The organism is Pedobacter sp. Leaf194, from assembly GCF_001423945.1.
Lineage (GTDB): Bacteria > Bacteroidota > Bacteroidia > Sphingobacteriales > Sphingobacteriaceae > Pedobacter.
The window spans coordinates 634,388-749,730 of the sequence record NZ_LMPU01000001.1 but is presented as its reverse complement, the minus strand read 5'-3'; the positions used below and the strand labels follow the sequence as shown (position 1 = coordinate 749,730).

General features: G+C 38.7%; 109 protein-coding genes, 1 tRNA gene and 1 pseudogene (2 of these 111 running past the window's edge). 45 read left to right on the top strand and 66 right to left on the bottom strand.

Annotated features, from left to right (window positions below):
• The 5 genes from ASG14_RS03455 to htpG all read left to right on the top strand — a co-directional run.
• Window positions 1-660 carry the 3' end of an efflux RND transporter permease subunit gene (locus ASG14_RS03455; RefSeq protein ID WP_056869643.1) on the top strand. The gene continues 2,451 nt to the left of window position 1, outside the view, so 660 of the gene's 3,111 nt are visible here — the last part of the coding sequence; its start codon lies off the left edge, out of view; its stop codon occupies window positions 658-660.
• A 2-nt stretch (window positions 661-662) separates the two neighbouring features.
• Window positions 663-1,979 carry a TolC family protein gene (locus ASG14_RS03450; protein ID WP_235528500.1) on the top strand — a complete coding sequence of 439 codons (1,317 nt, stop codon included), beginning with the start codon at window positions 663-665 and terminating at the stop codon, window positions 1,977-1,979.
• Between the two features lie 17 nt (window positions 1,980-1,996).
• Window positions 1,997-2,860, top strand: a complete 864-nt coding sequence (locus tag ASG14_RS03445; protein WP_056869642.1) for a hypothetical protein — start codon at window positions 1,997-1,999, stop codon at window positions 2,858-2,860.
• A 103-nt stretch (window positions 2,861-2,963) separates the two neighbouring features.
• The gene (locus ASG14_RS03440; RefSeq protein ID WP_056869641.1) at window positions 2,964-3,356 is read left to right on the top strand and encodes a PleD family two-component system response regulator; all 393 of its coding nucleotides are present in this window, start codon (window positions 2,964-2,966) and stop codon (window positions 3,354-3,356) included.
• 141 nt (window positions 3,357-3,497) lie between these two features.
• Window positions 3,498-5,384: a molecular chaperone HtpG gene (gene htpG / locus ASG14_RS03435; RefSeq protein WP_200940308.1), complete on the top strand. Its 1,887-nt coding sequence runs from the start codon at window positions 3,498-3,500 to the stop codon at window positions 5,382-5,384.
• 88 nt (window positions 5,385-5,472) lie between these two features.
• Here htpG and ASG14_RS03430 read toward each other — a convergent pair whose 3' ends face one another.
• Window positions 5,473-5,970 (bottom strand): type I restriction endonuclease, encoded by a 498-nt coding sequence (locus tag ASG14_RS03430; RefSeq protein WP_056869640.1) that lies wholly within the window; start codon window positions 5,968-5,970, stop codon window positions 5,473-5,475.
• 358 nt (window positions 5,971-6,328) lie between these two features.
• Between ASG14_RS03430 and ASG14_RS03425 the strand changes: the two genes are divergently transcribed.
• Window positions 6,329-7,069 carry a LytTR family DNA-binding domain-containing protein gene (locus ASG14_RS03425; protein WP_056869639.1) on the top strand — a complete coding sequence of 247 codons (741 nt, stop codon included), beginning with the start codon at window positions 6,329-6,331 and terminating at the stop codon, window positions 7,067-7,069.
• A gap of 193 nt (window positions 7,070-7,262) precedes the next feature.
• Here the strand turns inward: ASG14_RS03425 and ASG14_RS20365 are convergent, their stop codons facing one another.
• From ASG14_RS20365 to ASG14_RS20165, 5 genes are read right to left on the bottom strand one after another with little or no spacing between them, the layout of a single operon-like run.
• Window positions 7,263-7,409, bottom strand: coding sequence for a hypothetical protein (locus ASG14_RS20365; protein WP_162238700.1), 147 nt, complete (start codon window positions 7,407-7,409; stop codon window positions 7,263-7,265).
• Between the two features lie 4 nt (window positions 7,410-7,413).
• The gene (locus ASG14_RS20180) at window positions 7,414-7,560 is read right to left on the bottom strand and encodes a hypothetical protein (RefSeq protein WP_157274820.1); all 147 of its coding nucleotides are present in this window, start codon (window positions 7,558-7,560) and stop codon (window positions 7,414-7,416) included.
• A 4-nt stretch (window positions 7,561-7,564) separates the two neighbouring features.
• Window positions 7,565-7,711 (bottom strand): hypothetical protein, encoded by a 147-nt coding sequence (locus ASG14_RS20175; protein ID WP_157274819.1) that lies wholly within the window; start codon window positions 7,709-7,711, stop codon window positions 7,565-7,567.
• A 4-nt stretch (window positions 7,712-7,715) separates the two neighbouring features.
• Window positions 7,716-7,862: a hypothetical protein gene (locus tag ASG14_RS20170; protein ID WP_157274818.1), complete on the bottom strand. Its 147-nt coding sequence runs from the start codon at window positions 7,860-7,862 to the stop codon at window positions 7,716-7,718.
• A gap of 4 nt (window positions 7,863-7,866) precedes the next feature.
• Window positions 7,867-8,013 carry a hypothetical protein gene (locus ASG14_RS20165; protein ID WP_157274817.1) on the bottom strand — a complete coding sequence of 49 codons (147 nt, stop codon included), beginning with the start codon at window positions 8,011-8,013 and terminating at the stop codon, window positions 7,867-7,869.
• Window positions 8,014-8,165: 152 nt separating this feature from the next.
• Between ASG14_RS20165 and ASG14_RS03420 the strand changes: the two genes are divergently transcribed.
• Window positions 8,166-9,278: a sensor histidine kinase gene (locus tag ASG14_RS03420; protein ID WP_056869638.1), complete on the top strand. Its 1,113-nt coding sequence runs from the start codon at window positions 8,166-8,168 to the stop codon at window positions 9,276-9,278.
• A gap of 9 nt (window positions 9,279-9,287) precedes the next feature.
• On the opposite strand, the gene ASG14_RS03415 is transcribed toward ASG14_RS03420, so the two are convergent.
• The 21 genes from ASG14_RS03415 to ASG14_RS03315 form a co-directional block, all read right to left on the bottom strand.
• Window positions 9,288-12,077, bottom strand: a complete 2,790-nt coding sequence (locus ASG14_RS03415; protein WP_056869637.1) for a lantibiotic dehydratase — start codon at window positions 12,075-12,077, stop codon at window positions 9,288-9,290.
• 151 nt (window positions 12,078-12,228) lie between these two features.
• Window positions 12,229-13,068 (bottom strand): OmpA family protein, encoded by an 840-nt coding sequence (locus tag ASG14_RS03410; RefSeq protein ID WP_056869636.1) that lies wholly within the window; start codon window positions 13,066-13,068, stop codon window positions 12,229-12,231.
• 25 nt (window positions 13,069-13,093) lie between these two features.
• Window positions 13,094-13,756, bottom strand: coding sequence for a DUF2461 domain-containing protein (locus tag ASG14_RS03405; RefSeq protein ID WP_056869635.1), 663 nt, complete (start codon window positions 13,754-13,756; stop codon window positions 13,094-13,096).
• A gap of 44 nt (window positions 13,757-13,800) precedes the next feature.
• A complete protein-coding gene (locus ASG14_RS03400; protein WP_056869634.1) occupies window positions 13,801-14,196 on the bottom strand; it encodes a hypothetical protein in 396 nt (131 codons plus the stop codon).
• Between the two features lies 1 nt (window position 14,197).
• Window positions 14,198-14,470, bottom strand: a complete 273-nt coding sequence (locus ASG14_RS03395; protein WP_056869633.1) for a hypothetical protein — start codon at window positions 14,468-14,470, stop codon at window positions 14,198-14,200.
• Between the two features lie 92 nt (window positions 14,471-14,562).
• Entirely contained in the window at window positions 14,563-15,105 is a 543-nt protein-coding gene (locus tag ASG14_RS03390; protein ID WP_056869632.1) for a DUF420 domain-containing protein, read from the bottom strand.
• Between the two features lie 38 nt (window positions 15,106-15,143).
• On the bottom strand, window positions 15,144-15,842 hold the full coding sequence (locus ASG14_RS03385; RefSeq protein WP_056869631.1) for an SCO family protein: 699 nt from the start codon (window positions 15,840-15,842) through the stop codon (window positions 15,144-15,146).
• On the bottom strand, window positions 15,839-16,195 hold the full coding sequence (locus ASG14_RS03380; RefSeq protein WP_056869630.1) for a cytochrome C oxidase subunit IV family protein: 357 nt from the start codon (window positions 16,193-16,195) through the stop codon (window positions 15,839-15,841). The genes ASG14_RS03385 and ASG14_RS03380 overlap by 4 nt, the downstream gene beginning before the upstream one ends.
• Window positions 16,196-16,218: 23 nt before the next feature.
• Window positions 16,219-16,926, bottom strand: coding sequence for a cytochrome c oxidase subunit 3 (locus ASG14_RS03375; RefSeq protein WP_056869629.1), 708 nt, complete (start codon window positions 16,924-16,926; stop codon window positions 16,219-16,221).
• A 31-nt stretch (window positions 16,927-16,957) separates the two neighbouring features.
• Entirely contained in the window at window positions 16,958-17,524 is a 567-nt protein-coding gene (locus ASG14_RS03370) for a cytochrome c oxidase subunit 3 (protein WP_082491398.1), read from the bottom strand.
• A gap of 18 nt (window positions 17,525-17,542) precedes the next feature.
• Window positions 17,543-18,451 carry a heme o synthase gene (gene cyoE, locus ASG14_RS03365; RefSeq protein ID WP_056869627.1) on the bottom strand — a complete coding sequence of 303 codons (909 nt, stop codon included), beginning with the start codon at window positions 18,449-18,451 and terminating at the stop codon, window positions 17,543-17,545.
• Window positions 18,452-18,462: 11 nt separating this feature from the next.
• On the bottom strand, window positions 18,463-19,521 hold the full coding sequence (locus ASG14_RS03360) for a heme A synthase (RefSeq protein WP_056869626.1): 1,059 nt from the start codon (window positions 19,519-19,521) through the stop codon (window positions 18,463-18,465).
• An 81-nt stretch (window positions 19,522-19,602) separates the two neighbouring features.
• Window positions 19,603-21,483 carry a cbb3-type cytochrome c oxidase subunit I gene (locus ASG14_RS03355; RefSeq protein WP_200940307.1) on the bottom strand — a complete coding sequence of 627 codons (1,881 nt, stop codon included), beginning with the start codon at window positions 21,481-21,483 and terminating at the stop codon, window positions 19,603-19,605.
• 23 nt (window positions 21,484-21,506) lie between these two features.
• Entirely contained in the window at window positions 21,507-22,739 is a 1,233-nt protein-coding gene (locus ASG14_RS03350; protein WP_056869624.1) for a cytochrome c oxidase subunit II transmembrane domain-containing protein, read from the bottom strand.
• Between the two features lie 67 nt (window positions 22,740-22,806).
• Entirely contained in the window at window positions 22,807-24,060 is a 1,254-nt protein-coding gene (locus ASG14_RS03345; RefSeq protein WP_056869623.1) for a hypothetical protein, read from the bottom strand.
• 16 nt (window positions 24,061-24,076) lie between these two features.
• Window positions 24,077-24,682: a cytochrome c gene (locus ASG14_RS03340; protein WP_056869622.1), complete on the bottom strand. Its 606-nt coding sequence runs from the start codon at window positions 24,680-24,682 to the stop codon at window positions 24,077-24,079.
• Window positions 24,654-25,190, bottom strand: a complete 537-nt coding sequence (locus ASG14_RS03335) for a DUF3341 domain-containing protein (RefSeq protein ID WP_056869621.1) — start codon at window positions 25,188-25,190, stop codon at window positions 24,654-24,656. The genes ASG14_RS03340 and ASG14_RS03335 overlap by 29 nt, the downstream gene beginning before the upstream one ends.
• 2 nt (window positions 25,191-25,192) lie before the next feature.
• The gene (gene nrfD / locus ASG14_RS03330; RefSeq protein WP_056869620.1) at window positions 25,193-26,665 is read right to left on the bottom strand and encodes an NrfD/PsrC family molybdoenzyme membrane anchor subunit; all 1,473 of its coding nucleotides are present in this window, start codon (window positions 26,663-26,665) and stop codon (window positions 25,193-25,195) included.
• A 26-nt stretch (window positions 26,666-26,691) separates the two neighbouring features.
• Window positions 26,692-29,727 (bottom strand): TAT-variant-translocated molybdopterin oxidoreductase, encoded by a 3,036-nt coding sequence (locus ASG14_RS03325; RefSeq protein WP_056869619.1) that lies wholly within the window; start codon window positions 29,725-29,727, stop codon window positions 26,692-26,694.
• A gap of 48 nt (window positions 29,728-29,775) precedes the next feature.
• On the bottom strand, window positions 29,776-31,077 hold the full coding sequence (locus ASG14_RS03320) for a c-type cytochrome (protein WP_056869618.1): 1,302 nt from the start codon (window positions 31,075-31,077) through the stop codon (window positions 29,776-29,778).
• A 253-nt stretch (window positions 31,078-31,330) separates the two neighbouring features.
• Window positions 31,331-32,311 carry a deoxyhypusine synthase family protein gene (locus ASG14_RS03315; RefSeq protein ID WP_056869617.1) on the bottom strand — a complete coding sequence of 327 codons (981 nt, stop codon included), beginning with the start codon at window positions 32,309-32,311 and terminating at the stop codon, window positions 31,331-31,333.
• Window positions 32,312-32,449: 138 nt separating this feature from the next.
• Between ASG14_RS03315 and ASG14_RS03310 the strand changes: the two genes are divergently transcribed.
• Entirely contained in the window at window positions 32,450-33,580 is a 1,131-nt protein-coding gene (locus tag ASG14_RS03310) for a hypothetical protein (RefSeq protein WP_056869616.1), read from the top strand.
• Window positions 33,581-33,587: 7 nt separating this feature from the next.
• On the opposite strand, the gene ASG14_RS03305 is transcribed toward ASG14_RS03310, so the two are convergent.
• The 5 genes from ASG14_RS03305 to ASG14_RS03285 form a co-directional block, all read right to left on the bottom strand.
• Window positions 33,588-35,963: a TonB-dependent receptor gene (locus ASG14_RS03305; protein ID WP_056869615.1), complete on the bottom strand. Its 2,376-nt coding sequence runs from the start codon at window positions 35,961-35,963 to the stop codon at window positions 33,588-33,590.
• Between the two features lie 77 nt (window positions 35,964-36,040).
• Window positions 36,041-37,708: an N-acetylmuramoyl-L-alanine amidase gene (locus ASG14_RS03300; RefSeq protein ID WP_056869614.1), complete on the bottom strand. Its 1,668-nt coding sequence runs from the start codon at window positions 37,706-37,708 to the stop codon at window positions 36,041-36,043.
• The gene (locus ASG14_RS03295) at window positions 37,705-38,073 is read right to left on the bottom strand and encodes a BlaI/MecI/CopY family transcriptional regulator (RefSeq protein WP_056869613.1); all 369 of its coding nucleotides are present in this window, start codon (window positions 38,071-38,073) and stop codon (window positions 37,705-37,707) included. Before ASG14_RS03295 ends, ASG14_RS03300 begins: the two co-directional genes overlap by 4 nt.
• A gap of 115 nt (window positions 38,074-38,188) precedes the next feature.
• Window positions 38,189-38,845 carry a DUF1345 domain-containing protein gene (locus ASG14_RS03290; protein WP_056869612.1) on the bottom strand — a complete coding sequence of 219 codons (657 nt, stop codon included), beginning with the start codon at window positions 38,843-38,845 and terminating at the stop codon, window positions 38,189-38,191.
• Complete coding sequence (locus ASG14_RS03285) at window positions 38,845-39,633, bottom strand: O-methyltransferase (protein WP_056869611.1); 789 nt, start codon at window positions 39,631-39,633, stop codon at window positions 38,845-38,847. The genes ASG14_RS03290 and ASG14_RS03285 overlap by 1 nt, the downstream gene beginning before the upstream one ends.
• A gap of 45 nt (window positions 39,634-39,678) precedes the next feature.
• Here ASG14_RS03285 and ASG14_RS03280 point away from each other — a divergent pair, with 45 nt between their 5' ends.
• Window positions 39,679-40,554, top strand: a complete 876-nt coding sequence (locus ASG14_RS03280; protein ID WP_056869610.1) for a transglutaminase-like domain-containing protein — start codon at window positions 39,679-39,681, stop codon at window positions 40,552-40,554.
• 3 nt (window positions 40,555-40,557) lie between these two features.
• Window positions 40,558-41,682, top strand: a complete 1,125-nt coding sequence (locus tag ASG14_RS03275) for a glycoside hydrolase family 18 protein (protein ID WP_082491318.1) — start codon at window positions 40,558-40,560, stop codon at window positions 41,680-41,682.
• A gap of 6 nt (window positions 41,683-41,688) precedes the next feature.
• Here ASG14_RS03275 and ASG14_RS03270 read toward each other — a convergent pair whose 3' ends face one another.
• From ASG14_RS03270 to ASG14_RS03255, 4 genes are all read right to left on the bottom strand, one after another.
• Window positions 41,689-42,567, bottom strand: a complete 879-nt coding sequence (locus ASG14_RS03270; protein ID WP_235528499.1) for an alpha/beta hydrolase — start codon at window positions 42,565-42,567, stop codon at window positions 41,689-41,691.
• 46 nt (window positions 42,568-42,613) lie between these two features.
• Window positions 42,614-43,688, bottom strand: a protein-coding gene (prfB, locus tag ASG14_RS03265) for a peptide chain release factor 2 (RefSeq protein WP_157274816.1) whose coding sequence is annotated in 2 segments (ribosomal slippage) — window positions 42,614-43,627 and window positions 43,629-43,688 — 1,074 coding nt in all. Because the reading frame shifts where the segments join, the coding sequence is not laid out codon by codon here.
• A 74-nt stretch (window positions 43,689-43,762) separates the two neighbouring features.
• Window positions 43,763-45,067 carry an amidohydrolase gene (locus tag ASG14_RS03260; RefSeq protein WP_056869608.1) on the bottom strand — a complete coding sequence of 435 codons (1,305 nt, stop codon included), beginning with the start codon at window positions 45,065-45,067 and terminating at the stop codon, window positions 43,763-43,765.
• 63 nt (window positions 45,068-45,130) lie between these two features.
• The gene (locus tag ASG14_RS03255; protein WP_056869607.1) at window positions 45,131-45,643 is read right to left on the bottom strand and encodes a hypothetical protein; all 513 of its coding nucleotides are present in this window, start codon (window positions 45,641-45,643) and stop codon (window positions 45,131-45,133) included.
• Between the two features lie 157 nt (window positions 45,644-45,800).
• On the opposite strand from ASG14_RS03255, the gene pgi reads away from it, so the two are divergent.
• The 7 genes from pgi to ASG14_RS03220 all read left to right on the top strand — a co-directional run bounded on the left by pgi (window position 45,801) and on the right by ASG14_RS03220 (window position 53,914).
• Window positions 45,801-47,447, top strand: coding sequence for a glucose-6-phosphate isomerase (gene pgi / locus ASG14_RS03250; protein WP_056869606.1), 1,647 nt, complete (start codon window positions 45,801-45,803; stop codon window positions 47,445-47,447).
• 163 nt (window positions 47,448-47,610) lie between these two features.
• Window positions 47,611-48,924 (top strand): pitrilysin family protein, encoded by a 1,314-nt coding sequence (locus tag ASG14_RS03245; RefSeq protein ID WP_056869605.1) that lies wholly within the window; start codon window positions 47,611-47,613, stop codon window positions 48,922-48,924.
• A 30-nt stretch (window positions 48,925-48,954) separates the two neighbouring features.
• Entirely contained in the window at window positions 48,955-51,039 is a 2,085-nt protein-coding gene (locus ASG14_RS03240) for a pitrilysin family protein (RefSeq protein WP_056869604.1), read from the top strand.
• Window positions 51,040-51,253: 214 nt separating this feature from the next.
• Entirely contained in the window at window positions 51,254-51,814 is a 561-nt protein-coding gene (locus ASG14_RS03235) for a YceI family protein (RefSeq protein WP_056869603.1), read from the top strand.
• 4 nt (window positions 51,815-51,818) lie between these two features.
• Window positions 51,819-52,757: a DUF5777 family beta-barrel protein gene (locus tag ASG14_RS03230; protein ID WP_235528498.1), complete on the top strand. Its 939-nt coding sequence runs from the start codon at window positions 51,819-51,821 to the stop codon at window positions 52,755-52,757.
• 17 nt (window positions 52,758-52,774) lie between these two features.
• Complete coding sequence (locus ASG14_RS03225) at window positions 52,775-53,227, top strand: ubiquinol-cytochrome c reductase iron-sulfur subunit (RefSeq protein ID WP_056869601.1); 453 nt, start codon at window positions 52,775-52,777, stop codon at window positions 53,225-53,227.
• 162 nt (window positions 53,228-53,389) lie between these two features.
• Window positions 53,390-53,914 carry a DUF4251 domain-containing protein gene (locus ASG14_RS03220; protein ID WP_056869600.1) on the top strand — a complete coding sequence of 175 codons (525 nt, stop codon included), beginning with the start codon at window positions 53,390-53,392 and terminating at the stop codon, window positions 53,912-53,914.
• A gap of 90 nt (window positions 53,915-54,004) precedes the next feature.
• Here ASG14_RS03220 and ASG14_RS03215 read toward each other — a convergent pair whose 3' ends face one another.
• The 9 genes from ASG14_RS03215 to ASG14_RS03175 form a co-directional block, all read right to left on the bottom strand.
• Window positions 54,005-55,084, bottom strand: a complete 1,080-nt coding sequence (locus tag ASG14_RS03215) for a glutaminyl-peptide cyclotransferase (RefSeq protein ID WP_056869599.1) — start codon at window positions 55,082-55,084, stop codon at window positions 54,005-54,007.
• The gene (locus ASG14_RS03210) at window positions 55,062-55,427 is read right to left on the bottom strand and encodes a YraN family protein (protein ID WP_056869598.1); all 366 of its coding nucleotides are present in this window, start codon (window positions 55,425-55,427) and stop codon (window positions 55,062-55,064) included. Before ASG14_RS03210 ends, ASG14_RS03215 begins: the two co-directional genes overlap by 23 nt.
• Before the next feature lie 103 nt (window positions 55,428-55,530).
• Window positions 55,531-57,501, bottom strand: a complete 1,971-nt coding sequence (gene dnaG / locus ASG14_RS03205) for a DNA primase (RefSeq protein ID WP_056869597.1) — start codon at window positions 57,499-57,501, stop codon at window positions 55,531-55,533.
• A gap of 130 nt (window positions 57,502-57,631) precedes the next feature.
• On the bottom strand, window positions 57,632-58,291 hold the full coding sequence (locus ASG14_RS03200; RefSeq protein WP_056869596.1) for an SGNH/GDSL hydrolase family protein: 660 nt from the start codon (window positions 58,289-58,291) through the stop codon (window positions 57,632-57,634).
• A gap of 4 nt (window positions 58,292-58,295) precedes the next feature.
• Window positions 58,296-59,861: a serine hydrolase gene (locus ASG14_RS03195; RefSeq protein WP_056869595.1), complete on the bottom strand. Its 1,566-nt coding sequence runs from the start codon at window positions 59,859-59,861 to the stop codon at window positions 58,296-58,298.
• Window positions 59,862-59,917: 56 nt separating this feature from the next.
• Entirely contained in the window at window positions 59,918-60,859 is a 942-nt protein-coding gene (locus ASG14_RS03190) for a hypothetical protein (RefSeq protein WP_056869594.1), read from the bottom strand.
• Window positions 60,860-60,949: 90 nt separating this feature from the next.
• Complete coding sequence (locus ASG14_RS03185; RefSeq protein WP_056869593.1) at window positions 60,950-62,134, bottom strand: M20 family metallopeptidase; 1,185 nt, start codon at window positions 62,132-62,134, stop codon at window positions 60,950-60,952.
• Entirely contained in the window at window positions 62,121-62,567 is a 447-nt protein-coding gene (locus ASG14_RS03180) for an SPOR domain-containing protein (RefSeq protein WP_056870219.1), read from the bottom strand. The genes ASG14_RS03185 and ASG14_RS03180 overlap by 14 nt, the downstream gene beginning before the upstream one ends.
• Before the next feature lie 143 nt (window positions 62,568-62,710).
• Window positions 62,711-64,411: a glycoside hydrolase family 3 protein gene (locus ASG14_RS03175; protein WP_056869592.1), complete on the bottom strand. Its 1,701-nt coding sequence runs from the start codon at window positions 64,409-64,411 to the stop codon at window positions 62,711-62,713.
• A gap of 366 nt (window positions 64,412-64,777) precedes the next feature.
• Here ASG14_RS03175 and ASG14_RS03170 point away from each other — a divergent pair, with 366 nt between their 5' ends.
• A complete protein-coding gene (locus ASG14_RS03170) occupies window positions 64,778-64,957 on the top strand; it encodes a hypothetical protein (RefSeq protein ID WP_056869591.1) in 180 nt (59 codons plus the stop codon).
• Window positions 64,958-65,055: 98 nt separating this feature from the next.
• Here ASG14_RS03170 and ASG14_RS03165 read toward each other — a convergent pair whose 3' ends face one another.
• The 6 genes from ASG14_RS03165 to ASG14_RS03140 form a co-directional block, all read right to left on the bottom strand.
• A complete protein-coding gene (locus ASG14_RS03165; RefSeq protein WP_056869590.1) occupies window positions 65,056-65,733 on the bottom strand; it encodes a hypothetical protein in 678 nt (225 codons plus the stop codon).
• 34 nt (window positions 65,734-65,767) lie between these two features.
• Window positions 65,768-66,520 (bottom strand): hypothetical protein, encoded by a 753-nt coding sequence (locus ASG14_RS03160; RefSeq protein ID WP_056869589.1) that lies wholly within the window; start codon window positions 66,518-66,520, stop codon window positions 65,768-65,770.
• Window positions 66,521-66,657: 137 nt separating this feature from the next.
• Window positions 66,658-68,799, bottom strand: a complete 2,142-nt coding sequence (locus tag ASG14_RS03155; protein ID WP_056869588.1) for a S9 family peptidase — start codon at window positions 68,797-68,799, stop codon at window positions 66,658-66,660.
• Window positions 68,800-68,965: 166 nt separating this feature from the next.
• Window positions 68,966-69,050 (bottom strand) — tRNA-Ser (locus ASG14_RS03150).
• An 88-nt stretch (window positions 69,051-69,138) separates the two neighbouring features.
• Entirely contained in the window at window positions 69,139-70,569 is a 1,431-nt protein-coding gene (gene pyk / locus ASG14_RS03145; protein WP_056869587.1) for a pyruvate kinase, read from the bottom strand.
• Between the two features lie 147 nt (window positions 70,570-70,716).
• Window positions 70,717-71,136, bottom strand: coding sequence for an IPExxxVDY family protein (locus ASG14_RS03140; protein WP_056869586.1), 420 nt, complete (start codon window positions 71,134-71,136; stop codon window positions 70,717-70,719).
• A gap of 157 nt (window positions 71,137-71,293) precedes the next feature.
• Between ASG14_RS03140 and ASG14_RS03135 the strand changes: the two genes are divergently transcribed.
• The 3 genes from ASG14_RS03135 to rnc all read left to right on the top strand — a co-directional run bounded on the left by ASG14_RS03135 (window position 71,294) and on the right by rnc (window position 73,626).
• Entirely contained in the window at window positions 71,294-71,530 is a 237-nt protein-coding gene (locus tag ASG14_RS03135) for an acyl carrier protein (protein ID WP_008508386.1), read from the top strand.
• Window positions 71,531-71,551: 21 nt separating this feature from the next.
• On the top strand, window positions 71,552-72,805 hold the full coding sequence (gene fabF, locus ASG14_RS03130) for a beta-ketoacyl-ACP synthase II (RefSeq protein ID WP_056869585.1): 1,254 nt from the start codon (window positions 71,552-71,554) through the stop codon (window positions 72,803-72,805).
• Window positions 72,806-72,897: 92 nt separating this feature from the next.
• Window positions 72,898-73,626: a ribonuclease III gene (rnc, locus tag ASG14_RS03125; RefSeq protein ID WP_056869584.1), complete on the top strand. Its 729-nt coding sequence runs from the start codon at window positions 72,898-72,900 to the stop codon at window positions 73,624-73,626.
• A gap of 59 nt (window positions 73,627-73,685) precedes the next feature.
• Here the strand turns inward: rnc and ASG14_RS03120 are convergent, their stop codons facing one another.
• Entirely contained in the window at window positions 73,686-74,399 is a 714-nt protein-coding gene (locus ASG14_RS03120; protein ID WP_056869583.1) for a hypothetical protein, read from the bottom strand.
• A 203-nt stretch (window positions 74,400-74,602) separates the two neighbouring features.
• On the opposite strand from ASG14_RS03120, the gene ASG14_RS03115 reads away from it, so the two are divergent.
• From ASG14_RS03115 to nadD, 3 genes are all read left to right on the top strand, one after another.
• Complete coding sequence (locus ASG14_RS03115) at window positions 74,603-75,466, top strand: YicC/YloC family endoribonuclease (protein ID WP_056869582.1); 864 nt, start codon at window positions 74,603-74,605, stop codon at window positions 75,464-75,466.
• A 67-nt stretch (window positions 75,467-75,533) separates the two neighbouring features.
• Window positions 75,534-76,103: a guanylate kinase gene (gmk, locus tag ASG14_RS03110; protein WP_056869581.1), complete on the top strand. Its 570-nt coding sequence runs from the start codon at window positions 75,534-75,536 to the stop codon at window positions 76,101-76,103.
• Between the two features lie 11 nt (window positions 76,104-76,114).
• On the top strand, window positions 76,115-76,687 hold the full coding sequence (gene nadD / locus ASG14_RS03105; RefSeq protein WP_056870218.1) for a nicotinate (nicotinamide) nucleotide adenylyltransferase: 573 nt from the start codon (window positions 76,115-76,117) through the stop codon (window positions 76,685-76,687).
• A gap of 67 nt (window positions 76,688-76,754) precedes the next feature.
• On the opposite strand, the gene ASG14_RS03100 is transcribed toward nadD, so the two are convergent.
• Entirely contained in the window at window positions 76,755-77,102 is a 348-nt protein-coding gene (locus ASG14_RS03100; protein WP_056869580.1) for a hypothetical protein, read from the bottom strand.
• A gap of 96 nt (window positions 77,103-77,198) precedes the next feature.
• On the bottom strand, window positions 77,199-77,900 hold the full coding sequence (locus ASG14_RS03095; protein ID WP_056869579.1) for an SAM-dependent methyltransferase: 702 nt from the start codon (window positions 77,898-77,900) through the stop codon (window positions 77,199-77,201).
• Between the two features lie 280 nt (window positions 77,901-78,180).
• Between ASG14_RS03095 and ASG14_RS03090 the strand changes: the two genes are divergently transcribed.
• Entirely contained in the window at window positions 78,181-79,878 is a 1,698-nt protein-coding gene (locus tag ASG14_RS03090; protein WP_056869578.1) for a DUF6600 domain-containing protein, read from the top strand.
• A 51-nt stretch (window positions 79,879-79,929) separates the two neighbouring features.
• On the opposite strand, the gene ASG14_RS03085 is transcribed toward ASG14_RS03090, so the two are convergent.
• Window positions 79,930-80,562, bottom strand: a complete 633-nt coding sequence (locus tag ASG14_RS03085) for an HAD family hydrolase (RefSeq protein WP_056869577.1) — start codon at window positions 80,560-80,562, stop codon at window positions 79,930-79,932.
• 79 nt (window positions 80,563-80,641) lie between these two features.
• Between ASG14_RS03085 and ASG14_RS03080 the strand changes: the two genes are divergently transcribed.
• From ASG14_RS03080 to ASG14_RS03070, 3 genes are all read left to right on the top strand, one after another.
• Window positions 80,642-80,869 carry a YtxH domain-containing protein gene (locus ASG14_RS03080; RefSeq protein WP_056869576.1) on the top strand — a complete coding sequence of 76 codons (228 nt, stop codon included), beginning with the start codon at window positions 80,642-80,644 and terminating at the stop codon, window positions 80,867-80,869.
• Between the two features lie 62 nt (window positions 80,870-80,931).
• Entirely contained in the window at window positions 80,932-82,332 is a 1,401-nt protein-coding gene (locus ASG14_RS03075; RefSeq protein WP_056869575.1) for an MBL fold metallo-hydrolase RNA specificity domain-containing protein, read from the top strand.
• A gap of 73 nt (window positions 82,333-82,405) precedes the next feature.
• A complete protein-coding gene (locus ASG14_RS03070; protein ID WP_369817213.1) occupies window positions 82,406-83,146 on the top strand; it encodes a class I SAM-dependent methyltransferase in 741 nt (246 codons plus the stop codon).
• A gap of 135 nt (window positions 83,147-83,281) precedes the next feature.
• Here ASG14_RS03070 and ASG14_RS03065 read toward each other — a convergent pair whose 3' ends face one another.
• The 6 genes from ASG14_RS03065 to ASG14_RS03040 all read right to left on the bottom strand — a co-directional run bounded on the left by ASG14_RS03065 (window position 83,282) and on the right by ASG14_RS03040 (window position 91,241).
• Window positions 83,282-84,358 (bottom strand): DUF5694 domain-containing protein, encoded by a 1,077-nt coding sequence (locus ASG14_RS03065; RefSeq protein WP_157274815.1) that lies wholly within the window; start codon window positions 84,356-84,358, stop codon window positions 83,282-83,284.
• A 171-nt stretch (window positions 84,359-84,529) separates the two neighbouring features.
• Window positions 84,530-85,687: a M28 family metallopeptidase gene (locus tag ASG14_RS03060; protein ID WP_235528495.1), complete on the bottom strand. Its 1,158-nt coding sequence runs from the start codon at window positions 85,685-85,687 to the stop codon at window positions 84,530-84,532.
• 95 nt (window positions 85,688-85,782) lie between these two features.
• Window positions 85,783-86,700 (bottom strand): DUF6607 family protein, encoded by a 918-nt coding sequence (locus ASG14_RS03055; protein WP_056869572.1) that lies wholly within the window; start codon window positions 86,698-86,700, stop codon window positions 85,783-85,785.
• 6 nt (window positions 86,701-86,706) lie between these two features.
• Window positions 86,707-87,867, bottom strand: coding sequence for a PepSY domain-containing protein (locus ASG14_RS03050; RefSeq protein ID WP_056869571.1), 1,161 nt, complete (start codon window positions 87,865-87,867; stop codon window positions 86,707-86,709).
• Window positions 87,868-87,876: 9 nt separating this feature from the next.
• The gene (locus ASG14_RS03045; protein ID WP_056869570.1) at window positions 87,877-90,264 is read right to left on the bottom strand and encodes a TonB-dependent siderophore receptor; all 2,388 of its coding nucleotides are present in this window, start codon (window positions 90,262-90,264) and stop codon (window positions 87,877-87,879) included.
• Between the two features lie 266 nt (window positions 90,265-90,530).
• Window positions 90,531-91,241 carry a DUF4397 domain-containing protein gene (locus tag ASG14_RS03040; protein ID WP_056869569.1) on the bottom strand — a complete coding sequence of 237 codons (711 nt, stop codon included), beginning with the start codon at window positions 91,239-91,241 and terminating at the stop codon, window positions 90,531-90,533.
• Window positions 91,242-91,501: 260 nt separating this feature from the next.
• Between ASG14_RS03040 and ASG14_RS03035 the strand changes: the two genes are divergently transcribed.
• From ASG14_RS03035 to ASG14_RS02950, 17 genes and pseudogenes are all read left to right on the top strand, one after another.
• Entirely contained in the window at window positions 91,502-92,044 is a 543-nt protein-coding gene (locus tag ASG14_RS03035) for a hypothetical protein (protein WP_157274814.1), read from the top strand.
• 362 nt (window positions 92,045-92,406) lie between these two features.
• Window positions 92,407-93,108, top strand: coding sequence for an N-acetyltransferase (locus ASG14_RS03030; protein WP_056869567.1), 702 nt, complete (start codon window positions 92,407-92,409; stop codon window positions 93,106-93,108).
• An 82-nt stretch (window positions 93,109-93,190) separates the two neighbouring features.
• Window positions 93,191-94,381 carry an argininosuccinate synthase gene (argG, locus tag ASG14_RS03025; protein WP_056869566.1) on the top strand — a complete coding sequence of 397 codons (1,191 nt, stop codon included), beginning with the start codon at window positions 93,191-93,193 and terminating at the stop codon, window positions 94,379-94,381.
• Window positions 94,382-94,504: 123 nt separating this feature from the next.
• Entirely contained in the window at window positions 94,505-94,855 is a 351-nt protein-coding gene (locus tag ASG14_RS03020; protein WP_056869565.1) for a cupin domain-containing protein, read from the top strand.
• Window positions 94,833-95,834 (top strand): N-acetyl-gamma-glutamyl-phosphate reductase, encoded by a 1,002-nt coding sequence (gene argC / locus ASG14_RS03015; RefSeq protein WP_056869564.1) that lies wholly within the window; start codon window positions 94,833-94,835, stop codon window positions 95,832-95,834. Before ASG14_RS03020 ends, argC begins: the two co-directional genes overlap by 23 nt.
• 31 nt (window positions 95,835-95,865) lie before the next feature.
• Window positions 95,866-96,242 (top strand): annotated as a pseudogene (locus ASG14_RS20635) (four helix bundle protein).
• A 26-nt stretch (window positions 96,243-96,268) separates the two neighbouring features.
• Window positions 96,269-97,399 carry an aspartate aminotransferase family protein gene (locus ASG14_RS03005; RefSeq protein WP_056869563.1) on the top strand — a complete coding sequence of 377 codons (1,131 nt, stop codon included), beginning with the start codon at window positions 96,269-96,271 and terminating at the stop codon, window positions 97,397-97,399.
• Between the two features lie 117 nt (window positions 97,400-97,516).
• Window positions 97,517-98,488, top strand: coding sequence for an acetylornithine carbamoyltransferase (locus tag ASG14_RS03000; RefSeq protein ID WP_056869562.1), 972 nt, complete (start codon window positions 97,517-97,519; stop codon window positions 98,486-98,488).
• A gap of 234 nt (window positions 98,489-98,722) precedes the next feature.
• Window positions 98,723-99,544 carry an acetylglutamate kinase gene (gene argB, locus ASG14_RS02995; RefSeq protein ID WP_056869561.1) on the top strand — a complete coding sequence of 274 codons (822 nt, stop codon included), beginning with the start codon at window positions 98,723-98,725 and terminating at the stop codon, window positions 99,542-99,544.
• A gap of 323 nt (window positions 99,545-99,867) precedes the next feature.
• Window positions 99,868-100,677 carry a pyrroline-5-carboxylate reductase gene (proC, locus tag ASG14_RS02985; RefSeq protein WP_056869559.1) on the top strand — a complete coding sequence of 270 codons (810 nt, stop codon included), beginning with the start codon at window positions 99,868-99,870 and terminating at the stop codon, window positions 100,675-100,677.
• Window positions 100,678-100,739: 62 nt separating this feature from the next.
• Entirely contained in the window at window positions 100,740-101,804 is a 1,065-nt protein-coding gene (locus ASG14_RS02980) for a M20 family metallo-hydrolase (RefSeq protein WP_056869558.1), read from the top strand.
• Between the two features lie 113 nt (window positions 101,805-101,917).
• The gene (argH, locus tag ASG14_RS02975; RefSeq protein ID WP_056869557.1) at window positions 101,918-103,249 is read left to right on the top strand and encodes an argininosuccinate lyase; all 1,332 of its coding nucleotides are present in this window, start codon (window positions 101,918-101,920) and stop codon (window positions 103,247-103,249) included.
• A 103-nt stretch (window positions 103,250-103,352) separates the two neighbouring features.
• The gene (locus tag ASG14_RS02970) at window positions 103,353-104,606 is read left to right on the top strand and encodes a pyridoxal phosphate-dependent aminotransferase (protein ID WP_056869556.1); all 1,254 of its coding nucleotides are present in this window, start codon (window positions 103,353-103,355) and stop codon (window positions 104,604-104,606) included.
• A gap of 496 nt (window positions 104,607-105,102) precedes the next feature.
• Window positions 105,103-107,553, top strand: coding sequence for a bifunctional aspartate kinase/homoserine dehydrogenase I (gene thrA / locus ASG14_RS02965; protein WP_056869555.1), 2,451 nt, complete (start codon window positions 105,103-105,105; stop codon window positions 107,551-107,553).
• Between the two features lie 86 nt (window positions 107,554-107,639).
• On the top strand, window positions 107,640-108,647 hold the full coding sequence (locus ASG14_RS02960; protein WP_082491312.1) for a homoserine kinase: 1,008 nt from the start codon (window positions 107,640-107,642) through the stop codon (window positions 108,645-108,647).
• A 48-nt stretch (window positions 108,648-108,695) separates the two neighbouring features.
• A complete protein-coding gene (gene thrC, locus ASG14_RS02955; protein ID WP_056869554.1) occupies window positions 108,696-110,006 on the top strand; it encodes a threonine synthase in 1,311 nt (436 codons plus the stop codon).
• A 128-nt stretch (window positions 110,007-110,134) separates the two neighbouring features.
• Complete coding sequence (locus tag ASG14_RS02950) at window positions 110,135-110,992, top strand: cupin-like domain-containing protein (RefSeq protein ID WP_056869553.1); 858 nt, start codon at window positions 110,135-110,137, stop codon at window positions 110,990-110,992.
• A gap of 66 nt (window positions 110,993-111,058) precedes the next feature.
• On the opposite strand, the gene ASG14_RS02945 is transcribed toward ASG14_RS02950, so the two are convergent.
• The 5 genes from ASG14_RS02945 to metH form a co-directional block, all read right to left on the bottom strand.
• Entirely contained in the window at window positions 111,059-112,582 is a 1,524-nt protein-coding gene (locus ASG14_RS02945) for a glycoside hydrolase family 10 protein (RefSeq protein WP_056869552.1), read from the bottom strand.
• A 118-nt stretch (window positions 112,583-112,700) separates the two neighbouring features.
• Window positions 112,701-113,120, bottom strand: coding sequence for a tail fiber domain-containing protein (locus ASG14_RS02940; RefSeq protein WP_056869551.1), 420 nt, complete (start codon window positions 113,118-113,120; stop codon window positions 112,701-112,703).
• A 64-nt stretch (window positions 113,121-113,184) separates the two neighbouring features.
• A complete protein-coding gene (locus ASG14_RS02935) occupies window positions 113,185-113,496 on the bottom strand; it encodes a hypothetical protein (protein WP_056869550.1) in 312 nt (103 codons plus the stop codon).
• Window positions 113,497-113,616: 120 nt separating this feature from the next.
• Window positions 113,617-114,570, bottom strand: a complete 954-nt coding sequence (locus ASG14_RS02930; protein ID WP_056869549.1) for a methylenetetrahydrofolate reductase — start codon at window positions 114,568-114,570, stop codon at window positions 113,617-113,619.
• A 261-nt stretch (window positions 114,571-114,831) separates the two neighbouring features.
• Window positions 114,832-115,343, bottom strand: partial view of a methionine synthase gene (gene metH, locus ASG14_RS02925; protein WP_056869548.1) — the final stretch only. The gene runs 3,187 nt beyond the window's last position; the window shows 512 of its 3,699 coding nt (coding positions 3,188-3,699); its start codon lies off the right edge, out of view; it ends in the stop codon at window positions 114,832-114,834.

The window sequence follows — 115,343 nt, the reverse complement described above, 5'->3', positions numbered from 1 at the left end:
AGTATCGGTGAAGGGATTGATGCGATGGACCAGATTGCAGCAAAAGTATTGGATGAAACCTTTTCGACCGATTTGAGTGGAGAATCACGGGATTTTAAAGAAAGTTCATCGAATACATTTTTCGCGTTTGGCCTGGCCTTACTATTGGTTTACCTTATCCTTTCGGCACAATTCGAAAGCTTTAAAGATCCGGTTATTATTATTCTTACTGTGCCCATGGCGGTTGCCGGCGCATTCCTTTCGCTATGGCTTTGTGGCCAAAGCTGGAATATTTTCAGCCAGATAGGTACCATTATGTTAATCGGTTTGGTTACAAAAAATGGTATTTTAATCGTCGAGTTCGCAAATCAGCTCAAAGAAAAAGGAGTTGCTATTCCGGAGGCCATAAGAGAGGCAGCAGTATCGCGTTTGCGACCAATTTTAATGACCAGTTTGGCCATCGCAATAGGCGCTTTGCCAATTGCTTTAGCACTTGGTGCTGCAGCAAAGAGCAGAATGAGTATGGGAACCGTTATCGTTGGTGGAACAATGTTCTCTCTGGTTCTAACCTTGTTCGTTATCCCGGCAATTTATTCTTACTGGGCAAAGCCGTATAAACCAAACCGAGATTTGAAGGAAGCTGAGCGTTTCGAGCATGAAGCTTTAGAAGGCGTAAAATAAATATGATGATTAAAAGAATAAACATATTTGTGTTGTTGATGGGCATTTTTTCTTTTGCCACACAAGCGCAGGAAAAATTGACCCTGCAAGAGGCTATTTCCATTGCAATGCAAAATAATTACGATATTAAAATAAGCAAGAATAACCTTAGCATCGCTAAAAACAACGCCAATATCGGCAATGCCGGTATGTTGCCCAACTTAACTGGCACTTATTCAAATGGGGGAAGCTATCAAAACACGCGGCAAACGCCTGCTACAGGACCTGATAGGGTTATCACCGGTGCTAAAAGCACAAATAATGATATTGGTGCTGATTTGAACTGGACTATTTTTGATGGTTTTACCATGTTTGCCAATTATGACCGTTTAAAAGAATTACAAAAACAGGGCGAAGTAACGTCTCGGTTAGCCATTTTAACCACCGTTTCGGATGTTATTACAGCCTATTACGATGTTGTACGAAATCAGAAACTGGTTATCGCGGCCGATAGCGCAATTGATATTTCTGTGTTTAGAGAGAACATCGCCAAAACGAAGCTCCAGTTAGGCAGAGGATCTAAACTTGATGTTTTAACGGCGCAGGTAGATTACAATACGGATACTTCAAATTATCTGCAGCAAAAAAATGCACTTCAGGTTGCTAAGGTTCGCTTAAATCAGTTAATGGTTAGAAATGTTAATCTAACTTTTTCAGTTGATAACAATATAGATATAGACCAGGCATTGGTTTACAGCCAATTGGCCGAACTGGCAGGAAAGCAAAATCCAAATGTGCAGAATGCCTTTATAAATCAAAAGGTTGCATCATTAAATCTGAAAGCGATTAAAGGCGCACGCTATCCCGTTGTAAGTTTAAATTCAGGCTATAGCAGAACCAACAGCACATCGCCAACGGGCTTTAACCAGAAATTTGCGGCCAATGGGTTTACTTATGGGTTAACAGCAAGCCTTAATCTGTTTAACGGCTTTTTACAACGTCAAAACGAACGAAACGCAAAAATCGACATAGAAAACTCAACTTTAAATCTCGACAAAACAAAACTGGATGTAAGCACGCAATTGCTTACGGCTTATCAAAATTACAGCACTTACCTCGATTTAGTAAAACTTGAGCAGAGAAATGTCGATATCGCAAGAGAAAATCTTGATATCACTTTAGCTAAGTATCGTTTAGGAAGCATTGCACCATTAGAGTTAAGAGAGGCACAGCGCAACTCAATTGATGCACAAAATCGTTTTATCGAAATGCAATACCAGGCAAAGCTCGCAGAAATTACCTTAAAAGAAATCAGCGGGAACATAAATTTGTCTAATTAATTTTTATATTTAATCTTATGATACTCGTTGCAGATAGTGGCTCATCAAAAACCGATTGGATGGGTTATCTTAATGGAGAAACCATTAAATTTAACACACAGGGAATAAATCCTTATTTCTTGAATGAACAAGATATTACCCGCATAATTTTAAAAAACGAGGTTATCGCACCATTGGCGAAAGATGTTAAAGAAATTTACTTCTTCGGCGCAGGCTGTTCTTCTCCCGATAAACATGAGGTAGTTTCTAACGGATTATCTGCTGTTTTCACCAGCGCATTTATCTCTGTTGAACATGATTTACTAGGTTCAGTTTATGCCACCTGCGGAGATACTGAAGGTTTAAACTGTATTTTAGGTACAGGTTCCAACATTTGCTATTTCGACGGGAAAAAGATTCACGATGGTCATCATGGCTTAGGCTACGTACTTGGAGATGAAGGCTCGGGTACATTTTTCGGTAAAAAAGTATTGCTCAGTTATCTTTACAAGAAAATGCCTGCTGATTTAGAGGCCGAGTTTAAAAAGACTTTTCCGGCAGAAAAAGAGCAAATTATTACAAACGTTTACCAAAAGCCATTTCCCAACATTTACCTTGCGGGTTTTAGTCGTTTTTTAGCAAATAACCACGAACACCCTTTCGTTAAAGACATTCTGAAGAAAGGATTTCAGGAATTTGTAGATACTAACGTGAAAGATTATCCAAATTACAAATCGCTTCCCTGCCACTTTGTTGGTTCGATAGCATACTATTATCAGGATATTTTGAAAGAGGTTTTGACTGAGAACGGAATAAAAACAGGCAAGATTTTACAGAAGCCAATTGAGGAGCTTTACAACTTTATTTTGCAAAAAGAAGGCATTGTTAAACAAGCCATTTAGTGCACTAAAGCGTTATTTTAAAAATTAACAAAATCTTAAAACATATTAAACATAACCACAAACATTTTGTTATAATTACAAAGCGGATAAAATGCTAAATAATATGAAGAGAATACTGGTAGTTGATGACGACATTGAGGTTTTAGAAACCATACAGTTAATACTTGAAATTGGAGGGTTTAAGGTTTCGGCGCTTAATAATGGCGAAGAAGTTTTCGATAGAATTGATAGCTTTAAACCTGATTTAATTTTATTAGACATTTCCTTAGGCCATATTGATGGCAGGGTTTTGTGTGAGCAGTTAAAATCTATAGATTCAACATCAAAAATTCCAATTCTTTTAATATCAGGCTTATACGACCCTAAAGATTTTACAACATTGAATTATGGTCAGGACGATTTTCTCTCGAAGCCATTCCAAATGGATGTGTTGCTTAAAAAAATCAGTAAAATTCTGTCGCTTGAAGAAAGTGAGCCTAGCTTTTTAATGAATTAGCTTACTTAAGAAATATAATAAAAGCCAAATGCATATTGCATTTGGCTTTTTTTTTACCCCAAACAATACTGTCAATTTGGCAAAGCGAAGGCTTTGGAACAAGCCTTGATATGCAGGGTTTAGATTAAACAATTATTAAATATGAGCATACAAGAAAAAGGAAACATCTCGATACATACCGAGAATATTTTCCCGATAATTAAGAAGTTTTTATACTCTGATAACGAGATTTTTCTTCGTGAGTTAGTTTCTAACGCAGTAGATGCAGTTCAGAAAATTAAAAGACTAGGTTCATTAGGTCAGTTTAATGGCGAAGTGGGCCAGCCTTTAGTACAGGTAGCAGTTGATAAAGAAGCAAAAACCATTACCATTAGTGATAATGGGTTGGGTATGACAGCCGAAGAAATTAAAAAATACATCAATCAGGTTGCCTTTTCTGGTGCAAGTGAATTCGTAGAGAAATTTAAAGACGCTAAAGATGCCAATGAAATTATTGGTAAATTTGGTTTAGGTTTCTACTCTGCTTTTATGGTTGCAGATTTAGTAGAAATTCAAACTTTATCGTATCAGGAAGGTGCAGAACCAGCACGCTGGGTATGCGATGGAAGCACAGAATTCGAAATTACTGAAGGTACAAAAACAACTCGCGGTACCGATATTATCCTACATATAAATAAAGATTCTGAAGAATTTTTGGAAGAATCGAAATTGCAGGAAATTCTTGATAAATATGCCAAATTCTTGCCTGTATCTATAAAATTTGGTAACAAAACAGAATCAGTTGAAGATGGTGAAGATGAAGAAGGAAAGAAAAAGTTTAAGGATGTAGAGGTTGACAACATCATTAACACCACAAATCCAATATGGACTAAAGCGCCTGCAGATTTGTCAGACGAAGATTATTTAAGTTTCTACCGCGAGCTTTATCCATTTAGTGAAGAACCATTATTCTGGATTCACTTAAACGTAGATTATCCTTTCAATTTAACCGGCGTATTGTATTTCCCTAAGTTGAAAAACGATTTCGAAATGCAACGCAACAAAATTAAGTTGTATTCCCGCCAGGTATTTATCACAGATGAGGTAAAAGACATTGTTCCAGAATTTCTGATGCTTTTACATGGCGTTATCGATTCACCGGATATTCCACTGAATGTTTCGCGTAGTTTCTTGCAGGCAGATAGCAACGTTAAAAAAATCAACAACTACATCACTAAAAAAGTTGCTGATAAATTATCGGAGTTATTTAACAAAGACCGTAAATCTTTCGAAGATAAGTGGAAAGACATAGGGTTATTCGTTAAATATGGTATGATTAGCGAAGAGAAATTCTACGATAAGGCAAAAGATTTTGCCCTTGTTGGAAATACTAAGAACGAACTTTTCACCCTAAATGAATACAAAGAAAAGGTTTCGCCCCTACAAACTGATAAAAATGGAACGGTGATTTACCTGTATTCTAACGATGCATCAAAGCAAGACGCTTTTATACAATCGGCCAATAAGAAAGATTATGATGTGTTGGTTTTAGATTCCCCGATAGATAACCACTTCATTAATCAACTTGAACAAAAGTTAGAGAAAACGTCGATAAAACGTGTTGACTCCAGCGTAGCTGACAAACTTATTGAAAAAGATGAGGTTAATGAGCACGTTTTAAGTGAAGACCAGGTAAAAGAAGTAACCACGATTTTCGAAAAAGCCATTACAAAACCAGGTATGCAGGTAGAAGTTGTTGCTTTAAACCCTGATGAATTACCTGTTACCATTACAATGGATGAATTTATGCGCCGGATGAAAGACATGGCCGCAATGGGTGGCGGAATGGGTTTTTATGGCCAAATGCCTGATAGTTATAAAGTAGCCATTAATGGCAATCACAAATTAGTTAGCAAAATTTTAAAAGCAGAAGGCGAAGAGCAAAGTAACCTGGCCAAACAGGCTGTAGATTTAGCCTTGCTTGCTCAGGGAATGTTAACAGGTGCAGAACTTACTGCCTTTGTAAGCAGAAGCGTTGAGTTAATCTAAAAAATGAGGCTCTGAGTAGTTTCAGACCCGCTTATAAAACAAAAAGTCCTGATTTTCATCAGGACTTTTTTTTATGTCTGTGCAATAATTAGCTTGCAACGTTTTGTTGTTTCACGTTAAAATAATCTTTGTGTTCTTCGAGCATTTTGGCAATGGTTGCAGCTTTAGTATTTTGAATATTGAATACAAAAAGCGGTTCCTGTTTCTTTTTGCTCCGAACCATTTTTTCAGTATAAAAACGATATTCCAAGCCATTTGTAAGCAAGCCATATTTCGCTTTCGTTTTTCTGAAATATTTCGATAAGCGGGAATCGTTAATGTCCAGGCTATCTTCGTGATGCTTACATTCTACCAGGATAGCAGGTTCGCCATCTTTCATAATTGTGTAATCAACTTTCTTACTTTTTTTAACACCGAAATCCAAAACTGCTTCCGATTGAACTTCAGAAGGGTTAAAAACATCAAAGCCTAATATCTGGATAAAAGGCATTACCAATGCATTTCTTGTTAAATCTTCGGATTGAACCTGAGGCAGCATTTTCTTAATTCTTACGGCAAATTGTCCGATCTCGTCTTTAAGTTCCATGTGTGTGTGTGTTTAAATTTTGCTTACCAGCTTGCTCTGTTTTTCCTTACGCCCAAAGTGTGTATGGCCTGATAAATTCAGGCAACACAAACTGTGGGCAGGCAGATGTTCCAATTAAAAAGATGCGATTTAAGCCGCGAAAATTTCCTTTTAATCATTCGTTTTTGGCAAACAGAAATAAAGATTAAAAAATAGCTTGAAGTTGTTAATTTTTTTACATCAACCCTGCAATATATTACATCAACCTACTAAAATGGTCGATTAAAACGCAAAAAAGATTTTTCAAACAGATATATGAAGAAATTCTTTTTTTAGCTAACTTGCATTCAAATCATTCCAAACACACTTAGTACACATCATGAACTTAAAATGCGTTGTTATTGACGATGAACAACATGCTATTGAGGTATTAACTGACCACATAGCTGAGATGCCCGGGTTAACTGTGTTTAAAACATTCACAAGTCCGGTGCAAGCCCTTACCGAAATTAGTGTTGGAGATGAAATCGATCTATTATTCATGGATATTGATATGCCAGGAATAAATGGATTAGAACTTGCTAAAAATATCAGAGAGAAAGCAAAGTACCTTATTTTTACTACAGCCCATCCAGATTACGCGTTGCAGGCATTTGATGTTCAGTCAGATCAGTATCTGCTTAAACCGATTTCGTTTGCAAAATTTGCGCTTGGGATTGATAGGATTCTTAAAAAAGAGGCAAGTAATGCAAAAAATGCTGCTAAAGAAGCCGATCAGGTTGCTGCCCTTTACATAAAAGGCGACCATAAGTATGCTTTTTCTAATATCTTAATTGATGATATTTTATACATCAGGGCTTTGCAGAATTACATTCAGATAATTACAAAAACCGAAACAAACACAACTTACCTTACGTTAAAAGAAATTGAAAAGGCTTTAGAAAATCACGCTTTTATTCGTGTTAATAAATCAAATATCGTTGCAAAGGCAGCCATTAAAAAGGTTGATGGCAATATTATACGATTGGTTAATAACGAGATGATTCAGATTGGGGAAGGCTATAAAGAAGCTTTTTTCGCCTATATACAAAGTAGCTTGTTAAAATCTGGGAGAAGCTAAACTACTTGTTGTAAATGTTTGACATAGAAGACTGTGTCATTAGGATTGTGTTAGCAGTTGGATCAGTACTAAAACCATTTTGATTTTTAATACTCTTATAAACGAATACGGTTTGCTTTCTCAAAATGCTCATATTTGGTTTTTTCATACTGCTAGTTATTAAAAAAATCTGACATTCCAAATAAGTGTAAAATTATTTGTTAAAAATGTTTGACATTGAAGATTGAGTCATTAAAATCGTATTTGCAGTTGGGTCTGTACTGAAATTATTTTGACCTTTTACATTTTTGTAAACAAATGCAGTGCTCTTTTTTAATTTGCTGATATTTTGAGTTTTCATATGATTACTTGTTGAAAATATTAGACATTGAAGATTGAGTCATTAAAATTGTATTTGCAGTTGGGTCGGTGCTAAAGTTGTTCTGGCCTTTTACATTTTTGTAAACAAATGCAGTGTTCTTTTTTAATTTGCTGATATTTTGAGCTTTCATATGATTACTTGTTGAAGATGTTAGACATTGAAGATTGAGTCATTAAAATTGTATTTGCAGTTGGGTCGGTGCTGAAGCTGTTTTGACCTTTTACATTTTTATAAACAAATGCAGTGTTCTTTTTTAATTTGCTGATATTTTGAGTTTTCATATGATTACTTGTTGAAGATGTTAGACATTGAAGATTGAGTCATTAAAATKGTATTTGCAGTTGGGTCGGTGCTGAAGTTGTTTTGACCTTTTACGTTTTTGTAAACAAATGCAGTGTTCTTTTTTAATTTGCTGATATTTTGAGTTTTCATATGATTATTTATTGAAGATGTTAGACATTGAAGATTGAGTCATTAAAATAGTATTTGCAGTTGGGTCGGTGCTGAAGTTGTTTTGACCTTTTACATTTTTATAAACAAATGCAGTATTCTTTTTTAATTTTGTTGTGTTTTGCGCTTTCATATTATATATTTTATTGCTCTATTAATTAAATTGTTGTTGTTTTGATTAACTGTTGTAAAGGTGCGGCGAAACGAAAGGCTCTGCGAAATTTTTACACAAACCCGCTATTTTAGCAGATAAAACCCCTGTTTTAGTAGATAAAACCCATTTAAATGAACATTCTTAAATTAAAAAACTGGTATAACCGCAACCATATTGACATCAAAATTTGGAGCATCTTCATCATTTATGAGGTTTTTATTACTGGTATTGCTACTGGCAGGTGGGGTTACTTCGGCAGTTATCTTTTTCACTATCTACTAAATATTGGTCTATTTTATTTTCATGCTTATGGAAGTAAAAAGATATTAGAAGGAACTTTCAGATTTAAGAATTGGCTTTTTATACCGCTACTTGTTTTTGAATTAGCCGCTTATATGCTCATTGCGTTCCCTGTTGAATTTTTAATGTTCACAACTATCTACTTCGACCCAAAAGCAGATCCGATCGTTTTTAATGAGGTATATGTTTTGAGAACAATCTGGAGAGCTTTGTACTTTATTGGCTTCAGTACGGGTTATGTATTCTTGCTAAATTCCATTAAAGAACGTCGCCGCGTTCAGAAACTTGAGCGCCAAAATCTTGTTAATACCATCGAAAAGCAGGCTTTAGAGAATGATCTGGTTCAATCTCAAAACAATTTTCTGCGAAGCCAGATTAATCCTCACTTCCTGTTTAATACGCTTAACTTTATTTATAACGATGCAAGGAAAAAAGCCCCGTTAGCGGCCGATGCCATTATGAATCTTTCAGAAATGATGCGCTATGCTTTGAAAAGACCTGAGGCATCAGAATTGGTGCCTTTAAGTGAAGAGGTTGAGCAGATAGAACACTTAATTAACCTGCATAAATTGCGTACGGCAAATACAATTAATTTCGATTTAATTATAAATGGCGACTTGTTTGGGCTTCGTTTTCCGCCGCTGATTTTGCTTACCCTGGTAGAAAACATGTTCAAACACGGAAACATTGCACACTCTACGCAACCATCAATCGTTCAAATTGATTATGACAGGAAAAGCTTAACGCTTACAACCATCAACATGATTAATGAAGTGAAAAAGAAGGAATCTGAAAGCCATCACGTTGGATTAGAAAATATTGATAAGCGACTGAATAATTTCTATAAAGATAAATACGCTTTCAAATTTTATAAAGATCCACTTAATAGATACTTTACTGAAATTAAAGTTGATATAGACAATCCGATGGCTGGCCTTAATTAGTATGTTATGCTAGCCCATTGCATTTCTTCGTTGTACATCTTTTAATAAAAAATAGTAGATAACCATTTCGTGGGTGCGCTGGTCTTTATTAAAAAGTCGGTTTACATGCATGTGCAATAAATCACTAAACAACTGCACCTTTCTACCAGCACTGCAGAGTTTTAGAATATTTGCGAATGAATTTGAGAATAACGTTAATTTTGCCAGCTGCATTTCGTTAAGTTCGACGTAGGCCCATTTACGATAAACCTGATATTGAGCATTAATCTTCTTAAAATCAGCAGGCTCAAGATTATGTTCCAAATTGAAGGAATCCGACATCATTTTAATAGTCTCTGCCAGTTCTTTATTGTCGAATATTGCAGCCTTTTGAATATTTTCAATCAGCGCTGCACAATAACTGTATCTACTTAAAGCATCCGGATTAGTTTCAAACAGAGATAACACAAACTGACTGTCAACCGAAAAATGTTCTTCCACCCGCTCAATCAGTTCATTTCCATATCGCTGAGTTTCCCGCTTGTATGTTCTAAGTTGTAAATCAGAAACCAGGCCGGCTGCTAAATCTTCTTCGAGGTAGCTTGAAAATGCTGCTGTCAACTCTTGTCCGCGACTTGCATCCACAAGCAGAATTCTTAATCTTAAATGATATCCATTTTCATTGTAACGAATGAAGAACCAAGATTTAATGTGCGATTGATAAGCATTCAAAAAATGGGCGATTGGGCCACCTAAAAGCGAATCAGACCTTTGTTGGTGGCAGTAAATCTCAAAATAAAGCCACTCGGTTCCGGGCGCAAATACCTGTTTTACAACACTTTCATGGATTTCCAGTTTGCTGTAGCCATTGTAAATTTTATCTTGATGGTAAATGTTCAAAATAAACTGGGCAAAATATGGCTTGCCCTCTTCATCAACAACTACACTTTTATCAGGAACAATTACTTCTTCCAGATACACTTTATCCTGCTTTTGCATGTACTGGATAAAAGCAGTCATATCCAGGTCTGCATTTTTATCGAAACAAAGCGTTTGGTCTGAAAGTCCTGCTTTAAAATAATTAGAAACGCCTAATTGATTCAAAAAAACCCTTAATTCATGTAAACTTAAGAATGAAACATCTGCCTTTTTAACTTGCCATTTTTGTTGAGCTAAAACGATATTTTGATATTGAAGCCTTGGATAGTAAGGCAACTCCGGATAGAGGTTTTCTAAAAAAAGTGTTAAATTCGTTTGGATATTCTGATGCTGTAGATCACACAAAAGCCTGAAAACAGACAAATCTGATCTCGAATAGTTATATGCAGAAGCCATCCTGGGAATGATGCGCCTATTCAACTTTCTAGAGCGTAAAATTACTTCCCCAGCATACACAGAAATCATAATATCATCCAGCGTAAGCGGATTTTCAGATGTATCGAAATTAAGAATAGAAAGCTGACGCTCGTAAACCAGCTTTCTCCGGTTAATGTTATCTACATTGGTTTCAACCATGTAAGCAACATCAAAAAATAACACATCAGGGTTTGCAGCCTTTTCAATTTGGCCGATGTTTTTGCAATGCTGAAAAACATTATCATTTGCGATGGTAAACCGACCACTTAATGCATTTGCGGTGCTACCGCCAGTTTGATCTACACAAATCATATCATCAGCAACTGACATAAGTATGCTGAATGAATTTGGTATTGTTGCCGGCTTATCACTTAAAGATAGACCAAGCTGCTCTAAGCGAATTGTATCTCTAGAACTAAAAGATTCATGATGAATTAATTTTTTGAAATCTTGTTTTAGTTTATCCGTTAAATCTTCCGGTTTCCTACTCTGTTTTCCATGAAACTGTGCAATAAAGTCGTCTCCCAAACCCGCTTGCTCCAATTCATCGTAACCAACGCCCATTTCGGGGTCCAAAGCAACAGATAAAGGGATTTCCTTCTGTTCAAATTTTCGCTGAAATTTATTTACGAACTGCTTTAAAGCATCACGACCATCAACAGGCAAAATTCGCTGCATCATATTGATAAGGCCCGGAACTGCATGAAACATTCGCTCATCCAAACCGCCAGAAAGCGCTTTCCGCTCAGATATCAGGTATTTTGGAGTATCGTGAGCAGACTTTACATTTATGCGTTTAAAATAATCTTCGCCAATAATGTTAGGGTCGGTGTCGCTTAACAAAAGCTGTAAAGAGAGCATGTCTTCGAGTAGAGAAAGCACCTCGTCTTTTCTTGCAGCCTCAATTCCAAGGCGCACAATTAAATCGTTCACGCTAACAGGTTTAGAACAGATTTGCAAAATTTGCACCACAAACTCGTCGGTATCAACCTCGGCCAACTCGAATAATCCATCGGTACAGGCAATGTACCTGATACTGCCATTGGTAAAATAGTAACTGCTATTTGCAAACAACATGCAATTATTGCCAAGCAATTCTGCAATTGAAAATTTGAGGCTGTTTCTAAAAGGCCAATCGATAAATTCATGAACAGTTTGCTTTTCCTCAATTGTAATCTTGTTTTCCGTTGAGCTCAAGGCACTTTTCAACATAGTAAAGCCTGCAAAAGTTCCATAGGGTGTTGACCTGAATTTAGCCCTATTGTAGTATTTCCAAATCGTGAATAGCACTTTAGAATTCAGCTTTTCAAGTTCCGCTGCTTGTACATCCTTTATTGTTTGATAAAAGGTATCAGAAGAAATTGCAATAGAAGCTTTTAACGCTTCCCAACAATCTGCCAATTCAGATTGGTAAGAAAACCTTGGTGTACGGAAAATTACGTCTTGATGGATAGCTACTTTCATGAAGGGATTTAGTGCATGAAAATTACAAACATTTTAGTGAAAGTGAGGATTAATGCAAAAATTAAAAATTAGGGTAGAACCCGAATAAGTTAGACAAACAAAAAAGCCCTGCGAATTTAAGTTCGCAGGGCTTAGGTAATTACGTTCTTACCTATTTTATGAGGTTGTACAACTCGTCTAACTTCGGCGAAAGTACAATTTCAATTCTTCGGTTTATGCTCCGTCCATCAGCACCTGTATTGGGGCCAAGTGGCTGAAATTCACCCTTACCGGTGGCAGTCATTCTCACGCTTTCTACTTTTTCAATATCTGTTAAATACCTAACAACAGAAGTAGATCTTAGCACGCTCAAATCCCAATTATCTTTAATCTGACCTAAATTGTTAACTTTCTGATTGTCGGTATGTCCTTCAACTGCAATATTAATCTCTGGCTGTTCTTTTAAAACTTTAGCTAGCTGAGCAAGTGCTTTCTTACCATTTTCATCAATTATTATACTGCCAGATGGAAACAAAAGTTTATCCATAAGGGACACATAAACCTTACCGTTTTTAATTTCTACAGTTAAACCGCTTTTAGTAAAACCAAGCAATGCCTGCTGCAATTTTTCTTTTAGCTGGTTTGTGGCTTCGTCGCGTTTTCGCAGAACTTCTTCCACTTCTTTTAAACGTTTCTCTCTGGCGGCAAGATTCTCCGACAACTTGGATATTTCGGTAGAACTATTGTTTTTCAGTTTGTTGAAACTTGCGTTCACATCATTAAATCTGGTCTGTAAATCGCGTAAATCTTCTCCCAAAAGTGACGTATCTTTCCTTAGTTTTTTGGCTTCGTCTTCCAGATTTTCAACTTTGACCTGACTTTCATTAAAGGCAGTGTATAAAGAATCTTTACTTCCTAAAAGGGCTTTATATTTTTTGGGCGATAAAATAACGCATGATGTAACCGACGTGGCAAAAAGCAAGATTGCAAAAGCAAAAAAAATATTTTTCATGTTGAAACTGAGTTTTATGAGCTAACTATGCTTCTAAAGCATTTCGTAAAAATGCAACTAATGGATTAACAGTTCTAAAAGAACTTATCAACTTATTAACGAGTGTAGGCTTAAAAAACTCTTCATCATCCAGTTGCATCGAAGCTTCAAAGCTTTTCAATTTCAAATATTCTATATTCGGATCGGCCGGATCATATCCCTTTGGGGCATTTTTCAACGCTGATGCCATTCCAAGTTTAAAGCTTTTTTTAAAATCCCTGTCATCAATAATCGCTTTAAAATCGCCAATATTGTAATCTATTTCCTGTCGGATGACTTTAACGTGGGCGGGTTCGGGCATCCAATAACCACCAGCAATAAAACTTTTACCTGGCTGGATGTGTAAATAATAACCCGGTTCATTGCCACCTTTGCTTTTAGCAGAAAACCACATTCCAAAGTTATTTTTATAAGGATCTTTATTTTTACTGAAGCGAACGTCGCGGTAAATTCGCATCAGGCATTTTTTCGGATCGAGCTCCGGAGATATTAATGGATCTATCTTTGCCAGTTCGGGAATTAATAAGGTTACAAGTTCGAGCACATCCGCCCTGGCCTCTTCATATTTATGTTTATTATCTGCAAACCATTCTCTGTTATTATTTTCAGCAACGTTTTTAATAAAAACGAGGGTGTCTTTTTTCAGCATATTTGGAATTTGTAATTTGGTGTGCGCTACCTGAGTTAAACAGATTATTTATCGTAATACGATTTATACTTGATATTGGGCGATAACACATGGAGCAATATTAGCCTCGAATACCTATAATTAATAGGATAAAACAAAAAACAGCCGGCAAAAATTACAATCAGGTAGGTCCAAAAAGTGTTGTCTTCTAATGGCCCCACAATTTGGAAGGTGATGAACGTGGCCAACAGCATTTCCAGCACGTTCATGGCATAACTTACGTACATAGCCGCGTAAAAGTAGCCAGGTTCAATTTCAACACGCTGCCCGCAGTAATTGCAAATCTCCTTTGTGTGTTGTATGTTCCACCCATACATGCTTCCTGTAAAAATATCTCCCCGACGGCAATGCGGACATTTAGCATGTAAGATTGCATAAAACTTGGAAGTTTTTCCAGGCATGCTAGTTCAAATTTATGCGATCTGATTTCATATCGAGGTGCACATTTTTTTTGCGATATTTTTTATACCAGATAATGCCAACAGCAGTTGCCAGGATGTAAGGAATGACCAAAAGATAAATTACACCAGTGTTTAAACCTGCCGCCTGAGTGTTTCCATTTTTTACCCCCTGCTCTGCATTTATGGTACACATGGCGCATTGTGCCATCACCTTTGGTGGCATAGTGAAAGCGAAAAGGAATAAAATTAAAATTAAAAATGCCTTGTTTTTCATTATAACAAATATACAGATAAACGAATGCAGACCGTTAAAAATTGTGTCATAAAAAAAGGTTCAACTTTTCTGGTGAACCTCAATTTGTAGGGTTAGTACTGGTAATAAGGCGATATCATTAAATAAACAACTACGCCGGTTATTGCCACATAAAGCCAAAGCGGAAATGTGATTCTGGCAATCTTTCTATGTTTATCAAACTTTTCTGCCAGTGCCCTAACATAGGTAACCAGCACCAATGGAATTATTATGATAGAAAGTAGAATGTGTGTAAGCAAAATAAAGAAATAGACGTATTTGATGGTGCCTTCTCCGCCGAACTTTGTTGAGGGCGTCGTCATATGATAGGCGATATACATGACCAAAAATAGTAATGAACAACCAATTGCAGCTTTCATTAAGTTCTGGTGCAATTGTACCTTCCCATTTTTTATGGCCCTAACCGCAATAACCAAAAGTATGGCCGTTATGCCATTGATCGTTGCGTAGATTGGGGGTAAAAATGGCAGCGGACTAACATCTATACCTAAATCTTTCAACTTAACCATAAATAAAACAGCAACTGCTACCGGTATAACAATCGATAAAACGATTATCCAAATGTTATATTTTTTTTCTATTGAATTATTTTCCATTACACTAAATACCTTTCAGAGTTGACTTGTTTTCTAGCTTACCTTCCGTCTTTGAGGTTTCTTAAATCCTCCGCAACCAAAACCTTAATTTCATCGTCGAGCTTAGCTAATGCATCTGCGTTTGTTGCTTCGTAATAGCCACGTATCCTATGCATATTATCAAGCAAAATGATTTGGTTTCCATAAATAAATTTCGCTTTGCCGTTCTCTTCGTGATGGATGATATCAAGCAGTAACCCTTTTCTGATAAAAGGATAAACCTGTAAAGTATCACCACTTAAAAAATCCCACTTTCCCGCTTTCGCACCGAGCGCATCTGTTAGAGCTTTTAAATTGTAAGGATAATCTTGAGGATCTACCGAGAGGCTTAAAAATCTGATTAGCGGATTTTTTTCATAGCCTTCAGCAATCTTTTTAACATTAATGTTAACTTCCTTGATAGGGCTGGCTTTATAAAATAGATTTATCACCACTATTTTGCCTTTCAAAGCAGACCAGTTCAGGGTTTCATTAACCTGATTAACAAAACTAAAATCCGGAACGGTGTGGTAAATGGTATCTGGAATTTTTTTCCCTTTTACTGAATGGAAAGTTGTGGCAACAATCTTTTCGCCAAAAATTGGAAGACTTTTATACCGGTTCTTGGCGAAGTGTGGCAATAAGTAGAAAAACAAAAATCCTGGTATAGCCAATATGCTTACCAGGATTAAAGATTTCTTTATCGAGAATGATCTCATGAATGCGTTGCCATATGCAGATGTAAAAATCCGCCTTCGATAAGCATTAATACTATAAAGTAGATGATGAAAATGAACGATACCGTTAGTGCCAATTGCAGACCTAATTTTTCAAACTTTAAGTGCATAAAATAAGCAACGATGTAAAATGCTTTAACCAATGTTAATGCAATGTAGATGTAATTGCCTATATGCTGAGGAATATGACCTCCGGGAATTGCCCATAACGCTATGATGAATTCGATACCGGTGATTAAAGATAAAATTCCAGCAACTTTCCAGATTTTAGCTTTATTCATTCCTGCATGGTCATCGTGTTCGTGACCTTCGGCTGTATGTGAATGTTCTGACATGTTAAATATTTTTATTGATTAAATTAAACTAAATAGAAGAAGGTAAATACAAATACCCAAACCAAATCCACGAAGTGCCAGTATAAACCAACTTTCTCAACCATTAGGTAATGACCTCTTCTCTCAAATGTACCATTTATCGTCATCACTAAAATGATGATATTAATCATAACACCACTAAAAACGTGGAAACCATGAAAACCAGTGATTGTAAAGAACAAATTAGCAAACTGCTGGGCCGCCACTAAAGAAACATCACCAACAAACAGATGTTTTAATTCTTCAGTACTTGGAATCTGACCCCACCAAAAACCTTCGTGGTGTAAGTGACTCCATTCTAAAGCCTGACAGCCTAAAAACATGAATCCACCGATAATAGTTGCTATCATCCAGCCAATAACTTCTTTTTTTGCACGGCGGTGACCAGCTTCTACTGCCATAACCATGGTTACAGAGCTCAAAATTAGGATAAAGGTCATAATCCCCACAAAAACCAATGGAGCGCCACTATCCTTTAATCCTGGAATTGATTGGAAAACCAAATCCGGATCAGGCCAGGCTGATTTAGAAAAGCGCTGAGCGCCATAATAGATCAACAAAGATGAAAATGTGAAAGCATCTGATAAAAGGAAAAACCACATCATGATTTTACCATATTCTACCGACCAGGGAGAACGACCACCATTCCATGGTCCGGTTTTAACTTGATCTAATTGTGATACTGAATTCATTTGGAAATAGTATAATAGTTTGTTAACAAATTTAACGGTTCAAAAGTAAAAAAACATACAGATATATCCATAATATATCTATAAAATGCCAAAAAATAGAGGTTATTTCCATACGGAACTTATTTTTTGCAATGGTAATTTTTTTGTAGCTACCAACTAAGCTGCTGGTTATAAAGCCTAACCCGGCAATAATGTGGAATAAGTGCATTAACGGAACCACATATATAAAAGAAATTGCGGCATTGTTACCTACCAGGGTTGCACCGGTTTTAACCATGCTGCCCCAAGCTACAAACTGCATAAAACCAAACCCGAATGCCAAAATGATGGTTGCCCAAAGCATTTTACGTTGCAAACTAAAATTTAGTTTTCTTAGCGCCCTAGATGCCAGTGTTAATGTTACGCTACTGGCAATTATTAATAATGTGCTATAAATAAAAGCATCGGGTAAAACCAACCCATGCCCCTTACCTTTCGATGCCGCAAAAACCAGATAGTAACTGGTAAAACCGCCAAACATAATGGTAGATGATACAACAAAAAGCCATACTATAAACTTTTTAGGCTTTGGGTCGAATATATCTTGTGTATTTTCCATTGTTAAAACCATAAATAATTATTTTGCTATAAAATCAAACATTAATACCAACTGTACTGCTGGTATGTAAAAAAAAGAGCAGAACATCACCTTTTTCGCATCGATGAGTTCGCGGTTTTTCAATAATTTAAAAGCTAACCAGCTAAATATTACACCTGCAATAATGGATAAGGCGCCTATGTAATAACCTCCAAAACCGTAAAATGTTGGAAGCAAACTAACGGGTATCAAAATCAGGGTTGCAACAAAAGTGAACAACGCTGAAGTTTTATCTTTCTTTTTTGTTGGCAATAGCCTGAAACCTGCCTTTTTATAATCATCGTCCAATACCCAGGCTATGGCCCAGAAATGTGGAAATTGCCAAACAAATTGTATCAGGAACAATATTACTGCAATTTTGTAATCAATATCTAAAAACAAATCCGACTTTAAACTGCCAAATGCAGCCAAATAACCGATTAGCGGTGGTAAAGCGCCAGGTATTGCGCCAACAAAAACAGCAATCGGTGATTTTCTTTTTAATGGCGTATATGCAAATGCATATAGCAAAATAGAGAAAACCGAAAGCAATCCTGTCTCAAGATTTAACTGTCCTAAAAGCCACGTTCCAAGAAAAGCCATAAACACGCCAAGAACCAATCCTTGCCCTGTTGTCATCCTGCCAGCTGGCATCGGCCGGTCTTTAGTTCTGGTCATCAATTTATCCAAATCGACTTCTATAATTTCATTAAAGCAGTTCGCTGCAGCCGTAACCAAAAAGCCACCCGCTATCAAAATAAGCCAATTTCCCCAATCTATTGAAGGTATGTGCCCTCTGCCAACCTGCATCTTCTGACCAATCAAAAATGAAATTGATGCAGAAAACACGACCGTAAAAGACAGCCTGAACTTAACCAGTTTAGAAAAATCTGAAAAAAAGTGTTTCAATTCTCTTATTATTATTGTCTGTATGTTCTTGTTCTGTAAACGAGCAAGTACAAGTAAAACTGTAAACTAAATAGCATTGTCGAAAATAAAATATGCAATGCCTGTGCAACCGGTGGCAAGGAAAGATAAGCCAATGCAAAGCCACTAATGAGTTGTATAAATAACGTTAGCAAAATAAATCTTGCGGTTAATAATGGGGCAGCCTTACCGCTAAATCTATCGATAACCATTTTATAAATAATACCGTTACAAATGATTACCAAAATGGCCATATCTCTGTGGTAACTAAAAACCTCGCCGATTCTTGATACCCAAGTTGCCCTGTTTCCAAAAGACAGGGACTTGGCAATCACATCAATGGCTTCCCTTACCTCCGTACCCAACACAATTTGTGCAATGCTAACGATAAGCGTAAAAAATAAAAATCCTTTCAGCCATAAAATCCGGTACATAATTACCGAAGGTTCCTTATGCAGCTGTTTAGCATAGTTATAGGTGTAAATTGAGATCACCAATATAACAAGCGCAAGGAGCATATGTACGGTTACTACCCACTGCGCTAAATTTGTTGATACAACAATAGAACCTAACCATGCCTGATAACCAACAACGAGTATATTTAAAATACTTAAAATAATTATTCTTTTGGCTGTTTTCCGATAAGTGAAAGAGGAAACTGCGGTTAACAGTAAAAATATTCCTGCTAAAACGCCCGCTAACCTATTCAAATATTCAGTCCAGGTTTTTGCAGGGTTAAACTCCTCAGGAACGGTAATGCTTTTATCGTTTCTGATACTATCTGCCAAAGCCTTTTTTCCCATACTTTCGAGGTATTGGGCAAATTTCTCATTTTTCTTAAGCCTGCTGGCAACATATTTTTGCTGGTAGCCTGGAGGCAGCTGAGATACATGAGTCGGCGGTATGTACCTGTCGAAACATTTTGGCCAATCAGGACAACCCATCCCGGAGCCTGTACTGCGAACAATACCGCCTGCAAGTATAACTAATAGCGTAACTATTATGGTTATAAGGTTAATGCTGATAAAACGTTTCTCTGATCTGCTGATCATATATCTATTAAGATGAAAAGGGTATCCGGATAAGCAGAAACTTAATCAGATACCCCTTTAAAATTTGTTAAAGCTATGTAACTAGCCCTTATTTTCTGTCACAGGATTGGCGATTTCCCAATCTTGTTGAATTTTTTCCGCTTCAGCATTTCCTTCAAAATCATGAGGCAAGTTAGAACTCATTGTTTGAGAGAAAGGAACAGTTTGTGGAATAAAGTCGGCATCATGACCTGGTTTGCTATAGTCATATGGCCATCTGTATACTGTAGGAATTTCGCCCGGCCAGTTTCCATGTAAGTGCTCAACAGGTGCAGTCCATTCCAGGGTATTCGATTCCCATGGGTTTTGCGGTGCCTTTTTCCCTTTGTAGATAGAATAAAAGAAGTTGAACAAGAATGCTACCTGCGCTAAAGCAGCCATGATGGCAGCCCAGGTTACAAACACGTTTACAGTTAACCACTTTTTCATGAATTCGAATTCAGTAAAAGCATAGTAACGACGCGGAACGCCATCCAAACCTAAAAAGTGTAATGGGAAGAAAACCAGGTAAGCGGCAATAAATGTTAGCCAAAAATGTAGATAACCTAATTTAGCGTTCATCATGCGTCCGAACATTTTAGGATACCAGTGATAAACACCGGCAAGCATTCCGAAAATCGCTGCAGAGCCCATTACCAGGTGAAAGTGAGCAACAACGAAATATGTATCGTGTAAGTTAATATCTAATGATGCGTTTCCTAAAAATATACCGGTTAAACCACCAGAAATGAAGAATGAAACTAAACCAATAGCGAACAACATAGCAGGGGTGAAACGAATGTTACCTCTCCAAAGCGTTGCCAGATAGTTAAATGTTTTCACTGCCGACGGAACTGCGATAATCAACGTCGTAATCATAAATACACCACCTAATAAAGGATTCATACCCGTTACAAACATATGGTGACCCCACACGATGAACGAAAGTACTGTAATACCAATTAAAGAGTAAACCATGGCGTGGTAACCAAAAATTGGTTTGCGGGAATTTACAGATATTACTTCTGATGAAATACCCAACGCTGGCATAATTACAATGTAAACCTCAGGGTGACCCAAGAACCAGAATAAGTGTTGCCAAAGAATCGGCGAACCACCTTCATTAGGTAAAATATTGGTACCCATTACGATATCAGACAAGTAGAAACTCGTTCCGAAACTTCTATCAAATACTAATAGAACCACGCCAGCTACCAAAACCGGGAACGATAAAATACCTAAAATAGCGGTTAAGAAGAAGGCCCAGATTGTTAAAGGCATTTTCCAAAGGTCCATACCTTTTGTACGCATATTTAAAATAGTACTCACATAGTTAATACCACCCATTAATGATGAAGCAACAAAAAGCACCATACTGATTAACCAAAGGGTCATACCCATACCAGAACCAGGAATTGCTGTTGGCAATGCCGATAACGGAGGATAAACTGTCCAACCACCAGATGCAGGACCTGTTTGGATGAAAAATGAGGCCATCATTACCACACAGGCGGTAAAGAAGAACCAGTAAGAAAGCATATTTAGAAATGGCGATGCCATATCTCGAGCTCCGATCTGCAAAGGAATCAGAAGATTACTAAAGGTACCACTCAGCCCTGCTGTCAATACGAAAAATACCATGATGGTACCGTGAATAGTAACCAATGCAAGGTAAAAGTCAGATTTAATACGACCACCTTCAGCCCATTTTCCTAAAAAGGTTTCTAAGAAAGGGAAATTTTTGTCGGGCCATGCCAGCTGGATACGGAATAAAATTGATAAACCCATTGCAATAACCGCCATAATGATACCGGTTATCAAAAATTGCTTCGCAATCATTTTGTGGTCCATGCTGAAGATGTACTTTGAAATCAAAGTCTCCTTATGGTGCCCGTGATCAGCGTGATCGTGATTGTGTTCGTCGTGTAATGCTATTGTTGACATAATTCTTTTCGCTCTTCGGTATATTATTTATTTAAAGCCATTTGGTTTGTTTTTACAGCTGCAGAATCTGTAGCTGCTGAGTCTGTTCCTGATTGTGCAGGCGCAGGTGCCACTGGCAAATTAAATTGTTTTCTTAAATCGTCGTTTAAGTAGGTTTTTTGTTCGGCTAACCAGGTTTTGTATTCTTCCATCGAAACAACCCGAACTACTTTTTGCATGTTGTAGTGACCAGAACCACAGATTTTAGCACAGTAAAAAAGATACTTAAAATTAGGATCGTTGGTTTTTTGCTGCATCTCTGCAGTTGTAATGGTTGGTGTAAACTCAAATATGGTTTGCATACCAGGTACAGTATTCAATTGTACTCTAAAGTGTGGCATGTAAAAACTGTGGATTACATCTTTACTTGTTAGTATCAATTTAACCGGCTTTCCAACAGGGATAACCATTTCATCCGCCATTTGATCATCACGAGATTTCAAATCTTTAAAGTCGATACCCAAGGTATTTGAAGCAGTTGTTAACTTGTAGTTTTTATGACCTACAACACCATCGGCTCCAGGATAACGTATAGACCATTTGAACTGCTCTGAAGTTACCTCGATTTGAATTGGCATATTTTTAGGATCATCGACTTTGAAGAATATTGATCTCCAGGTTAAGAATCCCATTAATACCAAAACTGTAAGAACCAAGGCTGGTAAAATAGTCCAGATCTTTTCTATTAAATTGTTATGAGGATAATAGTAAGCTTTTCTTTTTGCCGAATATCTGTAGATGTAAGAAAAACCGAACAATAAGATGTGTGTTACAACGAAAACGATAGTGGTAATGATTAACGTAAGGTTGAACATCTCATCGATACGCTTTCCATGCACCGAGGCTGCATCAGGCAGTAACATTGCACCGTGAACCGTGTATTCCCAATAAACACCATATAAACCTAAAACCAGGAACAAAGCAAATAGACTTGCATGTACCCTGTTCCAGTTAATGCCAACTGGTTTACCTTGTGCTTCGCGGCTTAACTCATATACCCTTATGGCTTTACCCACAATAGCAATGAATAAACATATTGCGAGAAATACCAGAATATAAAATATTACTGATTTATAAACCTCGCCCATATCAACTTTCGTTGCCGCGGCAGCACCTGCAGCTGCATCTTGTGCAAATACGCTCGTGTTTGCAAAAACAGTAAGTATTACTGCTAAAGCTGCGGTCGTTTTATTCGTGATAAACTTTCTTAAACTCATTTTCTTAAAAGTAGTACGCTGTACTTCTATAATAATAATTAAATATTTGCCTTTATAAAAACATCAATTAAAGTTGATGATGCAAACTTTCTTGTAATAAAGGGTGATTTTTCGCTATTAAAGGCTTTTTACTTAAAGCACCTAAAACGGTAAAGGTAAACAATCCTACAAAACCCGCTGCAATTCCTATTTCGATAAAGCTAAACCCATTGGTGCCTTCTTCTACCGCTCCTGGCATAATCATTTGATAATAATCTACCCAGTGACCTAACAATACAACAACAGAAACAAACAATAACCTAACATCTGTTCTCTTGTTATCTCTATCCATTAACAATAATACTGGCGCAAGGAAGTTCATTGCTAAGTTAAGGAAGAACCAAAACTTATAGTATTCGAAGCGTTTGTAGAAATAAACGGTTTCCTCAGGCATGTTAGCATAGTAAATCAGTAAGAACTGTGCAAACCATACGTAAGTCCAGAAGATAGAGAAACCAAAAATAAACTGACCTAAGTTATGTAAGTGACTATTGTTAACCCATTGCATGTAACCAGCTCTTCTTAATAAGATAATGATGATTGCAATTGTTGCTAAACTACTAACCCACATTGCTGCAAAGTTATACCAGCCAAACATTGTCGAAAACCAGTGCGCTTCTAATGACATGATTGTATCGAAGGCGAAAATCGGTGTAGTGAAACCGTAAATTACAAGGAAGATACAAGCATTCTTGAAGCTTTTTCTGTATGAATTTAAACCACCAGCCAAATCTTCATTGTATGAAAACTTAACAAACATCATTGCGAAGATACTGTAAACACCTAAGAACAATAACTGACGGCCTAAAAAGAAAGGCTTGTTTAAGAAGACAGATTTCCCTGCGATGATTGCATCGTAATGTTCAGACCCTTGTTCCGCTAAACCATGAGTTGCCCAGTGTTTATAAAGATACGGAACGCTAACGCTCTGCCCGTGTTCGATAATGGTATGTTCCATAAACAAACCAGCAGAAACAATTGCGATAAGTATTACAGCAGCAATTGGCAACGTTTTGGCCATTGCCTGCGGTACGCGTAAAATTGATGCAGACCAGCCTGCCTGTGCCACAAATTGAACAGCTAAGAAAAACATTCCCGACATACATACGCATGCAAAGTAATATCCCATAAGCAACAGGTTGGCAAAAGTGCGCTCTTGGTGGCCACTTAAAAAACCGTAAACAATTGCTGCAATACCTATTACGATACCAACTATGCTTAAAGTTTTTACTTTTCCTGTAAACTCAAATTGTTCACTAAAATTAATATTGTGAGTTCCCATTTATATTCTGCTTTACTTATTGTCCTTTTTGTAATTGTTGAACATACATCACAATTTTCCAACGATCGATTGGTAAAATTTGCGAAGCATGCGAGCCCATGTTATTTACACCATACGTAATGGTATGATAGATTTTTCCAGGAGTCAAATCTGCCATATTACCACCTCTGGATGAAGCGCCGCTTGAGTATGATGGAACACCTGTAAACTTTTCAATTTTAACCAAGTGACCTTGACCATCTCCTTTTTCACCATGACATGGTGCACAGAACACAACAAATGAATGTTTTCCCTGTTCTAGGTTAACGCTGTCAGCAGGTAATGGATTTACCATTTTTGCACCGGCTTCATTATATCCTTCTAAAGTATTAGGATAGTCATCATATTCTTCAAAACCTACTGGTTTTGTATTTGCTGGAGGTAACTGTGCAGTTTTACCATCCTTAAAGTTTTTATTTGGCTGGTCAGGGTTGTAAGCAATCGGATCATACATGTTCCTTGCATACTCTAGTCCTGTACTGCGTTTATCTCTACAAGCCGAAAAAGTAGCTGCAAAAGCGATAGCTAAAAACGCGGCATAAACAATCTTATTCTTATTCATAGCTAATGTACTTCCTTTCATTATACTTTACTTCTAAAGCACCGGCATCTTTTAATAATCCATCAATTACGGTGTGTGCTGCATTTTCGTGCGCATCTACCGCGATAACAAAACGATCATCTGTAGCACGAAGATCCATTACGCGTGGTGCTCTTCCCGGAAATAAATGCGTTGAAGCATAATAGGTTAAAACCATACCGAAAGCACAGAAAAGAACTGTTAATTCGAACATTATCGGAATAAAATCCGGCAATGCAAATGATGGTTTACCACCGATGTTTACCCGCCAATCAATAACTGCGCAAAAATAAATCAAAGCGAAAGCTGCGCAGGTACCTGTAATACCGAAGCAAAATGCTGCGATGTCTATTCTTGATCTTTTAATGCCTAATTTGGCTTCTATCCCGTGTATAGGCATCGGCGTATATACATCAAAAATACTGATGTTATTTTCCTGAAGTTTTTCGATGCCATGCATCATTTCATCAGGGTCACCAAAGCTGCCTAAAATATATTTGATATCACTCATTGTTATATTTTTGCGTATTCTTCTTGTTTAACACTATCAAATTTCTCTAAAGATTCTATGTATTCAGCTACATACTCTTTATTCTCATGTCCTTCTTTAATCTGTTTTAGCTTCGCTTGCTCACTCGCAGATTTTAACAATAATTTAACCTCTGCTATCGCGATGGATGGCAATACTCTTAAGAATAATAAGAATAAAGTAAAGAACAATCCGATTGAACCTACGAATACACTTACATCAACCCAGGTAGGATAAAACATTGCCCAACTTGATGGAATATAATCGCGGTGTAATGAAGTAACAATAATTACGAAACGTTCAAACCACATACCTACGTTTACAACAATTGATAAAATCCAGGTCGCTTTAATGCTTAAACGAATCTTTTTGAACCACAATAGCTGTGGTGAGATAACATTACAGGTCATCATCATCCAGTAAGACCACCAGTAAGGACCAGTTGATCTGTTGATGAAGGCATATTGCTCATATTCCGATCCTGAATACCATGCAATGAAGAACTCTGTTAAATAAGCTACACCAACAATTGACCCAGTTAGGATGATGATTTTATTCATCGATTCGATGTGGAACATGGTGATGTAGTTTTCCAAACCTAAAACCTTACGCGCAACCAATAATAAAGTTAATACCATCGCGAAGCCTGAGAAAATAGCACCGGCAACGAAGTAAGGAGGGAAAATAGTTGTGTGCCATCCCGGAATTACTGAAGTCGCAAAGTCCATCGATACAATTGTGTGTACCGAAAGTACCAGTGGCGTAGAAATACCTGCTAAGATTAATGATACGGCTTCGAAACGCTGCCAGGTTTTAACACTTCCACTCCATCCGAAAGAGAAGATAGAATAGATTTTTCTGCGTGTTCCAACTGCACGGTCGCGAATGGTTGCAATATCTGGCAATAAACCTGTGTACCAGAATAATAATGATACTGAGAAGTAAGTTGAGATTGCAAACATATCCCAAACCAATGGTGAGTTAAAGTTTACCCAAAGTGAACCAAACTGATTTGGTAAAGGTAAAACCCAGTATGCTAACCATGGGCGGCCCATGTGCGATACAACATATGTTGCTGCACAGATAACCGCAAAGATTGTCATTGCCTCTGCCGAACGGTTAATTGAGTTACGCCAGTTTTGACGGAAGAGTAAAAGTACCGCAGAAATAAGTGTACCTGCGTGACCAATACCAACCCACCATACGAAACCGGTGATATCCCATGCCCATCCAACTGTTTTATTTAAACCCCAAGATCCGATACCGTTCCAGAAGGTATAGCTTACTGCTACAACCCAAAGTAAGGCACCTAAAGAGGCAAAGATGAAACCAATCCACCAGGCTTTATTTGGCTTATTTTCTACCGGGCCTAAAATATCATCCGTAATTTTTGCATACGTGATGTTATCGCCGGTAATTAATGGTTCTCTAAGTATTGATTCGTTATGTCCTGACATAATTTGTATTTTCTTTATACTAAAGCTTACGCTTGTACTGTTGTATCTGTATTTCTAATTTTTGTCATATATCCGATACCCGGTTTCACGTTAATTTCCTCTAATACGTAGTATATACGCTCAGAACGTAAAGCTTTTGAAACCTCAGAATTAGGATCATTTGCATCACCAAAGATGATTGCATTTGCTGCACAAGCTTCCTGACAAGCCATTTTAATATCTCCGTCTTTTAACGGACGTTTCTCAATTTTAGCTTTCAATTTACCGCCTTGTATACGTTGGATACACATAGAGCATTTCTCCATAACACCACGTGAACGTGTAGTTACGTCAGGATTTAAAACCAATTGAGTAAACTCGTTATTTAAATAGTTATCGAAACGAGAATCGTTCCAGTAATTAAACCAGTTGAAGCGACGAACTTTATATGGGCAGTTATTTGCACAGTAACGGGTACCTACACAACGGTTATAAGCCATGTGGTTTAAACCATCAGATGAGTGTACTGTTGCCAATACCGGACAAACTGTTTCGCATGGTGCGTGGTCGCAGTGCTGACATAACATTGGCTGGTGAACAACAGAAACATGATCTAAATCTTCCAACTTAGCAATTTCTTTTTCTCTTGTTACATCACCTGTTGGTGTTTCGTAGCTATAATAACGGTCGATACGAATCCAGTGCATTTCACGACGACGGCGAACCTCATCACGACCTACAACAGGAATGTTGTTTTCTACGTTACAGGCAACAACACACGAACCGCAACCCGTACAAGCGTTTAAGTCTATGGCCATAACCCAGCTATTGCCCGGCTGCTCCCATTTATCCCAAAGGTCATAATTTTTATGGCCCTCTTCGCTTTTACCTGTACCCGCTGCAGGGTTTTTTAAATATTCTTTAAATGTAGCCTCGCGGATTACATTACGTCCTTCAAATGAATGGTGAGTTTGTGTTTGTGCCAGTTCGTAATAACCACCTGTAGGGGTAATTGTAACGTTGCTGGCGTATTGCATTGTTCCATTTACAAAAGAAATGAAAGGGAAAGCATTTTTACCTACACCATTACCCGCTTTACCAACTTTCTCACGACCGTAACCCAAAGCGATTGAAGCTGTACCTTGCGCTTGTCCTGGTTGGATAAGTACTGGTAAGTCTATCGAATATCCATTGCCGCCTTTTACAGTTACAACATCAAATTCTTTAACTTTTAATTTTTCAGCAAATTTCGGGGCTAAAGCAACATAGTTATCCCAGGTAACTTTCGACACCGGATCAGGCAATTCCTGTAAGAATGCATTATTTGCATTTTTACCATCACGCATCGGTATGTTTTCGTACACCTGAAGTTCTACCTGGTCGCCACCTTTTGCCAGCGATTTACTGCTGTTTAAAACTGATGAAGCGACTGCTGCTAAAGACAAAGAGAATGAATATGCTGCAGCTGGCTTAGCAGTAACTGTTACAACACCTTTTTCTAAAACATCATTCCATTTTAAGCCAAGTGCAGGCAACATTTTAGTTTCCCAATTGTTGCGAACAAATTGGTAATAGTCTTTAACAGGAGCATCTGCCCAGGTTAATAAACTTTCTTCTGCCTGACGGCTGTTGAAAACCGGATTAATGGTTGGCTGTACGATTGAGTAATATCCTTCGTAAGCGTTTGCATCACCCCATGATTCTAAATAGTTATGGTTAATTGCAATTGCATCACAAAGTGAAGCCGTTTCATCTGCTCTATCTGCAAATGAAATTTTTGCAGGAACTTTTGCCAATGCATCAGTAAACGCTTTCGAATTCATGAAATCGTAAACCGGATTGCTGTTTAAGAATAGAACAGCACCAACTTCTCCACGACCCATTTCAGCTACGAAGCCACTAAACTCAGCATCGTTTCCAGCGTATAAATAGCAAGGATTATCTAAATCGATAGTTGTACCATAGCTACCAAGAGCAGCGTTTATGGCATTTACCAAAATTTGAGTAGAAACATCATTAGAACCACAAACAACGAGCGATTTGCCTTTTGCCTGCACCAGTTCTTTAGCGGCTAATTTAATTACTTTATCAGCTGTGCTGTTGTTAGGCAAAGTTCCGCCCGGTAGAGATTGACCGGTTATTGCATTATATAAAGCAATTAAAGCAGGACCTTCTTCCGACAATTTAACCGGAACACGGGTATCTGCATTAGTACCTGTTAAGCTCATGCCACTTTCAAACTGAATGTGGCGACTCATTTTCTTATTTTCTAACGATTTATAGTTACGATTTGCAGTGTATTGAGCGGTGAATGTTTCCCCGCTAATCCAGGTACCTAAGAAATCGGCACCAAAACTCACAATTAAATCTGCTTTATCGAAATTATATTTAGGCAAAACCGCTTTACCAAAACTATTCTGATTGGCTTGAATAATACCTGTGTAAGAAACAGCATCATACTGAATTAATTTTGCTGCAGGATATTTTGTTATAAACTGCGCAATTACAGCGTTGGTGGATGGACTGTTTACTGTTGAAGCAACAACACGAATTTTCTTTCCACCAGCCTGTGCTTTAGCCAACTCTCCTTTAACAAAGCTGTCTATTTTTGCCCAGGTAGTTTCTTGATTTTTAAGAACAGGTGCTTTTAATTTAGATACATCGTATAAATCTAACACTGAAGCCTGCGCTCTTGCGTCTGTACCCCAATTGAATTCACCTGCATTAGGATTTGTCTCAATTTTGATAGGACGACCTTCTCTTGTTTTAACTAGAATACTCTGGCCGTTAAAGCTCGAAGTATAATAGTTAGGAATACCAGGTGTAACCTCTTCAGGTTTTACCAGGTAAGGAATAGATTTATGAACAGGCGCACTTTGACATGCTGCTAAAGTTACTGCACCTAAACCAAAACCTAACGCTTTTAAAAAGTCGCGGCGTGGGGTAACAGTGCTTAACCCTGCTTCATTTAAAACATCTTCTATTGGAAGTGGCTCGGCGAATTCGTTTTTGTTATTTTTAACAAAATCGGGTGTATTGTTATACTCCTCTAAGCCTTTCCAGTATTTTTTATTGCTTTCCATTTAAGCTATATTACTGTTTATCGAACGTTCTTACTAAAACTCTTACTATTAATAGTGGCATTTACCACACTCTAAACCACCCAATAAAGCCGGTGTGATTTTTTCTCCCTTTTTAATTTTTTCGTGCGCTTCGATTACCTTAGCGTAGAAAGCATTGTTTTTCTGCCCTGAAATATCTGTTTCTTTATGGCAGTTGATACACCATTTCATGGTAAGTGGAGAATATTGATAAATTTCTTCCATGGTGTTAACCGGACCATGACATGCAAAACATACTGGCTCTGTAGGCTGTAAACCTTTCGCTTTACGAATTGCATCTTCTGCAACAACTACGTGTTGAGAGTGATTGAAGTAAGCAAAATCCGGAAGGTTGTGAACACGAACCCACTCCATTGGTTTTTCTTTACTCTTATCGTATTTCTGCGTTTCAGGGTCGTAACCTAAAGCATTGTAAATCTTCTTGATTTCAGGAGAAATTTCACCTTCATAATTGTCTCTTGCCTGTACCGCTTTATGGCAGTTCATACAAACATTTAACGAAGGAATTGTAGCATTTTTAGATTTAAACGCACCGTTGTGGCAATACTGACAATCGATTTGATTGATACCAGCGTGCAACTCGTGAGAGAATTTAATTGGCTGCACTGGTTGGTAACCTGTATGAACACCAGTGTTCCACATGCCCATCCAGCCCCATGAACCTAAAGCGATGATTAAACACAAAATAAAGAACATCACAAATTTTTTGTTCTTGAACATTTTGCGAACACCAACCTTTAAAGGCACATCTTCTTCAATCTCGATACCTTGCTTTTGTAAAATTAAGCGTTCTAACAACTTAGAAGCACGACCTAATATTACTAATACTACGATAGCAATAGCTACAATTGCAACAATACCTGCAATTGATAAACCTGAAGTTCCTTCACTTTTAGCAGCTTCGGATGATGCAACAGTTGCATCACCTTTTGGTTTCGGCTCACCTTCTTTGATGTATGCTAAAATGCTTTTTACTTTCGCTTCATCCAATTCAGGAAAAGAAGTCATCGCAATTTTACCATTCTCATTGAAAAGCTTTACCGCAGCAGGGTCTCCCGAAGCAATTAAAGCCTGCGAATTTGGAATCCATTTTAAAAGGAACGATTCCGGGTGACGATCGCTTACGCCAGTTAAGGCAGGGCCAACCATTTTAGCATCTAACGCGTGACATGCGGTACATTTTGCCTTGAAAAGCGTTCTTCCTTCTGCAGCATCTTGCGCACTAACGGTAGAAACCGCTATAACGGAAATAGCTGAAAACACGAATAACGATTTCCAAACGCTTTTTAAAATCATCGAGATATCTCTCATAATGAACACTTTATACTTATTTAATTTACTTTTAGTTGTGAAATTGATGCCTGAGATGAAATACTCCCACCAAAACTTGAACAAAAGTATAACTTATTAATAAATCCCATGACATAATACTGACTTGAAATACAATTTATAATCATTCTAAACAAATGCGATTTCAAGCCAATCAGCTAATAAAAAAGCCCATTTTCGAAGTTTTTCTCCAATGGGCATTAAAAGAACTGTTTGGTTTTATAAAAATTTCTAATTATTGTTTTAATATCCAGGCAAACATTAAAGGCGCTACAATAGTTGCATCACTTTCTACAATAAATTTAGGCGTATGGATGTCTAATTTGCCCCAGGTAATTTTTTCGTTTGGAACTGCTCCTGAATATGAGCCGTAAGAGGTAGTGGAATCTGAAATCTGGCAGAAATAACTCCAGAACGGTATGTTTTCCATTTCCATATCCTGATAAAGCATTGGAACCACGCAAATTGGAAAATCGCCGGCTATACCACCACCAATTTGAAAGAAACCTATTCCTTTACCATCGCTGTTTGCAATATACCAATCGGCCAGCCAACCCATATATTCGATACCACTTTTCATTGTAGTTGCTTGCAATTCCTTTTTCATAACATAAGAAGCAAAAATGTTTCCCATTGTTGAATCTTCCCATCCCGGAACAACAATTGGTAAATTCTTTTCTGCCGCAGCCAGCATCCATGAATTTTTGGGATCGATTTCATAGTACTGCTCTAAATCGCCGCTTAAAAGCATTTTGTACATAAATTCATGTGGAAAATATCTTTCACCAGCCTCATCAGCATCTTTCCATATTTTATGGATGTGTTTTTGCAAACGACGGAAAGCTTCCTCTTCAGGAATACAAGTATCGGTAACGCGGTTGTAATGGTTTTCTAATAAATCCCACTCATCCTGCGGACTTAAATCTCTGTAATTTGGCACACGTTTATAATGTGAATGTGCAACCAGGTTCATTATATCTTCTTCAAGGTTGGCGCCGGTACATGAAATTATGGCTACCTTATCCTGACGAATCATTTCTGCAAGCGAAATACCCAATTCGGCCGTACTCATTGCCCCAGCCAAAGTAATCATCATTTTCCCGCCTTCATCCAAATGTGTTTCATAGCCTTTAGCTGCATCCATCATTGCCGCAGCATTAAAATGGAGGTAATTACGCTCCATAAACTGAGAAATTGGTCCTCTTGTATTGCTCATCTTGTTTTGTCTTATTTGGCGCAAAAATAGGCAAACAATCTCCAAATAGCAATAAACAGTTTACACTTATCGGTTTACATTTCAAAATCACATAATTTACACAGCCAAGGTTTGGTGTAATTTTCTTTTCTTTGCGCCATGAAAAAACTGGGACTAATACTTTCTCTATTTGCAATTTCGTTTTCAGGTTTTGCTCAAATGAAGCTGATCAAAAAGATGCTTTCGAATGAAAAAGACACCACACGAAAAGCAAGTTTTTTACCTATCCCCTCTTTCGGCTACTCACAGGAAACCGGACTGGAATTTGGAGTCGGTGCGATCTACTCCTATTATTCAGATAGGAAAGACACAATTACCAGAAGCTCCAACTTTTCAGTAAATGCTACATATTCAACAAAAAAAACATATAACATTGCGTTAAAAGGTGATGCCTGGTCGCCAGGTAACAAATATCATTTTATCGGGGATGTTCGTTTTAAAAAAATGCCATTTAACTTCTATGGAATAGGAAACAATGCCCAAAAAGCTGATGAGGACAAGCTGGTGATGAACCAGGTTAAGGCACTTTTTGATGCGGAACAGAGTTTTCTTAAAAACGCTTACACTGGTGTTTCATTAGGTTTTGAAAACTATAAATTTACCGATCAAACCCCGGGTGGAATTTTTACCAGCAACCCAAATATTTTCGATAAAGATGGCGGCTCTGTAGTGTATGTGGGCGTGAGTCAGAGTTACGATACCAGAAATTCAAATAACTATCCTTCTAAAGGTTTTTTTGGCCGTGTTACCTATCAATTTGCACCGCACTTTTTTGATGCCGAAAGTTTCACCGGAAGTCAGGTTAAAGTTGATATTCGAAACTTTTGGCCAATCGCTAAAAAACTTGTACTCGGTGTACAGGGAATTTATTATACCATACAAGGCTCAAATACGCCTTTCTATTTATTGCAGCAAATGGGTAACGACCAGATTATGCGGGGCTATTATGGCGGGCGCTATCGCGATGAAAACCTGATTGCCTCGCAGCTGGAATTAAGATATCGATTTATGAACAGATTCGGAATCGTTGCATTTGCCGGGGCAGGTAAAGTTTTTAATAACGACAATGCCAACCTAAAAAGCTTAAAACCCAATTTTGGTTTCGGCGGAAGGTATTTCTTCGATACAGCTAAAGGCCTGAGCGTGCGTGTTGATTACGGTGCAGGCGAAAAGCTTGCGAATGAAAAACGGCAAAGCGGCTTTTACATCAGTTTAGCAGAAGCTTTTTAACAAATAACTAATTGCTCCGCTTACGTTCTTCCTCGTTTCCTGTTTTTCTATCTGATTGTTTTATTTTTTCATTCCCAAAATTAAAACGAATGCTGATACGAAGCTGGCGACTATCGTAATAGTTATTGTAAGCTTGCGGAATGTTATTTACAACACTGGTGAATTGATATTTATTTGATTTGAAGACATCAGAAACGTTTAATGCAAACTGAAGTTTTTTATTTAACAGCAAAGTTTTAAGACCCAAATCGAGGTTATACTGGCTTCTATTTTTATTCAATCCATCAACGGACGGAAACTGATACCAAAAACTGAGGTCGCCTAAAATTGTTTTAGATTGATTTAATACAAATTGATTAACAGTGGAAAAATATGCTCCAAAACCCTTTAAATTACTGAGGGTTTGAGGCAAGGTCGATTTCGAGACATTATAAAAAACATCGATTTGATTTATGCTTTCCAGCCACTTTTGCCTATTATAAACAAAGGAGTTGCCGAGCTGATAACTGCTTCCCGTTACAAAATTTAGTGGTTTAGTAACCTGGATATTTGTATTTCCATCAACAAAGTTGACGTCATTATATCCATTGGTTAACCTCCCGAAAGATAAAGTTGTTGTGAAAATGCTTTTATAGGTGTGTGCAACTTCAATGTTGTTATTATAGGAAGGCTGCAAGAAAGGATTTCCTTCAGTGTAAGCATATTGATTGCTATACCAACGAAATGGATTTAGCTTTTTATAAGCCGGCCGGTTAATCCTCCGACCATAATTTGCGGAGAACAAACTATTTCCATTGGCCTTGTAAGTAATAAATAGTGTTGGAAACAGCTGGAAATATTTAGTCTTGGTAATTTGGTTAATCGATAGGCCATTTATCTGGGAATATTCACCTCTCAAGCCAGCCTGAAAATCAATCTTTTTAAATTTTCTGCTCAGATTTACATATCCCGCCTGCGTACTTTCCCGATAAATAAAGTTATTTAGCTGACTTTGATCCGGTTGATAAAGCCCGTTTTGCTTTATAAAGAAAGCAAGGTTGCTGTTACTCTGAATAAAACTAAGTTTGGCGCCGAACGAGAAATTATAGACTTTCGACGGCATATCAACATCAGCTTTCAACGTGTATAAATTTATATGCTGGGCACTTTCTGATAAATATTCTGCATAAGAAAGTGGAATAACTTCCCCGTTTTGCTTGTAACTTGTGTTATTGAAAAACCTGCTTTTATCATCCATATATTTAAACCAGTCGGCCGTAAATGTAAGCCGCTTACCCGCCGAATCTAAAGCTTGTTTAAGGTAGAAGTTTGCCGCATGAAAGTGCGATTTTATGCTGGCGTTTGCATCTGAGTTCAGGATTGAATCGATAAGTCCGGATTTGTTTAAAACATTGGTTTTAATATTTTCCTCAGACCGAAAGTTCGTCAAACTGCCATTATAAGATGCCCCAAGGATGGTTTTTTGAGAAAGTTCATAATCCAGGCCGATTTGGCCGCCTGGCACAGTTCTAAAATTCCTGTCTCTGTTAACCGTGTTCCAGGTTTGGTTTTCATAAAAAATGCTGCTCTTTTCTAGCGGAACTAATGATCCTTTCCTAATGTTGAAGTTTGTGTACAACGAGATTTTATCTTTTTTGAAACTGAGATTACCACCAGCAGCACCAGTCGCATAAGTTGCCTTCGAAAACGTCGAATTTACAGCGCCACGAAAGCCTTCGGGCATGTTCTTTTTTAGTACAATGTTGATCAGTCCGTTATTGCCTTGTGCATCATAATTTGAGGGAGGATTCGTAATTACCTCAATTTTAGAAATGTTATCGGAAGAAATCGATTTCAAGTAATTTGACAAATCATCATCCATTAATTGAATCAGCTTGTCATTAACCATAACATTTACACTACTTTTTCCTACCAACGAAAGTCTGTCATTTAACACCCGTACCCCAGGCACTTTTGCGAGCAATTCCAAGGCATCCGTCCCGATTGCTGCCGTGCTGTTTTCGGCATTAAAAACAATCCTGTCGACTTTTTTTTCGATGAGTAGTTTCTTAAAATTAACATCTACCTCTCTCAACTGTTTTGTAAAATCCTCCAGGCTTATGCGGATCGTGGTGTCGCCTTTTAACAAAACCGGGAGCTCTTTTGGTTTAAAATTTAGAGATGAAAAATGAACTTTATAGGTTCCTGCCTGTAGGTTTTTGAAAAAAAAGTAGCCTAAAGTATCGCTTTGCGTTACGCTACGAAATTTAAGTGTATTTGAAACTGATATAGTTACTCCCGAAACAGCCCTTCCGCTTTGCGAGATAGTTCCATGAATTTTAAATTGAGCATTTAAAGTTGAGGTAATGCAAATTAGAATTGCAACTGATAAAAATCTGAGCATTTCAATCGAATTGGATTAAGGCACATAGTTTGGCACTTACTTTCAAAAGGTAGCCTAGTAATTCCATGATCAAAATTTTATGATTTTGTGAAGGCCGTAAATCCGTCTAATACCAGGTTACATATTTGCCTTAAGTTTTTCTCATCGCTAAAATATGCAAGGCTTTTTTCGCTGCTAATGTTTCCTAATTCTATAACAATTGCAGGAACTTTCGATTCTCTCAACAACAGCAGACTTGCATCCTTTAATGAATCGCGTACGGACAGTCCATCGAATTGCCTTAAACTTTTTAAAACATTAAAACCGAATTTTTCTGCATCCTTAATGTTTGGGTTTTGCTTAGATACAATAACTTCTAACCCTTCGAAAGGCACATGCATATTCGGTTTTGGCGTAGAATTGTGGTGTATGGAAATGAAAGCAGTAGCACCTTCATCCGGCAAACGCTCTCTCAATGGAATCATCTTATCACGCTCACGGGTGAGGATAACTTTTATATTTCGCTTAGTCGCTTCTTCTTTCAAAATTTGCGCCGCACGTAAATTAAGGTCCTTTTCGGCAATGCCAGATGCACTTTTTGAAGCCCCATCCCTGCCGCCGTGTCCGGCATCAACAACTAAAACCAATTCCCTGCCTGTAGCTAAATGGTTAATTTCAGAAGTAACTATTTTATGTTTTGGAGCATCTTCTAAAGAAAGGTTGCGGACTGGAAAAATCGAGCCCAGTAAAGTTTGTTTTTTGCTGGAAATTGTATCAGTGGCAACAGGCTTTTTATCGGCATCCGTAGCATGCTTTGGCGAAACAACGACTGATTCTTCAACTGCTTTCGGGCGGTAATCAACTTTATTATGCTCAGCAATGAATTTCCTTATTACCACCTCCTTTTTATTTACAAAAGCCAAACAGCAAAAGGAAATAATTGGAATTGTAATTAAATAAGACATCTTTCGGACAGCAGAATCAGGCTTTTTGTACAACATAAAAATTCTGTTCTTTAGGGGAAGCCTGCTAAAAGTATTAATGACTAAATTACCAGCTGGCATGGCGAGCTTTAAAAGTAAAGTTGCATAAGAACCTTTGTCGGTAGTTTTGGTGGTGGCTTCGTCTGCTAAAAACTCGTGGTTATTATCTATTTCCCGTTTCCAGAGGTAAATAACAGGATTCAACCATAAAATACAGCTCGCGAGATTCACAACTAGCTTATCGAAGATATGAATCTGATTAACATGGATTGATTCATGCTTAATAATTAGTGCTTTTGCATGCTCCGAAAGTGATGCATCAACAACTATTTTGTTAAAAAAAGAGCAATTCTTGATTTTGGAATTGGCCGAAACAAATATTATAGAATCGCTTTCGATGATGGTATATTTTTTTAAGCGTTGCCTGATATGCACTATGGTGATAACGCATTTTAGGAGCAAAACAAAGGCAACAAAAACGTAAGCATATGCTCCAATATCAAGCCAATTGAAGTTAAAAATAGTCGAGCCTCCCTGATTCAGTTCACGCTCAACGGAATGATCGGTGCTGTAAACTATTTCGGAATTCAAAACAGGATGATGTACCGCTACTTCTCGCTTTTGCTCGATAGTTAACACCGGAATGAGGAAGCAGATTAGTAAGCCTGATAACAGATAAAGCCTGTTAAGTTTAAAAAAGGTAAGTTTCCCCAGTAAAAATTTATAAGCTGCAAAAAACACCAGCAAACAAACCGAAACCTTCAACAGATAAATTAAAATCATAGTTTGGAATTTTCATTAATGAGTTGTTTGATTTCTTCTATATCTTTTTCACTAAACTTTTCTTCTTTAACCATGAAGGATAAAAGACTGGCAGGCGAACTATCGAAATAGATCGAAAACATTTTGGAGAAAGTTGTTTTGGCGTATTCATCTTTGGAAATTGCAGGGAAATACTCGTAGGTTTTACCGTAAGCTTTATAGTTTAGGTAACCCTTTTTCTCCAGCAAGCGAACAATGGAAGAAATGGTGTTATAAGGTGGTTTAGGCTCTTCATCCAATTCGTCGATAATATCTTTAACAAAAGCCTTTTGCAGTTTCCAAAAAACGTGCATAATGCGCTCTTCTGTTTTGGTAAGTTCTTCCATACCCAAACTTATAACTTATTTTTCAGTTATACAACTATAAGTTACGTTATATAACTGAATAAACCGTTTTTAAATTTAAGTATTTGATAAACAGTAAGATAAGATTATAGAAAAGTTATTTACTTAAGCCGGCCAGTGCATTAATTGTTAACGCAACAATAACGGTATTAAAGATAAAGGAGATTATACTATGTAGCAGAGTAAGCCTTCTAATCCGTCTTGAGGAGATTTCGACATCAGAAACCTGAAAAGTCATTCCGATTACAAAAGAGAAGTAGGCAAAATCTATAAAATCGGGTTCCTCATTTCCCGGAAAATCGAGTCCGCCATTTTTACTGTTGCTATTACCATAAAATAAGTGCGCATAACGCATGGTAAATGTGGTGTGAACCAGCCCCCAGGATAAAAACATCCCGGAAATTGCGGTAACCAAATCAAGTGTTTTAATTTCCTTATCTAACAGCAGAAGAATAACCGCTAGTAAGCCTGCGAAGGTAGATACCACAACTATTGCAAATATTTCTCCTCTGGTTTCATCCTGCATTTTTGCTTTTAAGTGTGTTTGTACTGCAGAGGTATGGTAAAACATATACCAATGAAGGCCAATTAAAGAAACACAAAAAAAATCCCAGCCGAGCATTAAATGGGTTAGCAGAGTGGTGTGAATAAATAATGAACCTAAGTACGCTAAAACGCCGGCAAGAAAACTAAGCAGCAAAACATATAAGGCTGTTAACTTCTGGATTCCGTTTAATTTAGGTTCGATTTTCATTATTGTTTAAATTTAAGTTTGAAGTGTTCTTTTGCCTGGCCTTTTTTAAAATAAACCAATCCGATCCAAAACAAATCTATAGTAACAGTTACATCAGGATGGCTTTTAATTTGCTTCCAGGCTTCCTTCATCCCCTGGCTCCAGTAAATATCATCAAAAATGAGTAAAGAATTTTCGGTAACTTTTGGCAGGCACCATTTAAAATAATTTAAGGTAGCATCTTTTCGGTGGTTGCCATCAATGTAAACAAAATCGAGGGTTGGTTGCCTTGAAATAATATCAGGAAGAATTTCATCGAAATTTCCTACATGCAATTCTATATTATCTGAATCTAGATCTTTGAAGTTTTTTCTGGCTACATTAGCTGTTTCAGGGCAGCCTTCTATGGTAATTATGTGAGCTTCCGGACTAGCTTTTGAAAGGTATGCAGTTGTAATGCCCAAACAGGTACCAAGCTCTATGGCTGTTCTGGGCTTCGTATTTTGTGCTAAACGATAAATAAGCTTAGCCAAACGCGGACTTTTCAGCGCATTTTTAGCAATCTGACTAACTTTCTTTGTTCGGTTCTTGTTTAGCTGAGAGCCCGCTCCCAGGTCGGTGACAGTAATTACAGAATCGTCATTAAAAAGTTTTTTTCGCTGAGCTTCAATATTTTTGTATTCAAATTTGTCGCTAAAATCGTAAATTACCTCGTCTGCTAGCTTGTAAACGAATGGCGAGTGCGTTCCATGTCTGGTTTTAGCAGTTAAACGGTGTTTAAGGTAATCGGTAATAAATTGAATTATCATAACTGTTGCAAAAGTAATTAAACCCCGCAAACGTATGTATGTTTTATGGAAAATAACACAGAGATAAGCGCTTTAGTAAAATTGCTTGATGATCCTGATGAAGAAGTTTATCAGCATGTAGAGCAAAGACTACTTGAATATGGTGGAGAGGTAATTCATTTTCTTGAAAATGCATGGGAGCAGTCTTTTGATGGCCTACTTCAGGAACGTATTGAAAATATTGTTCACCAAATTCAGTTCAAAACCGTTAAGGAAGATCTAAACCTATGGTATTTAAGCGGTGCCTTCGATTTGCTTCAGGGCGCTTTAATCATTAACAGATACCAATACCCTGATTTAGACGAGCAAAAAGTTATCAATCAGCTCGAGGAAATTAAGCGTGAAATCTGGCTGGGTCTTCAATATGAGATGAGTTCGGTAGAGAAAGTGAAACTGATAAACCATGTTTTATACCAACAATTCGGTTTTGGCGGCAACACTAAAAACCATCACGATCCGCAGAATTCTTACTTAAATCAGGTTTTAGAAAGTAAAAAAGGAAACCAGATTTCTCTGGCAATCATATATTCTACGCTGGCTCAAAAACTAGATATGCCAATTTATGGAATCAATTTACCCCAGCATTTCATATTAGGCTTTATTGATGAAAGTAAGCAGGAAGGCACAGAATACGGTGTTTTGTTTTACATAAATGCATTTAACAAAGGCAACATCTTTGGAAAACACGATGTAGATCAGTTTCTGAGACAGCTAAATCTGGAGGCTTTACCAGAATATTACAGGCCTTGCAGTAATACTGACATTATCCGCCGGGTGATTAGAAATTTGATTTCTGCATATGAAAATGCCGGCGCTACGGAAAAAGTCGCCGAACTTAACGAACTTCAAAAAATTATTTCAGAACAAGATACATCCCAATAGCTAATGCCTGAGTCATCATTCCGAACGAACAACTTTTATAGAGTAGCCGCAGTAATCTTGCTTTCTATCTTTTGTGGATTAACTTCAAATGCACAGCAAAAATATAAGCCTAACGTTATTGCCTATTATACCGGCGGCGGAGGCACCCTTATAGATAGTTTTCCGATTGAAAAAATAAGCCATTTAATTTACAGTTTCGGACATCTGAAAGGCGACAGCATGAACATTCATTCTGCTAAAGATTCGGCGTTGATTTTAAAAATGGTCGATTTAAAAAAGCGAAACCCAGATTTAAAAGTGATGATGGCAATGGGTGGCTGGAGTGCATGCGCAAATTGTTCGGAAGTATTTAGCCGGGCCGATGGCCGTAAAACTTTTGCAAAAACAACAAAAGAATTACTCAATTTTTTTAAGGCTGATGGTATTGATATCGATTGGGAATATCCGGCGGTGGCCGGCTTTCCGGGACACCGCTACACCGAAGACGACAAACATAATTTTACCCTGTTAATTAAAGAACTGCGGAAAAAGCTAGGCAAAAAAGCGGACATAAGTTTTGCTGCCGGTGGAACAAAAAACTGTATCGATTCTTGCTTCGAATGGAATGAAATTATGCCATTGGTTGACCGTGTTAACCTGATGACTTATGATTTAGTTAGCGGTTACGCAACAGTAAGCGGTCATCATACACCGCTTTACTCAACTACACAACTGCCACTCTCCGGAGATTATGCAGTTTCAGAGCTAATTAAAATGGGCGTACCTGCTCATAAAATCGCTTTAGGGGCTGCGTTTTATGCAAGGATTTTCGAGAACTCCACCGATGCTAACCAGGGATTATACCAACCAACAAAATTTGTTAATGGTGTATCGTTCAAAAACTTTAGCAAAGAGTTTTCAGTAGATAAAGGCTACAAATATTACTGGGACGAAATTGCAAAAGCGCCATATTATTACAATGCCGAAACCAAAAGGCTTGCAACATTTGATGACCCGAAATCAATTTCACTGAAAACGAAATACGTTATCAATAAAAAACTTAATGGAATTATGTTTTGGGAATTAACAGACGATGCCTATACGGATGGTTTGTTAAGTGTAATTGATAAAACCATTAAGGAGCAATAGTTTCCTCTAGAATTTCTCTTCTTTTAACCAGGCCGAAAGTAAATTAAACCAGTCAACATCTGAAGTCTTATTTACCAGGCCAAAGCCGTGGCCGCCATTTTCGTAAAGATAAATTTCTGAATCGACGCCGTTTTGATGCAACGCCTCGTTTAAAAGAATGCTGTTTGCTACCGGAACAGTTTTATCGTCTTTCGCATGAACCAAAAACACAGGCGAAGTTTTCTTGGTTACATTTTTATTTGCTGAAAAATATTGTTTCAAATTTTCCGGAGGATTGGGCCCGAGCAGGTTTTTCATTGTACCGGTGTGCACAGACTCTTCGAAACTGATTACTGGATAAATCAACGCAGCAAAAGCTGGCTTTAAACTTAATTTTTCCCGATTAGAAATCTTCAAATCGTTATAATGTACCAATAACGTTGATGCTAAGTGGCCGCCCGCAGAAAATCCCATTATCCCAATTTTGTTCGGTTTGATGTTGTATTTTTTCGCGTCTTTTCTTACCAGGTACATGGCCTGCTCAATATCCTGCAACAGGGCATAAGTCTTATCAGTCATTATCTCATCACTGGGCAACCTGTACTTTAAAACAAAAGCCGTTATTCCGATTGCGTTAAAACGTTTTGCAACATCAGTGCCTTCGTGACTAAAAGCCAGCGCAGCATACCCTCCACCCGGACAAATAATCACCGCAGTTCCGTTGGCAATATCTTTTGGTGCTTCAAAAACCGTTAGCGTTGGTATCGAAACCTTTGTGATGCTCAGTGTACCGTTGGCACGAACCTCTGTATTTTCAACGTATGTGGCAGGTGTTGGCTTCGCTCCGTGAACCGAGTCGGCATATAATGGCACAACCTGCTGTGCGTTCGATGAATATGTTGCCATAGAAAGTGCGATTAAGAGAAAAAACGATTTTACCATAAGTATTCAATTAAAATTCCATTAAGTATGCCTTCAAAAATTCGTCAATATCTCCATCAAGTACAGCCTGAGGATTGGATGTTTGGTAGTTTGTACGATGATCCTTAACTCTTCTATCATCTAAAACGTAACTCCTGATTTGCGAGCCCCACTCAATTTTCTTTTTCGAACCTTCGATTGCAGCAATTTCTTCATTACGCTTACGCTGTTCAATTTCATAAAGCTGAGATTTCAGAAGCCTTAAGGCGTTTTCTTTGTTTTGAAGCTGCGACCTTGATTCCTGGTTTTTAATGATTATACCTGACGGTTTGTGGTACAAGCGAACAGCAGTTTCCACTTTGTTTACATTTTGTCCACCGGCACCACCCGCCCTGAATGTTTCAAACTCAACATCAGCAGGATTAATGTAAATCTCGATGGTTTCATCAACCAGCGGGTATACGTAAACAGAAGCAAAAGATGTGTGGCGGCGTGCATTAGAATCAAAAGGAGATATGCGCACCAAACGATGGACACCATTTTCACCTTTCAGATAGCCGTAAGAAAAATCACCGTCAAACTGAAGCGTAACCGATTTAATGCCCGCAATATCACCCTCCTGGCTATCCTGTTCGGTGATTTTGTAGCCATTTTTTTCTCCCCACATCATGTACATACGCATAAGCATGTAGGCCCAGTCGCAACTCTCGGTACCCCCGGCACCTGCGGTAATTTGCATCACTGCAGAAAGCTGATCTTCTTTATTGCGGAGCATATTTTTTAACTCCAAATCTGCAACGGCTTGTTTACTGGTATCGAATTGCTCTTGTAATTCTTCTTCCGAAGCATCTCCAGATTGAAAAAAATCAAACATCACCGCGGCATCTTCTACAGCGTTATGTGTTTTCTCAAAACCATCTGTCCACTTTTTTTTGGAACTTATTTCGGCAAGAATTTTTTCTGCTTTTTTAGGGTCGTCCCAGAAATTGGGAGCCATCGTTAATTTTTCCTCTTCGCGAATAGCGTAAAGTAGCTCATCAACGTCAAAGATGCCTCCTCAGAGATGTTACTCTATCTCTTAAATCCTGTATTTGTTCTTTGGTCATAATGGCAAATGTAGTTAATTAAAAATTTTTTGCCTTTTAATTTATTCGTTTGTCCATTTTTTTTGATGTGCAGTCTACTTTTTTATGGCCATGTAATCCAACGTTAAATTAGCCAACAGCTTTACACCTAAAACAAATCCACTTTCATCCAGGTAAAAATCAGGTGTATGGTGTGATGGCGCTTTCATGGGGTCTTTTCCCTTTGGCATGCCACCCAAAAACACGAATAAACCCGGCACTTTCTCCTGGAAGAAAGAAAAATCTTCGGCACCGGTAACTGGCGGCCTTAACTTTACATGGGCGGCGCCTGCTGTGGCCTGCATGCTCGGTAACATCTTCTCTGTTAAGGCAACATTGTTATAAGTTACCGGATAATGGTTACTGTAAGGAATTTTAACCTCGGCTTTTCCACCCCCAGCCTCTGCGGTTTTTGTCGCAATTGTTTTTATCCGTTCGATAAACATAGCTTCATCTTCCTTACTAAAATTACGAACGGTTCCAAGCATTTCTACTTTTTCGGGGATGATGTTTGAGCGAACACCGCCATTAACGGCACCAATGGTTACCACACCAGGGTTCTCCGTAACATTCAAATTGCGGCTAACTATAGTTTGAAGGTTGTTAATGATTTGGGCAGAAATAACAATCGGGTCTATACTGCTCCACGGATATGCGCCATGCGCCTGCCGGCCTGTAACCGTAATTTTCATATCATTTACGGCTGCCATTGTTCCTCCGGGTTTGTAAGTTACATCGCCTACTTCAGTTTGCGAGTTAATGTGCAAACCGAAAATTACATCCACCTTGGGGCTTTCGAGTACACCTTCCTTAATCATCAAGGCAGCACCACCCTCTTCCCCTGCAGAAACGCCTTCTTCTGCGGGTTGAAAAATGAATTTCACCGTGCCTGAAATATCTTTTTGCATGGAAGCCAGAACCTCTGCCACGCCCATTAGAATTGCAACGTGGCTATCATGTCCGCAGGCATGCATAACCCCAACCTCTTGCCCGTTATATTGTGCCTTAACCTTCGAAGCGAAAGGCACATCAACCCTTTCGGTAACTGGCAAGCCATCCATATCTGCCCTTAACGCTACAACTGGACCAGGTTTACCGCCTTTTAAAATGCCAACTACGCCTGTTTTAGCAACGCCGGTAGTTACCTTAATCCCTAAAGCCGCTAAGTGCTTCGCGATTATACCTGCAGTCCGAATTTCGTTATTCCCTAATTCCGGATGCTCATGAAAGTCGCGACGCCAGGTGATAACTTTTTGTTCGATAGCGTCAGCTTTTTTGGAAACTGCAACATTCAAAACTGATTTTTGAGCAAAAGCACCAGAACAAATCGTTAGCAAAAACAGAATGTAGATTTTTTTCATACAGGGATTAAATTTACTTATTAATAAAAAAGGCTTTATGCGTAACATAAAGCCTTATAAAGTTTAGTTAAACAAGCCTCTCAGCTTATCCATAATGCCACCAGAAGCGGTTGTTCCACCGGCCTGTGCCTGGCCGCCTCCGTTAAACATGCCAATAACATCGCTTACATCAAATTTGCCATCGGCACCGCCAGCTAAACTCCCCAATATGTCTTTTATATTGAAAGCACTATTGTTTGGATCTGCGGTTTTCTGCGTAAGCTTACTTAAGATTGTCGGAATTATTGTGGCAGCCAGTCCTTTTGCAGTCTCCGCATTTATACCTAATCCGGCTAACTTATCGGTAAAACTGCCAGCGGCTTGTTGGGTTACAGCAGAACCTTCAGCATTGCCCGAGTTGAAAATTTCTGCCAAACCGCTAACATTGCCTGAAGTAAGCTGATCTTTCAAGCTATCAAAAATAGAACCCGATGCAGCCTGAATAACGGCTTCGTTGTGTTCATTTGGTACATTGTTATTGTTAACAACGCTCTCCTGTACGTTCTCACGCACTAATTCATTTAAGTTTTCTAACATAATGTTTGTGTTTAATGAATACAAAATAGGATGTATTGAAACACACGGGATATACCTCTAAGTTACTTGTTTAAAATAAATAATGAAATGTAATTTTTGAACATTAAAAAGACTGTTTTAAATATTTGCTTTATTACTTTTACAAAAAGAAAGAATTATGTTACCGAAAATAAACTTTACAGAAACCGCAGCTTATAAGTACCTGGCTGATCATTTCATAGACATCAATCAAAAAAGCATTAAAGATCTTTTTGCTGAGGATGCCAGTCGTTTCGAAAAATTTTCTGTTTTTTTTGAAAACATTTTACTGGATTACAGTAAAAACCGAATTAATGATGAAACTTTGGCTTTGCTGATGCAACTGGCCCGCGAATGCAAATTGGATGAAGCAATAAAGTCCATGTATGCCGGCGATAAAATCAATGAGACTGAAGATCGCTCGGTGTTACACATCGCCTTACGCAACCTAAGCAATACGCCAATTTTGGTTGATGGCAAAGATGTAATGCCGGAAGTTAATGCTGTTTTAGCCAAAATGGAAAAATTCAGCAACAGCATTATCAGCGGAGAATGGAAAGGATATACCGGAAAAGCACTAACAGACATTGTAAACATTGGCATCGGCGGATCCGATTTAGGTCCGGTGATGGTAACTGAGGCGCTAAAACACTATAAAAATCACGTCAATATACATTTCGTTTCAAACATTGACGGAACACATATTGCAGAAACTTTAGCCGCTTTAAATGCAGAAACAACCTTGTTTCTTGTGGCTTCTAAAACATTTACCACACAAGAAACTATGACGAATGCGCATTCTGCACGTTCGTGGTTCTTAGAAAAAGGTGGTAAAGAGAACGATATTGCGAAGCATTTTGCAGCACTTTCAACAAATGCGAAAGATGTATCTGCTTTCGGAATTGATACCGAGAACATGTTTGAGTTTTGGGATTGGGTTGGCGGACGCTATTCCCTTTGGAGCGCAATTGGTCTTTCGATTTCATTAAGTATCGGTTTCGATAACTTTAAGGAGTTATTAGCAGGGGCCCACGCTACCGATAACCATTTCAAAACAGCCGAATTTGAAAGTAATTTGCCCGTTATTTTAGGTTTGCTTGGCGTTTGGTACATCAATTTCTATAACGCAGAAACGCAGGTTATTTTACCTTACGATCAATATATGCATCGCTTTGCAGCCTATTTTCAACAAGGCGATATGGAAAGCAATGGAAAGCATGTAGATAGAAACGGCAATGAAGTTGACTATGAAACAGGCCCGATAATTTGGGGAGAACCAGGTACAAATGGTCAACACGCATTCTATCAGCTAATTCATCAGGGTACCCGAATTATTCCGGCAGATTTTATTGCTCCTGCGCAAAGTTTAAATCCTTTGGGCGAGCATCACCCGATTCTTTTATCGAACTTCTTTGCACAAACTGAAGCTTTAATGAATGGTAAAACACTTGCTGAGGTTTCGGCTGAACTGGAAAAGGATGGCAAATCGGAAGAAGAGATTTCCAAACTTGCTCCTTTCAAAGTTTTTGAAGGCAACAGACCAACGAATTCTATTTTACTGAAAAAAGTTACACCATATACGCTTGGAAGCTTGGTTGCGATGTATGAGCATAAAATATTTGTTCAGGGCGTAATCTGGAATATTTTTAGTTTCGACCAGTGGGGCGTGGAACTGGGTAAGCAACTGGCCAAAAAGATTTTACCAGAATTAGAAGGCGATGGAAAAGTTTCAAGCCATGATAGTTCTACAAATGGTCTCATTAACCAATACAAAAACTGGAGATAGTTAAATCATTTGAAAAAAGCGGGTAATCACTCGCTTTTTTTGTTTGAAATATATATTTTAGCAAACCCCTAGTTGTTTAGTTACAACCAAAACCAAATTAACTTATTATTAAAAAAATTGAAGTCGGTATTTGTTAACTGATTCAAAACAAACAAATTATCTAATGAAAAAAAGAATTATTTTTGCTCTGGCCATTTCCGGTCTGTGCTTGAGTGTGTCTGCTCAAAAAGTGCAGTTTACCGAATTTGATTTAGACAATGGTCTCCATGTTATTCTACACCAGGATAAAACGGCGCCTGTTGTTGCGGTTTCAGTTATGTATCACGTGGGTTCTAAAGATGAAGATACAACGCGTACCGGATTTGCTCACTTTTTTGAGCATTTACTTTTTGAAGGCTCCAAAAACATAAAGAAGGGAGAATTTATGAAGCTGGTTAGCAGTAATGGTGGCCAGAATAACGCAAATACTTCCCAAGATCGTACTTTTTATTACGAAGTTTTTCCCTCAAACCAGTTAGAATTAGGTTTGTGGCTGGAAAGCGAACGCATGCTTCACCCTGTGATAAATGAACAAGGCGTAAAAACACAGAATGAAGTTGTAAAAGAAGAAAAGCGTTTACGAATCGATAATTCTCCTTACGGTAAATTTACCGAGAAAATATTTTCGCACCTTTTCGACGGGCATCCTTACCGCTGGCAGCCGATTGGTTCTCTGGCACATTTAGATGCGGCCAGGCTTGATGAATTTATCGCCTTCAACAAAAAATATTACGTTCCTAATAATGCCGTTTTAACCATTGCCGGCGATATCGACGTGGAGAAAACGAGAGGTTTGGTTAAAGCATATTTCGCAGAAGTTGCGAAAGGAAAAGACGTGGTTAGAAAGGACTATAAGCTACCGGAAATTACAAAAGAAATTATTGATACGGCTTACGATGCAAACATCCAGATTCCGGCAATTTTTGCTGCATACCGCGTACCTGGCATGAAAAGCAGAGAAAGTAAAGTGTTGGGTATGATTAGCTCCATTTTATCAGCCGGCGGCAGTTCTAGGCTTAGCACTAAAATGGTTGATGAAAAGAAAACTGCATTACAAGTTGCGGCTTTCAATTACTCATTGGAAGATTATGGAGCATACATTACCCTTGCCTTACCAAATAAAAACACACCACTTAACGATTTATTGAAAGATATTGATGAAGAAGTTTTACGTCTGCAAACAGAGTTAATCAGCGAAAGCGATTACAAAAAACTTCAAAACCAATTCGAAAACAGTTATGTAAGTGCAAACAGCAGAATGCTTGGTGTTGCAGAAAACCTGGCTAATGGTTACACCTTTCACAATAAGGATACAAACGATATTAACGAAGAGTTGAATGTTATTAAATCGATAACCCGTGAAGAAATCAGGGATGTAGCGAAAAAATACCTCAACAAAAATCAAAGAGTTGTTTTGTACTATTTACCAAAAAAATAACCGCTTTTCATTTTACAATATTTAGAAAACATGAAGAAAATATTCATTATAGCTGCAATTTCCTTATTGGCTCAAGGTATTTCGGCACAAACAATAGATCGTAGTAAAAAACCAAAACCAGGACCAGCGCCTGTAATTACCGTTGCCGACCCTGTTATTTATAAGTTAGCCAATGGAATTACCGTGCTGGTTGTAGAAAACCATAAATTGCCAAAGGTATCGGCGAGTTACAGTATTGATGCTGGTCCGATTACGGAAGGCGCAAAAGCTGGCGTTATTAGTTTAATGGGCAGTATGTTAAACGAAGGCACCACCACAAAAACAAAGGCACAGTTCGACGAGGCTGTTGACCAGCTTGGTGCAGATGTAAATGCCGGCGCATCTGGCGGAACGGTTTCTGCGCTAACCCGCTACTTTGAACCGGCATTTATGCTAATGGCCGAAAGTTTGCGTCAACCGGCATTTCCTGTTGCTTCATTCGAGAAAATTAAATCGCAAACCCTAACAGGCTTAAAATCCAACGAAAAGAGCGCTAAAGCGATATCTGCCCGCGTTGTAAATGCCTTGGCTTACGGAAAATCAAACCCATATGGAGAATTTACAACTGAAGCATCCATCAACGGACTTACTTTAGATGACGTTAAAACAGCTTATAAAAAGTACGTTACGCCATCAAGGGGTTACCTCACTTTTGTGGGCGACATAAAACCTGAAGCAGCAAAAGCATTAGCAGAAAAGGCCTTTGGCGATTGGAAAGGTAACCCATTAACGCTCCCTGTTTTGGCAAAAGTAAGCAACCCGGCTAAAACCGAAGTTGACGTGGTTAATGTTAGTAATGCCGTTCAATCTGAAATTACAGTAACCAATCTTTTAGATTTACCTTTAAGCAGCCCTGATTATTTCGCTGTGCTTTTGGCAAATCAGATTTTGGGCGGTGGTGCAGAATCCAGGTTATTTATGAACTTGCGGGAGAAACACGGTTTCACATACGGTGCGTATGCAAGCACAGGCTCGGGCCGTTTTCAATCGAAATTTTCGGCAACTGCAGCTGTTCGAAACGAAAAAGTAGATAGCGCTGTTGTAGAATTTTTAAGAGAAATAAATACAATTCGTACTGTAAAAGTATCAGCAGAAGAACTACAGAATGCAAAAAACCTTTACAATGGTTCGTTTGCACTGGGTTTAGAAAACCCGGCACGCACGGCTGGCTTTGCGAGTAGCATTCTAATAAACAACTTACCAAAGGATTTTTATCGTACTTATCTGCAAAAGTTAAATGCCGTAACAACTGATGATATTTTACGGGTTTCGAAAAAATATTTTAATCACGATAATACGCGTGTAGTCGTTGTTGGTAAAACAGATGCTTTTGTACCGGGCTTAACCAAAGCTGGTTTCGCTGTGAAGCAATTTGACAACTATGCCTCACCCGTTAAGGCAGAAACTACCGCAGCGGCAGGCGCTGGGTCTAAGTCGCCTAAAGAAATAATAAGCAACTACATTAATGCAATTGGCGGGGAAGCTGCGTTAAAAAAGGTAACAGCTTACCAACAGACTGGCGAGATGGAGATGCAAGGCAGTAAGTTGGGCGTAACTTTTAAAAAAATGGCACCGAATTTAAATACAATGGAAATTGCGATGATGGGCCAAACGGTTATGAAACAAGCTTTTAATGGAACCACAGGCTACGCGATGCAAATGGGCAAAAAAGCCGAAATGAGTGCCGAAGAACTTGCTGAGGCAAAGGCGGATAAAAGTTTGTTTAATCAGCTAACTTATGCTACCGACGGCAGCAAAATGGAACTTGCCGGAACAGAAAAAGTTGGCGCCGCCAACGCTTATAAACTTGTGGTAACTTCAGCCACGGGCAAAAAGAAAACCGAATATTACGATGTAAACTCCGGTTTGCTGTTGAAAGAAGAAAATACATTAACCAAAAACGGCACCAATATAACGCAGATAACAGAATATGCCGATTATAAAAAAGTTGGTGATGTACTATTTCCTCACACATTGATGCAAACTGTTCAATCGCCGCAAGGCAGTCAGGAATTTAATATTTCTATAAAAGAGATTAAAGTTAATCCTGCTCTGCAAACAACCGATTTTAACTAAACCAATCTTATTTCTTTTTAACCGCTTCGTATTAATTTACGAAGCGGTTTTTTTTTGCGCTCTAATTTTTTTCTACTGCAAAGCAACCCAAAAGGTTTAGCATCCGTAATGATTATGATTTTCGAAAGAAAAGAGATTAATACCTCATCAAAGCACCCCCTTTAATGGATGGGTTGGCTCGTGAGGTTTAGTTAAACTAAAAATCATCCTCACAATGACCAAACTAAAACAACTCGGCTATTTACTTTTCGGTATAGCAATTGCTTCCGCACCGTTTTCATCCAAAGCACAAAATTACATCGCCAGCAATATACAAGCTAATCTTTTCTCATCTACACCGGTAGAAGATATTAAGGCGCAAAGCAATAAAACCAATGGCGTTATTGTTTCGAAAACCGGAGAAGTTGCCTTTCAAATTCCAATAAAAAGTTTCGAATTCGGAAAGAAATTGATGCAGGAACACTTTAATGAAAATTACCTGGAAAGCGATAAATATCCTGTTGCGACCTTTAAAGGCAATATTGAACCAAACATCAACTGGGCTAAAGACGGCGAATACACCGTGAATGTTAAAGGAACCTTAACCGTTCATGGGGAAAGTAAGGCCAGAACCATAGCTGGTAAAATCACATTGAAAAATGGTAAGGCTTCCGTTTACACAAGTTTCGATGTTGCCTGCGCAGACCATAATATTGAGATACCAACGCTCGTGTTCACCAAAATAGCGAAGGTTATTAATGTAAAGATAAGTGGAACGCTAAGCCCTAAAAACTAAATATATGATGAAAATAGCTACTATTATTACTTTATCTGTTCTGGTTACCAGCCTTGCGCAGGCCCAATCTGCAGATTCGCTGATGAAAACACTGACAGATACTGCGAGGATTCGCTCAGTAAATCCAACTTTTAAATCGACACACATTGTACTCTCGCACTCTACTGAAACCCAAAAAAAGCATGATTTAGATTTACGAATAAGACATCACTTCGGCGACATTGGTGGCGAGTTCGGCAGTGCACATACTTTATATGGACTTGATGTGGCAACTGACCTTTTTATCGGTCTGGATTATGGAATTACAGATAAATTAACCGTTAGCATTGGCAGAAGTAAACATGATGAGTTATTTAACGGCTATTTAAAGTATAAACTTATTGAACAGGGCGGCGGCAAAAACGGCAACATGCCGTTAAACATTACGGTTTTAGGGCAAATGGGATGGATTGCCAGACAACCGTTCACAACCACTGAATTTGCAACTTACGCAAACCGCTTCAGCTATTTTCTGCAACCCATTTTTTCGAGGAAGTTTTCGCAGCGATTATCCCTACAGGTAGCACCGGCGGTTCTCTTCCGAAAAAATGTGGTTGATGTTCGTGATCCTGACAACCTGCTTAGCATCGGCTTTGCCGGAAGATTTAAGTTAAGCAAACGTTTATCATTTATTGCCGATTATACCTTAATTAATGGCCTGAACAGGCCAACAGATTTACCGCAGCAGTTTTACAACCCACTCGGGGTTGGTTTAGAAATTGAAACCGGCGGCCATGTTTTTTCTTTAAATTTTATGAATTCGGAATATATAGCAGAAAACAGCTTTGTTGCCGATACGCAAAAATCATGGAAACACGGCGGCGTTCGTTTCGGCTTCACCATTTCCCGCAACTTCACACTTTTCAAATCAAAAAATAAAGATATCCAAACCAAAATTTATTAAACTAAACATCAAAGATTATGGAACGTAACGATTTTATCAAGTCATTAGGATTGGGAATTGCGCTTGTTTGCACAGGTTCCTGCTTATCAGGCTGCGGAAGTAAAGGCAGCGACCCTCAACCGAATAATCCGGCAGGCGGTGGTCCACCTACCGGAACTACGGCAAGCGTTGATTTAAACAGCCAGCTATTATCGGTGGGCGCAGCAACTACGGTTAATGGTATTTTGTTTATCCGCACAGCAGCTGGCAACAGCGCAAGTTCATTTGCAGCCACCCAGGCGGTTTGCCCACATCAGGGCGGTGCCTTAAACTGGATTCAGGCAAGTAATTACATTCAATGTGGATTGCATGCATCAAGATATACTTCTTCTGGAGCCATTTTAGCACAGCCAAATGATGGTGGCACCACGTCAGCATTAAAAGTTTACACACCTACAGTTTCTGGAAACACACTGTCAGTTACGGTTTAAATCATTTTTTTGAGTAGGGTTGGCGGCACCAATAATTGGTGCCGCTTTTTAATGTTCATTATTGGTTATATTTATGTATTCTTTTTGAAATATCAATTTGGTTTATGGAATTACCTAAACTTCAACATCTTTTAATTGTTATACATTCAAAAAACACACAAAATGAAACATTTAAAACTTTTGAGCATTTTGTTCTTTGCTTCAATTGCTCAAGCATTTGCACAAACAGATAAACAAACCACCGCAAGCTTAATGGCTGATAAAAATTATGTTTTTATGGCCAATACGGCGATACCATTGTCTAATCAGGACATTAGTCAGGTATTGCGGAGCATGCCTGGCTCGCAAGGCGGGGGCACAATTAACCTTACCGGTTCATCTTACGATTTCACAGTTACGCCAGATAGCATTGTTGCATATTTACCCTATTACGGACGGGCATATTCTGCACCATATAATCCAACTGAGGGAGGGATTAAATTTAAATCGAAGAATTTTAGTTACGTACAGAGCAGGAACAAAAAAGGGTCTTACTCAATTAGCATCAAAACAAAAGATTTGAAATCCGAAAACTACCAAATGATGTTAACTGTGTCGGAAAAAGGTTATGCTACGCTGATGGTAAACAGCAATAACAAACAGCCAATTAATTTTAATGGTGTTTTGAGCGAACCGAAAGCAAAATAAGCAATAATGGGTATTTTGATAAAGTTGGAACTTTAAAAACGGCCATAGATTAGACCTGTTGTTTGACGTGACAGACAGTCAATCTATGGCTTAGTTATTTTTCTGAATTTTGATCTCGTAAATAAATGGCCATTTTTTTCCGGTAACGAAAAGTCGCTTGGTTTGTTTGTCGTAAGCTATTCCATTTAATACGTTGTTGGATTTATCCCAGTCGGTTTTAAAGTTATCTGATGAATACAGACCCGTTAAATCTATCTTCCCTTCAATAGCGCCCGTTTTTGGGTTAATGATGATGATGTTGTTGGTAAGGTAAACGTTGGCGTAAATTTTACCGTCTATATATTCGAGTTCATTGATATTATCTCTCGCACCTTTATCATCAAAGACGTCTATAGAACCCGTTTTCTGGTAGGTACTTTTATCTAAAAAATAAATGGTATTTGTGCCATCAGAAGCATAAATTTGTTCCCCGTCGAAGGTCATTCCCCAACCGTCTCTTGCATAAGGAAGTTCTGCCAGTTGTTTAAAAGTTTTTTTATCGTACACAAAAGCTTTTTTATCCTGCCAGGTTAGTTGAAGAATTTTGTTGTCGATAAGTGCTATTCCTTCTCCAAATAAAGCCGTGTCTAATTTCGCTCTTTGTAAAACTTTTCCAGTTTGAACATCCACTTTTCTTAAATCCGACTTACCTTTTTCTCCGGTTCCCTCGTAGAAGAAACCATCGTTGTATTCAAGCCCTTCTACGTAAGCCGCCGTATCGTGCGGCAGTTTGGTAACAACCCTGTAGCCGTACAAATCTGGTGATTTAGAAGCCAGAATAATAATGTTGGACGTTATCTCATCAGGCTTATCACCGCCAAAGATTTTTGCCGTAATTAGATGGTTTCCAAGTTTTATGCCGTCGGTTTTAATCTTTATCGAAAGCGTATCTTTAGCTAGAGCAACCTGTGTAGAATCTAACAAATACACAACAGAATCGATTTTCTTGCCTTTTGCAAAATCTATTTTCAACTGCAAAGGAGTGCCGGATGAGACAGTCGCACCCGCGGCCGGCGCTACGAAAGTGCTATAACCTGATGCCGGATCATCTTTACAAGAACTGGCGAAACTTATTGCGGCAGCAATAAATAGAGGAAATTGAATGCGGTTAATCTTCAGGCCAAAAAGCATCTTCTATGTGTTTTAATTTGTAAGTGTTATCTTTTTTAAATACTATAGCAATGATATCAAAGCGGATGTCGTTCTGATGGTTCATGATCTCAATATACTGAAGCGAAGCCAGTTCCATCTGTTTTTGTTTTGCCTTTTGAACAAATTCTTCGGGCATGCCAAAGGCTGTGGATGTACGGGTTTTAACTTCTACAAATACCATTATCCCATCCCTGTAGGCAATTAAATCGACTTCAGCCTTACCATAAACCCAGTTTTCATCGAGAATCTCGTAACCATTTTCTTCAAGATAAATTTTGGCAATTCCCTCACCTTTAACACCTAAATCATTATGGAGCGCCATTGATGGATTTTTTTAATTGGTTTTTTATTACAGCCTTCAAATTTGAAGACCTCGGAACACAACTGTTAAGGTTGAACATAACAAACTTTTAGCAAGTCTATATCTATTTCACAATTACAGAGCCCAGGAATTTTGATATTTCTCTTTCAACCCCTTTTATCACACCATAACGTTGCATCAAAATCATTTGATTATCGCTATCCTTTTCATCTTTTATTTCTTTCAGAAGATTTGTGAGGATTCTATCAACCTTGCGTTTTTTAAGGTGAAAAATTCCGCCAAGAATGGTTGCTTTCAAATGCATCGTTTCGTCTTTAACGTAAATTTGATGCTTGTTAAGCCAGTTTTCGCTCAAAGCATACTCCGAGGTAGACAGTGTAATTGCTAAATCCGCAATATCCCGGTCCTGGTGCTTAATAAAGTGATTTGCCGTTGGCAATCTACCATTGTCAATTTCTGATTTATAGTAATCAACGATTCTTTTACAAAGTGGGTTTTCGAATTCAACATCGGCTAAATTCTGCATCACAAAGGAGCCAATAACCATGTCGTCGATGTTATCCCAGTTTACAAACTCATGTCCGTAGGCCAATAGCAGGCGAATAATTTCCTTTTCCTGGTGCTCATCGTTTTCCGCTTGTTGTATTGTCGAACCGGCGTTATCGTCCCATAAATCAGCCGGTGGACCAAGTGGTTCCGGTGGCCCGGAAGAATAAGGATTTTGATTTAAGTTAGCAGTTCTTTGATTGCTTTCGAACGATTTTTTACTCTTGGCCGAGCGCATTTTATTCAGTTCGGAAAGTAGAATCCGCTCTTCAATTTCTAACAAACTACTGCTCTCTCTAATGAAGACAGAAGCCTTTATCGGATCTGGAATTTTCGCAATACTTTCGACAATGTCACGAATGATTCCGGCACGCTTTATGGGGTCATCACCAGCATCTTTTAATAATACGTTGGCTTTGTAGAGGATAAAATCTTTTCTGTTGTTTTCTAAATACGTTTTGAAAGCACCGGCGCCAACGTGATGCATGTACGAATCTGGGTCGTGCCCATCCGGGAAAGAAACTATTTTAACATTTAAGCCTTCCTCCAGAATCATATCCAAACCACGTAAAGAGGCCTTGATACCTGCTGCATCGCCATCAAAAAGAATGGTTACATTTTGGGTGAATCGCCCGATAAGTTTTATTTGTTCTACGGTTAACGAAGTACCGGATGATGCGACAACATTCTCTATACCGGCCTGATGAACGGAAAGAACATCGGCGTAGCCTTCGGCAAGATAGCAGTTATCTAAATCTCTAATTGCTTTTTTGGCATGAAACAAACCATAAAGCACATTGGATTTATGGTAAATTTCACTCTCCGGCGAGTTTACATATTTAGGAACATTTTTATCGGTTTTTAAAGTACGGCCGCCAAAGCCGATAATTCTACCAGTAAAATTATGAATTGGAAACATTACACGGCCGCGGAAACGGTCGTAGATTTTGCCATTGTCATTTTTAATCGACAAGCCTGTTTGCTCCAGAAACTCGAGTTTATGACCAGCGTTTATAGCGCTTTGAGTCATGGCATCCCAAACATCGGGCGAGTAACCCACCTCGAATTTCTTTAAGATATCCTCTCTAAAACCACGCTCTTTAAAATAACTCAAACCAATTCCGCGGCCTTCATCAGTTTCCCAGAGTTGTTTAACGAAAAAAGCAGCTGCAAACTGAGAAACGATGTATAAACTTTCCTTTGCATTTTGAGCTTCGGTATCCTGTGGCGTCAGCTCGGTTTCCTCAACCTCAATGTTGTATTTGTTTGCTAAAAATTTTAACGCTTCAGGGTAATTATACTTTTCATGGTCCATTATAAAACGAACCGAATCGCCGCCTTTACCACATCCAAAGCATTTATAGATTCCTTTGGTTACAGAAACGTGAAATGAAGGTGTTTTTTCGCCATGAAAGGGGCAATTTCCGATTAAACTTGTTCCGCGTTTTTTTAATTGCACAAAATCCCCTACTACCTCCTCAATGCGGGCGGTATCCATTATCTTATCTATCGTTTCGCGGTTTATCATTTTGATTGCACTGTAAGTTATCGCTTAAAGGTTTATCACCCAAAACTTATAACCTTCATCTTTTTAACTTTATTTTATTGTGCTCTTAAATTTTGAAACCTGCAGCCCAAAACATGCAACCTGTAACAGTTTATCTCACCAGTGGCAATAATTGATCGGCAACAAGCTTGTTCCCGGTTACGTTCAGGTGAACGCGGTCTACAGTCAAAATCCCTTTTTCTTTGTCTTCAGGATTGTTTTTCGCTTCGTAATCAGCGAAGATTTTCCGTAAATCGCAAACAGGCAAGTTGTTTTTAGCCGCCAACTTTCTAATTCCTTCGGCATACTTATTTAAATCGGCATCAAGTTCATTAGTTCCGTCTTTTTTCTCGCCAACTACCGACGGGGTTACCAACACAACCTTGCTCCCAACACCCTGAATTTTATTAATTAATGCCTGATAAAACTTTAAATATTTGTCGTAATCTGTTCCCGTATGAGAAGATTGTTTATGCCAAACATCGTTGATGCCAACGTAAATAACTACTAAGTCGGGTTTCTTATTTAAAACATCATCTTCTAAACGCAGGTATAAATCATATACTTTGTTACCGCCAATTCCTGCGCCCATTACGGTGTATTTGGTAGAATCTAACGCTTTTTTTATCAACGTGACGTAACCGTTGGCTGATACTCCTTGTTGTGTAATCGAATCGCCAAAAAAGATAATTCGTTTCGGTTTAAATGTCATTGAAGTTAAAAATAGAATACAAACTGAAAAAAGCAGGGTGATTTTTAATGTAGTTTTCATGGTATTATTTTATCGTTTTCTTAAAGTCTAAATCCTGAAAGTCGAAACTAAAATCTGTTAAAGGTGAGATTGCCGACATTTTAAATCCATTCGCGGTTGCGGTATTATCTAATGTAAAACTCACGAAAGCATCTGCATCTAAGCTTCTGTCGTACCATTTTACAATAAAAGTGTTCCCTTTATAAAAAGTCATGTCGCCACGCAACTTCGGGGCATTTTTAGCCTCGAAATGCATTTTTCCATTTGCTTCGCTAATGTTTACTTCGCCGAACCAGGCATCGTTAAAAGTACCAAGATAATTTTTAAGGTTAGGTGTTACGGCGCTGTTTTTTTGTTGTGCATCAATGTCTGTCCACACCTTTTTTACCAATTCATCGGCCTGGCTTTCGTTTCTTAACCTGTTATCGTTATAGGCTTTAATCCGGTTCTGGCCCTTAATGCCCAAATAACCATCTTTTATAGAATTGGTAATGGCGTTAAAAGCAGCACCAGATTGCTGATTGGTTAAAACGATAATGCCAAGCTTTAAATCAGGTAAAATGGTAACCTGCGTAACTATGCCTGATAAACCTCCGGTATGTGTAGCCTGGAAATTTCCGTTAACATTGCTTAAAAACCAACCTAAACCGTAACTGCTAAAACTTGCAGGGTTGCCGCCCGCTATAATGGTTTGGGGCGTCCACAACTCTTTATGAACTGCCGGACTGAACAACTTACTACTCAAATTTTCGCCGTATTTCCCGCCGTTGATCATGGCAGTTACCCACTTACTCATATCCGTAACGCTCGAATAAATTCCGCCTGCAGCATTTGCAACTTCTCCAAAGCTTAACCCAACCGGAAGCAATTTCCCCTGGTATGGTGCATGCCCATCGATAACGTTCGATTTATCTTTCAAGCGGTACCAGGAAGCAGCAGTTTTAGTCATTCCGAGTGGCTTGAAAAATCTCGTCTCAATAAAATCTTCATATTTTTCACCAGAAACCCTTGCAACTACATCACCAGCCACAATATACATCAGGTTGTCGTAATCGTATTTTGTACGGAACGAAGAAACTGGCTTTAAAAACCGAAGGTTATGAATCAGTTGTTTCTTATCAACTGTTGATGAATCCGGCCAAATCATTAAGTCGCCGGCACCCAAACCCAAACCACTGCGGTGGGTTAACAAATCCCGAATTGTAAATTCTGAGGTTACATAGGCATCGTACATTTTAAACTCCGGGATAACATCAGTTACTTTGGTATCCCAGGTAATTTTCTTCTCATCCACAAGCATGCCTAGCGCAGCTGCAGTAAATGCTTTGGTGTTTGAGGCAACGCCGAAAAGCGTGTTTTCATCAACCTTTTTATTCGTTTTTATCGAACGGACGCCATATCCTTTGAGGTGCACAACCTTACCATCCTTTATAACCGAAACCGCAATTCCGGGCACATTAAAGGTGCTTAAGGTTTTTTCTACAACGCTGTCAATTTGCTTCGACGTTAAAACCTGAGCCTGTAAAGCAAACGCAGAAAAGAATAAGGAGAGGAAAAGTAGTTTGAATTTAGCTGAAAAAATTGGTTGCATTATATCGGTTATTTTAAAGGCTAAAGATACTAAATCTTTTGATCCGATAGATGCAGTTACTTACCCTTTTCCAGCTTGTAATCTTTGTGGAGAATTAAAAAACTTGCCCGTTCCTCTTTTTTAAAAGGGTAATCCCAGTTACCCTGATAGGTAATTTTTGTAGGTAATTTATCGTCGCCGAAATAGCCCATTTCAATATTCATCTGAACATCAAAATCGAAAAGCATGTTGCTGTATTTCATATCAACATAACGACCTAAAATATTGAAATTCCGCTTATCAAAAATGGTTACAAGGTCTTTTATCATCAGCCCGTCTTTGGTCCAACTACTTAAATCAGGCTTAACGGAAACCTTAAATCGATAAACTGGAATTGAATCGAGGTAGGTTCCGCTGCTAAAAGCATAATCATAATACTGGCGCATATTTGCCGAAAATATTTCAGTTTTACTGCCAATAAAAGGAACCTTAACAGGCCTTCCGGGGTTAAAAATGAGCGTTTTTAATTTCGTTTTATAGCTTTCATTTGTACCGCCTTTACCGTCTCCGGCAGGTGCGTTTGGCATAAAATCAGTATTGTAAGCATTCATAAAAATGTAATCGAACATTTCTACAGTATACAGTTGATATTTGCCATTCTTTTTGTACATATTTCCCTCATCTTCTTTAACGAGGTATTCCATTTTGTATGGTCCGCTGTTATTGTGTCTTATTTTCCGGTAAATTTTACCATCTACTTTATTTTTCTTATCGTAACTGTAAATGCGGTTTTCGGCAATAAAACTGTAACGTTTCATATCGCGGAACGATTGGTAAAACGAAGTATCATTCATCACTGCTTTAATAAATGTTTCTACGTTTAATCTTTCTGCTTTAATATTTACCGAAGAATCCAGGGTAATTGTTTTAACCGTGTCGGGATTGAAACGGTCGATAATCTGGCTATAGCCTTCGAAGAAAAATAGTGAAAGTATTGCTAAAAGAAGTATTTTTTTCATGTAATGCTTTATATTCAAAAATGATGCCCTTTTGCCAGATGAGTAAATGAGCAACGGACATTGCATCATTTAATTCAGGTGATCTGAATGTTAATTACCCAGCTGCTTAACGGCAATGTATGCCATCAAGCCTGTGGACAGTTTCAAGGCATCTTCGTCAATATCGAATCTTGGCGTATGTACAGAATAACAGGTATCCTTTTCGGCATTGCCGGTTCCCAAACGATAAAAACAAGCATCAGTAACCTGAGAATAGAATGAAAAGTCTTCTGCGGCCATCCAGATGTCTAAATCGACTACGTTTTCCTTTCCTAAAAAATCTTCGGCGAAAGCCCTTGCATTGGCCGTTAACTTTTCTTCGTTAATTAAAAAAGGATAGCCTCTGTGGATGTCGAAATTGCAGCTACCGCCCATACTTTCTGCTATTCCTTCGGCCATTTTCTTCATTCTTTTATGTGCCTCATTTCTCCAGTCTTCATCCAAAGTTCTAAATGTGCCTTCAATTTTAACTTCGTTAGGAATGATGTTTGTTGCTCCATTTGCAATCACTTTGCCAAATGATAGTACGGATGGCAGACGAGGATCGGCATTTCGACTAACAATTTGTTGTAAGGCAATGATGATATGAGATGCAATTAGAACCGGATCTATATTTTGATGTGGCTGAGCACCGTGACCGCCCTTGCCTGTTACTGTTACATAAAGTTCGTCGGTTGATGCCATGTAAATACCCGAGCGAAATCCTACCTTACCAGCTTCTATTAAAGGCATAACATGCTGACCAACAATAGCCTGAGGTTTTGGGTTTTCGAGCACGCCTTCTTTAATCATAATGCTGGCACCGCCAGGAAGCAATTCTTCTGCAGGTTGAAAAATTAATTTTATTGTGCCACCAAAATCATCTTTTAACTGATTTAAAATAAATGCCGTGCCTAGTAAAGATGACGTATGCACATCATGACCACATGCATGCATTACGCCATGGTTTTTTGAAATATAGGGCTTATCATTTGCTTCATGAATAGGCAAAGCATCCATATCGCCCCTTAAGGCAATCACATTTTCGGAAGGAAGATTACCTTTAATCAGCCCGACAACACCCGTATTGGCACAATCGGTAAACTCAATTCCCCATTTGCTAAGCTTTTCTTTAATGAATAAGGAGGTTTCGAATTCTTTAAAGGATAACTCCGGGTTAGCGTGTATATGGCGACGATAGCCTACAACATCGTTAAAAATATGCCCGGCTAAATCTTTAATTTTATCTTTGATCATCAGTGGTCGTTTCTAAAATTGGTGCGTTAATTTTCTCCCTGAAAATAAATAATGTTGGGAAAGTTGCCCTAAGTTCGCTCATCAAGCGCTGGGCTTCGAGTCTTGTTCTAAAATCACCTACGCGTAAGTAATAGTTTGGTTCCTTATAAACAATGTAGGTGTTTATTTTCGGGTAGCTGCTTTTAAACCGGGCTTGCTGGTTAAACATTTCCCGCCGGTCTGAGCCGTAAAAAACCTGTACCCGGTATCCATAGTCGGATACCACAGGCTTGTTTGGCTTCAGGGTCACATCGCCCGTAGAGCGGTAAACCTCCATTCTTTTCGCTATCAAGCTATCAATCAGCGGATCCTTTATAACCGTTACCTCACCTTTCTGTGCAAAAGAAATTTTAAATAACATGAGCAGGAAGGCAAAGATGTAAATTGGTTTCATATAATTAAATGCAAATAGGCTTAAAAACAAGAATGCCGAATTCCTGGCAAAATTCGGCATTCTTTATGGGTTGTGCAAATCCATTAATTTAACGATAAATTGAAGTGCAGATTTATCGCCAGATGTTTTGGTACAGAATGAAACTACAGTCCCTCACCGTATTTAAAATTTGGTAAAATGCTAACCGGCAACTTACCACTTGGCACCAAACGGTTATTAATTACAGCAGCTGCTGAAATTTGCATATAATCTTCTTTCTGGTATCCAATTACTAAGCCTTTGCTGTTTTCCAGTCCAGGTAAACCTGCAAGATTGTAGGGATTTGCAAACAAGGCAAAAACAGCGTTCTTACCACTAAGTTCTTTAACAAAATTTTTAACGCCCGCATTAAGTGGAATGTTATTTCCCGGCCTCGAGCGGCTATCATGTATGCCGACAATGACCTGATCAAACGCACCAATTTCTCGTGCTACATTGGAAATTTGCGTAGCAGAGGCATCCTTGTCTAAAACATAATAAACAGAGTTGTAAAATCCTTTCGAAACTTCTTTTTGGAATTTAGTTACCGTTGGCACGCCGATGCTAATAATCGCGGTTCTTCTTATCGGAACAAGGTTTTTAATGTACTCCTTACCCTTTAATAAAGTAACCGAAGCATTGGCCAATTCTTGTACTAACGCATTGCTGGCGTTCCTGTTTACGCCCGCAACAATGCCCTGCGTAACAACTGTATCTTTTCGATTTAGGCCGGCCCAGTATTTAGCAGTAAGAATTTTACGCACACTAACATCAACATCTGCCATATTAATTCTTCCTTGCCTAATGGCTTTTCTAATCAGTTTCACCGCTCTGTCGCTGTTCTCTGATAGCTCTAAAATATCGTTACCGGCAACAATACCCAAAACATCTGCTTCGCCATTTTTAAAAAATTTAACTACGCCTTTCATATCCATCGCATCAGAAATTACCAAACCCTTAAAGCCAAGTTTATCTTTCAAAATTCCGGTAACAATTGGTTTAGATAAGGTAGAAGGTAAATTCGGCGTGTTATCCAAAGCCGGAATGTTCATGTGGGCGATCATAATTCCCGAAGCACCTTGTTTAATTAATTCTTTAAAAGGGTACATCTCTAAACTATCCAGCCTGGCCGCACTAAAGGTAAGTTGTGGTAAATCATAATGCGAATCTACGTCTGTATCGCCGTGGCCGGGAAAGTGTTTTAATGTCGTTAACAATCCTCCATCCTGCATTCCTTTCATATAAGTGGCTGTTTTCGTGGCCACATTATATTTGTTTTCTCCAAACGAACGGTAGTTGATAACAGGATTCTTTGCATTGTTATTAATATCAGCATCGGGCGCCAGATTCATTTGCATGCCCATGCGTTTAAAATCTTTGGCAACTTCCTGCCCCATTCTATAAATTAAATCTTTGTTTTGGATGGCTCCCAAAGTCATCTGGTAAGGATAAGCTATTGTGCTATCCAAACGCATACCCAAACCCCATTCGCCATCATTTGCAATAATTAAGGGCACACGACTTACCTTTTGATAAGCGTTTGTTGCTCTTGCCTGCCTTACCGGGCCGCCCTGAAAGAAAATCACCCCGCCCAGTTGTTCTTTTTTTATCACCAGCTCCACCGAGTCAATATATTTCTGACCCAAATTTGTGTGCGCCCTAACAAAAAACATCTGCGCAATTTTTTCCCTCCGATTCAATTTCTTGAAGACCGAATCAACCCATTTTGGTTGATTGACTAACATGTCGAGATAAGCTTGTTTTTGGGCGTTTGCAGTAAAAACCGCAGCGCAAAATAAGATAATGAAGAATAAATTTTTTTTCACTTTGTTTTGTTGTAATCCGTTTCGGCTAAATTAATAAGTAATAACCGAATTAAACAAAAACCAATCCAAGTAATCGATTTAATACAAAAAGTTGTAGATGATTTAATAAGGAAACATTATATAAATATTTTTTGGAAATGTACAGTCAGTAACATTTGGATAGTGTAGCCCCACTGTTCGCTGTAGCCGTTCCCGATTAAAAATATCGGAAACGGGCTGCCGCTGCCATTGGGTTTATAAGAAAAGGTACTACACAAACCTTTTCCAAACGCAGGTTAAAGGCATTAAAAAAATAAAAACATAATTGCTTGTCATCCGTTATTATTACAACGCTTTCTTATCATGTTAAACTAAAAATTTTTACCTATGAAAAATGTAAGCACACCGAAGAATAACCCTACAGGACAGGGAAGTTCTATAGCAGACAGAGCAAACCACGATGTGAAAGTCGACAAGAAGATGCAAGGCATTACAAATGGTGGCGGTCAGCGTTCAGACCAAACGTCTAACAAAGATAACCAACGCAAAGTTGACAATAAAAAGTAAGTTATTAAGATGATGTTTAATGTTGGAAGATACAAACCAACATTAAACATCTTCTTTTTTTTCGGTTAATCCCAACTTCGAAAACATCATTTGCAGGGCTAAACCGGCTCGTTAGCCAACGCAATAATCTCTTTTCCCTCCAAAGTCTTTCTTTCGTTATTGTGGCTTAACGTATTAATCATCGCTTGGGCAAGTTCAGTCATTTTACAAAAACCATTTGGAAACAAAGAGCGCCCAATCGGAAACATCCAATTGATGTAGTTATAAAATTTATGCGCAAATTTCTGCTCCTTCATTGGCTTAATAAAGCCCGGCCTAAAGTTGAACACCTGTTCAAAAGGTAGCTTCATTAAATCATTTTCAGTTTTCCCCTTTACCTTCTGCCAGTTTAAACGCCCGTTTTCGTTCGTGCCACTACCAGAAACATAACAGAACGTCATGTTTTCATTCAGCCTACTTAAAGTTTGAGCCACATGCATGGTAAGTGTGTAGGTCATTTTGTAATAAACCTCATCACTGGCACCAACTGAAGTTATCCCCAAACAAAAAAAACAGGCATTATAACCAGTTAATTCGTTCTCGATTTTTGAGAAGTCAAAAAAATCCTGATGGATTATCTCTTTAAGTTTTGGGTGAGTGTAACCGCAGGTTTTACGGTTTATAACCAAAATAGAATCAATTTCCGGGCTGTTTAAACATTGTATCAATACCCCTTCGCCAACCATTCCCGTAGTTCCGGTTATGATTACATTGATTGCCGGCCTTTTCTTTCCCATAGTAAAATCTTAAACACTAAATTTTCAGTTAAAGTTAATCTTTGTTTGGTTTAATAAACAAACTGTAACTCCTTTTTACATACATGAGGATTTGATAATCGTTCATCTTTCTAATTTCAGCAGCAGTTGGTCGGTATTTTCGAATAAAAGCTTGCAGAGAATCGCCTTCCAACTTCGTTATAACTGCAATCTTTTCGGCGTCAAAACGGTGGTTAACATAATTATTTTCTTCTTCCTTTAACTGTACTTTTTGCAATTTCGATATTGAAGATTTATTTTTTGTAAGTAAGCCAATGGTTTTTAAAACATCCAGACTAATAATTGAAGAGGTTGAGTTTGATACTAAGTTAGACCCAAAAGTTGGATAGCGCAATCCTTTTTTAACAAGCATATCTTTCGCACTTGGTGCCTTGTAGGCAAAAACATTGGCATAATCCTGTCGCATTTTTAAAGAATCAGCAAGGTAATCCCGCTTAGGCAACACCAGCACGTCATTCAAATTTATAGCAATTGGTTTCAGGTAAATGGTTAGGTCTTTGAAGTTATTTTTTAAATTTAAGCGGTAGTTTTCGTAACCCAATTTATTTAGCTGAACAGTTTCGTCTGAACCATTTCGTTGAAAAGAAAACTTACCCGTAGCCGTGGTTATGATGGTTTGCTTTCCATAGGTTATAACCACATTATCCACAGGTAATTTCGATGTATAATCCAGAACTTGCCCGTTTATTTGCTGCGCCTGGGTTTTTCCAAGAATAAACAGGAGTATTAAGGTGGTAAAGAATTTCATGGGATGATTAGCTTATCGCTAAAATAGCCTTTTCAATCTTGCTTCATTAAAATTTAACACAACTTAACCATTATCCTCTCTTAATTACAAAAAAGGCCCCGATTTTACATCGAGACCTTTCTGAACAATTTAACGAATTACCGCATCGTTGGAGGCTTCATTTGGTAATCGTATGGCGGCTGAACGCCAAGTAAATTTTGAACAAAATAGTCCCATCTTCTTCGCATCATATAAGGCGAATAAGCGCCGTAACCATGTGCACTATTTGGAAAAATAACTAAATCGAAAGATTTATTTGCTTTCTCGAGTGCTTCTACAACCAATAAAGTGTTGTATGGTGGCACGTTATCATCCATCATTCCATGTACAAGCATCAATTTCCCTTTTAGGTTTTTAGCATAGTTTTGATTAGCCTGTGCATCGTAATTTGCATTTTCTACCAAACCATTGTAGCGTTCGCCCCAATCATCCTCATAATTTCTGTTTTCATGGTTACCTGATTCTGAAATGCCAACTTTGAAAAAATCCGGGTAGCGAAACATTGCTGCGGCAGTTGCAAAACCGCCGCCAGAGTGGCCCCAAATACCAACTTTTGTGGTATCAATTGGATATTTTGTGGCAAGCTGCCTAATGGAAGTGATTTGATCAGGAAGCGTATTTTCTGCCATGTTGCCGTAGTTCATGTCGTGAAAACTTTTAGAACGGTCTGGATTGCTCGTACCTTCCATCACCACTACAATAAAGCCCAATTCTGCGAGGCATTGGTTATCACCACGTGATGCTGCAAAAAACCAGCTGCCAACACTTCCGCCCTGCGGCCCGGGATAAATGTAATCGATTACAGGATATTTTTTGCTCGCATCCATTTTGGTTGGAGTAAAAACCAATCCATAGATGTCAGTTTTACCATCAGCAGCCTTAACCGATACCGGTGTTGGTGCTTTCCAGCCTGTAGCCACCAGCCGCGAAACATCGGTTTTTTCCAATTCTGTAATTAGCTTTCCATCCACACTACGGAAAACACTAACAGCAGGAACATCGGGTTGAGAATAGGTATCAATAAAATAATTGCCCGAAGGTGATATTGAAACCATGTGGTTTCCAACTTCTGGCGTTAAGTCGACCAGTTTTTTACCGTCGAAACCAATTTTGTAGAAATGCCCGAAATATGGGTTCTTTTTGTCCTGACCGTTGGCAATAAAATATAACGTACGCGTTTTTTCGTCTACTTTTAACAAGCGGGTAACTACCCAGTCTCCTTTGGTTATCTGGTTTTTTACCTTTCCTGAAGTTGCATCATACAAATATAAATGCCCCCAGTTATCACGCTCCGAATACCATAAGATTTCTTTGCTTGCAGGCAAATATCTCCAGTTAATGGCGCCCTGGCCAGACTCAAACTGCGTTTTAACAGTTTCTTCAAATACTTCGCGTACTGCGCCGGTTTGTGCATTTGCAATACGGAATTTTTCATTTTTATGATCGCGGGATGTTGATACGAATGCAACTTCAGAACCATCTGCTTTCCAATCTATATCGTCAAAAGTGCCACTGCTAGAAATGTCGTCACTTAAAGTTGCACGGTGCGGATCTGGCGGAACATTTAGCGAAATAACCTTTGGTGTTTCCACATCTATAATAACCCTTCTTATGGTTGCAATCTCTTTATCGCCAGGCAAGGGATACTTCCAGGCGCTAAGTTTTGGAGCGCCAACATTTGTCGATACCAGGTACATATCTTTAGAGTTGCGTTGGTCTTGCTGAAAGGTTGCAATTTTTTTTGAGTCTGGCGACCAACGCAGAATTGCACCATCGCTATGCTTCCAGCCCGCATTGTCTGTTGCATAGCCGTAATCTTTAACGCCGTCTGTAGTTAACTGCGTTAGTCTTCCAGATGCGATATCCTTCACAAAAAGATTGTAATCCTTAATTAGGATGGATTTTTTCCCATCTGGAGAAACAACTTCTCCGCGGCCACCGCGACGAACGTTTTGCGCCCCACTTCCTCCGCTCTTAAATTCGGTAGTTAACGTTTTACTTTTTTTCAAAGGATCAACTAAAAATGTTTGCTCTCCATCAGCAGTCCTTGTGGTATACCAGAATTTATCTCCCTCAAGCCAATTTGGCTGCGAAAAACTGTGGTCGATGTATTTTGCAGTGTTGTAACTCAGAAAACTTTCGGCATGCTCATAGTCTTTAGCAGTTAGGGGGCTACCCTGCTGGGCATTTGCTGTAGCCGCAACTATGCATACGGTTACAGAAAGTAAATATTTATTCATATTAAGGTTTGTTCTTGCGATAAAATTAATACTGTTTTCGATTTCGAAATTAATTTATCAATAATAATACAAAGAGAAAATGAACGCAACTAATAAAAGTTGGTTAAAATGAGGCAGGTTGAACGATTTAGATTTATGAAGTTGCCAGTATGCTTATGATAAAAAGCGGAGAGGGCGGGATTCGAACCCGCGGTACCTTGCAGTACACACGCTTTCCAAGCGTGCTCGATCGACCACTCTGACACCTCTCCGTGTGGGATTGCAAAATTATATTTTTTATTGATAAAAAAAATGCTCCGGAAATTATTCCGGAGCATTTTTTCATCGAAAGTTTAAAACTTAATCGATAACAGTAATTTTTAGCATATTGGTTTTACCTTTTGCCTCCATAGGGATAGCGGCAGTGTTAATAACAATATCACCTTGTTTAACCAGTTTTTTGCTTTTCAAGAATTCGTTAACTTCAATAATTGTGTTATCGGTGCTCTCCCATTTATCGTAATAGAAGCCTCTTACACCCCAAAGTAAACTTACAGCGTTTAGCAAAGCCCTGTTGCTTGTAAAAATAAAAGTTAATGCTTCCGGGCGGTGACTCGAAATTTCGAAAGCAGTGTAACCGCTTAACGTCATAGAAACGATGCCTACTGCATTTGTTTGTTTAGCTAGAAAACATGCTGAATCACAAATTGCATCACTTAAAAAAGAAGCAGATTTTGGTTTCAAGAACTTATCAGGATTAAACGGATAATTGTTTTCTTCTATGTTTTGAATAATTTTCTGCATCGTTTCGATAACGATTAAAGGAAATTCACCAACCGAAGTTTCGCCACTTAGCATCACTGCATCAGCACCATCCAATACAGAGTTTGCAACGTCGTTTACCTCAGCACGTGTAGGCCTAGGGGTTGTAATCATGCTTTCGAGCATTTGCGTTGCTACGATAACAGGTTTAGATGCAGCTCTACATTTTGCAACAATCATTTTTTGCAATAACGGAACTTCCTCCATCGGACACTCAACACCCAAATCTCCACGAGCAACCATAATACCATCGGTAACGGCTATAATTTCATCGATGTTGGCAATGGCTTCAGGTTTTTCAATTTTTGCAATTACGCGGGCAGTTTTACCACGCTCAGCGATTATTTTTTTAAGCTCGATAATATCTTCCGCCTTACGAACAAAAGATAAGCCGATCCATTCAACATCGTTTTCAAGAACAAATTCCAGGTTTTCGCGGTCTTCCGGCGTTAATGATGGAATAGAAACCTTTGTATTTGGAAGGTTTACACCCTTTCTTGATGTTAAAATCCCGCCATGAACAATTTCGCACACAACTTCATCTTTCAAGTTGGTCGAAATAACTTTCATCTGAAGTTTTCCGTCATCTAATAAGATAATCTCTCCAGCCTGAACATCCTGAGGAAAGTTTTGATACGTAATGTAAATGCGTTCTTCGTTACCGATACATTCATTTGTAGTAATTACGGTGGTTGCGCCATTGATAAGGTTAATACCACCTTCTTTAACCAAACCGATACGAATTTTCGGTCCTTGTAAATCGGCTAAAATACCAACGTTGTAATCATATTTTTTATTCAGTTCGCGAATGGTGTCCAAAACCGCCTGATGATCTGCCTGAGAACCGTGAGAGAAATTTAAACGACAAACATCTAAACCGGCATTAAACATACTATATAATACATCTGGTTTAGCTGAAGCGGGGCCGAGTGTGGCTACAATTTTTGTTCTGGAATGAAAAGGTTTCATTTAATATTTGATTTAGCAATGCTGTTTGTTGTCTCAATTAATTAGTTAAAATTAATTAAACCGCATTAAATTTTATATTTATTTTGTTTTGTACAGTGTTTTATAACCCTCAAATATAGTGTATTTAATACACCAAGTATATAATTTTTATATTACCAAATTCTCTTTCGATTTCAATTTAGTGGGTTCGATTTTTGCAGCTACCTGTATATCAGGCAGTTTGTTTAATCCGTTTATCAGATAATTTAAATCTTCTTTATCAATAAATTCTTTTATTATGATGAAAAAATCTACATTACTCATTTCCGGAACCAACACGCCATCACTGCTTTTATTACTAATCAGGTAATACTCAACCTCCCCCTGTTCTACAAAAAAGTAGTATTTAGAGAAAGACCAGGCCGGCTCATCAACGTTGAAAAAAATTTCATGATCTTCAACTTTAACAAAGTGTGTGTTTAAACGCGTATTAATTTTGTGGCACAAAACATAATCTTTAAGCGGCGCAGTTATTGCAATCAGTATGAAATCAAGGTCTAAGGTTAATTTTAGATAAGTTTTATTCAAAGCGAAATAAATTATTTACAGAACGAAATTAAAAAACTAATTCTATATTCGCTTGTTATTTGAGAGCCAAAATTTCGGTTCGAAATAAAAACATTTGAAAATTGTAAGAATTTATTTTTCTTTGCACAGAATTATTTAACCATTAAATTATAAAATTATGTCTGATATTGCTTCAAGAGTTAAGGCTATTATCGTAGAAAAACTAGGTGTTGACGAAAGCGAAGTTACGCCAGAGGCTTCATTCACCAACGATTTGGGTGCAGATTCTTTAGATACCGTAGAATTAATTATGGAATTTGAAAAAGAATTTAATGTAGCTATTCCTGATGATCAGGCTGAAACCATCGGTACAGTTGGTCAAGCGATTGCTTATTTGGAAAAAAACGTTAAATAGAATTACGCTTTTTCAGTATAAATGGAATTAAAAAGAGTAGTAGTAACAGGGTTGGGTGCGCTCACTCCTATAGGCAATAATGTTCCTGATTTTTGGGAAGGATTGACTAATGGGGTGAGTGGCGCTGCTCCTATTGTAGGTTTTGACACTGAAAAGTTTAAAACCAAATTCGCTTGTGAGGTTAAAAACTTTAATCCTGAAGATTTTCTGGAGAAAAAAGAAGCCCGCAAATTAGATCCGTTTGTACAATATGCTCTTGTAGCAACAGATGAGGCTGTTAAAGATGGTGGTTTCGAATTTGAGAAATTAGATACCAACAGAATCGGCGTTATCTGGGGTGCAGGCATAGGTGGATTGAAAACTTTTTTGGATGAAATTTCTAATTTCGCCAAAGGAGATGGTACGCCAAGATACAATCCATTTTTTATCCCTAAAATGATTATTGATATTGCTCCAGGGCATATCTCTATCAAATATGGCTTGCGTGGGCCAAATTTTGCAACTGTTTCGGCATGTGCTTCTTCTACAAACGCAATGATTGATGCATTTAACTATATCCGTTTGGGTATGGCAGATGTTATCATCAGCGGCGGCTCTGAAGCAATTATTAACGAAGCGGGAATGGGTGGTTTTAACGCCATGCATGCATTGTCTACACGTAATGATGATCCTCAAACAGCTTCCCGCCCTTTCGATAAGGACAGAGATGGTTTTGTTGCAGGTGAAGGCGCAGGTACAATTATTCTGGAAGAACTTGAACATGCAAAAGCAAGAGGTGCAAAAATTTATGCAGAACTTGTTGGCGGTGGTATGAGTGCGGATGCTAATCACATTACAGCGCCACACCCCGAAGGTTTAGGTGCCAGGATGGTGATGACAAACGCTTTAAGAGATGCCGGTTTAACAACTGCCGACATAGATTATATCAATGTGCATGGAACTTCTACACCACTTGGTGATATTAGCGAAACCAAAGCCATTGCTGATTTGTTCGGGGAAGATGCCTATCGCTTAAACATTAGCTCAACAAAATCAATGACTGGGCACCTTTTAGGTGCAGCCGGAGCCATCGAAGCAATCGCTGCAATTCTTGCTGTTAAGAATGACATTGTTCCTCCAACAATTAACCACTTTACAGATGATCCTGCATTCGATCCTAAATTGAATTTTACTTTTAATAAAGCGCAAAAACGTGAAGTTAGAGCCGCTTTAAGTAATACATTCGGTTTTGGAGGTCACAATGCTTCAGTAATTTTCAAGAAATACGAAGATTAACAAAAACCCCTGCTATATAATTTTGTATGCTAATTAAAAATAGATAACTTAGTTAAATATGCTGATTAGCCGTTAATTGTGTTATTTATTTAATGCCGATATTAAAATTATATAAACTTTACCTTTCTCCCCAGAAGGAGTTTGTAAAAAAGCTTAAGAACATTCTTGGCTTTATTCCGGGAAATGTAACGCTCTACCAAATGGCGTTCAGACACCGATCTGTGGCTAAAGTTTTAAAGAACGGCACACGCAGCAGCAACGAACGCTTAGAATTTCTTGGTGATGCCGTGCTGGGTTCAGTTATAGCCGAATTGCTTTTTAAACATTATCCGTATAAAGAGGAAGGTTTTTTAACGGAAATGCGTTCTAAAATTGTTAACCGGGCCAATTTAAATCAGTTGGCAAAAAAGATGGGCTTTGATAAGTTAATTCAGTTCGACCAACGTTCGGTTAGCATTCAAACTAAGCATAATTCCATGCTCGGCGATGCCTTCGAAGCCATTATCGGCGCCATTTACATGGATAAAGGCTACAATTTTACTAAAGAATTCCTCTTGCGGAGAATTGTTAAACCGCACATCGACATCCATACACTGGAACTTACTGAAACGAATTTTAAAAGTAAGCTAATTGAATGGTGCCAACGCCATGGCAAAGATGTTTTATTCGAACTCGCTGAAAACGGCGAGGGAGAAAGCACAAAGCTTTTTACGATTAGCGCAATGGTTGAAGGTGAAAAAGTTGGAACAGGCAGAGATTACAATAAGAAAAATGCGGAAAAACTTGCTGCCGAAAAGGCATGCGAAGCGCTTGCTATCTAATTTCTGATTCACGCATTGAGCTAACGAAATATTCGATCACTCCAAAAAAATCTACAAAGCTACTTTCCTTTTCCAAGTGTATCGGTAAACTTTTTCGACGATTCCTTTATGTATTTGATGTAATCGTAACTGTTCCAATGTTGTGCTTTTTGGAAATCAGGCCGGTAATTTATCATATAGTTTTCAAGGGTATCGCCACGTAATGTTGTATTATTTTTTATGATACTTGGATTAAAGTATACATCAATCTGCGATTGTTTTATTTCATTATCAGCATAGCGACTAAAGCGCCGGGCGTTTTTAGGATCTTTACCAACCAGGTTGTATAAACCATTTAAAGGGTTAAATACTGCCGACAGAAACGAAGATTTACCACCATTGTAAACACCTTTGTTCTGAAATTCTCTTTTAATATCGGCTAAGTCTTGCTTTTTCGTGTTACCAATAATGGTTACTTCATTTAGCATTGTGCTGCTTCTAACCAGGTAGATAAGAATATCCTGCGTACCATGCACAATAATCCGCTGATCATTGAGATAAGTTTTTGCAATTAATAAGGTATCTCCAACAGCCGCTTTTATTTGGAACATACCTAAATCGTTACTCGTAACACCAATTTTAGTGCGCTGGTTTTGAATGTTCGCTAACGCAACCCGGGCATTTGCACCCTTTTCAAAAACTACTCCTTTCAAAATAAATTCCTGAGCATTAACAGAAAATGAAGCAGCTGAAATGCAAAGGATAATTAATAAAAGGCGATAGCGAAACTTCATTGCGTGAACTTATTTTTTTGTAAAATTAACAATTGTTAACCATGTAAACTGTTAAAGGAACGTTAATAACTACAGAATGTTTGTATTTCTGCACCAATAAATGTATCGCTTTAGCCACCTTAATGCTTTAGCACGCACGATTACTGAACAACCGCCTGCCAACCGTAAATTTATTTTTTCTATCTTTGCGCATGATAAAATCCATGACAGGATACGGCTTAGCAACAGCCGATTATGCAAATGCAAAATATAGTGTCGAAATCAAATCGCTCAACAGCAAATTTCTGGAGCTAAATTTAAAATATCCAAAAGCTTTTTCTGATAAAGAACTGATTCTCCGAAACGTTTGCAGCAAAGATATTGAACGTGGAAAAGTTAGTTTAAGCATCACCGTAGAACGTAATTCGGGCGAAATTACTGGCGCAACCATTAATACAGCTTTGCTTGCGCATTATTACAATCAATTAATATCGGTAAACGAAGAATTAAAGGCAAATAGCTCAAACTTATTGCAAACTGCTTTAACTTTCCCTGAAGTTATCAGCTATAAGGAAGAAAGCGTTAGCGAAGATGAATGGAATCAGTTGTACAAAATTTTCACCGAAGCCTTAACGAATTTCAACAGTTTTAGAGCAGATGAAGGTGCTGTTTTAAAAGCGGACCTCGAACTGAGAATCAAAAATATTCTTTCTTACTTCAAATCTGTTGAGGAATTAGAACCGAAAAGACTTTCAGCCATCCGCGATAAATTTACGCAGTTTTTGGATGATGCCGTTGGCAAAGTTAATATCGACCAAAACCGTTTCGAGCAAGAGTTGATTTATTACATCGATAAGATTGACATTACCGAAGAAAAAACGCGATTGAAAAGTCACTGCGATTACTTTGTTCAAACCTTATCAAGTAAAGAGGCAAATGGAAAAAAACTTGGTTTTATCTCGCAGGAAATCGGCAGGGAAATAAACACCATGGGTGCTAAAGCAAACGATGCTCAAATGCAGCAGTTTGTTGTTGGCATGAAAGAAGAATTGGAAAAGATAAAAGAACAGTTATTAAACGTATTATAGAATTCTAAAAGCTAAAAATCAAAGCTTAAACTTTCGATTTTTAGCCTTTAGTTTTTAGTCGAAAAAAATGAAGCAAGGCAAATTAATCATATTTTCAGCGCCTTCAGGAGCAGGAAAAACCACAATCGTACACCATTTATTAAGTAAGTTTCCTGAACTGAGCTTTTCTATTTCTGCCACAACCCGCGAACTTCGTGGTGCTGAACAGCATGAAAACGACTATTATTTCATCACAAAAGAAGAGTTTTTGCACAAAGTTGCCCGCCAGGAATTTGTTGAGTTTGAAGAAGTTTATAATGGGACTTTTTATGGAACATTACGTTCCGAAATTGAGCGGATCTGGAACGAAGGCAAGCACGTAATTTTTGATATTGATGTAGAAGGTGGCATTCGTTTGAAAAGAAAATACGAAGAAGATGCTTTAGCAATTTTCGTTCAGCCACCATCGTTAGAGGTACTTAAACAGCGCTTAAGTGGCCGTGGAACGGATAGTGCAGAGAAATTGCAGGAACGTTTTATTAAGGCTGAAAAGGAATTGCTTTATGCAGATAAATTTGATGTGATTTTGAAAAATTACGACCTCACAACCGCTTGTACAGAAGCAGAAAAATTGGTTGGAGATTTTTTAAATGGTTAGCAAAAACTAAATTGAAAACTGGTTTATTCTTCGGCTCGTATAACCCGATTCATACCGGGCACTTAATTATTGCCAATTATATGGCTAACCATACGCAACTCGATGAAGTTTGGCTGGTGGTTTCTCCACATAATCCTCTAAAAGATAAAAGCGGACTAACCAACATGTACGACCGCCTGGAGATGGCGAAGACTGCAACTGAGCATGCCGAAAATATTCGCGTAAGCGACATAGAATTTGCCCTGCCGCAACCCTCATACACCATTGATACCTTAACTTATCTCCATGAGAAATATCCTGAGAAAGAGTTTGTTTTGATTATGGGCGCTGATAATTTAGTTTCTTTTAAGAAATGGAAAAATTATGAGGTCTTGCTAAAAAGTTATCAAATATATGTTTACCCCCGCCCCGGTGCCGATGTTTCGGAATGGGAAAATCATCCATCAATAACTTTTACAAACACGCCTTTGATGGAAATTTCATCAACATTTATCCGCAAAGCGATAAAGGAAAAGAAGAATGTACAGTTTTTTTTACCCGATAAAGTCGTCGATTTTATAGACGGAAAAGGGATGTACAGGTAGCAAAGCCAGACTAATCAATAACTTCTTGTACATCTTTATATTTAAATAAAGCACCATCAGGATTTTCCTATATCGTTAATTCTAAACCTTTTAACTCTGCTCCTGAATAGCCTATACCTTTGCTTTCTTTAATTTTACTAAGCCTCGCCCAGTTATCTACTAATACAACGGCAGTCGAATTATAATCGGTTCCACGAATGTTAATTTCTACGAATTCCTGATTATCCATTACTTTGTATTTACTGAAGGAATATATCAATGTGCCGTCGTCCGCCTTTATCTTTTTTGCAAGGTTATTTTTGTATTCTTTGGAATCACGATTCTTTGTAAAAGTCGAACTGTTTTCCTTAGCATTTTTACATGATGAAAATGCAATCACAAGGATTAAAGCAAATTTCACAAATCGGTTTCTCATGATCTTAGATTTGAATATTAAGATAAAACTTCAAACTGTAAAGTTCTAAAATATATAGTTGACGACTATTTGCTTGAACGAACTTTAGGTTAACACCTAATACAACAAAAATATTGTTGGTTTTTTGTGCAGGTCTATTTCTTCTTTACGCCAATTGTAGATGCTTTGGGTTTTGATAAACTCATCTGCTCCGGTCAAATTACTTGCAATGCAAAGTTGCGTATTTGGTTTACAACTCTTTAAAACTTCTTCAAGCATCTGGTTATTGCGGAAAGGAGTTTCGATAAAAATCTGTGTTTGCTTGTAGCGGCTGGCCGACAAATCCAAGTCTTTTATACGCTTAGTGCGTTGTTCCTTATCAATAGGTAAATAACCCCAAAAGGCGAAACTTTGTCCGTTAAAGCCTGATGCCATTAACGCTAACAGGATCGAACTTGGCCCAACCAATGGAACCACTGTAATGCCACGTTTGTGCGCTTCGGCCACAATATCGGCACCAGGATCTGCAATACCGGGGCACCCGGCTTCACTCATTAAACCAACATTTTTGCCAGCTTTAAGTTCGGTAAAAAATTGGCCTAAATCTGTACGGTTGTGTTTGCCATAGTCATGAACAATCAAATCTTTCTGAGGTGTTTTTAAACCGGCCTCTTTCAAAAATCTTCTGGCAGTTTTACTGTTTTCTACAATGTAGGTATCTATTTGATTTATAGTATCGACAAGATAAGGCGTAAAAGTTTTGTGAGCGACCTCCTCGGCCAGAGGAACAGGAATAAGATATAATGTACCGTTTTGCATGATGCAAAAATACTCACAATAAATAGAATTTAAGTTTTAAAGTTTTCGCATTGTACAATATAATGTCTGCCCGAACACGTGGTGTAGCAAATTTTATTTCTAACTGACTTATTTTCTGCACAATTATACCATGTTTAAAACGTTAAATAATAGTTAAATATGCCCTGCAACGCAATATATCGAAGAAAAAATAAAAACTATGCTTGCATATTAAACCAATAACGTTTTTGGTTCTCTAATTGATACACACACATTAGGTTATTAAAATATAAACACACAAATGAAAACACTGAAAACTACGGCACTTGTGCTGGGGCTGTTTGCGCTCCTTGCCGGAACCACCACCCTCGCCAGGGCACAGGGCTACGAAGAAAGTTACCAGGATGATGGTTACAGCACTGGTAATGTTTCGCTTCAAACGTTTTACGACGAATTGTCTCCTTACGGAACCTGGATTCAAGACCCACAGTATGGTTATGTGTGGCGCCCTGATGTAGATCAAAACGAATTTCGCCCTTATTACACAAACGGGCGTTGGGCGATGACAGAATATGGCAACACATGGGTTTCCAATTACGATTGGGGCTGGGCGCCTTTCCACTATGGCCGTTGGGTAATTAATAGCTACAGACAATGGATTTGGTTGCCAGATACCAACTGGGGACCTGCATGGGTTGATTGGAGAAGCGGAGAAGGTTACTATGGATGGGCACCAATGGCACCGAGCATCAATATAAATTTAAGCTTTGGCCGCCGATACAGTGTACCTGAATTCTGCTGGAATTTTATTCCTCAGGCAAACATATACATCAACACTTTTCCAAGGTATGATTACGGACGCAACAATGTTTACATCCGCAACACCACAATTATTAATAACACTTATGTTTACAACAGAAGAAGTTATTATGGTGGACCAAGACTGGAAGATATCAGACGTGCAACAAACAGAAATGTAACCGTTTACAGATACGCACAAAGCAACAGACCCGGCGCCAGCAGGATAGACAACAGATCGGTTTCTATTTACAGACCAAGACCAGAGCGTGGAGGAGTTGACAACCGAAGTGCTGCGCCAAGGAAATTTGAGCAAGGAAATGCAGGTTTCAGCAGAAATGGAAGAAACGACAACAATTACTCAAATCGCGATCAGCGAGGTGGAAATAATAACGACAACCGGTTTGGGCAGCGCAATGATAATAGAATGTCTCAACCTAATCGTGGGGAAAACGGAAATTTAGATAATCGCAGAGATAATAATAACCAGCAAAATAACAGAGCTGGTGTTTATAATCGCGATGCGAATGGAAGAACTGAACGTGCGAATCAGGATTTTGGTAATGCAGAGCAACGAAACAGGCAATCTGCCGACCGTACGCAGGCACAAGGAAACCGCGATCAGCAACGCATCCAGCAGATGCAACAAAGAAATCAGCAGGATAGAATGAATCAGGATCAGCAACGTGGTCAGCGGGATGTGCAAATGCAACAACGTAATGCGCAGATGCAACAACAACGTTCTCAGCAGGCAGATCAGCAAAGGGCGCAACGTGATCAGCAAATGCAACAACGAAATGAGCAGATGCAGCAGCAACGTTCTCAACAGGCAGAGCAACAAAGAGCGCAACGCGATCAGCAAATGCAACAACGCAATGAGCAGATGCAACAGCAACGTTCTCAGCAGGCAGAGCAACAAAGAGCGCAACGTAATGAGCAAATGCAACAACAGCGTTCTCAGCAGGCAGAGCAACAAAGGGCGCAACGCGATCAGCAAATGCAACAACGAAATGAGCAAATGCAACAGCAACGTTCTCAGCAGGCAGAGCAACAAAGAGCGCAACGCGATCAGCAAATGCAACAACGAAATGAGCAAATGCAACAACAGCGCCAACAGCAAGCTCAACCGCAACAGCAAAGTCGCGGGGGTGGTGAAAGAGGCTCAGAAGGCGGAAGGCCTGGCAGAGGTGGAAGAGGATAAAATTTTGAAAGCCCCGATGAGCAATCGGGGCTTTTTTTTTGCAAGGCTTAGCTATGCTTGCCCCGCTGCTTCGTGGAGATTACTAAAATCAGTTCCTCTAAAAGTGGTTTTCGCATCTGGATGCAGATTTTCGGGATCTAGTAAAAATGTTGTTAACCCCAATTCCAAACCAAACCTGATTTCAGAATCAGCGTCATCGCCAATCACCATAATATCATTAGTGTTAAGGTTGTGTTTGCGAATTAAAGCTTCGAAAGCATCTTTTTTAGTCTGATCAGAAGTGGTGACATCAACAACATACACCTCTTCAAAATCATCGGCTATACCAAGCATTTTCACCTTTGTAGTTTGTTTCTTGTAAAAGCCAGCTGTAACTATGAATTTTCTGCCTTTAAGCGATTTTATAAAATGATAATCTTCACCCGGTGTTAATGGGGATGTCACTTCACCGTTCACCAGGTATTTAATTGCATTATCAATAGCCTCTTTCTTAAATCCGAATTTCCGCGCTACCTTTTGAAATGGTACCCTAAGCATTTCTTTCTTTGCCCGCTGATATTCTTCATCAGACACACCTAAATCCTGCTCCTCCAACACCTTATACAAGCCGCTCATCAACTGTTCTTCGTTGGGTTTGGTAAAATAAATTGTATTGTCCAGATCGATAAAAAATATGCTTTTCATTGTGGTTTGGTTTTTGCGTTGTTAAAAAAATAAAAACAGCAAGAGCTAATTTATGTTTAATAATTAAAGAACTACAATTATGACAAAGGAAACAAAAATTATAGTAGGCGTTTTAGCCGGCGCAGCATTAGGTGCAACAATCGCATTAGCATTATCATCTGATTCTTCAGACGAATTGAAAGGAAAAGTATCTGATTGGTTTAGCGATTTATTGGATTCATCAAAAGATAAACTCGCAGGCCTGGCTGACAAGGCATCGGGTGTAGCGGATAAGGTTAAAGATAAAATAGCTGATATAAAAGCTTAAATAATTGGAGATGCCGGATAATTCCGGCATTTTTATTCAATTATAATTTCTAACCATAAACAATGAAAATAACTTTTCATGGTGCTGCACGTACAGTTACGGGCAGTAAGCACCTAATTACGCTTAAAAATAACACGCAAATACTATTAGATTGCGGCCTTTTTCAAGGCATGGGCGAAGTTACCGATAAACTTAATGGCTACTTCGGTTTCGACCCAAAAAAAATCACATATCTTATTCTTTCGCATGCACATATCGACCATTGTGGTTTGTTACCGCGATTGGTGGGCGAAGGATTCGAAGGAAAAATTTTCTGCACATCGGCTACAATGGATTTAGCCAGAATATTAATGATGGATTCTGCAAAAATCCAAACGCAGGATGCTGAATTTGCCAACCGACATTTAAAACCGGGGCAGGAAAAAGAACAACCATTGTACACAGAAGATGATGTGGTGAAAACTGTAGGCAATATGAAGATTGTTGAATATGAGGAAGATTTCGAGATTGAGCCGGGTATTCGCCTGAAATTTACCGACGCTGGCCATATTCTGGGAAGTGCCGCAGTTCACTTAACAATTTCCGAAGATGGAAAATCAACAAGGATAACCTTTAGCGGTGATGTAGGCCGCTATGGCGACTTACTTTTAAAAAGCCCGCAGCAGTTCGATCAGGCAGATTTTATTTTAATGGAATCTACCTATGGCGACTCTTTACATAAAGATTTAGAGCCAATAGAAACTATGCTGCTTGAGGTTATAAATAATACCTGCAATATAAAAAAAGGGAAAGTTATCATTCCTGCATTCAGTGTAGGGCGTACGCAGGAATTGCTTTATGCCTTAAACGGACTGGAGTTAAAAGGCAAACTACCAGATGTTCCTTATTATGTTGATAGTCCACTATCGTCAAAGGCAACAGAGATTTTAAAAAATCATCCTGAAGTTTACAATAACGGTGTTAAAGAAACACTGAAAATTGACCACGATATTTTTGGTTTTAAAGGGCTCCGGTTTATTGAGTCTGTTGAGGAATCTAAGGCGCTGAATCAAGATCCTCGGCCTTGTGTAATCATATCAGCATCAGGCATGGCCGAAGCTGGCAGAGTAAAACATCACATCAGAAACAACATAGGCAACCAAAAAAATACAATTTTAATGGTTGGATATTGTGAACCGTCATCGCTAGGTGGCCGGTTAATTGCCGGACAAAAAGTTGTAGACATTTTTCATGATGATTACGAGGTTCGGGCCGAAGTTCGTTCAATTAAATCTATGAGTGCCCATGGGGATTATGAAGATTTATTGAAATTTTTATCCGGTCAGGACCCCGAAAAGGTAAAACAACTTTTTTTAGTACATGGCGAATACGAAGTGCAGCAAAATTTTGCAACGAGATTGAGAGAACACGGATTTAAACATGTTGCAATTCCTGATTACCATCAGGAGTTTGAACTTGAATAAGTATCCGGAGATATAAATCAAAATTTTTGCAGGCGGATAAATTTCGAAGCTTTACTAACGAAAGCTTCAAAATTTGTCCGCTTTTTTATGGTTTTCGCTTCTTAAGCTTTCTGGTTATCTTTGCTGCATGGATGTTTTTGGTAAAGCGCTAACAGATTTTTACAAAACCGGCAAAGCCGATGTGCTTTGGCTTCACAACTCTTACGATGAACCGGAAGAAATGCCCATAGATTTTTTCTTTCGCAATGATGAGGAAATGCCGGTTATGGAACTTCAGGCATTACAAATGTGCAGGGGAAGGGTTTTAGATATCGGCGCCGGCGTGGGCAGTCATGCCCTGGTTTTACAAGCTTTCAATATTGATGTAACCGCGATTGATATATCCGAAGCAGCAGTGCGCATTATGGAAGAACGCGGGGTAAAAAACCCGCTGTTGCAAGATGTATTCAGTTACGAAGAAAAATTCGATACACTTTTAATGCTTATGAACGGCATCGGATTAACAGGAACATTAATAGGTTTTAAAAATTTTCTAATGAAGTTGAAAAGCCTGCTTAATCCGGGCGGACAAGTGCTTTTCGACACCTCAGATATTGCTTACCTCTACGAAGATGCAGCCAAACCTGAAAACCAATATTACGGAGAGGTTTCTTACCAATACGAATATCAGGGAGAAAAAGGCAGCTGGTTTAACTGGCTCTATATCGACCCTAAAACGGCAGTGTTAATTGCCGAAGAAACGGGCTGGTTGAGTGAAATTATTTTCGATGATGGCGAAGACCAGTACCTAATTAAACTAACACTGCCTGGATAAGCTGAAATTTATTATTGAAGCCGTTTAAATTTGTGTGTTGCAGTTTAAATTTAAAGAGCGCACAAGAAGTTACAATGGCTAAAATAAAATCCTCCTCCATATTGCTGGAGAAGGATTAGGAGCATTTAAGATCACTTAGCGTAAATCGTTATAATTTATAATTTTCACGTCAGGGTTTTTAGCTAAAATTTCTTCCATCCAGGTTCTGTGCGCTGCTCCTACCCCAACCACAACTCGTTTTGCGTTTTTTATTCTGGCCTGGTTTATAATGTTTTTGCACATACCTGCATTTCTGTTTGTCCATTCTGCCACCATTTCTTTCAGCGCTTCAGTCGGGAAACCCTGGTATCCGTAAAACTTACGTCCGCCGTAAAAATTCCACGCTTCAATTAAGTCGCCATATTTTGAACTATTCATGCCGGCATATTCGTCGGCGTTAAATTGTTTTGCCTCAGCAGGTGCATAAGTCCAGTATTTCTCTATTGCGGTCATTGTTTTTGCTTCGGGCGATAAGGAATCTGCTTTGGCTTTCGAGGCCATTATTTTATACAGGGAATCTGTTTTTCCCCATGCAATGCCCCAGGGTTTATCATATGTCTGGCAATCCATATTGTAAATCTGGTTTTGGCCAAGTTGGAAAATCAGCGGAAAATAAATCTTGTTGTACTCGCTTCCTGGCCTGATAACACCCAATTTCTTTAAAGAATCTATACTGCCGAACATTTTTGAGTATTCAGCCAATTCTTCCTTACCAAATTTAGGTTTCATATAATTTTCCAGCACAAACATCTGGTAATCGAAGTTTCCCCTATCCCACATTTTAGAATATTCTACAGCCAAATTCATTCTGGTTTTGTGGTAATAAGGAAAGGAAGCCAGTGCCTTTTGATTTCGTGATATTTCTTTGGCAATGTTTTTCGGTGTTTTAGGGTTAAGCTTATTAATGTAATCTACTTTTTTCGCAAATGCTTTTTTTGCCCAGTTATCGTCTTCCAGTTTTCCATAGTCTTCGGCAGGCAAATATTCTCCAAAAACCATATCTGGTTTAAAGTTTTTTAGCTTATCAATAACGGCTGTAAAGTTTTGAACTGATTTTGAATTATCGTGACTGGATGCAACTACAACAATTTCAATTTGATTTTGAGCATTTGATTTGAATGCAGTTGCTATTAGAATTAACAATGCAAGGCTGATTTTCTGTATCTTTTTCATGATGAATTTGGTTTTGATTTGTTGATTCAAAGATGCGCACAGAATAGAAAGCGGCATATTTTATTATCCCAAAAGGTTAAAACTTTATCCAAATCGGGAAAAAGCTGAAAACGTATTTCATAACGAAAAAAAGGTAACTCGAATTGGGTTTGGGTAAGTTCGTCCAAAAAATCAGTTGTTAAGTATGATTTTGTTGAAGTTTACTATCAACCTAAACAAATCATTATACTCAGTTAGTGGCAAAGTTTCAGGTTTATCAAATACATCATGGTACGCTGCGATTCCGCCTTGCGTGTAAAAGAAAAAAGCAGGAACGCCTTTTTCGGTAAAAAAATAATGGTCGCTATTTGCCGCTTTTCCTCTCGAATTTATTTTTGAAATCAAGCCGCTTTCCTGGTTAACCTGATTTAAAATTGAAAAGGCTTTCGGATAAATGCTTGCATTAACAACGGTCATTCCACTTTCTCCCGTTCCCACCAAATCAAGGTTAATAAGAAATTTTATTTTACCCAGGAAGATGAGCGGATTTTCTGTGAAATACCTGGAACCTAACAAACCTGCTTCCTCACCAGCAAAACAGATAAAACCAATGGAATAAGGTTGCGGATTTTCCGCATAATATTTAGCAAGGCTTAATAAAGTGGCCACACCCGCAGCATTATCATTTGCGCCCGGGAAAAAAGTTTCCGCTCCCATGCCACCCAAATGATCGTAATGGGCAGTTATCATCAGTATCGAATCGGGGTGTTTCGTTCCCTTTACATAGCCGATAACATTCGCTGCTTTAAAATTCGAAACAAATTTATGCTCAATATCTACCTTAATGGAATCAGGTTTTTCTTTAAAAAATTTTCTGCTAATCTCGATTCTTGTTGTCGGAGAAACCTCCGATGCAACCGACCAGGTTAACTTGTCTTTTAAAACAACCTGTAAGTTCGGGCCTCCATCATATAAAACCGAGTCAATTTTTCTCAGCTTTATGCGCTTATTTAGGGATGGACTTTCATTATTTACGATAAAATCTTTTCCGGGCAATAGTTTTTTACCGTTAACTTCTACAAACATTTTACCAGGAAAAGTATTAACGGGATAGGTAAATTCCTGCTTATAGTTTTTGCCGATGGGCAGCAAGCCAATTTTTTCGTACTCAGCAGCCAAAAAATCTGAGGCCTTTCCCATGCCATCTTTAGTGTAACCCCTGCCCCAAAACTTTTTTGAGGTTAATTGATTAATGGTTTTACGCACATAAGCCGAATCCTGACTATAACCCTTGGCAAAAGTGAACAAAAAAAATAGTATGAAAAGATGCTTCAACGTAGAATATTTCATGCTGGCAATTTAAACATTGTAAACAATTCAATAGTAGAATAAATAGAAAAGGCAGCTAAATTTCTAGCTGCCTTTTCGGAAATATATAAGTTAAACTAATTTACAAGATATGCTTGCAATGCCGCTTTAACTTTTTCTTTATTCTGATTTGCTGACCATTTTTCTTTAATCGATTGGTCGCCGAGGGTAAACAGCGTTTCGTAAAGTAATTTCCCGTTGGCCATCGTTTTCACTTTAAACGTATCGCTGCTGCCGATAATGTCGGCCCAAACGCTCCGAACATCTTCCCAATAGTTTTGCTGAATCTGCCACCACTTCTTCGCATAGTCGAACTTTTTCGGGTCTGTTTTAGTAAATTCTTCATAACCTTTTTCCACAGCCAGAAGTTTATCTCCATTCGGTGTACGGAGCAATTTCTTATTGTCCTGCTCAAACATCCAACCCTCTTTGGTAATGGTAATTCTACTACCGCGATTTAATACATTGTAATCTTTTCGGACCGTCGATTCTCTTCTGGGAAGTGGAGAATCGGTTTCGCTAGACCAGGAATCATGGCCACCAACATGGCTCCAGGTTCCGTAACCCTGGTACCGCGGGCTATCATCAACCTGATAAACTTTTTGAGTCCATTTTCCTTTAACATCTGCAGCAGTTAAATTCCCTTTTTTCCATGCATTATCTTGCGTGTATAGCATAATGTTGGTGTCTTCATAAGTCCAATCTTGCCGCCAATGCTTAATTACTGTGCTGTCATCAATGGCTAACATATGTTGGATAACGATTCTTTTAGGCTCATCAACAATAATTTCAGCCCATTCGTTACCATGACTTCGGTAAGGTTTACTAAATGTGTAATCCGGATTTGGAGAAGTTACTTCGCCGTAATTGAAGTTCACTTTGTAAAAACCTGCTAAAGATTTAATCGCCTTTCTGTCTTGCTCTAATTTCTCCTGAGCGTTAGCACCGGCTGTTAAAAGTACGGTAAGTAAAAGGAACAGATTTAAGATCTTCATAACGGTTTATTTGATTGTTGTGTTCATTTTCTTCTTTTTCTTGTTTCTTCCTATCCAGATTAAAACACCTGTAATTGGCATGCTTGCCGCAATCAGGCTTGCGAAGAAAGCAATTATCTTACCTGGCAAACCAGCTATTGAGCCAACGTGTATATCATAGTTCATGCGGTAAATTTTGTCGGCAGCACTTATATTTTTAAATTTCCCAAAAGCATGCTTAACTTCAATTTCTTTGAAAGTATGCTGATCAAAATACCTGTAATCTGTTTTCCAATACGTTTCAGCATCAGGGTTTTTGGCAACCTCTATGGAAGCCTTTTCATTTTCAGGCACATGAACATCAAGGCTTCCCTGAAATTTTGGGTCGGCTTTTACATACGATTCCCAAATTTTATCGGCCGCCGGTGCATTAACTTTTAAACTGGAATTTTTTGTGGTATCAGAAAAGGCTTCGCTAAATTCGGTTAAAGATTTCCCGCCGGAGGTTACAAAATACACCGATTTTGAAAACCATTGAAAACCCATTACCATTCCGGTTAAGGCGATAAAAATTATTATCCAGGTGATGTAAAAACCCAGTACGTTATGAAAATCGTAATTTACGCGGCGCCACTTTGCATTCCATTTAACTGTAAAACGTTGTTTTGATGCTGCTTTATTTTTGGGCCACCAAAGAATTAATCCCGATATCAACAGCAAAACAAAAATTAAGGTTGCGCTGGTTAAAATTGGCTGCCCAATGTTCGGCGGCAGCCATAAATAGTAATGGCCCATGATAACAATCCTAAAAAAATCATCATCCATGTTCTTCACCTTTAGCACTTTACCCGTGTATTGATTAACAAAAACGATGTAATAGTATTCGGGGTCGAAATTGTAGTAAACAACCTGAGCGCTATTTCCAGGCTGATAATTAATGCTGTGCGCATGTTTACCAGGTAAGGCCTTATCTGCAATTTCCTTCAGTTTTGTTGGTGGCAACAAAGCTTTGTTTTGCACTTCGAGCTTTCGGTAAGGCTGACTAACGTTTTCAATTTCCCTTTCGAAAGCAAGAATACATCCCGTAATCCCTAAAAAGCAAACAAATAGCCCGGATGTTAATCCGAGCCAAAGGTGGATTCTGCCCACCCAATATTTAAAGGTTTTATTTTTCTTTTTTTCAGACATCGACGCTGATTAAAATTTATAAGCAACACTTACTCGGTAATTTCTAGGTGCTTCTGCTTGATAGTAATAAGCGTTTAAATACTGGTAATACGAGCCGCTAAACAAATATTTGTTCAGGATATTAAAGGCATTACCTGTAATTTTGAATTTCGAATGTTCGTAAAACAATCCGCCATCAAGCTTAAAATAGTTTGGCAGCTTTTGAAGCCCGACACTCCACGTGTCTGTTGCGCGGCCGGCCAGGTAGGTAAATCCTGCAGAAACGCCAGAGCCTTTGAGTGCACCATTTTGAAGCGTGTAAGTTAGCCAGGCATTAGATACATGTTTGGCGAAACCCGGGATAACATCGCCAACATTAATTCCTGTAACGCCCGGCGTAACTTCGGTAACTTTCGAATCTGTATAAGCATAGTTTGCAATCAACGTTAAACCATCTGTAATTTTACCTCTTAAATCAAACTCAATACCCTGCGATTTTTTTTCACCTAAAACTACGCTGAAATTTTGCCCTGGCGAGTTTGTTGGGTCGGCAGTTAATTCATTTTGTTTAAGTATTCTGTAAGCTGATAAAGTTGTGTTCCACTTTCCATCGAACCAGTCTTTCTTAATTCCGACTTCATTATTCGTTCCGGTAATTGGCTCAACTTTGCCGCCATTGCGGATTAAGCCGCTTTGAGGTGTAAAGGCTTCATCATGAACTGCATAAATTGCGGTGTTTTTATCTACCGAGAAACTTAAACCAACACGTGGCGTAACTTTTTTAGCTTTATCTGGCGCAGCTCCCCAAGCCGACTGACTTACAAAAGTATAGCGACCGGCTAAAGTTAAACGCAGTCTATTATCAAAAAAGCCTAATTCATCCTGAGCATAAGCACTCAAATACTTCGAATCCATTAAGCCGCCGGCGTTAATTGCCCGCTGTTGTAAAGATGTAATTCTGTCGAAATTCGGAAAACCATTTGCCGGGAAACCGAAATCTGGATTATTCAAATCAAAAGGCGAAGAAGGCAGGTCTAAATCATGAGACTGACCCCAATCGGCCATATAATTTTTCTTACCCCCATCAAATCCAGCCAAAATTCTGTGGTTTACACCGCCTGTTTTAACCTGGCCATTAATAAATAGTTGGGCCAGTTTCATGCTGCTGGCCGCATCCCAGATGGCAACGTTCCTGATAATTGTTCCATTTGCGTTAACCGCAGATGGCCAGGAACTGTAACCTACCTGGCTATAGTTGAAATACGCAGCCTGAGCCGTTAATTTCCAGTTTTCGTCGAAATTATGTTGCAGGTTTAAAAATAAGCTTTGGTCGTTAATACGTGTTGGAGGCAAGTCGGGCTGGGTCATGGTTGCCTCACGGGGATAAGTTGCATATCCCTTCGGAGAAAAAATATAGTACGAACCAACTTCAGTCATCTTTGCATTTTGAAAAGTATATTCTGCAGTAATTTTGGTTTTATCTGTAAGCTGATAACTTAACACAGGTGCAACACTGTAACGGTCATTTTGCTCATAAGGGCGGAAAGAACCTTTATTTTGCACCGCGGTATTTAGCCTGAACAATAATTTTCCATCACTGGTTAATTTATGATCAAAATCTACAGTTGTTCTGTATAAATCGAAGCTGCCAAGCGTAAAAGACACTTCGCCTCTGTTAAATCCGGTTGGCTTTTTTGTTACTACGTTATATAAACCGCTTGGGTCGCCGTTACCAAGCATAAAACCAGCAGGCCCTTTAACAAATTCAATATGGTCTACAAAACTCATATCTTCGGTAAGCGGGCCCCAAAACGAGGAGACAACGTTAAATCCGTTGCGCATTGCCTGAATTTGAGAACCACGCATTGTAATATTTGTATACATATCGCCCCAATGTTCTACCCGAACGGCGCCGCTAACATTTCTAATTAAACCATCGCTCATACTAATAATCTGCTGGTCTTTTATTACCTGATCACTTACTGTTTGAATGTTTTGAGGCGCTTCGAGCAGTGGCTCGTTTAAGCGCAGCGATGCCGATGGCAGACTAATTTTATATCGGTTATTTTTTCCCGCGATTGTAACCTCTTCCAAAGCCTGGTCGTTTTCAGATAATACAAAGTCGATGGTTTTAGTTTCACCGGCCGCAACGGTTACTGGTTTCTCCGAAGCATTTATGCCAACCGCCGAAGCCTTAATGGTGTAGCTTCCTGCCTTAACCCGATGAATCATAAACTTACCGTTATCATCAGTTAATGTACCATTTCCATTTCCTTTCAAACCGACCGAAATGTAGGCTGCCGGCTTGCCGTTAGCAGTTGTAATGGTACCCTTTATGTTCGAAAATTGCTGTGCAAAAGCGCCGAGGCTGAGAAACGAAATAAAAACTGAGAAACTGAATAGTCTAATTGTATACATCTTAAATTTATTTGGATTAATTCTAAACAGTCGCAAAATAACGGCAGAAAATTTTATTATCCAAATTATTTTGAATAATTCTAAATAAGAGTGTGTAATTGATACAATAAGCCTGGCTTAATACATCTGTATTTTAGAACTATACGAGATTTTAAATGAGTTTTTGTATTTCAAATTATTGCTTTGTATAATTTTCGACATAAAAAAAAGGTTGCCTTATTGTAAGGCAACCGCAAAATATTGTTGTTTATGGTGGAGAAATCAGGCTATTTCACAGCTAAAACCTGTAAGTTCAAACTTCTTTCAGTATCGTTTGCAGGTGTAATCAACCCTCCACAAATAACATCATAATAAGTTCCTGCCGAAAAAGTTGCATCGGTTTTAGTTGTTCTAACTATTCCGGAGGCGGTTTCTTTAGCATCCAATGAGTAAGTACCCGGGGCTACTTCTACAAAACTGCCCGCAGTTTTGAAGGCTTTGTTTGCGCCATAAGAAGTGGTAGTTCCGGTTTTTATCAGGTCTAACGCCGGTGCATCGGCCGACAGATTAATAAACCTGATGTAGGCTTTATCCGCAGAGCCACCATTAAGGGACTCATTAATCAGAAAGCCGTCCAGTTGCCCGGGTTTATTGATTAAATAGTATGAATAACTTGCACCGGCATTCATTGAAATGTCTTTGCTAAGCAAACTTTCTATCGAACTTCCACTGGTAAATTTTAAATTATAAGTGCCGGCCGGCCTGGAAACGTAAGAAATTGAACCTGCAAATGGTAGAGCTGCCGAATTGAGTGCGTTACCACTTAAATAAACGTTGTAGGTTGCTAAGGATGGAGATTCGTTTATAATTCTTAAATACGACATTGTGATATCGGCATTTTCCGTTTTGCCGCACGAGGCTAATGCAGCCGCTGCTGAGCATATTAAAAGTACACGAAAAGAGATTGCTTTGAGATAACTGAAAGTAGAAGTCTTCATAAATTTAGGGATTGAATTAAGTTTCTATTAAAACGGATGTGCTCATATATTCGCTACAGCCGAACAAATATCAGTGTTAAATACCAAATGAGAATGTTAAATCTTGTTAAGCACATGTTAAAATATATTAAGGATTTTCTTCCCCGAAAAACAAAACAAACAATTGCCTGTTCATATAAAGTTTACTTAATCGTTCACTAACCTTAATGTTAAATAACGATTATAATTTTATTTTTGCCAAACCACTTAACCATTTAAAAATGATAAAAAACATCTCAACACTAGCACTTATTTGTACAGCAGTAATTGCAATTTCATCGTGCAGCAGTTCAACAAAAGACAAACCAGCTGATACTACAATTACTAAAACGGAAACAACTGTAACCGTACCGGCTAAATCGGAAAATGCGCCAGAAACTGTTGATTATTCAGTAATGCCAGACAGTGCAATTTTAGGCAAAGCAAGAGAAGCGCTGGTAAAAGTTACTTCAGCATCATCAATGGAGTTGAAAGATGCAGAAGGCAAAGCGACCGGTTCTGAACTTACATTAAACTTACAGGTAACCAACAAGAGCACATTAGAGGCTAAAAAGTTTTTCTCGGTATCGAGTTCAGACGCTAGATTGGAGTTAGATAACGGAACTTCAATTACCGGAAGAGAAAGCTCAGGAAACACAAATCCGGAGCCAGAAGCATCATCGCAAGCAGTTTGGTCTTTCCAGCTGCCACCAAACGCGAGCCCTAAAAAGTTAAATTTCTTCTTAGATGGAACTAGGGTCTCAGTTGGCCTTTCCAAAAAATAAAAAGAAAAAGCCCCGGAAATTTCGGGGCTTTTTCTTTTATTAAAATTATAAAAAATGTAAAAAAGTTAAAAAATATTGTGTAACTCAATTATTATTTAAACCTTTGCACCTCAATAGAGTTAAAGCCGTTTAAATACGCGAGAAATGATTAAAATATTTTTACATAAACTTTCTGTTATTACAGCGCAATTAGCGCTCGGAAAGACTATGTTTATTAATCAGTTTCAGCCCGTATTTCACTATCCCAGCAGCCGGCAAAATTTCACTCCACGTATTTAGTACTCAACTAAACGTAATGAGGAATTGATCCTCTCTAAAAACCCAATTAACAAGAATACTTATAATTTTTCGTTAGAAAACGAATGGATATTAACGAATTTATAGTGCAGGTTGCACTTCCTGAACATCGTGTATTTGCAGAACAAATCGTAACCGAGATGGCCGAATCTGCGAAAGCACGCGGCACGGGTATTGCAAAACGTTCTCCTGACTATGTTGCAAATAAAATGCAGGAAGGCAAAGCGGTTATTGCATTCCATAACGATGGACGATGGGCCGGCTTTTGCTACATCGAAACCTGGAGCCACGGGCAATTTGTAGCCAACTCTGGCTTAATCGTTTCTCCCGAATTTAGAAAAGCCGGGTTAGCGCATGCCATTAAAGAAAAGGTTTTCGAACTTTCCAGAACGCTGTACCCAAAGGCGAAGATTTTTGGCTTGACCACGGGTTTGGCCGTAATGAAAATAAATTCTGATCTAGGTTACGAGCCCGTTACCTACTCCGAATTGACACAGGATGAGGAATTTTGGAAAGGCTGCCAAAGTTGTGTAAACTTCGAAATTTTGAAAATGAAGGAGCGTAAAAACTGTATGTGTACAGCTATGCTTTACGATCCGGCAACTCAAAAACATGATGCTGCCAAGAAATTTGCCGAAGAGTTACAGAAAAAACCCAAATTATACGAGCGCTTTATGCGCATTAAACAGCGTTTAGTTGTAAAGCCGAAGCCAAAATCAGGCTTTAAAGTATTGATGTTTTTATTTACCCTTTTATTTAATAAGTAGTGATGAGTTGCTTGTGGATAGCTTAAGAAAAATTGGCAACCCGCAAGCTTAACCCCTTACATTAAAATTAATTATAACTCAGATGAACAAAGTAGTTTTAGCTTTTAGCGGAGGTCTTGATACCTCATTTTGTTGTATTTATCTTGCTCAGGACCGTGGACTGGAAGTTCACTCGGTAATTGTGAATACCGGTGGTTTTTCTGACGAAGAGTTACAGGAAATTGAAAAAAGAGCCTATGCTTTAGGTGTGAAATCTCACGCCGTAGTAGATGAAACTAAAAGTTATTACGATGAATGCATTAAATATTTAATTTTTGGTAATGTATTAAAAAACGCGACCTACCCACTTTCCGTTAGTGCAGAACGTGTTAGTCAGGCCACTGCAATTGCAAACTACGTGAAAAAAATCGGTGCTGATTATGTAGCTCATGGCAGTACAGGTGCAGGCAACGACCAGGTACGATTTGACATGATTTTCAATATTCTGATACCGGAAGTTGAAATTATTACCCCGATTAGAGATCTGAAATTATCCCGCGAAGCGGAAATAGAATACTTAGCCGAACATGGTGTTGAATACAGTGCTGCAAAAGCACAATATTCCATTAACAAAGGTTTATGGGGAACATCGGTTGGTGGAAAAGAAACGCTAACATCAAACGAAACTTTGCCTGAAAGTGCCTGGCCAACCCAGGTTACAGAAACTGAATCGCGTAAGCTAGAGTTAACCTTTGAAAAAGGAGAACTTGTTGCCATTGATGGGGAAACTTTAGAGCCAGTTAGGGCGATTCAAAAATTGCAAGCCATTGCACAGCCTTTTGGTATTGGTCGCGATATCCATGTTGGCGATACCATTATTGGTATTAAAGGGCGTGTTGGTTTCGAGGCAGCCGGACCTATTATCATTATCAAAGCACACCACACTTTAGAGAAACACACATTAACCAAATGGCAGTTAAGCTGGAAGGAACAACTATCATCTTTCTACGGAAACTGGTTGCACGAAGGTCAATTCCACGACCCGATAATGCGGAACATAGAAGCTTTCCTAAGCGATACGCAAAAGGTTGTGAGCGGTAAAGTGTTTGTAGAGTTGATGCCTTACCGGTTCCAAATTATTGGTATCGAATCTAACCATGATTTGATGAGCAATAAATTCGGTAGCTACGGCGAAATGAACAATGCCTGGAGTGGCGAAGATGTTAAAGGTTTCTCTAAAATATTCGGCAACCAGGTAATGATTTGGCACAAAGTGAATTCAGGAGAAGCGTAGAGAAGTTGAAAAATTAGAGTTGAAAGCATCTTCGCATCCTCTCGACAATGCGCTGAGGTACGACGATGCAAGCTCATTAAAGTAGGCAGTTCGAATTTGTCCGGATGACTAAAGATTATACCAATGGCTGAAATACTATCAAAAGAAAACTGTATAAGTCACTACAAGTGGGGCGATAACTGCGATGGATGGAATTTTGTGAGCAAAGCTGATGTTGCAATTAAGCAAGAACTGATGCCAACACAAACTGCAGAAAAATTGCACTTCCATAGTTATGCAGAACAGTTTTTCTACATTTTGAAAGGAAAAGCAACATTTTTAGTAGAGGGTGAAACCTTTTCAGTTGATGCTAATAAGGGTCTGCAAATTGAAGCAGGCAAAAAACATAAAATCATAAACAACGGTGTTGATGATTTAGAATTTATTCTTTTTTCATATCCATCTACAGAAAATGATAGAAAAGATTGTGAATAATAAAATTAAAGCAGGAATTATTGGTGGTGCCGGGTACACAGGTGGCGAAATGCTCCGTATTCTGGTTAATCACCCAAACGTAGAAATCGCTTTCGTAAATAGTACGAGCAATGCAGGAAATTTAATTTCTGATGTGCATACAGACTTATTCGGCGAAACTGATTTAAAGTTTGTAAGTGATGTTCCACAAGATATTGATGTACTTTTTCTTTGCGTTGGGCACGGCGATGCGAAGAAGTTTTTAGCTGCCAATTCAGTTAACGAGAACATTAAAATCATCGATTTGTCACAGGACTTTAGGTTAACTGCGAATGGTAAATTTGAAAGCCGTGACTTTATTTATGGTTTGCCGGAGTTAAATCGCGATAAAATAAAATCAGCACAAAATATTGCTAATCCAGGATGTTTCGCAACCTGTATTCAGTTGGGGTTGTTGCCTTTGGCTGCAAAAGGCTTAATTAAAAGTGAGGTTCACATCAATGCAACAACGGGTTCGACCGGAGCCGGACAAAGCCTCGCAGCAACTTCACATTTTAGCTGGAGAAACAACAACCTTTCCATTTACAAGGCCTTTGAACATCAACACTTGAATGAAATTGGAGAAAGTTTATTGCAGCTGCAACCGAGTCTTTCAGATTCACTGAGTTTCATCCCGCAACGCGGCGCTTTTACCCGCGGGATTCTGGCTGCAATGTATTTAGAAAGTGAATTAACGCTTGAAGAGGCACAAAACCTTTACCAGGATTACTACAGCACACACCCGTTCACACACGTTAGCGGGAAAAATATCGATTTAAAGCAAGTTGTAAACACCAATAAAGCATTGGTTCATTTAGAAAAACACGGAAACAAATTGTTCATTATCAGCATTATAGACAACCTTTTAAAAGGTGCCAGCGGCCAGGCCGTGCAAAATATGAACTTAATATTTGGTCTTGAAGAAACAGCAGGCTTGAAGTTGAAAGCAGCTAATTTTTAGTGGTACGTTATAAGTTTTAAGTAATAAGTGTATGCAGAATTTCAAAGAGTTAAAAGTGTGGGAAAAAGCCCATCAAATTACACTTAGTATTTATAAAGCTAGTGCCAGGTTTCCAAAAGAAGAAATTTACAGTTTAACAAATCAACTGCGGCGAGCTGCTTCATCAATACCAGCTAACATTGCAGAAGGATGTGGTAAAAATACCCAGGCAGATTTAGCTAATTTTTTAAATATATCTTTAGGTTCAGCTAATGAACAGAATATTTTTTGATTTTATCTAAAGATTTAGATTATTTAACAGAAGAACAGTTTTCAATTTTATCAAACAGTATTAATGAAGTTAAGGCAATGCTTATCAGCTTGATTGGAAGAGTGAGAAGTAAATATGCATCCAAACCTACAACTTAAAACGTACTACTTATAACTTAAATACAATGCAATTATTCGACGTTTATCCTCTTAACGATATAGAAATTACAAAAGCATCTGGCAGCAATGTTTGGGATGCGAACGAACAAAAATACTTAGATTTATATGGCGGTCATGCGGTAATTTCTATCGGCCACACCAATCCGCATTATGTAAATCGCTTAACGGATCAATTAAACAAAGTAGGTTTTTATTCCAACTCTGTTAAAATTCCTCTTCAAACCCAATTGGCAGAGAAATTGGGTCAGGTTTCCGGTAAAAAAGATTTCCAATTATTTTTGGTTAACTCTGGTGCAGAAGCCAACGAAAACGCATTAAAACTTGCCTCGTTTTACAATGGCAGAAAAAAAGTAATTGCTTTTACAGGGGCTTTCCACGGCAGAACTTCTTTAGCTGTTGCGGTAACCGACAACCCCAAAATTGTCGCTCCCGTAAATCAAAATGAGCATGTAATATTCCTGCCTTTTAACAATGAAGTAGCTTTGGAAGATACCTTCAAGGCACAAGGAAACGAAATTTCGGCTGTAATTATTGAGGGTATTCAGGGCGTGGGCGGAATTAAGGAAGCGTCGAAGAGCTTTTTGCAGAAAATCCGCTCTCTTTGTGATGAATATAATTCGGTATACATCGCCGATTCGGTTCAATGCGGCTACGGAAGAACAGGGCTGTTTTACTCACACGACTATTCGGGCGTTGAGGCTGATGTTTATACCATGGCGAAAGGAATGGGTAATGGCTTTCCTGTTGCAGGAATTTCAATAGCGCCTAAATTTAAACCGTGGCATGGCGAATTAGGAACCACTTTCGGCGGTAACCATTTGGCATGCGCTGCCGCTCTGGCGGTTTTGGAAGTTATGGAAAACGATAACCTGATGAAAAATGCAGAAGAAATTGGCGAGTATTTAATCACTGAGCTGAAGAAATTTGAGCAGGTAATCGAAGTTCGCGGACGTGGATTGATGATTGGAATTGAATTGCCAGCGGAGCTTGCTCATGTTAAAAAAGAACTGTTATTTACGCATCACATTTTTACTGGCGAAGCAAAGCCGAACGTTATTCGTTTATTGCCGGCTTTAAATTTAACCAAGGCGCATGCTGATGAATTTCTGGCGGCCTTTGGGGAGTTGGTAAAATAATACACTCGTCATTGCGAGGCACGAAGTTAGAGCAATGCTAATTGCTTTTTTGAAATTTTTAAGAGGTGGTGCAGGAAAACCTTAAACCCTACACCTCAAACCTTAAACCCTAAAACTATGAAGTTATTCACTTCCGTACACGATGTTTCGAGCATCAAAGAATTTGTAAAAGATGCGCTCGATTTAAAGGCGAATCCTTATTCACATCAAAGTTTGGGTAAAAACAAAACCTTGGGTTTAGTTTTTATGAATCCGAGTTTACGCACCCGTTTAAGCACTCAAAAAGCAGCCTTAAACTTAGGTATGAATGTAATGGTAATGAATTTGGATAAAGAAGGTTGGGCCCTGGAAACGCAGGATGGCGTAGTAATGAACGGCTCTACCGTTGAACACATCCGCGAAGCGGCGGCGGTGATGGGCCAGTATTGTGATATTTTGGGCTTACGTTCTTTTCCAAAATTAAACAACCGGGAGGAAGATTACTCGGAAGATTTCTTTAAAAAATTTGTGAAATACTGCGCTGTGCCTGTAGTAAGTTTGGAAAGCGCAACACGCCATCCGTTGCAAAGTTTTGCTGATATTATTACCATCCACGAAACATGGACGAAACATCCTGACGGCAAAAAGCCGAAAGTAGTTTTGGCCTGGGCGCCACACGTAAAAGCTCTACCGCAAGCGGTTCCAAATTCATTTGCTGAGTGGATGTGTAAGGCACAGGCAGAAGGAATGATCGATTTTACAATTGCGCAACCTGAAGGTTACGAACTTGCCGAAGAATTTACACCAGGCGCAAACATTCAATACAATATAGAAGAGGCTTTGGCAGGCGCTGATTATGTTTACGTAAAAAACTGGAGCAGTTATAAAGAGTATGGCAAGGTTTTAACCTATCCTGATGGCTGGATGATGAACAACCAGAAACTGAAGCTTACCAACGACGCTAAAGTAATGCACTGTTTGCCTGTTCGCCGCGATTTGGAATTATCTTCGGAAATTCTGGACGGACCAAATTCGCTGGTCATTCATGAAGCTGGAAACCGTTTATGGGCGGCGCAGGCGGTAATTAAAGCAATGTTGGAGGAAATGTAAAATAACTACTTCATCATTAAGAGTACGAAGCACCAATCTTACGACGATTTTTCCAAATATATAAGACGCAATTGCCGAGAAGAAACGTGTGAAAAGCGGCAATAAGAAACGAAAAAAAGAATTGATCAGGAATAAAATCCTGCTTGGCTAGATTTGTTTGAAACTTTGATTAGTTTAATATAGCTGGGGCATTAAGATTGCTTCGTGCCCCGCAATGACGATACTCAAAAAATTATGAAGCAACTTACAATTATAAAAATTGGTGGAAACGTAATCGACAACTCTGAGAATTTACATCAGTTTTTGCTGGATTTTACGGCTTTACCCGGCGATAAGATTTTGGTTCATGGCGGTGGTAAAATTGCAACTGAACTTGGCGAAAGCTTGGGCATTGAAGCAAAAATGGTTGAAGGGCGCCGCATTACTGATATCGAAACTTTGCGGATTGTGACCATGGTTTACGCAGGTTTGATTAACAAAAACATGGTTGCCCAGTTACAAGCGAAAGGAAGCAATGCCATTGGTTTAACTGGTGCTGATGGAAATATTATCAGGGCTAAAAAACGTCCGGTTCAAAAAGTGCTGTCTGCCCGAAAAGATTTAGGCGAGACAATTGATTATGGCTTTGTAGGTGATTTAGATGAAAATTCGGTTTCTACAGAAACTTTAGATAAGTTGCTAAATGCGGGTTTAGTGCCCGTTTTATGCGCAATTACGCACGATGGCGATACACAGTTGCTAAACACAAATGCAGATACAATTGCTTCATCAGTCGCGGTAGCCATGGCTGCTAAATATGAAACGCGTTTGGTATATTGCTTTGAAAAAAAAGGTGTTTTAAAGGATGTTAACGACGATGATTCGGTGGTTAGGGAAATTAAAGCCGATGAATTCGATGCATTAAAAGCGGATGGAACCGTTCAGGGTGGAATGATTCCTAAATTGCATAACGCTTTTGAGGCAATTAAGAAAGGTGTTTCTGCAGTATATATTGGCAAAGCAAACGAACTTGGCGAACTTGCCAATGGCAGTTTCGGAACTAAGATGCTAAAATAAGGCGAAAGCTTCTAAGGTACTTATATTGGCAGTGAGCGAATTGGCTGTGGTATAAGGCTTTTCTTTTAGGTACAGTTTGAAGTTAGCTAAACCTGATAGAAACGGAAATACTTTTTTTAGCAGCAACCCTTAATTGACGGTGATGCTGAGGCACGAAGCATTTGCAGCCGAAGAAATAGTTGTTTCGTACCTGAGCATAGCAAGCAGTTTAAAAAGATTGCAGTGCATAGCAGGACTAACATTAACTGGAATGCTGCAATTGCTTTTCAAAGAAATTGACGAATCAAAATCGGTATTATTAACCCGAAGAAAATATAATTAACATGAAAAAAATTGCCATAATTGGAAGCGGGAATATTGGTTTATCTTTAGCAAAAGGCTTAGTGAAAGCAGATTTTGCCAGCGCGGGCGATATTACGCTAACGCGAAGAAACATTAGCCACCTTAACGCTTTCGCAGCGGCCGGATTTATGGTGACCAATGATAATAAACAGGCCATTACGGATGCAGATGTTGTAATTCTTGCGGTTTTGCCCCAACAATTAAATACGGTTTTGGAGGAAATAAGCAGCTCGATTAACGCAGCAAAACATCTGGTTATTTCGGTAATTTCTGGTGTAAGTTGCGCCGCGGTTCGGGCAAAATTAGGCGATGATGTTGAGGTGGTACGCGTGATGCCAAACACGGCGATTGCGATTGGCCAATCGATGACTTGCATGGCGAGCGATAATGCATCTGCAGAAAATATGGCCGAAGTGACTAAAATGTTTGAAACGGTAGGCTCGGTTGTAAAAATAAATGAAGACTTGATGACCTCAGCAACGGCGCTTTGTGCCTGTGGTATCGCATTTTTTTTACGGGCGATAAGGGCAGCGTCGCAGGGCGGTGTAGAAATCGGTTTCCATGCAGATGAAGCCTTAAAAATGGCGGTACAAACCGCAAAAGGAGCGGCAGATTTGCTTTTATTGCATGGCACACACCCGGAATCAGAAATAGATAAGGTAACTTCGCCGAAAGGCTGTACCATTGCTGGTTTAAACGAAATGGAACACAATGGTTTTAGCTCATCATTGATAAAAGGCATTAAATTATCAGCCTTAAAGGCAGGAAACTTATACACAAAAGAAGGTTAAAGGTATAAGGGAATAATTTAGTTATAGGCACAAATTGTTCCCTGATACAACTACTCGATACTATGTTATTAGAAAATATACAAAAAGAAAGTTTGGATTTGTTGCGGCAGCTTATCCGCATCCAGTCTTTTAGCAAAGAAGAAGACAGAACAGCAAATTTAATTGCCCAGTTTTTAGAAGAGCGGGGAATTAAAACGCAGCGCAAAATGAATAATGTTTGGGCTTACAACAAACATTTCGACGCCAGCAAACCAACCGTTTTATTAAACTCGCACCACGATACGGTTAAGCCGAATTCTGGTTATACCCGCGACCCATATGATGCAGCCATTGAGGGCGATAAGCTATTCGGCCTGGGCAGTAACGATGCCGGTGGCTGTTTGGTTTCCTTAATTGGTACATTTTTGTATTACTACGAACAGGAAAATTTACAATATAATATTTGCCTTGCAGCAACTGCGGAAGAAGAAATTTCTGGCAATAATGGCTTGGAGTTAGTTTTACCGGATTTAGGTGCGCTTGAATTTGGTATTGTTGGCGAACCAACAGAAATGAATCTCGCCATTGCCGAACGTGGATTGCTCGTTTTGGATTGTGTTTCGCGTGGTAAAGCGGGCCACGCAGCACGCGAAGAAGGTGAAAATGCGATCTACAAAGCACTTAAAGATATCGAGTGGTTCAGGAATTATCAGTTTCCAAAGGTATCAGAAGTTTTCGGGCCACTTAAAATGACGGTTACGATTATAAATGCCGGTTCGCAACACAATGTTGTACCCGCAAACTGTACTTTTACCGTTGATGTTCGGGTTACTGACGCATACTCTAACGAGGAAGTTTTAGAGATTATCAGGGCAAATGTAGACTGTGATGTTACTCCACGTTCGATTCGTTTAAAGCCATCATCAATTGATAAAAACCATCCGGTTGTGCAGGCTGGTGTTGCATTGGGTAAAACAACTTATGGCTCACCAACCACATCAGACCAGGCTTTACTAGATATTCCATCGGTGAAATGTGGACCAGGATTTTCTGGTCGCTCGCACATGGCCGACGAATTTTTGTACGTAAGAGAGGTTGCAGAAGGTGTTGAAGGTTACGTGAACATGTTGAAACCGGTGATAAGTTAGACTGAAATAACGGCTATCGCGAAGCATGAAGCAATTAATTTGCAAATGTTGCGCTTTGCATTTTGAAAACCAAAGAGGATTGCTTCGCTCCTCGAAACTGACGAAGTTTAGATATGAAAATTTGGCAAAAAAATATAGATGTAAACAAATTTGTAGAATCGTTTACCGTTGGTAAAGACCGCGAACTTGATTTACAAATGGCAAAATTTGATGTGCTGGGTTCTTTAGCACATACTCAAATGCTTGAAACCATTAATTTGCTTACTGCTGATGAACTAAAAAATATTCAGCAAGAGCTTAAAAATATTTATGTTGAAATTGAAGCAGGAAATTTCACAATTGAGAACACTGTTGAAGACGTGCATTCTCAGGTGGAATGGTTGCTTACCAAGCGTATTGGCGAGGCTGGCAAAAAAATTCACAGCGGCCGTTCCCGTAACGACCAGGTTCTGGTTGATTTGAAACTCTTCTTCCGGGCCTGTATCGAGGATATGGTGAACCAAACATCTACTTTGTTTACTCAGCTCATCGATTTAAGCAATACCCATAAAGAGAAATTAATGCCGGGCTACACCCATTTGCAGATTGCAATGCCATCGTCTTTCGGGCTATGGTTTGGTGCCTACGCCGAAAGTCTTGCCGATGATATGGAACTGATGCTTGCCGCATGGAAAATTACTAATAAGAATCCTTTAGGTTCTGCCGCAGGTTATGGTTCATCATTTCCTTTAAACAGAACACTAACCACCGAATTACTTGGCTTCGAAAGTTTAAATTACAATGTGGTTTATGCACAAATGGGCCGTGGTAAAACAGAAAGGATTTTAGCGCAGGCAATGAGTGCTGTTGCGGCAACTTTAGCCAAAATGGCGATGGATGTTTGCCTGTTTATCAATCAAAATTTCGGCTTTATCAGCTTCCCGCCAGAATTAACAACAGGTTCGAGCATTATGCCCCATAAAAAGAACCCGGATGTTTTCGAGCTGATTCGTTCGCGTTGCAATAAAATTCAGGCTTTGCCAAATGAAATTGCAATGATGATAACGAACCTTCCTTCAGGCTACCACCGCGATTTACAGCTATTAAAAGAAAACCTTTTTCCGGCAATAACTTCATTAAACGAATGCCTTGAAATTGCAAGTTTTATGTTCCAGAACATTACCATAAAGGAGCAGATTTTGGAAGACAAAAAGTACGATTATTTATTTAGCGTTGAGGTAGTTAATGATTTAGCCCTGCAAGGCGTTCCGTTTAGAGAGGCTTACAAAATTGTTGGAGAACAGATAGAAAATGGTACTTTTGCACCATCGGGCCAAATACATCATACACACGAGGGGAGCATTGGCAACCTTTGTAACGAGCAAATTTCTGCATCAATGCAGGCTGTTTTGTCTCAGTTCGGTTTCGAAAAAGTAAATAAAGCAATTGAAAAATTAGTAAGCTAGGCCGTTACTGCAAGAAATGGGCAATCTGGAAGCATGTGCTTCACAGTTGCCAAGCTTTTAAGTAGTATAACTTTGCAATTACATTTAAGGCAAAAAAATAATTATGAAGGTTTCCGTATTAGCCAGTGCATTAATTGGCTCAGAAATTATAAAAATTGGTAATGAAGTTAACGAAATGAAGCGGAAAGGTGCATCAATCGCTAACTTAACCATTGGCGATTTCGATGCTAACATCTATCCTATTCCAACAGAGTTAAAAGCAGGAATTGTTGAAGCATACCATGCAAATCAAACTAATTATCCACCTGCTGATGGCGTGTTACAACTAAGGGAAACAGTTTCCGAATTATTGAAAGACAGATTCGGCTTAGATTATAATGCCAGCAGTATTTTGGTTTCCGGTGGATCACGGCCCTTAATTTACGCAACTTACCTTGCCTTAATTGACCCGGGAGATACGGTTGTATTCCCTGCCCCATCCTGGAATAATAACCACTATTGCCATTTAACTTCGGCTAAAGCAATTGCCGTAGAAACCGATGCGGCTCATAATTTTATGCCTACCGCTGCGCAATTAAAGCCGCATTTAAAAGGCGCAACTTTACTGGCACTATGTTCGCCGTTAAACCCAACGGGAACCATGTTTGATGCGGATTCTTTAGCTGAAATCTGCGATGTGGTTCTGGAAGAAAACGCCAGTCGCGGTGCGGATGAAAAGCCATTGTACCTGATGTACGATCAGATTTATTCGCTTTTAACTTTTGGTAAGGAACACGTAAATCCGGTTTCTTTACGCCCGGCAATGCGGGAGTTTACCGTTTTTGTTGATGGAAGTTCTAAATGCCTTGCTGCAACGGGTGTACGTGTGGGATGGGGTTTTGGACCAGAAGATATCGTAAACAGAATGAAAGCGTTAGTAGGCCACATGGGCGCCTGGGCCCCGAAAGCTGAACAAGTCGCGATGTCGAACTATTTCAACAATAAAGGGCAGGTTGATACTTTCTTAACGAACTTTAAAGGCCAGATTCAGGAAAGTTTAAATGCACTTTACAATGGTTTTAACGATTTGAAAAACGAAGGATTTAACGTTGATGCAGTTGAACCAATGGGCGCTATTTACTTAACCATCAAAATAGATTATATAGGAAAAAGTACCCCGGACGGTAAAATTCTGAAGGATAGTGCTGATGTGAACTTTTATCTAATTAACGAGGCTGGAGCAGCATTGGTGCCGTTTTCTGCATTCGGAAATGAACACAATATGCCTTGGTTCAGGGCATCAGTTGGTGCCTGTACCTTGCAGGACATTAAAGATATGTTGCCGAGAATTAAGGCCGCTTTAAGTAAGCTGAAATAATAGCATAAGCGCAGAGCTGTTAAAAGTATTTCAGCTCTGCTTGCTTAAATTTATCAAGTCTAGAAAAACCTCACAGCGCTCTTTTGCTAGCATTCTTTTAACTCCGCAATCCAAAAAAAAACTTAACATTCCAGAATAGTTTTTGGTTCAAAAAATGCGGCTATGTCATTTGATTAAACGTTTTATTAAAATATTTTCAGTTAATTTTAGAAATTGTTTGCAATTAAGAAAAATATTCTGCTACTTTACGGTGTACAAAATACACCTAGTCAAATGATTTTTAATACTTCAATTATTACAACAATTATTATTACCACGGGATAAACCACGGGGCTAATTTGTTGTAAATTGAATTAAGATACAAAACACAGAAAGCGTCCCGACAAAAATCGGGACGCTTTTTTTTTAAACCCAAACTGAATGAATTTGCCAGGGCTGAAGACTACACAATTTTGTAAAAGCGAAGGCAATATTTCGGTTAAAATAAAATAGACTAATGAAAGTATTAAAATTCGGCGGCACATCCGTAGGTTCGGCCGAGAACATTAAAACGCTACTCACGATAGTGGCCAAAGAAAAATTAGAAAGCAATCCGGTAGTTGTATTATCGGCAATGAGTGGCGTAACCAATTTGTTAACCGATATGGCCGAAAGGGCCGAGCGTGGCGAAGATTACGACTCAAGTTTAAAAGAAATTGAGGCTAAACATTTTGCAGTTATCCGTTCACTCCTACCAGCAGCTGCGCAAAATCCGGTGTTTACCCGCTTAAAAATCTTCTTTAACGAATTAGAAGATCTGTTGCAGGCAGTCACAAATCTTCGGGAACTGAGCATGCAAACCAAAGACCAGATCTTGAGCTATGGTGAACGCTGCTCATCTTTTATGATTGCGCACATCGCAGCGCAACAATTTGCAGAAGCACTTTATGTAAATGGATCGGAATTAATTAAAACCGACAATAATTTCGGGCAGGCAAAAGTTGAAACTGAACTAACGGAAATGCTTATCAATGATTTCTATCAGACTAACCAGAGCAAGGTTTTGTTTGTAAACGGTTTCATCGCCAGCAATGCCGATGGTAGAATAACGACCTTAGGTCGGGGCGGCTCTGATTACACCGCAGCAGTTTGGGGCGCAGCTTTAAATGCAGAAGAAATCGAAATCTGGACGGATGTAAATGGTATGATGACCGCTGATCCACGCATCGTAAAAAAGGCTTTTTCACTGCCAGAGTTGAGTTATACAGAGGCAATGGAGTTGAGCTATTTTGGGGCGAAAGTGATTTATCCGCCCACGATGATTCCAGCTTTTATGAAGAAAATTCCAATCGTAATTAAGAATACTTTCGAACCGGACTTTTCAGGAACATACATAAAAAGCGATGTCAAAACATCAAACCTGCCAATTAAAGGCATCTCATCAATCGATCGCCTTAGCATTATAAACCTTACCGGAAGCGGCATGGTGGGCAAAGCCGGTTTTAGCGGAAGATTATTTTCGCTGCTATCGCGTGAGCAGATAAATGTGGTGCTGATTACGCAATCTTCATCTGAGCACAGCATTACATTTGCTGTTAAACCTACCGATGCAGGCCAGGCAATTGCTTTGATTAAAAAAGAGTTTGAACTGGAACTTGATGCAAATAAACTGGCTTTACCAGAAATTGAAAATGACTTAGCGGTGCTGGCAATTGTGGGCGAAAACATGAAACGTACGCCAGGCATGAGTGGAAGACTATTTAACGCCTTGGGTAGGAACGGAATCAATGTTCGGGCAATCGCTCAGGGTTCATCAGAATACAATATTTCGGTAATTATAAGCGCAGCTGATTTGTCTAAAGCCGTAAATGCAGTTCATGATGCTTTCTTTACCGATTTAAAACGTACGCTGAATATTTTTTGCCTGGGTACAGGAAATATCGGCAAAACACTTTTTAACCAACTCAAAGAACAGATGCCTTTTCTGGCAGCAAATAATGATTTGCAAGTTAAGGTCACCGGAATAAGCAACACCCGCAAAATGGTGTTCAATGCTGACGGTCTATCGCTTGAAGATTGGGAAACAGAGTTGAATTTAAACGGGGAAAGTGCAGATTTGGCTAGTTTTGTAGCACACATGAAATCGCTTAATTTACCGAACTGCGTTTTTGTAGATAACACAGCCTCAGAATCGCCTATTGAATTTTATCAGGGCATCTTTGAAAGCAGCATTTCGGTAGTTACCTGCAATAAAAAAGGCAATTCGGCAGATTTCGTGCAATACAAATCATTTAAAGATACTGCCCGTAAGTTCGGCGTGGATTTTTATTATGAAACCAATGTTGGAGCAGGCTTGCCCATTATCCGCACCCTAAGGGAACTGATGATGAGTGGCGATAAAGTTGCCAGGATTGAAGCTATTTTATCCGGAACAATTTCTTACATCTTCAATAACTTTAAAGGCGATGCCGGTTTTTACGAAACGGTAAAAGAAGCGCAGGATTTAGGCTATACCGAACCCGACCCACGCGATGATTTGAATGGAAAGGATTTTATGCGTAAGATGTTAATCCTCGCCCGCGATGCTGGTTATCCATTAGAGGCCGCTGATGTAAAAATAGACAATATCTTACCAGAAGCATGTTTAAATGCAACATCCGTAGAAGACTTCTACTCAGAACTTCAAAAAAATGCGGCCTATTTTGAAGATTTAAAAAATCAGGCAGCAAAGGATGGTAAGGTGTTGCGATATATTGGTAAGCTGGAGGATGGAAATGTAGAAATTAGTTTGCAAATGGTTGATGACAGTCATCCGTTTTACATGCTTTCTGGAAGTGATAACATTATTTCTTTCACTACAGACAGATATAAATCTCGCCCTTTAGTAGTAAAAGGACCTGGCGCCGGTGCCGAAGTTACCGCGGCTGGTGTTTTTGCCGATATTATAAATGTTGGTAGTTTAAGCTAAATAGCGAAGAGATTAAGCTAAAGCAAGAAACCATTAAATAATTAATAGCACCACCGGATTTTTATCCCGGGAAATATAAAATTACAATGCCAAATAACGATTTAAACTTTGCGGATAAGGTAGAGATAGCTGCTAACAACACGAAAGCCCCCTTAAACGGGTTGAGGGTAATTCGCGTTTTTGCTCCTGCAACCGTTGCTAATGTAGTTTGCGGTTTCGATGTATTAGGTTTCGCCGTGAACGAGCCTGGCGATGAGGTTGAAATGCGTTTGACGGAGACGCCCGGAGTAGTTATTAAAAGCATCTCGGGCGATGATGGCCGCTTACCTTTGGATGCCGCTAAAAATACTGTAAGTGCGAGTGTTCAGCATTATTTACAACACATTAACCGCTTAGATGTCGGCGTGGAAATAAAACTGCATAAGAAAATGCCAATCGGCAGCGGCCTGGGTTCAAGTTCGGCCAGTACTGTTGCTGGTTTATTCGCCATCAATAAGTTAATGGGCGATTTATTATCACCAAAAGAACTGGTTCCTTTCGCAATGAAAGGTGAAGAACTGGCATGCGGTTACGGACATGCAGATAACGTGGCACCGGCAATTTTGGGCGGCTTTGTTTTGGTGAGAAGCTACGACCCTTTAGACGTAATTTCCCTGCCAACACCTGCCGGAATGTATGCAGCAATTGTTTATCCTGAAGTTGATGTACCTACAAAAGATGCCCGCCAAATGATTAGAAGTAAGGTTTTGTTAAAGGATGCCGTTACGCAATGGGGAAATGTGGCGGGCTTGGTGAGTGGTTTATTTATGAACGACCTCGATCTCATCGGCCGGAGCATGAAAGACGTTCTTGTTGAACCGACACGCTCAATCCTGATACCTGGCTTTGAAGAAATGAGGACCATTGCTATGGAAAATGGCGCTATCGGTTTTGGAATATCCGGGTCGGGCCCTTCTGTTTTCGCCCTGGCAAAGGATGAAGAAACCGCGAGAAAAATAACTAAAGCCCAGCAACAACATTTGCATAAAATTAATATCAACAGCAAAGCGTATGTGTCTTCCGTTAATGCCCAGGGACCAATCGTAATCGAGTAAATATTATTTGACAACAGCTGATGTAATCTTATCAGGTAGAACTTAAACATGAAACTATATTCAACCAATAATAAAGATTTACGTGTTTCTTTTAAAGAGGCCGTTTTTAACAGTATGCCACAGGATAAAGGCTTATACATGCCTGTGGATATTCCACAAATAGACGCAGACTTCATCGAAAATATCCACCAATATTCTCTGCCAGAAATTGCTTACAGAATAGCCTCCACGCTGTTAAAAGATGAAATCCCTGCTCAGGATTTAAAAACGCTTGTTGAAGATGCCATCAACTTTGAAGCCCCGGCTGTAAAATTAGATGACAATACTTTTGTGTTGGAGCTTTTCCACGGTCCATCATTGGCTTTTAAAGATTTTGGCGCTCGTTTTATGAGCAGAGTAATGGCTTACTTTTTAAAAGATGGTGAGCAGTTGTTGGATGTTCTGGTAGCAACTTCGGGCGATACCGGCGGTGCAGTGGCGCTTGGCTTTTTAGGCGTACCGAACACACGGGTAACAATACTGTATCCAGAGGGAAAAGTTAGTCCGATACAAGAATTGCAATTAACCACAAACGGTAAAAATATTAGGGCTATCGAGATAAAGGGTACTTTTGATGATTGCCAGGCGCTAGTTAAACAGGCTTTCGCTGATGAGGAACTGAACGCAAAATTCCGCCTTACATCTGCCAATTCTATCAATATATCGAGGTTAATTCCGCAGACATTTTACTATTTTAACACGTACGCACAACTAAAAAAACAAGGCTTTAAAGAAGTTGTATTTTCAGTTCCAAGTGGAAACTTTGGCAATATCGGCGCTGGCTTACTTGCCTGTAAATTAGGTTTGCCAGTTAAACAATTTATCGCCGCAACCAATGTAAACGATACGGTACCAAGATTTCTGGAGACAGGCGTATATGAAACGAGGCCATCTACACAAACGTTCTCAAACGCGATGGACGTTGGTGCGCCAAGCAACTGGATACGCATCATGGATTTATTTGCGGGTGATGTTCAGAACCTCAAAAAACTGGTAACTTCTTATCGGTTTACGGATGATGAAACGTTAGCTGGCATCGAAGAAATAGATTCGAAATATGATTATGTGGCTTGCCCGCATACTGCAATTGCCTACTTAGCGATTGAAAAGTTTAGAGCAGAAAATCCCCAGGATAAAAGTGCGGCGGTATTTTTATCTACGGCTCACGCCTGCAAATTCCCTGATATCTTCCCCGAAAATATCGCTGCAAAGATCGAAATCCCAGAGCAAGTTAAAGCTTTGGAAACCCTGCCGAAATATGCAGATAAGCTTGGCGCAGATTTTAAAGGCTTTAAAAGCTACCTGATGGATAAGGCCTAGATTTTCAGATATTTAACATATTTATATTTCGTTCTGAGTAAAAAAAAATATAGATTTGAATGTCGCCTTCTATTGAAATAATTTTCGAGCTATGGTGAACACTTTTGTAATCCCTAATCGCTCTAAAAATGACGACAGTTGATAGAAGATACGATCTTTCTCACCAGGAATTCATCGAAAAATATCAGAACACTGGCACTCCGGTAATCCTCGAAAACGCGACAGATGCATGGGGCAGAGACAAAATGTTTACGCCCGATTTTTTTAGAAAAAACTTTGGAGATAGGACAACAACTTTTGCTACCGAGCAATACTCTATTTCCGAGATTCTCGACTTAACGGAAAAAAGCACACTGGAAAACCCAGCTCCATACCCTGTTAAGTTTAATATTCTAAAACAGTTGCCAGAATTGTTATCTTACTTCGACCCGCTGCACATGAATTTGTGTACGCCAAACTGGTTAAAAGCTAAAGCATTAAAGAACAAACTTTCCAACGGAATGGACTTACACATTGGTGGAGTTGGAAATGCTTACGAAATTCATAAAGACACCTACCACGTTCATGCGTGGCTTATTCAGCTTTACGGTGAAAAGGAAATTATTGTTTTCCCGAGAGAACAGCAAGAGCTGATGTATCCGGGAAAAAGTGGTTTACTGGCCTCGAGGTCTCCAATAAACATCATGAATCCTGATTATGAAAAGTACCCAAATTTCAAGAATGCGACACCAATTAAATCAATTATAAAAGCGGGCGAGGTTTTCTACATACCCAGCGGTGTTTGGCATACAACCAAGGCATATGGCCAAAACATTTCAACGATAATGGACCAGATGAATTCCACAAACTTTAAGGCTTGGCGAAACGATGTTTACAGCTACAAGGCTTACTACGATAAAAAAAGGGCAATGATTGATTATCTGGCCGCAAGCTGCATTTGCGCCGGTTGTAAAATTGCAGATAAAATTGGTATCAAAATAGAATAATGCTTTAAGCTTACTTTTTATTGAAATGCCGGTTGAGCTGAATTATTTCGCTTTAGCTTTCAAAAATCACTTATTTTCAAATTCTTTTAACACATCCTCAATCCGTACCTCACTCTCATTACCCGTCCTATCTACCGCGGTGACGGCTATCGATTGTAAATTTTGCTTAATTAATTTAGCTTGGTCTGCAAAGATTGATTTTTGAACAAGCAAAAACCTGCTCTTGTAATTAAGAATGGTGTAGTTCCACTTTCCGCCATAATTAGTGTATACGATGTATTTAAAGTCATCACTTTTATTAGCAGGTTTCCATTTAATGTATAAGTCTGCTTCCCTGTTTTCAACCTCTACTTTAGGTGATATAGGCTTTTCGCTATCCAGCCAGGGTGAAGCCGGAACCAAAGCCTCCTCCTTGTAAGGACCTTTTAGCAAATCATTTCTTAAACTTTCGTGTGTGAGCAATGCGGCAATACTCCAGTGTGCAGCACCAGGTGATTTCGGTAAAATACCCCTCGTAATCATAATCTGATTTATAATTTCATCGCTGTTTTTTTCACCACCGCCAATGCCGCTGTTCATTCCGGGCCAAAGATGCCGCTGTTTTGTATTTTCAGACTGCCACCAGCCCAGCAAAACGGGAAAACTTTGTGGAATATTATTGACCTGCCAATAGAGTTGCGGCATAAAATAGTCAATCCAACCTTCGTTAAGCCAAAGTTTTGCATCAGCATAGAGTTTGTCATACTGGTCGAAACCTTTTATAGATGCTGGGAAGCCTGGCCGCCAGATACCGAACGGACTAACGCCGAATTTCACATATTTCTTTTCTTCTTTTATCGTTTTGTAAATTCTTTGAATAAATAGGTTTACCTGCTCACGGCGCCAGTCGCCACGTGCCAGCTTACCACCGGCCGCCTGGTATTCGGCATAACTTTCAGCATCCGGAAAATCTTCACCGCCATTATATTCCGCATATGGATAAAAATAATCATCGAAATGAACTCCATCTATATCATAGCGCCGCACAATATCTTTAACCACCGCTGCAGATAAATCTTGCGTTCCTTTTTTCGATGGATCAAGCCACCAATAACCTTGTTTAAGTTTATAAACGAGTTCGGGGTGTTTTTTTACCACTGAAAATTCTGATGGTTCGCCGCCGGATATGTGATGTGCACGGTAAGGATTTAACCAAACATGCAGTTCTAAGCCTCTTTCGTGTGCTGCCTCTACCCAAAATTGTAACGGATCATAACACGGTTTCGGAGCCTGCCCTTGCACGCCGGTTAAGAAATACGACCAGGGTTCTAAATTACTCTTATACAAGGCATCTGCTTGTGGTCTAACCTGAAAAATAACAGCATTGAAATTATTTTTCTTCAGCATGTCCAGTAAGGCAATTGCTTCGTCTTGCTGTTGCTGAGTAGACAAGCCAGGCTTACTCGGCCAGTTTATATTGGCAACTGATGCAACCCAGGCAGCACGAAATTCTCGCTGTGGCTTCGGTATTTCTGGTTGAACGATCTGTTGACCTGTTGAACGAAGTGCAAAACAGATCAATACAAGTAAAAAGACTAAATTATTTCTCATAACAAATAAAGGAAAATAAACCTAAGTCAATTATTTCGCTTTGAATGTAACAATTTATTTGTTTTTGAAATAAAAAAGGCCGGAATTTGATGTTCCGGCCTCATAATCAGCTTAAAATTTACCTGGTATTTTTTTCTTTTAAAGCATTCAGCTCTCGCTTCAGCTGTTCAATTTGCACTTGCTGTTCTTTTATGCTACCAACCAAAAGCGGTATTAAGCTTTCATAATCTACAGTTGAAACTGTGGCAGTTCTGAAAGCATTTTTTCCAACTGTGTAATCTTTAGCTTGCCTTTTAACCAGTTCTGGAAAAATTTTTTGAACGTCTGCCGCTACAAACCCGTAATATTCTTTATCGGGTATTGCCAGCTTGCCTACCCATTTCGCATCGTAATTGAAACTTACCGGTTGTAGCTTAGAAACCAAAGAAATCGAATTATTTATGGGCTGGATATTGGTTTGCGCAACTTCTTGTGCGCCGACTTTTATAGATGCGGAAATTAAAAATACCGCAAAATAGAATGAAATTGCTCGTTTCATATCTTCAGAATTTATTAAAATGAAAAAATGGATAATTAACTTCCTTTAACAGAAGTATGATTTTTTAACTAAACGGGGCGGACGGCGGAGGGGTTAATACCTCTGGAAAATAGGCTAGTTTATTAAAATATTGGGGGATATTTATTCGCTTTGTATTTGCCGCAACCGCTGCAATATTTTCAACCGTGAAGAAGTTGTGATTAACACATTCTAATTCCACCTTCTTTTCTTCCTTCTCAGTTGCATCGTCTGTGGAAGATGTATTTTCAATAGGAGCACCAGAAAATTTCAGGCAGGATGAGAGATTGCCGGCCTTGATAAAAATGGCGAGCGTGACAACAAAAATCAATAATAATTTAAGTTTAATCGACTTCATGCTAACAAAGATAGTCTATAACACTTGGTAAACAGCTAAGCCTTGGTTAAAGTTCTGTAAGAAAATATAAACGAGACGCACAAAATTTTTGCAACGTCATACTTGCGTTGCAACGCTATATTAAAAAATAGCTTTTGCAATTCTTTTCGTCTGCTCAGGTTTACCCATAGTGTAAAAATGCAACACGGGTACTCCAAAATCCATAAGTTCTTTACATTGTTTAATCATAGCTTCTGTACCAATTTCCTTAGCCTCCGCATTACTTTTCGCATGACTCAAAGCATCAGTTAAGTCTTCCGGTAAATCGATGTGAAATATTTTAGGCAGAACATTAAGTTGGCTGAGTGTACTAATAGGCTTTAAACCCGGTATAATTGGCACATTAATATCGTTTTCCCTGCATTTCTTCACAAAATCGAAATACTTTTGGTTATCAAAAAACATCTGAGTTACAATAAACTCTGCACCCATATCTACCTTTTTCTTCAGAAACCTGAAATCTGTATTTAGGTTTGGCGCTTCAAAATGTTTTTCAGGGTAACCGGCAACGCCGATGCAAAAATCACTCTTAAAAGTTTCTACATCCTCATGGAGAAATTTGCCGTCGTTATGGTTTTTGATGTGTTCAATTAAATCTGTTGCATAGCAATGGCCTCCTTTTGTTGGTATAAATGCCGAGTCTGCCGCACGTGCATCGCCTCGTAGCGCCAAAACATTATCTATGCCTAAAAACTGCAAATCAATTAATGCATTTTCCGTTTCTTCTCTCGTAAAACCACCACAAATTAAATGCGGCACAGCATCGATTTTATATTTATGAATTATTGCTGCGCAAATTGCAATTGTACCAGGGCGTTTTCTGTAAGAAACTTTTTGCAATAAACCGTTATCCTGTTCTTTGTAAATGTAATCTTCTCTTAAAGAGGTAACATCAATAAAAGGTGGATCAAACTCTAACAAGGGGTCTATCGCATCATAAATCCACTGAATACTTTGCCCTTTTATTGGTGGTAAAAGTTCGAAAGAGAACAAGGTTTTACCTTTTGCATTTTTTATATGTTCTGTAATTTTCAATTTGGTAAAAGGTTTTGGGTTAAAAGTCTGGATGATTATTTAGCCAACTTTTGATAATAATTTATAAATCCATTAAGTAATTTTCTAATCATTGCAGGTTAGAGCGTCAATTTTATATTCACATCATTCAAAAAACCTAACTAAAACAATGGTGTAATTCCGTTTCAATTTCGTAAATAATGCCTGTTTCGATATAAAAAGATGGTATAGCCATTCTCTATTCGCAGTTTAACTTATAACCTTTAAAGCACAACTTGTAAACTAATAAGCTAAATTAGGCGAGAGCCATCGCTCTGCTTCCTCAATAGTCATCCCTTTTCTGGTTGCATAATCATCCACCTGGTCTTTCGTAATCTTACCCAGGCCGAAATACCTCGATTCGGGACTTGCGAAATAAAAACCACTTACCGCGGCAGTAGGGTACATGGCGTAGCTTTCGGTTAGGCGCAGGCCAATCTGGTTTTCAGCATCAAGCAAAGCAAATAAAGTTCCCTTTTCGGTGTGCTCCGGACATGCCGGGTAACCTGGCGCCGGACGAATGCCAGCATATTCCTCTTTAATTAATTCCTGATTACTTAGATTTTCATCCTGAGCGTAGCCCCAGAATTCTTTTCGCACACGTTCGTGCATGCGCTCGGCAAAAGCTTCAGCTAACCTGTCAGCAAGGGCTTTTGCCATGATACTGTTGTAATCGTCATGGTTATCCTCAAACGCTTTCACAAGTTCATCTATACCGATACCAGTAGTTACCGCAAAGCAACCAAAATAATCCT

Coding starts and splice junctions, on each gene's coding strand:
- ASG14_RS03450 (WP_235528500.1), top strand. CDS start 663: ATGATGATTAAAAGAATAAACATATTTGTGTTGTTGATGGGCATTTTT.
- ASG14_RS03445 (WP_056869642.1), top strand. CDS start 1,997: ATGATACTCGTTGCAGATAGTGGCTCATCAAAAACCGATTGGATGGGT.
- ASG14_RS03440 (WP_056869641.1), top strand. CDS start 2,964: ATGAAGAGAATACTGGTAGTTGATGACGACATTGAGGTTTTAGAAACC.
- htpG (WP_200940308.1), top strand. CDS start 3,498: ATGAGCATACAAGAAAAAGGAAACATCTCGATACATACCGAGAATATT.
- ASG14_RS03430 (WP_056869640.1), bottom strand. CDS start 5,970: ATGGAACTTAAAGACGAGATCGGACAATTTGCCGTAAGAATTAAGAAA.
- ASG14_RS03425 (WP_056869639.1), top strand. CDS start 6,329: ATGAACTTAAAATGCGTTGTTATTGACGATGAACAACATGCTATTGAG.
- ASG14_RS20365 (WP_162238700.1), bottom strand. CDS start 7,409: ATGAAAACTCAAAATATCAGCAAATTAAAAAAGAGCACTGCATTTGTT.
- ASG14_RS20180 (WP_157274820.1), bottom strand. CDS start 7,560: ATGAAAGCTCAAAATATCAGCAAATTAAAAAAGAACACTGCATTTGTT.
- ASG14_RS20175 (WP_157274819.1), bottom strand. CDS start 7,711: ATGAAAACTCAAAATATCAGCAAATTAAAAAAGAACACTGCATTTGTT.
- ASG14_RS20165 (WP_157274817.1), bottom strand. CDS start 8,013: ATGAAAGCGCAAAACACAACAAAATTAAAAAAGAATACTGCATTTGTT.
- ASG14_RS03420 (WP_056869638.1), top strand. CDS start 8,166: ATGAACATTCTTAAATTAAAAAACTGGTATAACCGCAACCATATTGAC.
- ASG14_RS03415 (WP_056869637.1), bottom strand. CDS start 12,077: ATGAAAGTAGCTATCCATCAAGACGTAATTTTCCGTACACCAAGGTTT.
- ASG14_RS03410 (WP_056869636.1), bottom strand. CDS start 13,068: ATGAAAAATATTTTTTTTGCTTTTGCAATCTTGCTTTTTGCCACGTCG.
- ASG14_RS03405 (WP_056869635.1), bottom strand. CDS start 13,756: ATGCTGAAAAAAGACACCCTCGTTTTTATTAAAAACGTTGCTGAAAAT.
- ASG14_RS03400 (WP_056869634.1), bottom strand. CDS start 14,196: ATGCCTGGAAAAACTTCCAAGTTTTATGCAATCTTACATGCTAAATGT.
- ASG14_RS03395 (WP_056869633.1), bottom strand. CDS start 14,470: ATGAAAAACAAGGCATTTTTAATTTTAATTTTATTCCTTTTCGCTTTC.
- ASG14_RS03390 (WP_056869632.1), bottom strand. CDS start 15,105: ATGGAAAATAATTCAATAGAAAAAAAATATAACATTTGGATAATCGTT.
- ASG14_RS03385 (WP_056869631.1), bottom strand. CDS start 15,842: ATGAGATCATTCTCGATAAAGAAATCTTTAATCCTGGTAAGCATATTG.
- ASG14_RS03380 (WP_056869630.1), bottom strand. CDS start 16,195: ATGTCAGAACATTCACATACAGCCGAAGGTCACGAACACGATGACCAT.
- ASG14_RS03375 (WP_056869629.1), bottom strand. CDS start 16,926: ATGAATTCAGTATCACAATTAGATCAAGTTAAAACCGGACCATGGAAT.
- ASG14_RS03370 (WP_082491398.1), bottom strand. CDS start 17,524: ATGGAAAATACACAAGATATATTCGACCCAAAGCCTAAAAAGTTTATA.
- ASG14_RS03360 (WP_056869626.1), bottom strand. CDS start 19,521: ATGATCAGCAGATCAGAGAAACGTTTTATCAGCATTAACCTTATAACC.
- ASG14_RS03355 (WP_200940307.1), bottom strand. CDS start 21,483: ATGTCAACAATAGCATTACACGACGAACACAATCACGATCACGCTGAT.
- ASG14_RS03350 (WP_056869624.1), bottom strand. CDS start 22,739: ATGAGTTTAAGAAAGTTTATCACGAATAAAACGACCGCAGCTTTAGCA.
- ASG14_RS03345 (WP_056869623.1), bottom strand. CDS start 24,060: ATGGGAACTCACAATATTAATTTTAGTGAACAATTTGAGTTTACAGGA.
- ASG14_RS03340 (WP_056869622.1), bottom strand. CDS start 24,682: ATGAAAGGAAGTACATTAGCTATGAATAAGAATAAGATTGTTTATGCC.
- ASG14_RS03335 (WP_056869621.1), bottom strand. CDS start 25,190: ATGAGTGATATCAAATATATTTTAGGCAGCTTTGGTGACCCTGATGAA.
- nrfD (WP_056869620.1), bottom strand. CDS start 26,665: ATGTCAGGACATAACGAATCAATACTTAGAGAACCATTAATTACCGGC.
- ASG14_RS03325 (WP_056869619.1), bottom strand. CDS start 29,727: ATGGAAAGCAATAAAAAATACTGGAAAGGCTTAGAGGAGTATAACAAT.
- ASG14_RS03320 (WP_056869618.1), bottom strand. CDS start 31,077: ATGAGAGATATCTCGATGATTTTAAAAAGCGTTTGGAAATCGTTATTC.
- ASG14_RS03315 (WP_056869617.1), bottom strand. CDS start 32,311: ATGAGCAATACAAGAGGACCAATTTCTCAGTTTATGGAGCGTAATTAC.
- ASG14_RS03310 (WP_056869616.1), top strand. CDS start 32,450: ATGAAAAAACTGGGACTAATACTTTCTCTATTTGCAATTTCGTTTTCA.
- ASG14_RS03305 (WP_056869615.1), bottom strand. CDS start 35,963: ATGCTCAGATTTTTATCAGTTGCAATTCTAATTTGCATTACCTCAACT.
- ASG14_RS03300 (WP_056869614.1), bottom strand. CDS start 37,708: ATGATTTTAATTTATCTGTTGAAGGTTTCGGTTTGTTTGCTGGTGTTT.
- ASG14_RS03295 (WP_056869613.1), bottom strand. CDS start 38,073: ATGGAAGAACTTACCAAAACAGAAGAGCGCATTATGCACGTTTTTTGG.
- ASG14_RS03290 (WP_056869612.1), bottom strand. CDS start 38,845: ATGAAAATCGAACCTAAATTAAACGGAATCCAGAAGTTAACAGCCTTA.
- ASG14_RS03285 (WP_056869611.1), bottom strand. CDS start 39,633: ATGATAATTCAATTTATTACCGATTACCTTAAACACCGTTTAACTGCT.
- ASG14_RS03280 (WP_056869610.1), top strand. CDS start 39,679: ATGGAAAATAACACAGAGATAAGCGCTTTAGTAAAATTGCTTGATGAT.
- ASG14_RS03275 (WP_082491318.1), top strand. CDS start 40,558: ATGCCTGAGTCATCATTCCGAACGAACAACTTTTATAGAGTAGCCGCA.
- ASG14_RS03270 (WP_235528499.1), bottom strand. CDS start 42,567: ATGGCAACATATTCATCGAACGCACAGCAGGTTGTGCCATTATATGCC.
- ASG14_RS03260 (WP_056869608.1), bottom strand. CDS start 45,067: ATGAAAAAAATCTACATTCTGTTTTTGCTAACGATTTGTTCTGGTGCT.
- ASG14_RS03255 (WP_056869607.1), bottom strand. CDS start 45,643: ATGTTAGAAAACTTAAATGAATTAGTGCGTGAGAACGTACAGGAGAGC.
- pgi (WP_056869606.1), top strand. CDS start 45,801: ATGTTACCGAAAATAAACTTTACAGAAACCGCAGCTTATAAGTACCTG.
- ASG14_RS03245 (WP_056869605.1), top strand. CDS start 47,611: ATGAAAAAAAGAATTATTTTTGCTCTGGCCATTTCCGGTCTGTGCTTG.
- ASG14_RS03240 (WP_056869604.1), top strand. CDS start 48,955: ATGAAGAAAATATTCATTATAGCTGCAATTTCCTTATTGGCTCAAGGT.
- ASG14_RS03235 (WP_056869603.1), top strand. CDS start 51,254: ATGACCAAACTAAAACAACTCGGCTATTTACTTTTCGGTATAGCAATT.
- ASG14_RS03230 (WP_235528498.1), top strand. CDS start 51,819: ATGATGAAAATAGCTACTATTATTACTTTATCTGTTCTGGTTACCAGC.
- ASG14_RS03225 (WP_056869601.1), top strand. CDS start 52,775: ATGGAACGTAACGATTTTATCAAGTCATTAGGATTGGGAATTGCGCTT.
- ASG14_RS03220 (WP_056869600.1), top strand. CDS start 53,390: ATGAAACATTTAAAACTTTTGAGCATTTTGTTCTTTGCTTCAATTGCT.
- ASG14_RS03215 (WP_056869599.1), bottom strand. CDS start 55,084: ATGCTTTTTGGCCTGAAGATTAACCGCATTCAATTTCCTCTATTTATT.
- ASG14_RS03210 (WP_056869598.1), bottom strand. CDS start 55,427: ATGGCGCTCCATAATGATTTAGGTGTTAAAGGTGAGGGAATTGCCAAA.
- dnaG (WP_056869597.1), bottom strand. CDS start 57,501: ATGATAAACCGCGAAACGATAGATAAGATAATGGATACCGCCCGCATT.
- ASG14_RS03200 (WP_056869596.1), bottom strand. CDS start 58,291: ATGAAAACTACATTAAAAATCACCCTGCTTTTTTCAGTTTGTATTCTA.
- ASG14_RS03195 (WP_056869595.1), bottom strand. CDS start 59,861: ATGCAACCAATTTTTTCAGCTAAATTCAAACTACTTTTCCTCTCCTTA.
- ASG14_RS03190 (WP_056869594.1), bottom strand. CDS start 60,859: ATGAAAAAAATACTTCTTTTAGCAATACTTTCACTATTTTTCTTCGAA.
- ASG14_RS03185 (WP_056869593.1), bottom strand. CDS start 62,134: ATGATCAAAGATAAAATTAAAGATTTAGCCGGGCATATTTTTAACGAT.
- ASG14_RS03180 (WP_056870219.1), bottom strand. CDS start 62,567: ATGAAACCAATTTACATCTTTGCCTTCCTGCTCATGTTATTTAAAATT.
- ASG14_RS03170 (WP_056869591.1), top strand. CDS start 64,778: ATGAAAAATGTAAGCACACCGAAGAATAACCCTACAGGACAGGGAAGT.
- ASG14_RS03165 (WP_056869590.1), bottom strand. CDS start 65,733: ATGGGAAAGAAAAGGCCGGCAATCAATGTAATCATAACCGGAACTACG.
- ASG14_RS03160 (WP_056869589.1), bottom strand. CDS start 66,520: ATGAAATTCTTTACCACCTTAATACTCCTGTTTATTCTTGGAAAAACC.
- ASG14_RS03155 (WP_056869588.1), bottom strand. CDS start 68,799: ATGAATAAATATTTACTTTCTGTAACCGTATGCATAGTTGCGGCTACA.
- pyk (WP_056869587.1), bottom strand. CDS start 70,569: ATGAAACCTTTTCATTCCAGAACAAAAATTGTAGCCACACTCGGCCCC.
- ASG14_RS03135 (WP_008508386.1), top strand. CDS start 71,294: ATGTCTGATATTGCTTCAAGAGTTAAGGCTATTATCGTAGAAAAACTA.
- fabF (WP_056869585.1), top strand. CDS start 71,552: ATGGAATTAAAAAGAGTAGTAGTAACAGGGTTGGGTGCGCTCACTCCT.
- rnc (WP_056869584.1), top strand. CDS start 72,898: ATGCCGATATTAAAATTATATAAACTTTACCTTTCTCCCCAGAAGGAG.
- ASG14_RS03120 (WP_056869583.1), bottom strand. CDS start 74,399: ATGAAGTTTCGCTATCGCCTTTTATTAATTATCCTTTGCATTTCAGCT.
- ASG14_RS03115 (WP_056869582.1), top strand. CDS start 74,603: ATGACAGGATACGGCTTAGCAACAGCCGATTATGCAAATGCAAAATAT.
- gmk (WP_056869581.1), top strand. CDS start 75,534: ATGAAGCAAGGCAAATTAATCATATTTTCAGCGCCTTCAGGAGCAGGA.
- ASG14_RS03100 (WP_056869580.1), bottom strand. CDS start 77,102: ATGAGAAACCGATTTGTGAAATTTGCTTTAATCCTTGTGATTGCATTT.
- ASG14_RS03095 (WP_056869579.1), bottom strand. CDS start 77,900: ATGCAAAACGGTACATTATATCTTATTCCTGTTCCTCTGGCCGAGGAG.
- ASG14_RS03090 (WP_056869578.1), top strand. CDS start 78,181: ATGAAAACACTGAAAACTACGGCACTTGTGCTGGGGCTGTTTGCGCTC.
- ASG14_RS03085 (WP_056869577.1), bottom strand. CDS start 80,562: ATGAAAAGCATATTTTTTATCGATCTGGACAATACAATTTATTTTACC.
- ASG14_RS03080 (WP_056869576.1), top strand. CDS start 80,642: ATGACAAAGGAAACAAAAATTATAGTAGGCGTTTTAGCCGGCGCAGCA.
- ASG14_RS03075 (WP_056869575.1), top strand. CDS start 80,932: ATGAAAATAACTTTTCATGGTGCTGCACGTACAGTTACGGGCAGTAAG.
- ASG14_RS03065 (WP_157274815.1), bottom strand. CDS start 84,358: ATGAAAAAGATACAGAAAATCAGCCTTGCATTGTTAATTCTAATAGCA.
- ASG14_RS03060 (WP_235528495.1), bottom strand. CDS start 85,687: ATGAAATATTCTACGTTGAAGCATCTTTTCATACTATTTTTTTTGTTC.
- ASG14_RS03055 (WP_056869572.1), bottom strand. CDS start 86,700: ATGAAGATCTTAAATCTGTTCCTTTTACTTACCGTACTTTTAACAGCC.
- ASG14_RS03050 (WP_056869571.1), bottom strand. CDS start 87,867: ATGTCTGAAAAAAAGAAAAATAAAACCTTTAAATATTGGGTGGGCAGA.
- ASG14_RS03045 (WP_056869570.1), bottom strand. CDS start 90,264: ATGTATACAATTAGACTATTCAGTTTCTCAGTTTTTATTTCGTTTCTC.
- ASG14_RS03040 (WP_056869569.1), bottom strand. CDS start 91,241: ATGAAGACTTCTACTTTCAGTTATCTCAAAGCAATCTCTTTTCGTGTA.
- ASG14_RS03035 (WP_157274814.1), top strand. CDS start 91,502: ATGATAAAAAACATCTCAACACTAGCACTTATTTGTACAGCAGTAATT.
- ASG14_RS03030 (WP_056869567.1), top strand. CDS start 92,407: ATGGATATTAACGAATTTATAGTGCAGGTTGCACTTCCTGAACATCGT.
- argG (WP_056869566.1), top strand. CDS start 93,191: ATGAACAAAGTAGTTTTAGCTTTTAGCGGAGGTCTTGATACCTCATTT.
- ASG14_RS03020 (WP_056869565.1), top strand. CDS start 94,505: ATGGCTGAAATACTATCAAAAGAAAACTGTATAAGTCACTACAAGTGG.
- argC (WP_056869564.1), top strand. CDS start 94,833: ATGATAGAAAAGATTGTGAATAATAAAATTAAAGCAGGAATTATTGGT.
- ASG14_RS03005 (WP_056869563.1), top strand. CDS start 96,269: ATGCAATTATTCGACGTTTATCCTCTTAACGATATAGAAATTACAAAA.
- ASG14_RS03000 (WP_056869562.1), top strand. CDS start 97,517: ATGAAGTTATTCACTTCCGTACACGATGTTTCGAGCATCAAAGAATTT.
- argB (WP_056869561.1), top strand. CDS start 98,723: ATGAAGCAACTTACAATTATAAAAATTGGTGGAAACGTAATCGACAAC.
- proC (WP_056869559.1), top strand. CDS start 99,868: ATGAAAAAAATTGCCATAATTGGAAGCGGGAATATTGGTTTATCTTTA.
- ASG14_RS02980 (WP_056869558.1), top strand. CDS start 100,740: ATGTTATTAGAAAATATACAAAAAGAAAGTTTGGATTTGTTGCGGCAG.
- argH (WP_056869557.1), top strand. CDS start 101,918: ATGAAAATTTGGCAAAAAAATATAGATGTAAACAAATTTGTAGAATCG.
- ASG14_RS02970 (WP_056869556.1), top strand. CDS start 103,353: ATGAAGGTTTCCGTATTAGCCAGTGCATTAATTGGCTCAGAAATTATA.
- thrA (WP_056869555.1), top strand. CDS start 105,103: ATGAAAGTATTAAAATTCGGCGGCACATCCGTAGGTTCGGCCGAGAAC.
- ASG14_RS02960 (WP_082491312.1), top strand. CDS start 107,640: ATGCCAAATAACGATTTAAACTTTGCGGATAAGGTAGAGATAGCTGCT.
- thrC (WP_056869554.1), top strand. CDS start 108,696: ATGAAACTATATTCAACCAATAATAAAGATTTACGTGTTTCTTTTAAA.
- ASG14_RS02950 (WP_056869553.1), top strand. CDS start 110,135: ATGACGACAGTTGATAGAAGATACGATCTTTCTCACCAGGAATTCATC.
- ASG14_RS02945 (WP_056869552.1), bottom strand. CDS start 112,582: ATGAGAAATAATTTAGTCTTTTTACTTGTATTGATCTGTTTTGCACTT.
- ASG14_RS02940 (WP_056869551.1), bottom strand. CDS start 113,120: ATGAAACGAGCAATTTCATTCTATTTTGCGGTATTTTTAATTTCCGCA.
- ASG14_RS02935 (WP_056869550.1), bottom strand. CDS start 113,496: ATGAAGTCGATTAAACTTAAATTATTATTGATTTTTGTTGTCACGCTC.